This window comes from Ectothiorhodospira sp. BSL-9 (assembly GCF_001632845.1).
Classification (GTDB): Bacteria; Pseudomonadota; Gammaproteobacteria; order Ectothiorhodospirales; family Ectothiorhodospiraceae; genus Ectothiorhodospira.
In genome coordinates, this window is the sequence record NZ_CP011994.1 from 3,185,758 (window position 1) to 3,301,100 (window position 115,343).

At 61.7% G+C, this 115,343-nt stretch carries 86 protein-coding genes, 1 tRNA gene and 3 pseudogenes (2 of these 90 only partly in view); 38 read left to right on the forward strand and 52 right to left on the reverse strand.

Translation table 11 applies throughout. The features are described 5' to 3' along the window. The 4 genes from ECTOBSL9_RS14615 to ECTOBSL9_RS14630 all read left to right on the forward strand — a co-directional run. Positions 1-1,232: the 3' portion of a ribonucleoside triphosphate reductase gene (locus ECTOBSL9_RS14615; protein WP_063465659.1), read on the forward strand. The gene continues 805 nt to the left of window position 1, outside the view; the window shows 1,232 of its 2,037 coding nt (coding positions 806-2,037); its start codon lies off the left edge, out of view; it ends in the stop codon at positions 1,230-1,232. 29 nt (positions 1,233-1,261) lie between these two features. Then, entirely contained in the window at positions 1,262-1,453 is a 192-nt protein-coding gene (gene nrdD / locus ECTOBSL9_RS17705; RefSeq protein WP_063465660.1) for an anaerobic ribonucleoside-triphosphate reductase, read from the forward strand. Further along, positions 1,437-2,033, forward strand: a complete 597-nt coding sequence (locus ECTOBSL9_RS14625; RefSeq protein ID WP_063465661.1) for an anaerobic ribonucleoside-triphosphate reductase activating protein — start codon at positions 1,437-1,439, stop codon at positions 2,031-2,033. The genes nrdD and ECTOBSL9_RS14625 overlap by 17 nt, the downstream gene beginning before the upstream one ends. 96 nt (positions 2,034-2,129) lie before the next feature. Then, entirely contained in the window at positions 2,130-2,861 is a 732-nt protein-coding gene (locus tag ECTOBSL9_RS14630; RefSeq protein WP_240481000.1) for a hypothetical protein, read from the forward strand. On the opposite strand, the gene ECTOBSL9_RS14635 is transcribed toward ECTOBSL9_RS14630, so the two are convergent. From ECTOBSL9_RS14635 to ECTOBSL9_RS14655, 6 genes and pseudogenes are all read right to left on the reverse strand, one after another. After that, positions 2,822-3,490 carry an ATP-binding protein gene (locus tag ECTOBSL9_RS14635; RefSeq protein ID WP_371259026.1) on the reverse strand — a complete coding sequence of 223 codons (669 nt, stop codon included), beginning with the start codon at positions 3,488-3,490 and terminating at the stop codon, positions 2,822-2,824. The two genes, ECTOBSL9_RS14630 and ECTOBSL9_RS14635, sit on opposite strands and share 40 nt — an antisense overlap. 16 nt (positions 3,491-3,506) lie before the next feature. Beyond that, entirely contained in the window at positions 3,507-4,793 is a 1,287-nt protein-coding gene (locus ECTOBSL9_RS14640; protein ID WP_168161576.1) for a PAS domain-containing protein, read from the reverse strand. 1,123 nt (positions 4,794-5,916) lie between these two features. Continuing rightward, positions 5,917-7,863, reverse strand: coding sequence for a PAS domain-containing hybrid sensor histidine kinase/response regulator (locus ECTOBSL9_RS14645; RefSeq protein WP_063465664.1), 1,947 nt, complete (start codon positions 7,861-7,863; stop codon positions 5,917-5,919). 212 nt (positions 7,864-8,075) lie between these two features. Next, on the reverse strand, positions 8,076-8,699 hold the full coding sequence (locus ECTOBSL9_RS14650; RefSeq protein WP_063466237.1) for a recombinase family protein: 624 nt from the start codon (positions 8,697-8,699) through the stop codon (positions 8,076-8,078). A 570-nt stretch (positions 8,700-9,269) separates the two neighbouring features. Beyond that, the gene (locus tag ECTOBSL9_RS17105; protein WP_156500154.1) at positions 9,270-9,905 is read right to left on the reverse strand and encodes an HNH endonuclease; all 636 of its coding nucleotides are present in this window, start codon (positions 9,903-9,905) and stop codon (positions 9,270-9,272) included. Positions 9,906-10,034: 129 nt separating this feature from the next. Beyond that, positions 10,035-13,465, reverse strand: a pseudogene (locus ECTOBSL9_RS14655) (class I SAM-dependent DNA methyltransferase); the annotation flags it as partial. Positions 13,466-13,576: 111 nt separating this feature from the next. Between ECTOBSL9_RS14655 and mobH the strand changes: the two are divergent. Then, positions 13,577-15,430, forward strand: coding sequence for a MobH family relaxase (gene mobH / locus ECTOBSL9_RS14660; protein WP_240481001.1), 1,854 nt, complete (start codon positions 13,577-13,579; stop codon positions 15,428-15,430). 106 nt (positions 15,431-15,536) lie between these two features. After that, a complete protein-coding gene (locus tag ECTOBSL9_RS14665) occupies positions 15,537-16,535 on the forward strand; it encodes a site-specific integrase (RefSeq protein WP_063465665.1) in 999 nt (332 codons plus the stop codon). A gap of 293 nt (positions 16,536-16,828) precedes the next feature. On the opposite strand, the gene ECTOBSL9_RS14670 is transcribed toward ECTOBSL9_RS14665, so the two are convergent. The 5 genes from ECTOBSL9_RS14670 to ECTOBSL9_RS14690 all read right to left on the reverse strand — a co-directional run bounded on the left by ECTOBSL9_RS14670 (position 16,829) and on the right by ECTOBSL9_RS14690 (position 26,232). Next, complete coding sequence (locus ECTOBSL9_RS14670) at positions 16,829-18,172, reverse strand: AarF/ABC1/UbiB kinase family protein (protein ID WP_063465666.1); 1,344 nt, start codon at positions 18,170-18,172, stop codon at positions 16,829-16,831. A 99-nt stretch (positions 18,173-18,271) separates the two neighbouring features. Continuing rightward, positions 18,272-18,934 carry a Crp/Fnr family transcriptional regulator gene (locus tag ECTOBSL9_RS14675; protein WP_063465667.1) on the reverse strand — a complete coding sequence of 221 codons (663 nt, stop codon included), beginning with the start codon at positions 18,932-18,934 and terminating at the stop codon, positions 18,272-18,274. A 31-nt stretch (positions 18,935-18,965) separates the two neighbouring features. Further along, entirely contained in the window at positions 18,966-20,732 is a 1,767-nt protein-coding gene (locus ECTOBSL9_RS14680) for an SLC13 family permease (protein WP_063465668.1), read from the reverse strand. Positions 20,733-20,798: 66 nt separating this feature from the next. After that, positions 20,799-24,107, reverse strand: a complete 3,309-nt coding sequence (locus ECTOBSL9_RS14685; protein WP_063465669.1) for an ATP-binding protein — start codon at positions 24,105-24,107, stop codon at positions 20,799-20,801. A gap of 250 nt (positions 24,108-24,357) precedes the next feature. Beyond that, complete coding sequence (locus ECTOBSL9_RS14690) at positions 24,358-26,232, reverse strand: phosphoenolpyruvate carboxykinase (GTP) (protein WP_063465670.1); 1,875 nt, start codon at positions 26,230-26,232, stop codon at positions 24,358-24,360. Positions 26,233-26,467: 235 nt separating this feature from the next. Here ECTOBSL9_RS14690 and ECTOBSL9_RS14695 point away from each other — a divergent pair, with 235 nt between their 5' ends. Beyond that, a complete protein-coding gene (locus ECTOBSL9_RS14695) occupies positions 26,468-28,156 on the forward strand; it encodes a glutamine--tRNA ligase/YqeY domain fusion protein (protein ID WP_063465671.1) in 1,689 nt (562 codons plus the stop codon). Here ECTOBSL9_RS14695 and ECTOBSL9_RS17355 read toward each other — a convergent pair. From ECTOBSL9_RS17355 to ECTOBSL9_RS14715, 4 genes are all read right to left on the reverse strand, one after another. Further along, positions 28,092-29,729 carry a GAF domain-containing protein gene (locus ECTOBSL9_RS17355; protein ID WP_063465672.1) on the reverse strand — a complete coding sequence of 546 codons (1,638 nt, stop codon included), beginning with the start codon at positions 29,727-29,729 and terminating at the stop codon, positions 28,092-28,094. The genes ECTOBSL9_RS14695 and ECTOBSL9_RS17355 overlap by 65 nt on opposite strands. Positions 29,730-29,744: 15 nt before the next feature. Further along, a complete protein-coding gene (locus tag ECTOBSL9_RS14705) occupies positions 29,745-31,283 on the reverse strand; it encodes a gamma-glutamyltransferase family protein (protein WP_240481002.1) in 1,539 nt (512 codons plus the stop codon). A gap of 25 nt (positions 31,284-31,308) precedes the next feature. After that, positions 31,309-31,659, reverse strand: a complete 351-nt coding sequence (locus ECTOBSL9_RS14710; protein WP_063465674.1) for a TraR/DksA family transcriptional regulator — start codon at positions 31,657-31,659, stop codon at positions 31,309-31,311. A gap of 153 nt (positions 31,660-31,812) precedes the next feature. After that, entirely contained in the window at positions 31,813-32,814 is a 1,002-nt protein-coding gene (locus ECTOBSL9_RS14715) for a cytochrome-c peroxidase (protein ID WP_371259027.1), read from the reverse strand. A gap of 159 nt (positions 32,815-32,973) precedes the next feature. On the opposite strand from ECTOBSL9_RS14715, the gene msrP reads away from it, so the two are divergent. From msrP to ECTOBSL9_RS14730, 3 genes are all read left to right on the forward strand, one after another. Then, positions 32,974-33,921, forward strand: coding sequence for a protein-methionine-sulfoxide reductase catalytic subunit MsrP (gene msrP / locus ECTOBSL9_RS14720; RefSeq protein ID WP_063465676.1), 948 nt, complete (start codon positions 32,974-32,976; stop codon positions 33,919-33,921). After that, entirely contained in the window at positions 33,921-34,544 is a 624-nt protein-coding gene (locus tag ECTOBSL9_RS14725) for a sulfite oxidase heme-binding subunit YedZ (protein ID WP_063465677.1), read from the forward strand. The genes msrP and ECTOBSL9_RS14725 overlap by 1 nt, the downstream gene beginning before the upstream one ends. Positions 34,545-34,995: 451 nt before the next feature. After that, positions 34,996-35,313 carry a hypothetical protein gene (locus tag ECTOBSL9_RS14730; protein WP_063465678.1) on the forward strand — a complete coding sequence of 106 codons (318 nt, stop codon included), beginning with the start codon at positions 34,996-34,998 and terminating at the stop codon, positions 35,311-35,313. On the opposite strand, the gene ECTOBSL9_RS14735 is transcribed toward ECTOBSL9_RS14730, so the two are convergent. The 17 genes from ECTOBSL9_RS14735 to mtnA all read right to left on the reverse strand — a co-directional run bounded on the left by ECTOBSL9_RS14735 (position 35,314) and on the right by mtnA (position 54,676). Then, positions 35,314-37,212, reverse strand: a complete 1,899-nt coding sequence (locus ECTOBSL9_RS14735; RefSeq protein WP_063465679.1) for a hypothetical protein — start codon at positions 37,210-37,212, stop codon at positions 35,314-35,316. Between the two features lie 125 nt (positions 37,213-37,337). Further along, positions 37,338-38,231 carry a UTP--glucose-1-phosphate uridylyltransferase GalU gene (galU, locus tag ECTOBSL9_RS14740; protein ID WP_063465680.1) on the reverse strand — a complete coding sequence of 298 codons (894 nt, stop codon included), beginning with the start codon at positions 38,229-38,231 and terminating at the stop codon, positions 37,338-37,340. A 117-nt stretch (positions 38,232-38,348) separates the two neighbouring features. Further along, positions 38,349-38,636, reverse strand: coding sequence for a helix-hairpin-helix domain-containing protein (locus ECTOBSL9_RS14745; protein ID WP_063465681.1), 288 nt, complete (start codon positions 38,634-38,636; stop codon positions 38,349-38,351). Between the two features lie 100 nt (positions 38,637-38,736). Then, positions 38,737-39,453 (reverse strand): orotidine-5'-phosphate decarboxylase, encoded by a 717-nt coding sequence (gene pyrF, locus ECTOBSL9_RS14750; protein ID WP_063465682.1) that lies wholly within the window; start codon positions 39,451-39,453, stop codon positions 38,737-38,739. Between the two features lie 87 nt (positions 39,454-39,540). Continuing rightward, complete coding sequence (lapB, locus tag ECTOBSL9_RS14755) at positions 39,541-40,749, reverse strand: lipopolysaccharide assembly protein LapB (RefSeq protein ID WP_063465683.1); 1,209 nt, start codon at positions 40,747-40,749, stop codon at positions 39,541-39,543. Positions 40,750-40,755: 6 nt separating this feature from the next. Then, a complete protein-coding gene (locus tag ECTOBSL9_RS14760) occupies positions 40,756-41,028 on the reverse strand; it encodes a lipopolysaccharide assembly LapA domain-containing protein (RefSeq protein ID WP_238625184.1) in 273 nt (90 codons plus the stop codon). 60 nt (positions 41,029-41,088) lie between these two features. After that, positions 41,089-41,415, reverse strand: a complete 327-nt coding sequence (locus ECTOBSL9_RS14765) for an integration host factor subunit beta (protein WP_158407551.1) — start codon at positions 41,413-41,415, stop codon at positions 41,089-41,091. 108 nt (positions 41,416-41,523) lie between these two features. Then, complete coding sequence (gene rpsA / locus ECTOBSL9_RS14770) at positions 41,524-43,206, reverse strand: 30S ribosomal protein S1 (RefSeq protein WP_063465684.1); 1,683 nt, start codon at positions 43,204-43,206, stop codon at positions 41,524-41,526. Between the two features lie 78 nt (positions 43,207-43,284). After that, complete coding sequence (gene cmk / locus ECTOBSL9_RS14775) at positions 43,285-43,977, reverse strand: (d)CMP kinase (protein WP_063465685.1); 693 nt, start codon at positions 43,975-43,977, stop codon at positions 43,285-43,287. Continuing rightward, positions 43,974-45,302 carry a 3-phosphoshikimate 1-carboxyvinyltransferase gene (gene aroA, locus ECTOBSL9_RS14780; RefSeq protein ID WP_063465686.1) on the reverse strand — a complete coding sequence of 443 codons (1,329 nt, stop codon included), beginning with the start codon at positions 45,300-45,302 and terminating at the stop codon, positions 43,974-43,976. The genes cmk and aroA overlap by 4 nt, the downstream gene beginning before the upstream one ends. Before the next feature lie 93 nt (positions 45,303-45,395). Next, entirely contained in the window at positions 45,396-46,253 is an 858-nt protein-coding gene (locus ECTOBSL9_RS14785; RefSeq protein WP_063465687.1) for a prephenate dehydrogenase/arogenate dehydrogenase family protein, read from the reverse strand. After that, a complete protein-coding gene (gene hisC / locus ECTOBSL9_RS14790; RefSeq protein ID WP_063465688.1) occupies positions 46,250-47,371 on the reverse strand; it encodes a histidinol-phosphate transaminase in 1,122 nt (373 codons plus the stop codon). Before hisC ends, ECTOBSL9_RS14785 begins: the two co-directional genes overlap by 4 nt. A gap of 67 nt (positions 47,372-47,438) precedes the next feature. Further along, positions 47,439-48,530: a prephenate dehydratase gene (gene pheA, locus ECTOBSL9_RS14795; RefSeq protein WP_063465689.1), complete on the reverse strand. Its 1,092-nt coding sequence runs from the start codon at positions 48,528-48,530 to the stop codon at positions 47,439-47,441. A gap of 30 nt (positions 48,531-48,560) precedes the next feature. Continuing rightward, on the reverse strand, positions 48,561-49,724 hold the full coding sequence (locus ECTOBSL9_RS14800; protein ID WP_063465690.1) for a phosphoglycerate dehydrogenase: 1,164 nt from the start codon (positions 49,722-49,724) through the stop codon (positions 48,561-48,563). Between the two features lies 1 nt (position 49,725). Beyond that, positions 49,726-50,808, reverse strand: coding sequence for a 3-phosphoserine/phosphohydroxythreonine transaminase (gene serC / locus ECTOBSL9_RS14805; RefSeq protein WP_063465691.1), 1,083 nt, complete (start codon positions 50,806-50,808; stop codon positions 49,726-49,728). Positions 50,809-50,859: 51 nt separating this feature from the next. Continuing rightward, positions 50,860-53,481, reverse strand: coding sequence for a DNA gyrase subunit A (gene gyrA / locus ECTOBSL9_RS14810; protein ID WP_063465692.1), 2,622 nt, complete (start codon positions 53,479-53,481; stop codon positions 50,860-50,862). Between the two features lie 139 nt (positions 53,482-53,620). Continuing rightward, positions 53,621-54,676, reverse strand: coding sequence for an S-methyl-5-thioribose-1-phosphate isomerase (mtnA, locus tag ECTOBSL9_RS14815; protein WP_063465693.1), 1,056 nt, complete (start codon positions 54,674-54,676; stop codon positions 53,621-53,623). Positions 54,677-54,814: 138 nt separating this feature from the next. Here mtnA and ECTOBSL9_RS14820 point away from each other — a divergent pair, with 138 nt between their 5' ends. The 4 genes from ECTOBSL9_RS14820 to ECTOBSL9_RS14835 all read left to right on the forward strand — a co-directional run bounded on the left by ECTOBSL9_RS14820 (position 54,815) and on the right by ECTOBSL9_RS14835 (position 59,108). Further along, positions 54,815-56,134, forward strand: a complete 1,320-nt coding sequence (locus tag ECTOBSL9_RS14820) for a TRZ/ATZ family hydrolase (RefSeq protein WP_063465694.1) — start codon at positions 54,815-54,817, stop codon at positions 56,132-56,134. A 40-nt stretch (positions 56,135-56,174) separates the two neighbouring features. Continuing rightward, on the forward strand, positions 56,175-56,879 hold the full coding sequence (ubiG, locus tag ECTOBSL9_RS14825; protein ID WP_305728305.1) for a bifunctional 2-polyprenyl-6-hydroxyphenol methylase/3-demethylubiquinol 3-O-methyltransferase UbiG: 705 nt from the start codon (positions 56,175-56,177) through the stop codon (positions 56,877-56,879). A 3-nt stretch (positions 56,880-56,882) separates the two neighbouring features. Then, on the forward strand, positions 56,883-57,554 hold the full coding sequence (gene gph, locus ECTOBSL9_RS14830) for a phosphoglycolate phosphatase (RefSeq protein ID WP_063465696.1): 672 nt from the start codon (positions 56,883-56,885) through the stop codon (positions 57,552-57,554). A 63-nt stretch (positions 57,555-57,617) separates the two neighbouring features. After that, on the forward strand, positions 57,618-59,108 hold the full coding sequence (locus tag ECTOBSL9_RS14835) for an alpha/beta hydrolase (RefSeq protein ID WP_063465697.1): 1,491 nt from the start codon (positions 57,618-57,620) through the stop codon (positions 59,106-59,108). 108 nt (positions 59,109-59,216) lie between these two features. Here the strand turns inward: ECTOBSL9_RS14835 and fni are convergent, their stop codons facing one another. The 6 genes from fni to ECTOBSL9_RS14865 all read right to left on the reverse strand — a co-directional run bounded on the left by fni (position 59,217) and on the right by ECTOBSL9_RS14865 (position 65,360). Beyond that, positions 59,217-60,278 (reverse strand): type 2 isopentenyl-diphosphate Delta-isomerase, encoded by a 1,062-nt coding sequence (gene fni, locus ECTOBSL9_RS14840; protein WP_063465698.1) that lies wholly within the window; start codon positions 60,276-60,278, stop codon positions 59,217-59,219. Positions 60,279-60,281: 3 nt separating this feature from the next. Then, the gene (locus ECTOBSL9_RS14845; protein WP_063465699.1) at positions 60,282-60,545 is read right to left on the reverse strand and encodes a hypothetical protein; all 264 of its coding nucleotides are present in this window, start codon (positions 60,543-60,545) and stop codon (positions 60,282-60,284) included. An 18-nt stretch (positions 60,546-60,563) separates the two neighbouring features. Further along, positions 60,564-61,751, reverse strand: a complete 1,188-nt coding sequence (locus ECTOBSL9_RS14850) for a geranylgeranyl diphosphate reductase (protein WP_063465700.1) — start codon at positions 61,749-61,751, stop codon at positions 60,564-60,566. Between the two features lie 304 nt (positions 61,752-62,055). Continuing rightward, a complete protein-coding gene (chlG, locus tag ECTOBSL9_RS14855; protein WP_082829986.1) occupies positions 62,056-62,940 on the reverse strand; it encodes a chlorophyll synthase ChlG in 885 nt (294 codons plus the stop codon). Positions 62,941-63,067: 127 nt separating this feature from the next. Beyond that, complete coding sequence (ppsR, locus tag ECTOBSL9_RS14860; RefSeq protein WP_063466239.1) at positions 63,068-64,492, reverse strand: transcriptional regulator PpsR; 1,425 nt, start codon at positions 64,490-64,492, stop codon at positions 63,068-63,070. A gap of 40 nt (positions 64,493-64,532) precedes the next feature. Continuing rightward, positions 64,533-65,360, reverse strand: coding sequence for a B12-binding domain-containing protein (locus ECTOBSL9_RS14865; protein ID WP_063465702.1), 828 nt, complete (start codon positions 65,358-65,360; stop codon positions 64,533-64,535). Between the two features lie 411 nt (positions 65,361-65,771). On the opposite strand from ECTOBSL9_RS14865, the gene bchF reads away from it, so the two are divergent. The 10 genes and pseudogenes from bchF (at position 65,772) to ECTOBSL9_RS14920 (ending at position 75,588) form a co-directional block, all read left to right on the forward strand. Beyond that, entirely contained in the window at positions 65,772-66,299 is a 528-nt protein-coding gene (gene bchF, locus ECTOBSL9_RS14870; RefSeq protein WP_063465703.1) for a 2-vinyl bacteriochlorophyllide hydratase, read from the forward strand. Next, on the forward strand, positions 66,296-67,588 hold the full coding sequence (locus ECTOBSL9_RS14875; protein ID WP_063465704.1) for a ferredoxin:protochlorophyllide reductase (ATP-dependent) subunit N: 1,293 nt from the start codon (positions 66,296-66,298) through the stop codon (positions 67,586-67,588). Before bchF ends, ECTOBSL9_RS14875 begins: the two co-directional genes overlap by 4 nt. Positions 67,589-67,592: 4 nt before the next feature. Continuing rightward, positions 67,593-69,182: a ferredoxin:protochlorophyllide reductase (ATP-dependent) subunit B gene (bchB, locus tag ECTOBSL9_RS14880; protein ID WP_063465705.1), complete on the forward strand. Its 1,590-nt coding sequence runs from the start codon at positions 67,593-67,595 to the stop codon at positions 69,180-69,182. A gap of 29 nt (positions 69,183-69,211) precedes the next feature. Then, entirely contained in the window at positions 69,212-69,925 is a 714-nt protein-coding gene (gene bchM / locus ECTOBSL9_RS14885) for a magnesium protoporphyrin IX methyltransferase (RefSeq protein ID WP_063465706.1), read from the forward strand. A 367-nt stretch (positions 69,926-70,292) separates the two neighbouring features. Further along, positions 70,293-71,117: a photosynthetic reaction center subunit H gene (gene puhA, locus ECTOBSL9_RS14890; RefSeq protein ID WP_063465707.1), complete on the forward strand. Its 825-nt coding sequence runs from the start codon at positions 70,293-70,295 to the stop codon at positions 71,115-71,117. Next, positions 71,114-71,788, forward strand: a complete 675-nt coding sequence (gene puhB / locus ECTOBSL9_RS14895; RefSeq protein ID WP_063465708.1) for a photosynthetic complex putative assembly protein PuhB — start codon at positions 71,114-71,116, stop codon at positions 71,786-71,788. The genes puhA and puhB overlap by 4 nt, the downstream gene beginning before the upstream one ends. Next, a complete protein-coding gene (gene puhC, locus ECTOBSL9_RS14900) occupies positions 71,788-72,279 on the forward strand; it encodes a photosynthetic complex assembly protein PuhC (protein WP_063465709.1) in 492 nt (163 codons plus the stop codon). Before puhB ends, puhC begins: the two co-directional genes overlap by 1 nt. A gap of 230 nt (positions 72,280-72,509) precedes the next feature. Continuing rightward, positions 72,510-73,381: pseudogene (gene puhE, locus ECTOBSL9_RS16755) on the forward strand (putative photosynthetic complex assembly protein PuhE). A gap of 9 nt (positions 73,382-73,390) precedes the next feature. After that, entirely contained in the window at positions 73,391-73,993 is a 603-nt protein-coding gene (bchJ, locus tag ECTOBSL9_RS14915) for a bacteriochlorophyll 4-vinyl reductase (RefSeq protein ID WP_063465712.1), read from the forward strand. A gap of 29 nt (positions 73,994-74,022) precedes the next feature. Continuing rightward, positions 74,023-75,588 (forward strand): mucoidy inhibitor MuiA family protein, encoded by a 1,566-nt coding sequence (locus ECTOBSL9_RS14920; protein ID WP_063465713.1) that lies wholly within the window; start codon positions 74,023-74,025, stop codon positions 75,586-75,588. A 37-nt stretch (positions 75,589-75,625) separates the two neighbouring features. Here the strand turns inward: ECTOBSL9_RS14920 and malQ are convergent, their stop codons facing one another. Genes malQ through glgC form a run of 3 tightly spaced genes read right to left on the reverse strand, consistent with a single transcriptional unit; the run spans position 75,626 to position 80,171 of the window. After that, positions 75,626-77,119, reverse strand: coding sequence for a 4-alpha-glucanotransferase (gene malQ / locus ECTOBSL9_RS14925; protein ID WP_063465714.1), 1,494 nt, complete (start codon positions 77,117-77,119; stop codon positions 75,626-75,628). 51 nt (positions 77,120-77,170) lie between these two features. Continuing rightward, entirely contained in the window at positions 77,171-78,856 is a 1,686-nt protein-coding gene (locus tag ECTOBSL9_RS14930; protein ID WP_063465715.1) for a glycoside hydrolase family 57 protein, read from the reverse strand. Between the two features lie 49 nt (positions 78,857-78,905). Then, positions 78,906-80,171: a glucose-1-phosphate adenylyltransferase gene (gene glgC / locus ECTOBSL9_RS14935; RefSeq protein WP_063465716.1), complete on the reverse strand. Its 1,266-nt coding sequence runs from the start codon at positions 80,169-80,171 to the stop codon at positions 78,906-78,908. A gap of 192 nt (positions 80,172-80,363) precedes the next feature. Between glgC and glgB the strand changes: the two genes are divergently transcribed. Further along, entirely contained in the window at positions 80,364-82,541 is a 2,178-nt protein-coding gene (gene glgB / locus ECTOBSL9_RS14940; protein WP_063465717.1) for a 1,4-alpha-glucan branching protein GlgB, read from the forward strand. A 50-nt stretch (positions 82,542-82,591) separates the two neighbouring features. Next, positions 82,592-82,667: transfer RNA gene (locus ECTOBSL9_RS14945), tRNA-Ala, on the forward strand. Between the two features lie 262 nt (positions 82,668-82,929). Here ECTOBSL9_RS14945 and ECTOBSL9_RS14950 read toward each other — a convergent pair. The 3 genes from ECTOBSL9_RS14950 to ECTOBSL9_RS14955 form a co-directional block, all read right to left on the reverse strand. Beyond that, positions 82,930-83,196: a transposase gene (locus ECTOBSL9_RS14950; protein WP_082829989.1), complete on the reverse strand. Its 267-nt coding sequence runs from the start codon at positions 83,194-83,196 to the stop codon at positions 82,930-82,932. A gap of 67 nt (positions 83,197-83,263) precedes the next feature. Continuing rightward, positions 83,264-83,416: a hypothetical protein gene (locus ECTOBSL9_RS17110; RefSeq protein ID WP_240481004.1), complete on the reverse strand. Its 153-nt coding sequence runs from the start codon at positions 83,414-83,416 to the stop codon at positions 83,264-83,266. Further along, the gene (locus tag ECTOBSL9_RS14955) at positions 83,413-84,879 is read right to left on the reverse strand and encodes a helix-turn-helix domain-containing protein (RefSeq protein ID WP_063465719.1); all 1,467 of its coding nucleotides are present in this window, start codon (positions 84,877-84,879) and stop codon (positions 83,413-83,415) included. Before ECTOBSL9_RS14955 ends, ECTOBSL9_RS17110 begins: the two co-directional genes overlap by 4 nt. A gap of 312 nt (positions 84,880-85,191) precedes the next feature. Here ECTOBSL9_RS14955 and ECTOBSL9_RS14960 point away from each other — a divergent pair, with 312 nt between their 5' ends. Beyond that, on the forward strand, positions 85,192-86,241 hold the full coding sequence (locus ECTOBSL9_RS14960) for a TraI domain-containing protein (protein ID WP_063465720.1): 1,050 nt from the start codon (positions 85,192-85,194) through the stop codon (positions 86,239-86,241). On the opposite strand, the gene ECTOBSL9_RS14965 is transcribed toward ECTOBSL9_RS14960, so the two are convergent. Next, positions 86,190-88,061: a diguanylate cyclase gene (locus ECTOBSL9_RS14965; RefSeq protein WP_063465721.1), complete on the reverse strand. Its 1,872-nt coding sequence runs from the start codon at positions 88,059-88,061 to the stop codon at positions 86,190-86,192. The genes ECTOBSL9_RS14960 and ECTOBSL9_RS14965 overlap by 52 nt on opposite strands. A 360-nt stretch (positions 88,062-88,421) precedes the next feature. Here ECTOBSL9_RS14965 and ECTOBSL9_RS14970 point away from each other — a divergent pair, with 360 nt between their 5' ends. Further along, entirely contained in the window at positions 88,422-90,548 is a 2,127-nt protein-coding gene (locus tag ECTOBSL9_RS14970) for a diguanylate cyclase (RefSeq protein ID WP_063465722.1), read from the forward strand. Between the two features lie 157 nt (positions 90,549-90,705). Continuing rightward, a pseudogene (locus ECTOBSL9_RS17650) lies at positions 90,706-90,900 on the forward strand (HigA family addiction module antitoxin); the annotation flags it as partial. Positions 90,901-91,093: 193 nt separating this feature from the next. Here ECTOBSL9_RS17650 and ECTOBSL9_RS14985 read toward each other — a convergent pair. From ECTOBSL9_RS14985 to ECTOBSL9_RS15000, 3 genes are all read right to left on the reverse strand, one after another. Then, positions 91,094-92,173, reverse strand: coding sequence for a peroxidase family protein (locus tag ECTOBSL9_RS14985; protein WP_063465725.1), 1,080 nt, complete (start codon positions 92,171-92,173; stop codon positions 91,094-91,096). A gap of 103 nt (positions 92,174-92,276) precedes the next feature. Then, a protein-coding gene (locus ECTOBSL9_RS14990) for an IS3 family transposase (RefSeq protein ID WP_371258969.1) occupies positions 92,277-93,412 on the reverse strand; the annotation gives its coding sequence in 2 pieces (ribosomal slippage) (positions 92,277-93,136 and positions 93,136-93,412; 1,137 coding nt in all). A gap of 31 nt (positions 93,413-93,443) precedes the next feature. After that, entirely contained in the window at positions 93,444-93,761 is a 318-nt protein-coding gene (locus ECTOBSL9_RS15000; protein ID WP_063465726.1) for a hypothetical protein, read from the reverse strand. A 529-nt stretch (positions 93,762-94,290) separates the two neighbouring features. Here ECTOBSL9_RS15000 and ECTOBSL9_RS15005 point away from each other — a divergent pair. From ECTOBSL9_RS15005 to ECTOBSL9_RS15015, 3 genes are all read left to right on the forward strand, one after another. After that, complete coding sequence (locus tag ECTOBSL9_RS15005; RefSeq protein ID WP_063465727.1) at positions 94,291-95,913, forward strand: methyl-accepting chemotaxis protein; 1,623 nt, start codon at positions 94,291-94,293, stop codon at positions 95,911-95,913. A gap of 77 nt (positions 95,914-95,990) precedes the next feature. Further along, positions 95,991-97,145, forward strand: coding sequence for a YihY/virulence factor BrkB family protein (locus tag ECTOBSL9_RS15010; protein WP_240481005.1), 1,155 nt, complete (start codon positions 95,991-95,993; stop codon positions 97,143-97,145). A gap of 194 nt (positions 97,146-97,339) precedes the next feature. Continuing rightward, positions 97,340-97,939, forward strand: a complete 600-nt coding sequence (locus ECTOBSL9_RS15015) for a trimeric intracellular cation channel family protein (RefSeq protein WP_205631980.1) — start codon at positions 97,340-97,342, stop codon at positions 97,937-97,939. Between the two features lie 155 nt (positions 97,940-98,094). On the opposite strand, the gene ECTOBSL9_RS15020 is transcribed toward ECTOBSL9_RS15015, so the two are convergent. Further along, positions 98,095-99,738, reverse strand: a complete 1,644-nt coding sequence (locus ECTOBSL9_RS15020; protein ID WP_063465729.1) for a Na/Pi cotransporter family protein — start codon at positions 99,736-99,738, stop codon at positions 98,095-98,097. 1,094 nt (positions 99,739-100,832) lie between these two features. Here ECTOBSL9_RS15020 and mgtE point away from each other — a divergent pair. From mgtE to ECTOBSL9_RS15055, 6 genes are all read left to right on the forward strand, one after another. Continuing rightward, complete coding sequence (gene mgtE / locus ECTOBSL9_RS15030; protein WP_063465731.1) at positions 100,833-102,218, forward strand: magnesium transporter; 1,386 nt, start codon at positions 100,833-100,835, stop codon at positions 102,216-102,218. Between the two features lie 129 nt (positions 102,219-102,347). Further along, on the forward strand, positions 102,348-102,983 hold the full coding sequence (locus ECTOBSL9_RS15035) for a TorF family putative porin (protein ID WP_371259028.1): 636 nt from the start codon (positions 102,348-102,350) through the stop codon (positions 102,981-102,983). A gap of 80 nt (positions 102,984-103,063) precedes the next feature. Further along, positions 103,064-106,450: an EAL domain-containing protein gene (locus ECTOBSL9_RS15040; protein WP_063465733.1), complete on the forward strand. Its 3,387-nt coding sequence runs from the start codon at positions 103,064-103,066 to the stop codon at positions 106,448-106,450. 395 nt (positions 106,451-106,845) lie between these two features. Next, a complete protein-coding gene (locus ECTOBSL9_RS15045) occupies positions 106,846-108,339 on the forward strand; it encodes a SulP family inorganic anion transporter (protein ID WP_063465734.1) in 1,494 nt (497 codons plus the stop codon). Positions 108,340-108,358: 19 nt separating this feature from the next. Next, positions 108,359-109,210, forward strand: a complete 852-nt coding sequence (locus tag ECTOBSL9_RS15050; RefSeq protein ID WP_063464103.1) for a universal stress protein — start codon at positions 108,359-108,361, stop codon at positions 109,208-109,210. 269 nt (positions 109,211-109,479) lie between these two features. Continuing rightward, the gene (locus ECTOBSL9_RS15055; protein ID WP_240481006.1) at positions 109,480-110,604 is read left to right on the forward strand and encodes a fatty acid desaturase; all 1,125 of its coding nucleotides are present in this window, start codon (positions 109,480-109,482) and stop codon (positions 110,602-110,604) included. Between the two features lie 176 nt (positions 110,605-110,780). Here ECTOBSL9_RS15055 and mog read toward each other — a convergent pair whose 3' ends face one another. The 3 genes from mog to ECTOBSL9_RS15070 all read right to left on the reverse strand — a co-directional run. Next, entirely contained in the window at positions 110,781-111,374 is a 594-nt protein-coding gene (gene mog / locus ECTOBSL9_RS15060) for a molybdopterin adenylyltransferase (protein WP_063466241.1), read from the reverse strand. Between the two features lie 138 nt (positions 111,375-111,512). Next, the gene (locus ECTOBSL9_RS15065) at positions 111,513-113,219 is read right to left on the reverse strand and encodes a PepSY domain-containing protein (RefSeq protein ID WP_063465736.1); all 1,707 of its coding nucleotides are present in this window, start codon (positions 113,217-113,219) and stop codon (positions 111,513-111,515) included. 8 nt (positions 113,220-113,227) lie between these two features. Further along, on the reverse strand, positions 113,228-115,343 hold the 3' portion of the coding sequence (locus ECTOBSL9_RS15070) for a TonB-dependent receptor domain-containing protein (RefSeq protein WP_205631981.1). Its footprint extends 140 nt past the window's final position; the window shows 2,116 of its 2,256 coding nt (coding positions 141-2,256); its start codon lies off the right edge, out of view; its stop codon occupies positions 113,228-113,230.

The window sequence follows — 115,343 nt, forward strand, 5'->3', positions numbered from 1 at the left end:
ACCTCAACGTGCCTTCCCGCTGGGGCTGCCAGACGCCCTTCACCAATCTCACCTTCGACTGGGTCTGCCCGGAAGACCTGCGCGAACAGGTGCCCATCATCGGCGGCCAGGAGCAGCCTTTCTGTTACGGGGATTTGCAGGAAGAGATGGACATGATCAACCAGGCCTACATCGAGGTGATGACAGAAGGAGATGCCCGGGACCGAATCTTCACCTTCCCCATCCCCACCTACAACATCACCCCGGATTTCCCCTGGGAGAGCCCCAATACGGAACGGCTATTCGCCATGACCGCCAAGTATGGCCTGCCCTACTTCCAGAATTTCCTCAATTCGGAGTTGTCTCCAAACATGGTGCGTTCCATGTGCTGCCGGCTGCAACTGGACCTGAGGGAACTGCTCAAACGGGGCAATGGCTTGTTCGGCTCGGCGGAACAGACCGGTTCCCTGGGGGTGGTCACCATCAACTGCGCCCGCCTGGGCTTTACACATCGAGGCGACGAGGTCGGCCTGCTGGCCCGCCTGGATCAGCTACTGGAACTGGCCCGCAATAGCCTGGAGATCAAGCGCAAGGTCATCGCCCGACATATGGAGGACGGCCTGTTTCCCTATACCCGGCGTTATCTGGGCACCCTGCGCAACCATTTCTCCACCATCGGCGTCAACGGCATCAATGAGATGATCCGCAACTTCACTGATGATCTTGAGGACATCACCAGCGAGGAGGGTCACGCCATGGCCCTGCGCCTACTGGATCACGTGCGCCAGCGTATGGTCGAATTTCAGGAAGAAACCGGTCATATGTACAACCTGGAGGCCACACCGGCGGAAGGCACGACCTACCGCTTTGCGCGAGAGGATCGCAAGCGCTATCCAGGCATCCTCCAGGCCGGTAGCCCGGAGGCACCCTACTACACCAACAGCTCTCAACTACCCGTGGGCTTTACCAACGACCCCTTCGAGGCACTCGCCCGCCAGGAAGATCTGCAGACCCGCTACACCGGCGGCACCGTATTGCATTTGTACATGAGCGAACAAATCTCTTCCCACCAGGCCTGCAAACGCCTGGTTCGCCGATCCCTGGAGAATTTCCGCCAACCCTACATCACCATCACCCCGATCTTTTCCATCTGCCCCAAGCACGGCTACATCGCCGGTGAACACGCCTTCTGTCCCAAGTGCGACGCAGAGATCATCGCTCGCAAACAGGCCCAGGCCGCATCGGTGAGCTGACACACACCATACTTCAAGGAGTCCCCACCATGAACAGCAACAACCAAACCCCGGCCGGCATCACCCTGAGCGACGAGGAACGTACCCCATGTGAAATCTGGACCCGGGTGATGGGCTATCACCGCCCTGTGTCCGCTTTCAACAGGGGCAAGCAATCCGAGCACACCGAACGCTGCCAGTTCATGGAACCGAGTCCCGAGGCTCATGCGTCAAACCGCTGAGTCGAACCTGCGTATCGGCGGTCTCACACCTCTGACCACCATCGACTATCCCGGACAGTTGGCTGCTGTGCTCTTCTGCCAGGGTTGTTCCTGGCGCTGCCACTACTGCCACAATGCCCACCTGCAGCCCATGACAAGTGAAAATATCATGCAGTGGGATCAGGTTCGGGCATTTCTGGATCGGCGGCGAGGCCTGCTTGATGCGGTGGTCTTCAGTGGCGGAGAACCCACTTTGCAAGCGGGATTAGCCGACGCCATGGCCCAGGTACGGGCGATGGGATTCAAGGTAGGGCTGCATACGGCCGGAGCCTATCCAAAACGCTTGGGCCGGGTACTGCACGTCACCGATTGGGTGGGCCTGGACATCAAGGGCCTGCCTTCGGACTACCCTCGAATTACCGGCGTACCCGGTTCCGGTGAAGCGGCTTGGGAGAGCCTTGATCGCATCCTGGCTGCCAACGTGGCCCTGGAAGTGCGCACCACCATGGTGCCCGAGTTGGAAGCATCCCTGCCCTCACTGAAGACCCGACTGGAGCGAGTCGGTGTCCGGCACCACCGCCTGCAAACGGTCAGGGCCTGATCGGTGGCAATCCACAGGAGTACGACACCCACTCACTGCGCCGAACCAAGGCCACACTGACCTACTCACGGGTGAGTCGGATGAGCGTCCGTTCCCATGGACGAGCTGGTCAGAGCCGAAAGCCGATTGAACAAAGGCACCCTGGTGATGAACGCCGTTGCACGGCAATTGATCTCCTTCGCAGTGCGTGCGCCATCCGGACATAACACCCAGCCGTGGCAGTTCTCGGTGGAACAGGACACGATCCGGATCTACCCCGACCTGTCCCGACGTCTGCCGGTGGTCGACCCGGACAATCACGCACTGTTCATCAGCCTCGGCTGCGCGCTCGAAAACCTCGTCGTCGCCGCCTCACAACACGGCCTTGCGGCCAGCGTCGACTACTTCCCCTCCGATGAACCACAGGAGTGTCTGCGGGTTCGGCTGTCGGCGGGCGCTGACGCAGGCGAAGATACAGGTGTATTGTTCCGAGCGATTCCCGAACGGCAGTCGAATCGGGGGACCTACGACGGGCGAGCGATCGTTGCTTCCGATCTTGCCCGGATTCTGGCGGCTAGCCGCCGCGATGCCCTGGAAGTACGCGCGTTCAACGTCGGCGATCCGGACGTCGAGCCGATGATCCGCTTCGTCCGGGAGGGCAACATCGCCCAGTTCAACGATCCAGCCTTCATCGCGGAGCTCGTGTCGTGGATACGCTTTTCCCGGGGCGTCGAAGAGGGACGAGCACAGGAACATCACCAGATAGAGCAGCCGGGCCGACATCCATCTCTAGAAGGTAGCCCGCCACTCTACCCCAATGGCTGCCCCCCCTCATCCTGGGCCATGTAAGCATGGACGGCACCCATGACCTCGTCGATATCAAAGGGTATGCCGATGTAACGATCAAAGCCGGCTTCAAGGCCTTTGCAAACATCATTAGCCGAGGCTCGGGCCGTCAAACCCACCACCGGGATATGACGCGTTGCCGCCATGGACTTGAGACGTTCGAGCACCTCGAAGCCATGCATATCGGGGAGCTCGAGGTCGAGAAAGATCAGGCGGGGCTTGTAGGCAGTGGCCAGATCCAGCCCCAAAGACGCCGTCGGCGATCCCATGTAATCCACATCCTTCAAGCGCGACAGCACACGCTGCAACAGCCTGAGATTGGTCATGCTATCGTCAATGTGCAGAACCAGCCCCCGGGCCTTTTCGGCATTGACAGTCACCGATCGCGTCGCATGCATGGAGGACTGAGTGCCATCTGCCAGGGGCATGGTAATGGAAAACCGACTGCCCACCCCCTGGACGCTTTCCACGGATAGGCTACCGCCCATGGCTTCCACCAGCTTCTTGCTGATGACCAGGCCGATACCGGTGCCTTCTACATGCTCCCGCCCCAGTCGCTCAAAGGGCCGAAACACATCGGCTATTCGGTCCTGCGGAATGCCAATCCCCGTATCCTTGACATCAATCCGTATGCTTTCCTGCTCGCCATCACCCTGCCGCCGGACACTGACACTTCACCTCGCCGTTGGGGCGATTGTATTTGATGCCGTTGGACAACAGATTAACCATGACCTGACGCAGCCGGGTGGGATCACAATCCACCGCAACATGATCCTCCAGATCCAACTCCAACCTCACGCGGCGCGCCTCCGCGAGGGCGGTGACCAAGCTGAAAGCTTCCTCCGCAAGGGCCTTGCAGTCTTCGGTCGAGGTGGAAAGCTCTAGGCGCCCCGCTTCCACCTTCGACAGATCCAGGATCTCGTCGATCAGCCCCAGCAGATGCTGGCCTGCCCTCTGGATCTCCTCCAGGTTGGCGGCCTGCTCGGGCGTCAGGTCGGGGTCGTACTGGAGCAGTTGACCAAAACCCAGCACGGCATTGAGCGGCGTGCGCAGCTCATGACTCATTCCGAGCACAAAATCCGACTTGAACTGGTTCGCTCGATCTGCCGCCTTCTTCGACTCAATCAGGGTCTGTTCGATCCGTTTGCGCTCTGAGATGTCCTGCGTCGTGCCGAAAATCTGTACAGGCTCACCATCTTCATCGAAGCGAACCCGGGCCCAGTGGTTCACCCAGATGAATTCACCATCGGATCGGCGGATACGGTATTCAATGGGTTTGATCCCGGGTCGTCTGGTCTGCAAAGCGCTCTCATGATTTGCCTTCACGCGCTCCAGATCATCAGGATGGACACGCCCCCAGTACTCTTCAGCCGTGGGCTTGAAATCAGACGTATCGTGCCCAAGCATCTCGAAGGTGGCGTCGCACCACCACACATCATCGTTTCGCAGGTCCACTTCCCAGTGACCTAGCTGAGCCAATTCGCTGGCTTCCCGCAGCCGTGCGCGACTGAGGGAAAGTTCAGACCCCAGGACCTTGAACTCCGTGATATCAACAACCTGCCCATGCCAGAGCACCGACCCATCGGGTAACGACTCGGGCTGGGCATATTCTTCGACCCAGAGCAAGCCTTGTTCCGGATGGTGGACTCGGTATTGATAGCGGAGGGGGGTTTGGGTGGCGGCGGAATGACCGTAATAGCGTCGTGCTTGGGAAGCATCGTCAGGATGCATCCGGTCCAACACCTTCATCGGATCATCCAGGGCCTGACCAGGGGTGAGCCCGAAGATCGCCTCGATGGCCTGGTTCACATACTCGTACCGACAAATCCCATCCGGGTTCATTCGGTACTGAAAGATCATCGACGGCAGACACGACACGCTGCGTGCTAAAGAGTGCGACTCCTGCATCCCACCTACCCCTTCGGTCATCTGCATGCACGCATGCATGTCTTGCCCGAGCCCATAATGAACCCCGCACGGCATGGATATCATTGCGAAAACACAATAACCACAATTTTTGTTGGGAAATCCTAAAGGAAGCGGAACTGGTGGCTCTGCCCACGAGCCCCGGCCCTTGGTGTAAGACGCATTGAAGCGCCTCATCACCCTTGGTGATGACACCAGTGCGACAGCCAACGCTTCATCAAGGCTGCTCTGCTTCCCAAGACGTAGCCAGCTGAACTGCCTTATCTTGACAAGGATGACGGTTAGCTCGACCACCGACATGATCAGCAGGATGGGCCACCACGGGCCACGCAGATCAACCGCAGACTGCAGACCATGGAGAATCCCGCTGGGTGCTGTATTGTCTGGATTCGTGGGCAGAATCTCACGGAGCCCATATGCGGCCAGAAGAATAAAGAAGGAATGGTAACGCTTTTGCAACTCATTCGCTATAAATAATCAAAGCGGAATCCGATCACCCCACGTCGCAATCAGGCTCACCCTTGCCGGTGAGGGCCGAGCGCAGGAGGCCGGACAAGGCGAGGCGCACATCAGGCGAAACCCCATGATGTACACACGGTGTGCAACCTTCCGGGACGTCCGGAAGCTGGACCAGCCCCTGCTGCGTAGTTCTGGCACCAGGTAGGTCTGCCTGCCATCCTGGCCCCGTTCCTGCACTTCGGCTTGGCCCGCTTTACCTGCAGATGCCACACTCATGCTGTCAAGGTTCGATACGCGTCCCAAGGACTTCCAGGAAGCGGGCCAACCAGGCGGGATGCGCGGGCCAGGCGGGTGCCGTGACCAAGTTGCCGTCCACGTGTGCGTCATCCACCGCGATATCTATATAGTGGCCGCCAGCCTTGGTGACTTCAGGCCCACACCGGGTAAAGAGTACTGAACCAACCCGAGTATTCTGGAGGCGGGTTATCGAGAGATCTGGGCCCTACGCACTCGACTGGAACTGGCGGGGAAAATCCGGGAACTCGCCCTGTTCAACCTGGCAATCGACAGCAAGCTCAGGGGCTGTGACCTGGTCCAGTTGCAGGTGGAAGCGACGTTACCCCGGCCCCACTTCAGTCCCCTGATGGATCCCCCGGCCTCTCCATGGCAGGATCTAGTCCCTCGGCCCATGGGTTGTCACGTCACAAGTGAATTCGCCGATGATCGCCACCACTTCGTCGAAATCGAACGGCATCGTCAGATAGCGATCAAATCCGCACTGGAGCCCTTCGCGCATCTCTTCTGGCGACGCCCGTACCGTCAGGCCCACCACTGGGATCTGACGCGTGGACGGCATGGATCGCAGACGCTTGAGAACCTCCAATCCACTCATGCCCGGCAGGTTGAGATCCAGAAAGATCAGCCGGGGCTTGTAGGCGACCGCAAGGTCGATGCCCAGCGACGGCGTAGGGGCGCCCATGAAGTCCAGTTGCCCCAGCCTCAACACAACACTCTGCAGCAGTTTCAGGTTGGATGGATTGTCGTCGATATGAAGCACCAGTCCCGATGCTTGACTGAGGTCAGACACGGTCTTGTGCTGCCTTTGCTGTGACACCCCTGGCATCCGAGTTACGGGTAACGCGATACGGAAACAAGTGCCCTGTCCTGATGAACTCGCCACCGACAAGGTGCCTCCCATGGCCTCGACCAGTCGTTTGCTGAGCACCAGGCCGATCCCTGTGCCCTGCACGTCTTGCCTGCCCAACCGTTCAAAAGGCCGGAAGAGCCGATCGATCTTGTCCTGGGGAATGCCGAAACCCGTGTCTTCCACATCGATGTGCACCGAGCGGCTTTCGCTATCGTGGGATCGATGGGCCTGGACTCGTACCACCCCATGCGGGCGATTGTATTTCACTCCATTGGATAGGAGGTTGATGATGACCTGGCGCAGACGCGTGGCGTCACAGACCAGGGGAATCCCCGGCTCCACATCCAGTTCCATCCGGATATCCCGCTTCTGCGCCATGAGCGACACCAGGCTGATGCATTCCTCGGCCAGTTCCCGACAGTCAATGGTGGACATGGCCAATTCCACCCGTCCTGCCTCCACCTTGGACAAGTCCAGGATCTCATCGATGAGTATCAGCAGATGGTTGCCCGCCTTGCGAATCTCCTCGACGTTCGACTGCTGCTCAGCGTTGAGGTCCCCATCGTGTTCCAGCAACTGACCAAAACCGATAATGGCGTTGAGGGGGGTCCTCAGCTCGTGACTCATGCCCAGGATGAAATCCGACTTGTGCTGATTGGCCCGATCCGCAGCCGCCTTGGCATCCAGAATCGCCTGTTCCAGTGCCTTGCGTTCCGTGATGTCCTGAATGGCCCCGAAGATCTGCACCGCATGGCCGTATCGGTCGAAACGCAGGCGCGCCTTGCAGTTCACCCAGAGCTCAGATCCATCCGAGCGCAGGATCCGGTGTTCGATGGCCTCGATATCCGCCCGGCCTGCCTGACGTGCCAGATCCTGAGCCGCCCTCACCTTGGCGATATCCTCCGGATGAACGTGCCTCCAGAAATTGTCCAGGCTCGGTGAAAAGTTGGATGGGTCATAGCCGAACAGGTCATAGGTGATATCACACCACCACAACTCACCGGTCGTCAGATCGGCCTCCCAATGCCCCAGACGTGCCAGCCGACCGGCCTCCTGCAGTTTGGCGCGACTGATGGAAAGCTCGGTCTGCATGGTCTTGTGGTCGGTGATGTCGAACACCTGGCCATGCCAGAGTATCTCCCCCGAAGCCAACGCCTCTGGTTTGGCATGCTCTTCCACCCAGAGCAAGCCATGATCTGGATGATGGATTCGGTACTGATGTTGAAAAGGGGTCAGCGTGGTGGCTGAGTGATGTAATCGATGACGGACCAGGTCTCGGTCATCTGCGTGTATCCGAGAAAAAACCGCCTCAACATCTGCCATAGCCTGGTCCGATGACAGGCCAAAGATCTCCTCGATCCCCTCGCTGATATAGCGGAAATGAAAATCGCCATCATTTCCAAGTACGTATTGAAAGATCACCGAAGGTAGGTGGGCTGCGCTATGAGCCAGATGGTGGGCGCCGTCTTTCATGTCTGCTCCCGATCCTAATGACTGGCGGAATCGACCATCTACGAATAAGAACGAGCCGGAACCCAATCACGATCCATTGACGCTGACGCCCAGAACGAGGCACCTCAGCTGTTTTAGTTATCGCCCAAGCACCACGGAGGATAATAGATATACCATGCAAACTGTAGAACCATTTGTCGGCGTCGAAGTGCCGGCCAACACTTCTGTTACACCTACGCGGCTGAACCGCGGGAAAGCAGCTTGAGGCCGTCTGGCCGCAGATCCCCCTTTGGCGACACATGCCGGTAGAGAGTTTGCCGGCTAATCCCAAGTTCTTTGCAGAGATCGCCGACCTTTGTTTCCGGTTGCCCCATGCTGGCCACTGCCAGCCGAAGCTTGGCGGCTGTCATCTTGTATGGGCGCCCCCCCTTTCTGCCGCGTGCTCGTGCCGACACGAGCCCGGCCACCGTTCGCTCAGAAATCAACTCACGCTCAAATTCGGCCAGCGCAGCAAAAATTCCGAACACGAGCTTGCCGGCGGCAGTGGTTGTGTCGACTGCGGCGCCGTGACCGGTCAAGACCCTCAATCCCACGCCACGGGCAGTCAAGTCGTGTACGGTGTTGATCAGATGACGCAAATCACGGCCAAGCCGATCGAGCTTCCACACGATTAGCGTATCCCCTTCGCGAAGTGCCTTCAGGCAACCTGCCAGCCCTGGTCGATCATCACGCCTACCTGAGACCAGATCCTCGTAGAGATGAGCAGGGCTGACTCCCGCGGCGAGGAGTGCATCACGCTGTAAATTGGTGGACTGAGATCCATCCACCTTCGATACCCGCATGTAGCCTATCAGCACCTTTTCACCCGTCACTTATACGTTCGATTATGTGACAGTGTGATCCAGATCACCCCGACCGTCAAAAAGTGTCCCTTAACCTGTCCCGTATTCTATGGCATGCAAAGGGTGCCTACAGGTAGTTATGTGACAACCACTCCGGGAAAAACCCTTCGGAACGCATGGGTACTTGAAGTAGTCTCAAAAACGGTCGTTTTTAAGTCAACCTCACCAAGATTAAGGTGCCCCAAAAGGAACAAAGGAACAAAGGAACAAAAGGCTGGAATGGAAGGGGTCATGAATGGCAAGGGACCTACCCAAAAGGGCTACGCACACATCTAGTGTTTGTGAAAGGGCCTTCAAAGGGAACCTCACTAAACCACCCATCAAACGCCGCCGCCACACCTCAGGGTCTGATTTTCCGGACATACCCAGTCATAAGACGTGTCCGCCAGCCTCCTAAGTCATATCTTCGAGGGGCCTGCTCCAGTGCAGCAAAAAACACTCATGCCGATCTTTATAATCCAACCGGTAAGACCAAAGTGGTACTACAACAACCCAACGCATGGTGCTCCATAATCCCCACTAATGTCAGTCCTTTTTTTGAAGGGGGTGCCTGCATGCAAACTTACTCGCATCACCGCTTTCGATAATATCAAAAACATGCTCTTTAGCAGAACTCTCAGAATTGAAAAGCTTTTTCCCACCCACACTATTGATATAAATTATATACGCACCACTTTTTTGGCGTATTTCGATTTCCAAAAAACGCCCTTGCTGAATTAACATTCCATTTGGAGTACACCTCCATCGCTTAGAATTAATAAAACGCTTTCTCCTACCAAGCATTTTTCTATAATTCGTAGCCACAGAAGTACCAGTCAAATTATCACAACAGTTTGTACCAACAGCCATTGGCTCCCAATTCGGGTGCTGGATATAGAAAATATACCTTAGAGACGTACCACAACATTCACATTCTCCGTATAACCCACCAAGATCGCTTTCATCATATAGCGACCATCCTTCATTGGGTCGAATCTTCCCATGCTCTCTTGCGTGGCATCCTTTACAAAGAGTTTCACACAATCCCGGGGCATAATCCCAGGGTGGCTTACCGGGCTCATAACGTTTATGGTGAACCTGCAATACCACTTCCGGGATGGATCGATTGCATTTCACGCACGCATATCCATCCATCTGAAGAATAGATTCACGAAAATCCACCCATCGCTTATCCCGGTAATTTTGCATCAATATCTCTCCCTAATACCTTTTTATCTTCCCAGATGCATATGCCAGTAATACAAACGAATGAACTACGTTATCTTAACAAAAGACCGCTACAAGGAATCCCTAAACCAACCGCCACACCCCATCCACCTCCTGCGCTTGACCCAGCACTTCCAAAGCTGCCAGTACCTGATTCACCGACTTGCTCGGCTTGCGCTTGAACTGACCAGCCAGGGCCTCGGTGGTCTGCGGCCCCACGGCCAATTGACGACGCACAGCTTGCACTTGGTCGGCCATCCCCTTGGGCCAAGTGGGCTTGCTGGCCGGCTCGGCTGCAGCCCCCTTCTCTAAATCAGGTCGATCCACCAGGATGGCGCTGGTCTGGGCGGCATCCGGCGCTTGGTACTCAGGACGCAGCCAGCGGACATGCCCACGGGCCTCCTCCGCAGCGCGTTCGGCATTGAGTGCCACCAAGCGGGTCAGCAGTTCCTCCTCGGCCTCTGCTTGATCCGCTGGCTTATCTATCAACGGAGCGGTCGCGCCGGGCCTGCCCACCAAAGAATCAGCCAGATCCTCCCAGCCATAAGCCTCAAACACGGCGCGGTCCAGATCATCGTGTATTTCCTGGAGGATAGAGGCCAGGCCCTGCTCGTGTATCTTGCGCTCCTTGGGCGTAAGGGTCGCGCCGGAGCGGATCTGCTCCAGGACGTTGTACATACCGGTCAGGGTCAGGTCCGGATGCTCAGCCTGTTGACGCTTGCGGTGTGCATCCAGACGCTCTGCCAGATCACGAATGCGAGAGATAAGTTCGGGAGTGGCCTCGGGAAATGGGAAGGTCTCAAAGCAGCGTGTTTTGGCATACACCGAATCGTTCCCAACTCCAAGCCAGCTTCCCGCAGACATGGCCCACCGACCATGGATGCGACTCGACAAAACGCCAAGATAAAAAGCATCGGACAATGCGATGTTGATGAGCTTGTTATCCGGCAGGATATCGGCGGCTAGGAACGTGAAAACGCGGTGCTTTGTGGTTTCAACAGTGGCGATGTAGCGGGTAATGCCCCTCAGCATGCTTCGCAAGTCCTCACGTAAACGACGATGCAGCCACCACCTCTCTCTGAGCCTCGGATCGCGATTGTGCTCACGTTCGGGCTTAACCCGCTCCAATATCCACTGATACACACCGGGGTATCGTTCGCGGACTTCGTCGAGGGACCACCCAAACAGGTCGATCACCATAACCCCGCGTGGACTCTGAGTGAGATCCCGACCATTACGATACGCTCGGATGACTTCTGTGATAGGTAAATGGCCACCGCAGCACAATGATTTGGCCTCGTCAGGGGTTACAATAAAGCCGGAGTTTCCCAACTCGAACCCCCTTTGACTCACGATGCCATTGGCGTGCAAAAACACTGCCCCTGCCACATTCGCTCCAATGGTCAGGTCCGCAAATACTCGGCCATCTCTATGGGACAGGCTCACGCTCCGGGCATCTTCATCGGTCTCCTGCTCCTGTGTCACCTGCCGCAATACGCCTGCCCGTTCCCCATATGCACCAACCGTCATAGCGATCCGCACCGCCGCCCCATCGCTGCTGTCCACCCACGGGTGGTCAGGAATGGCAAACAGCAGCGAAAGGGGCTTTTTGGCGTCATTCAGGTGCGGCTCCAAGACACGCCGGTTGAAGGTCTGCCGCAGGCTGTTGGTGGTGATGAAGCCGAACCGCTGGGCCTGCCCCTGGCGCACTTTTCCTGCGGCGATATGCCACCAGTACATGACGAAATCCGCCGAATCCGGCACCCCACCCTTGTAGACGGCCCGCACGGCATCAACATAGCCATCTCCCAAGGCACGGCGCATGGTCGAGGCACCAATGAACGGTGGATTCCCCACGATGTACTCCGCATCCGGCCATTGGGCCTTGCGGGGATTGTGGTAACGGTAGACTTGGGTGCGTCCGGTCTCGTCGGGGATCAATTCCCCGGTGGTGGGGCTCTCCTTGTAGCTGATCCCATCCCAAACGGACACCGGCTGGCCCTGCTCATCCAGGAAGGGTTCCCGACTGTCATAATCTATCAGCGCATCCCGCGCCTCGATGTTCTTGAAGTCGCGCAGGATCGGCTCGGGCAAGGAAAGCCGGCCATGCAACCGGTAGTGCCACTGCAGGTAGCCGATCCACAGAACCATCTCGGCAATGGCTGCGGCCCGGGGGTTCAGCTCCATCCCCAGGAACTGATGTGGATCCACGGTGAAGTCTTCCGTATCAAAAGTCGCCTGGCCGCCGGAGAGATCGCTGATCAGGTTCAACACCTCCCCTTCCAGGCGCTTCATGTGCTCCATGGCCACATAGAGGAAGTTGGCGCTGCCACAGGCGGGGTCCAGCACCCGGGTTTGGCACAAGCGGTAGTGGAACTCCCGCAGTTCCTTGAGCGCCTTGTTCGGCTTGTTCTGCTGCAGCCAGGCTTCTGCCGCCACCTGAACCGTGTTCCACTCCTCTCGCAGCGGCTCAATGATGGTGGGCATCACCAAGCGCTCCACATAGGCCCGGGGCGTGTAGTGAGCACCGAGCTTGTGACGCTCCCGGGGGTCCAAAGCACGTTCCAGAAGGGTGCCGAAGATGGCTGGCTCCACGAACTTCCAGTCGGCTTTGGCTGCCTGGATCAACAGGCCGATCTGCTTGGCGGAGAGCGGGATGGGATTGATGTCCTGGAACAAGCCGCCATTGAACCGCTGCAGCTTGTGCATCAACTGGCCTTCGTAACCCCGGTGTTCATGGTCTCCCAGAGAGAGCGCATGGCATCGGGGAACACCTCGGGGTTCTGCTCCAGACGCTCCAGGAGAGCGGTGAATTTCCCTTTGGGTAGCAGTTCCACGTCCTCGGCGAACATGGTGAACAGGCACCGCTTGAGAAAGTGGGCTACCCGATCCACCTCATACCCCTCCTGCTCCAAGGATTTGGCCAGGATCGCCAGCTGGGCACTGACCTCGCGTGTGACACGGGCAGCGTGCTTGCTGGCATCGAGCTTGTCCGGGCTGATCCATGCCCACTGCAACCGCTTCTGGATCTCTGGATCATTCAGATCCTGGAGCCGGATGCGGTGACTGCTGGGGTCGGGGAACGGGACGTAGGTGCCCCCGGAGCGGGTGAACTCGGAGTACATCTCAATCGAGCGGCCCACATCCACGATGATGATGAAGGGCGGACGCCCCTCATCCTGGGGTAACGAGCGCACGTAGCGGTCGGCCTGGGCATGGGCTGCCAGCATGGCCTTGTCCCACCCGTGGGAGTCCAGGGCCTTTGTCGTGCCTTTGGCCTCCAGGACGAAACAACCGCGTTTGTAGAGGTCTATCCAGCCGAAGCCCTCAGTGCCATCCGGGTTGCAGATCCGAACCCGACGTTCAAACACGTAGGCGTTGTCGGCGGTGTCATCACTGGAGGGGTCGGGCTGAGGGAGGCTGAGCAGCGCGCACAATTCGGTGAGGAACAGCTGGTAGTTGGCCCGTTCGCTCCCCCCGGTGCCGGTCCAGCGGGTGATGAATGCGTCTACCTCGGTCACTGACGATCCTTGTACTTACGTGGATTGTTGGCGGCGAAAACCGATACTCCGTAGATATACCTTAAACGATTCCGGTTATGCGGGCCACGGGGTAGGCTACCCGCTATGCGCGCACTGATGGCTTGGCTTCGGCAACCCATGGCCCACGGGGCAAAGCGGCCCAACACCCCCACCGCTCCTGCCAGTGGGGCCATTCCCATTCAGGACGCGGGCACCCTACTCGCCCCTCCTCATCGGCGGGAAATACTCCACCAGATCGAAGGGCTCACAAGGCTTCCCCCCCGCCACCACGCCGCCTTGGTGCGCGCGGCCATCCAGAATTATGCGGTGTTCGTGCAGCAGCTGCCGGCTTCAGAAGCGCATCACCACGCAAGCCTCGGGGGTATGCTTGAGCACGGACTGGAGGTGCTGTGTCAGGCGCTTTTGATCCGTCGCGGCCGATTACTACCCATTGGCGGCAAACCCGAGCAGATCGCTCAGCAGCAAGATATCTGGACCTATGCAGTGGCTACCGCCGCCCTGCTTCATGATCTGGGTAAGCCGGCCGTGGACCAGAAGGTGACGCTCTACCACAGCAACGGAGAGAGCGCGGGTACCTGGGATCCGTGGGCAGGCCCCATGACCCGCCTGGATGACTGCCACAGTTACACGCTGGATTACCTGCGGGGCCGGCAATACCGCTTCCATGAGCGCGCCGCCCCTTTATTGGTTCATCACATCGTGCCGCCGCGAGGGCTGTCCTGGATCGCATCGGAACGGCAGGTGTTCGCGCAATGGCTGGCCGCCATTGGCGGGAACATGGATGAGGCAGGACCTCTGGGAGAGATCATTCAGGAGGCGGACGGACTGTCCGTCGCCAGAAACCTTGGCGCTGATGCATCTAGCAGGGCTGCCCCATCGCGGGCCAGGTCGCTCTGGGAACGACTGCTGACAGGTTTGCGACACCTGATTCTGGAGGGAGAACTACCGCTGAATCGCAACGGTGCAGCGGGGTGGACCCTCGGGGATGACCTTTGGATGGTGTCCAAACGCACGATTGACGCGCTGCGTGCCCACCTGGTCGCCGAGGGGCATTCAGGGATCCCCTCCTCCAATGATCGGATCTACGACACCCTGCAGGAACATGGCATCTTGACCCCATGCGGGGACCGAGCCATCTGGCGGGCCACAGTATCCGGTGACGGCTGGTCCCACGAACTCACCCTGATTCGACTCCCTATCCACCGCATTTGGCCACAATCGACAGATCGACCTGCGGACTTCGCAGGCCAAGTGAAGCCCACCGAGACACCCACGCCATCAGGGCCAGAAGAAGCATCGTCTGATCCAGAAATCGAGGCGACACCTGGCGTTGTGCCAGAGACAGCCGCCGTTGCCAACGCCCAGGCTGCAAGCGATGAAGAAGATGCGCTACCCCTGCCCGATCTCCCAGTGTCCGAGACCCAACCCACGGATGACACTGGGCACCACGACGTATCCTCCTTGGACAGTCATAGCGCCCAACCGTCCCTCCCGACACATGAAACCACGGATGCGCCAACGCCACCGAACGCCCCCGAAACAACGACCCATTCAGAAATCCACAGCTCGGACGCGGGCCATCGGTTCCTCTCATGGCTTCAGCAACAAGCCAAGCAAAAGCAACTTGCGGTCAATCACCCCACCGCCCGGTTGCACGTGGTGGAAGAAGGCGTATTGCTGATCAGCCCGGCCCTGTTCAAGGACTATGCGAATAGTTATCCCGCCGACGGGGACTGGGGGCATGTGCAGAAGCGTTTCATGAAAATGAAGCTACATCAACGACTTGAAAATGGCACCAACATACATCGGTACGTGGTCAGCGGCGAGCGAAACACATCGCACGTCAAGGGAATTCTGCTCCCTGACCCATCGGTCATCTGGGGCGCAGACCAACAAGTACCGCCTCCGAATCGCCATCTGAAAGCTGCCAATTCGTGAATTGACTCACATATCCTATAATCAATGGCGCCAGGGTCCCTTTAGTCATCGTCCACCTTACCGATATATCTATTCGCGTAAGGTAACGGATACAAGGAGATACCTGATGCACAAACCGATTTTAATCAATATTGGACAAGGACACACAGTCAAGGAGCTCTTGGAGCTACACATTGGCGAAACCCTATTGCGCCCAGACTCCATCAAGTCCTACCGGAGTGCAGCTAATGTATTTATTCAGTACTGCGGGAATGGAGGCGACGATATTTACCTAACTGATATCACGAAGGAATTAACCCTGCAATGGCGCCAGAAGGTACTCGACACTCATGCACCCACGAGTTGGAACTCGTACCGAACCAGAATGTGCTCCCTATTTAATCACGGAGTCGCAGCTGGATGGATCGAGCAAAACCCCTTGAGACACGTCAAGACCACCCGAGTTGGCAGGAGACCAAAACGCACCATTTCTTACGATCAGCGCAAGATTATCGTAGATTTTATTGAGAAAATACCTGACTATCCGAGCCCTGGGCAAACCGGACACATAGCCTTTATGCCTGGTTGGTTTTGGTTAGCGCTCTTCAAAACTCTCTACTTTACAGGTATGAGAAGAAGGCAGCTCGTCAATCTACGTTGGAAAGACATCAACTTCAATACTGGAGTGATGCGGCTTTCATTAGATGGGAGCAAGACAAATCAAGAATGGTCAATTCCGATACTACCAACACTCGATGAACAACTACAAATAGTCTACGGAAAAACCCTGGAAATCACTAACGCTACCGAAGTCGATTTAATGAACCGACAGGTGTTTGCGATCGGCTTATTCAATCCAAAATACCATGCTACCAATTCTCTTGGCGAGATCTATGAAGATCAAATCTCGGGATTCTTCGGCCGCTTATCCAGAAAGCTTGGTTTCAGGATAACTGCCCACGGCATGCGCCATACATTTGCCACCGAACTCATGCGCGCACCCAATCCTGACATCAAGGCCATTCAGGAGCTTTTAGGTCACTCACATATCAGGATGACGCTGCAGTATATGGAGACGAATATGCAACAACTCCGCCGTTCCACAAACTCTCTACCTTCCCTTTAGCCTGACAGGCTTGCCCACAGCGCACTTTTCGGCTGGGGGTAGGTTGCGTAGGGCGCCAATTTGGTGTAGATATGACACAGGCCTCTGTCCGGGGCCTATGGGTTAGCGTTCGGCGCTTATTCTGAAAAAACGGCTGACACTATAAAGGTTAAAGGCTGGGGAGGGGGTACTAGGCCCCTCCCCAAAGACCCGAGAGCTTTCGGGTCTGTCCCTGGCTCGGTTGCATGTCGCCCCCCTGTTTCAGGCAGGCGACTGAGGTTTGCGGTTGAAGTTGAGCACGGAACTCAAGTTCGCTATGGCTTTTCCAGGCCCAGGTAAGGCGACATCATCCTGCCGATATCCACCCGCGCCCGCAGCTTGCGGCACAGCAGGAACATGCCCATGAACTTGCGATGCAGGAACAGGGTGGCCGGTTCGGGCATGTGGCGGAAACGCTCGTCCAGGAACAGGTCCTTGCCCCGGTAATACACCCGCTCGAACAGGTCCGAGGCACCAAAATCATAGGGGCCTTCATGGCGCAGCGGCTCGCCGGAGAGCAGCAGCAGATCCAGCATCTCGTTCACGTCACCGGAATCCGAGTCCTCCTTGAGATACCCCAGTTCGATGCACGCCTGGCGCATGTCCTCCCGATCCTGTGAGTAGGCCGCCTGACCCAGGTGGCGGTAAACCTCTACCCAATGGGGCTGCACCCGATGGGCAGCACCGAAGTCCAGCAGGGACACCCGCCCGGACTCCATGTCGTAGAGATAGTTGCTGAAGTTGGGGTCGGTCTGCACCAGCCCGAAATCGAACAGTTCCCGGAAACCCAGGCGGCTGAGCAGGGTGGCCACCCGATCACGGTCTTCACGGGGATAGTCGCCGGAGATCATCCGGTCCACCGGCTCGCCGGGGGCAAAGTCCATGGCCAGGATATTCTCCGTGGACAGGTCATCATGCAGACGGGGCACGAACAGGTTCGGATCATCCCCCACCATGGCGCCATAGGCCTTCAGGGACTCGGCTTCGGCCTGGTAATCGGTCTCCCGGTGCAGTTGCAGACGGGCCTCTTCGAACAAGGGCCCCAGATCCACGCCGGCGGGCATGATGCGGAACTGGCGGAACAGGAAGGCCAGGTTGTTGATGTCGCTATCGATACTCTCGCGCACGCCGGGAAACTGGATCTTCAGCGCCAGGGTGCGGCCGTCGCGGGTTTGGGCCTTGTGCACCTGACCGATGGAGGCCGCCGCAATGGGGGTGAGATCCATGTGCTTGAACTGCTGCTCCCAGCCCTTGCCGTATTCCCGGTTGAGCACGCCACTGAGCTGCCCCAGGGGCATGGGCTCCGCGCCCTGGCGCAGGGCACCCATGATCTCCGAGGCCTCCTCACTGAGCAGGTCCGTGCCATCCATGGACATGAGCTGCCCCATCTTCATCACCGCCCCCCGCATGCGCGCCAGGCGATCGGTGAAACGCTGCGCATGCTTGCCCGGCAGATTGATGCGTGCCGGGCGACTGCCGTTGCTCTTGCGAGTGAGCTCCGTCAGACCCTTGAAGCCTATCCCGGCCGCAAGCGTGCCGGAGGCCATGCCCAGGTGCCAGAGGCGACCAAAACGGGAACTGGGGACGGGATTGGAACGGCGTTTGCCATGATCGGACATGAAGGATTCAGCCTTGTGGGCGATGCAAGTGTTTATTAGAGACTGCTAATTATGCCGAATGTTCACCTTGACGGCATCCCGACCACCGGTTCATCACGATTACTCCAGCACCCGCCGAAGCCCGGACTCGTCCAGCAGCACCAGGGTTTCCCCCTGCACCTCCAGCAAACCCCGCTCCCGCAGGCGGGCCAGGATGCGGGACAGGGTCTCCGGCTTCATGGACAGCCGCGACGCAATCACCTGCTTGGGGATGGACAGGCGCACCTGTCCGGCCTGGGAGTGGGCCTGGGCCAGCAGGTAGGACACCAGGCGATAGGTGGCGTTGTGCAAGGTGAGTTCGTCGATCTGGCTGAGCAATCCGTGCATGCGGCGGCTCAGGCCACCCAGGAGTTTCAGGGCCAGATCAGGGGATTCCCTCAGAAGCTGCAGGAAGCACTCGGTGTCGAAGATCACCAGATGGGTGTCCGACAGGGCCGAGGCGTTCACGGGATAACGCCGCTCATCCATGAACATCACCGCCTCGGCGAACAACTGCCCGGACTGAATCACCTCCACCACCTTCTCGTCGCCATCCCTTGAGAGCAGGTACAGCTTCATGGCCCCGGTCTTCACCAGGAAAAAGTGCGGTGCCGGATCACCCTGGGAAAACAGCGCCTCCCCGGCCCGGCAGTGGCGTTCCCGCGAGGTGGACCGGATACGCGCCAGCTGATCATTGTTCAGGGGCTCGAAAAGGTGAAGGCGTTGCAGTTCCTGCAAGGTCATGGGGCAATGTGTCCTGTCGGGAGGATCTGGCTCACCAGCTCCAGATGAGTGGCACCAGCAGGATCACCAGGGCGCCGGTGATCACCGTCATGGGGATGCCCGCGCGCAGATAGTCACTGAACCGATAGCCCCCCGGGCCGTAGACCATCAGGTTGGTCTGATAGCCAAACGGCGTGGCAAAACTGGCGGAGGCAGCGAACATGATGGCCACCGCGAAGGGCATCAGGCTCACCCCCAGATCCTGGGCCACAGCCCAGGCAATGGGGAACATGAGCACGGCAGCGGCGTTGTTGGTGATCAGTGCCGTGAAAAGCGCGGTGAGCAGATAGATCAGCAACAGGTTCGCCCAGGGCTGATCACCGGCCAGCCCGGTCACGTTCAAGGCCACGGTCTGGGCCAGGCCGGTATTGTTCATGGCGGCGGCCACGCCAAAGGCTGCGGCGATGGTCAGCAGCACCGACCAGTCCAGACTGCCACGGGCAGTGAACATGCTCACGCAACCACTCAGGATCATCAGCCCCGCCGCCGCCAGGGCCGCCTCCAGCATGCTGAGCACGCCCAGGCTGGCGCTGGCCACCATGGCCACAAGAATCCCCATGGCCACCAGGGCACGATCATGGCGGGGCGTGGCGGAATCCTGCACCTGGGTCATGAGGAAGAAGTCCCGGCGATTGCGGTTCTGGGCCAGGAAGCTCGAACCCGCCTCCACCAGCAGCGTATCCCCCGGGCGCAGCACGATGTCGCCGATCTTGCCCCGCAGTCGCTCACCATTGCGGGCCACGGCGATCACCACCGCGTTGTAGCGGTTGCGGAATCCCCCATCGCGGATGGTCATGCCCACCACCGGGCAGGTATTGGACACCACCACCTCCAGGAGCGCCCGGTCGGAGCGCCGGCCATCCAGCTTGAACACCTGCCCGGTGGCCGGGGTGAGACCACGGATGCGCTGCAGGTCGGCCATGGATTCCACCACGCCCACGAAGATCAGCCGGTCGCCCGAGCGGAGCCTTTCCTGGGGCGACACGGCGGGGATGAGGGTGCCCTGGCGGTCCAGTTCCATGAGATACCCCCCAGGCAGGTGCCGCAGACCGGCCTCCTCGATGCTCCGGCCCACCAGAGGACCATCGTCCTCCACCAGCATCTCCAGAGTGTATTCCCGGGGATCGTCGATGTGGCTCATGGGCGGACGGCGATCGGGGAACAGATACCGCCCGAAGACCAGCATGACCACCAGACCCAGCAAGGCCACGGGCACGCCCACCCAGGCGATATCGAACAGCCCCAGGCCGGTGCCGGTCTGATCGATCAGCAGGCCATTGACCACCAGGTTGGTACTGGTGCCAATCACCGTGATCGTGCCTCCCAGGATGGCGGCAAAGGACAGGGGCATCATCAGGCGCGACACCGGCAGATCCAGCTTGCGGGCCCATTCGTTCACGGCGGGGATGAGCATGCCCACCACGGGGGTGTTGTTCAAAAAGGCGCTCATCACCGCCACCGGCGTGGTCAGTCTTACCTGCGCCCGCCACAGGGAACGCGGCCGCCCGAGCAAGGACTGGACGATCCACTGGATGCCTCCGGTCTCGCGCAGGCCGGCCACCACCACGTAGAGGGCCGCCACGGTGATCACGCCCTCGTTGGAGAAACCGGCAAAGGCCTCCCGTGGGCTGACGATACCTGCCAGCAGCAGGATCACCACAGCGCCCACGAATACCAGATCCGGGGCCGCACGCGTGAAGGTGAGCACGGCCAGCATGCCCAGGATCAGCAAGGCGGTAAACCAGGCCTCAAGGATCATGAATCAGGGATTTCCAGTGGGTCGTCCGGGATGGATAGATTATTCTCAATCTTCTCATGCCTGGCGTTACGTGCCCAGTTCGCGCGTCAGCGCCTCCACCTGAGGCAGTCCATGGCGCACGGCAGGCTCATTCACGGGCATCCCCGCCAGCACGCCCTTGAGGGCGGCGGGGGTGCCTTGGTAGATGCGGTGCAGTTCGGCCATGATGCCGCTCAGCCGGGATTCCGCCTGCCGAAAATCATCCCTACGCACCAGCGTCTCCAGGGCCTCGATCAGCGCCGCTGCCCGTTGGGCGCCAATGGTAGCCAGATGCCCCTTGAGGGTATGCGCGATCCGTGCGGCGGTGTCGCCGTCTTCATCACTCAGGGCCTGGGTCAGTGCGCCCATTTTTCCAGGCAGGTCCGGGAGGATCGTGAGCAGCATCTCGATGAGCAGTTCCTGATCCCCGCCCAGACGCTGCATCACCAGTGCCAGATCCACGCTGGGCACAGTGGACTGGGGGTCGGAGGCCCCTGACCTTGCCAGTGCCCCTGTATTGCAGTGACCCATCACATGGTCAATGGTCCGCCCAAGCTCACCGAGGCTGATGGGCTTGAAGATGTAGTCATCCATCCCCGCGTCCAGGCCCCGCTCCCGATACTCACTGAGCGCGTGTGCGGTCAGTCCGATGATGGGCAACATGCGGTTGCCCTCCCCGGCACCGCCATCGCGGATATGCCGGGTGGCATCAAAGCCGTTCATGCCGGGCATCTCCACATCCATCAGCACCAGGTCAAAACGTTCAAGGCTCAGTTGCTGAAAGGCGGACTCAGCATGGGTCACCGAAACCGTCTCATGTCCCAGACGCTTGAGCAACTGTTCGGCCACCACCACGTTGGCAGGGGTATCCTCCACCAGCAGGATTCGCCAGACACGGGACCTGGCGGCATTCTGGAATGCCGCCAGGTGAGCGCTCTCGGTCATGGGCACTTTCTCGGGATCGCCGAGTTCAAGCACCACGTTGAAACCAAAGGTACTCCCCTGCCCAGGGCAACTGGCCACGTTGATGCACCCACCCATCTTCTCCACCAGTTGGCGGGTGATGGCCAGTCCGAGCCCGGTACCTCCATAGCGTCGTTTTGCCGAACCATCCACCTGAGTGAAGGTGTCGAAGATTTCTGCCTGGCGGTCCTCGGGAATCCCCTCGCCGGTATCCATCACCTCGAAGCCCAGATCCACCTGTGTCCCGCTGGCACCCAGAACCCGGACCGTCACCCGCACACCGCCTTCTGCAGTGAACTTGATGGCATTCCCCACCAGGTTGATGAGTATCTGCCCCAGACGGTGCATGTCCCCGCGCAGATAGCGAGGCACATCGGATGCCATTTCCAGGGCCAGGTCCAGATCCTTGTCCTGGGCAGAAACCGTCAGGGTACCCACCATCTGTTGCAGGGCATGGTGCAGATCGAAATCGGACTCCAGCAACTCCATCCGCCCCGCCTCGATCTTGGACAGATCCAGGATGTCGTTGATCACCGTGAGCAGATGACGGGCCGAGTGCTGAATGATCTGCATGAACTCGCGGGATTGCCCCTGAACGCCTTCCAGCATGACCAGTTCACTGAGGCCCAGGATGGCATTCATGGGCGTGCGGATCTCATGACTCATGCGGGCCAGGAACTCGCTCTTGGCCTGGTTGGCCGCCTCAGCCACCTCGCGAGCCGCAATCAACTGACGTTCAAGGGCACGCAGATCGGTGATGTCCGAGTAATACACCATGCCACCGATGACCTCGCCCTGGTCGTCCAGGATGGGACCATTGAAGATCTGCATGGAACGGCCGCCGAATCGTGCCTCCTCTTCAGGCGTGGAGTAACGCACCATGGGCTGCCGGGTTCGAAAACACTCTTCCAGTGCACACTGCTGGCAAGGCCTGGCCTGCTCCCAGGCCAGTTGATAACAGGGCTGATGCAGCACCTTTTCCAGATCGTCAATGCCGAACACCTCCAGCAGACTCTGGCTGGCACTGACAATCTGGTATTGCCGATCAATGATGACGATGTAGCCCGGGATATTCTCGAAGAAGGCACGCAGCCGGCTGGTGGTCTGATCCAGTTCAGCCGTGCGCTCGGCCACTCGCTGCTCGAGCAGGCGGTTCTGTTCCTGGATCTCCTCAGACTGCTCCTGAACACGCTGGAACTGGTCACGCAACTGCCCCGCCATGGCCTGGAAGGCCCGGTCCAGTTGATTGTATTCCCGAATCGTCGTCCGGCGAGGCTCGCGGTCCCATTGCCCCCTGGCGAGTTCGTCGGCGTCCCGCCCCAGGCGCTGCAGGGGTGCAGCCAGGCGACCGGCCATCAGCACCCCCAGCAAGGCTGCCAGAAGGAGCACGGCAGCAATGATCATCACGGTGACACGGGTCTGATCCTGAATCCCGCCCATGAAATCACGCTCCGGGACCACCACGGCCAGGAGCCAGTCCAAACCCGGGGCCGGAGAGAACGCCCTGATCTGAAGGTATTGTTCTTCTCCCGCCAGGGAGAAGTTCAGGAACTCGTCTTCCAGGATGGCCGCCAATCCACCCGGGCGCTGCTCAAGCAACTGTGCCGCAGCCTCCACGGAGGCCACCCCGGATTCGGCAGCGGATATGGGCAGGAACCGGCCTTCCTCCTCCCGGAAAAAGCCCCCTTCCGGTGCCGTGGAAGCCGCCACCAGATGACCGTCACCCTGAATGACGAATACCTGGGCGTTGGGTGTCAGATCCAGCGATCGCAGAAAATCATGGACCTGAGTGAGGACGTAATCCACGGCGAAAACGCCCAGCAACTGCCCATCGGCATCATAATGGGGCCGGGACGCGGTCAGGGCCAGGTCGTGAAGGACGAAGTGACGATAGATGGGTGTCCAGGTAGGCTGGCCTGCGGCCACGCCAGCCTGGTACCAGGGTCGGGCGCGGGGATCAAAGCCCGGGTAGACCTGCTTCAGTTCCAGGGCATCGCCCAGGTCGTTGGTGGCAAAGTTGTGGGAATCGCCCCCAGTGACTTCTCCCGCACGCACCACCTGCACACCGCCATCGGCCACCCGACGCGCGCCGTAGAACTCACCCTCAGTGGTGCCAAAAAAGGAATAGGCCAGCGATGGCTGACTTTCGATCACCCCATGGAAATAACGCTGCACCGTGGTGGAATCATCCAGATCCAGGATTCCATTGCGTAGTGCACGGGCATTGTTTTCATTCACTTGAGCCGGGATGCTCAGGTAATGGCTGAGTCTATCCTCCACCCGGGTAAGTACATCGGTACGCAATTGCCGGGCAATGTCGTTCACGGCCGCCCGGCCATCCACAATGGCCAACCAGGCCACAAAGCCTGCGGAGATCACGGTGATCAGCACCATGGGGATGCCGATCAGCCAACGCAGGGAAAACGCAGCCCGCCGTCGTAGAGGAGATGTGAATGTCGATGCGAGTGGGGTCTCCCGCGTATGGCCACCCATGAGCATGCTCCCGGAGAAGGGGCAGGATCCCCCTGAAACCGCCCAAGTATAGAGCCGGTGACCGGATGATCAACGCCTCCCATCCGGGAATACTATAGGAGAGTCGAAAAACCGGCCCAACGGATTCTCCGTCGGGCCGGTTGGAATGGCTTCAGTTCTCCCGTTCGGGGGCCAGGTGCCAATGCTCCGGAGAACGCCAAAGCCCCGAAAGCAACAACTCGCGCATGAAGAAGAACTCCTTGGGCAACTTGTCATAGAGCTTGGAAAACAGTTGCTCGTGGCCCATGAGTTCCTCCTTCCAGGCCTCCCGATCCACCTCCATCACGGTATCGAAGTCCTTGTGCGAGAAGTCCAGACCCCGCATGTCCAGGTCCTCATAGTGAGGCATCCAGCCCACCGGGCTCTCCACCGCCGATATCTGGCCGCGTGAGCGCTCGATGATCCACTTGAGCACGCGCATGTTCTCGCCGAAACCGGGCCAGACGAAATTGCCGTATTCATCCTTGCGGAACCAGTTCACACCAAAGATCCTTGGCGGATTGGGGAGATTGCGGCCGAACTGCAACCAGTGGTTGAAGTAATCAGCCATGTGATAGCCGGCAAACGGCAGCATCGCAAAGGGATCGCGCCGCACCTGGCCCACATTGCCAAAGGCAGCCGCCGTCATCTCCGACCCCATGGTGGCGGCCAGGTAGACACCGAAGTTCCAGTTGAAGGACTGATAGACCAACGGGATGGTGGTACTGCGCCGCCCGCCGAAGATGAAGGCGCTGATGGGCACACCCTTGGGGTTCTCCCACTCGGGATCCACACTCGGGCACTGATGGGCAGGCGCGGTGAAGCGCGCATTGGGATGAGCCACAGGCGTGGTGGAAGTCTGCTCATGTACCTGTCCCTTCCAGTTCAGGGTGCCTTCGGGCGGGGTGCCCTCCATGCCTTCCCACCAGACATCACCATCGGGGGTCACGCCCACATTGGTGAAGATGGCGTTTTCCTTCACCGATTCCATGGCATTGGGGTTGGTCTTGTAGTTGGTGCCCGGTGCCACACCGAAATAGCCCGCCTCGGGGTTGATGGCATGGAGCTGGCCGTGCTCGTCCGGCTTGATCCAGGCGATGTCATCACCCACGGTGGTGATCTTCCATCCGCCCAGCTCCTCCGGGGGAATCATCATGGCAAAGTTCGTCTTGCCGCAGGCGCTGGGGAAGGCGGCTGCCAGGTAGGTCTTCTCACCTTCCGGAGACTCCGCGCCCAGGATCAGCATGTGCTCCGCCAGCCAGCCCTCGTCCCGGGCCATGGAAGAGGCAATGCGCAGGGCGAAGCACTTCTTGCCCAGCAGGGCATTGCCGCCATAACCACTGCCGTAGGACATGATGGAACGCTCTTCCGGGAAGTGGACGATGTACTTCACATCCGGATTGCAGGGCCAGGGGGCATCCTTCTGTCCCGGCTCCAATGGTGCGCCCACCGTATGCAGGCATTTCACGAAGTCGCCATCCCCCAGGGTATCAATGACCTTCCTTCCCATGCGGGTCATGATGCGCATGTTCACCACCACGTAGGGGGAGTCGGTCAGTTCCACGCCGATCTGGGAGATGGGTGAGCCGATGGGTCCCATGCTGAAGGGGATCACATACAGGGTGCGCCCGCGCATGCAGCCATCGTACAGACCATTGAGCGTCTGCTTCATGGCGCGGGGCTCTTCCCAGTTGTTGGTAGGGCCCGCATCCTCCTTGCGCAGACTGCAGATGTAGGTGCGATCCTCCACCCGGGCCACGTCGCTGGGGTCGGAGAAGCAGGCGAAGCTGTTGGGCCGCTTTTTCGGGTTCAAGCGAATGAACGTGCCCGCATCCACCAGCTGCTGAGTGAAGAAGTCGTATTCCTCCTGGGAGCCATCACACCAATACACGGCATCGGGCTTGCACAGGGCCACCGTCTCTTCCACCCATTGCAGCAGCGCCTGGTTGGTCACCTGGTCGGAGTAATCGGGCCCTGGGAGGGATTGGGTTCTCGCTTGATCGTTCATGGGACCTCTCGCGTTGGTGAGTGAAAACAGCATACTCAATATTGCAGGGGATTGTCCCCCAGCCGGCAAAATGCGTGCTTGCCCTATGGGACTGCCCCTTCCTGAAGGCGTTCAACCGAGGTATTTTCATCACCTGCCAGTCCATTCAGCGCCCTTCGCGAACGGCCTGCGCTGGCCCCTGGTTGGCCGGACACTTATAATCCGGCCCTGACTTACTCATAACGCATTGGACCCCATGACCACACCCGAACCCCAGGCCCCCAGCCACTTCATTCGCAACCGTATTCGCAAGGAACTGGAGGCTGGGCAATGCCAGCAGGTGATCACCCGTTTCCCGCCCGAGCCCAACGGCTACCTGCACCTGGGCCACGCCAAGTCCATTGCCCTGAACTTCAGCATGGGCGAGGAGTTCGGGGGCTACACCAACCTGCGCTTTGACGACACCAACCCGGCCAAGGAAGAGCAGCGCTATATCGACGCCATCAAGGAAGACGTCCAATGGCTAGGCTACACCTGGAAACACGAGCGCCACGCCTCGGATTACTTTGAGCAACTCTACGAGTGGGCCTTGTACCTGATCGACCATGGGCTGGCCTATGTGGACAGCCAGGACGCCGACACCATCCGCCAGCAACGGGGCACCCTGACCGAACCGGGCACCGAAAGCCCCTTCCGCGACCGCCCCCGGGAGGAGAGCCGGGATCTGTTCGAGCGCATGCGTGCCGGAGAGTTCGAAGACAGCGCTCACGTGCTGCGGGCACGCATCGACATGGCCTCGGGCAACATCAACCTGCGCGATCCGGTGATCTATCGCATCCGCCGGCTCACCCACCCGCGCACAGGGGATCAATGGTGCATCTACCCCAGCTACGACTTCGCCCACGGTCAGAGTGATGCCATCGAGCACATCACCCATTCCCTGTGCACCCTGGAGTTCGAGGATCACCGCCCCCTTTACGACTGGCTGCTGGAGCATCTGCCGGTCCCCTCGCGGCCCGTGCAGATCGAGTTCTCGCGGCTGAACCTGGATTTCACCGTGCTCTCCAAGCGTCGTCTGACCCGGCTGGTGGACGAAGGCCATGTGTATGGCTGGGATGATCCGCGCCTGCCCACCCTGGCCGGCATCCGTCGCCGGGGTTTCACACCCCAGTCCATCCGCCAGTTCTGCCAGGAGATCGGTGTCACCAAGGCCGATTCCATCATTCCGTTTGGTGTACTGGAGAACGCGCTGCGCAACGACCTGAACGAGCGGGCCCCGCGCACCATGGCCGTGCTCAAGCCCCTGAAGCTGGTTCTGACCAACTTCCCCGAGGGTGAGACGGAATGGCTGGAATCCGCCGTGCATCCCCAGAAACCGGAGATGGGCACGCGACAGGTGGCCATGACCCGGGAGATCTACATCGAGGCGGATGATTTCATGGAAGAGGCCCCCAAGAAGTTCTTCCGGCTCAAGCCGGGTGGCGAGGTACGTCTGCGCAATGCGTTCATCATCCGCTGTGACGAGGTGATCAAGAACGAGACTGGCGAGGTGGTGGAGCTACGTTGCAGCCTGGACCCGGAAACCCGTTCCGGTCAGCCCGGGGCGGATCGCAAGGTAAAGGGGACCATCCATTGGGTATCGGCGGAACACTCGGTACCCACCCAGGTGCGCCTGTACGATCGGCTGTTCCAGGTGCCCCATCCGGCGGGCGACAAGGACAAGGATTTTGTCGAACACATCAATCCCGAATCCCTGGTCACCCTGGAACACGCCCGCCTGGAGCCGGCGGCGGCCAAGGCCGGGCCGGGTGAGTGCTTTCAGTTCGAGCGCCTGGGGTATTTTGTGCCAGACCCGGACGGCACGCCGGAGCGGCCGGTGTTCAATCGGGCGGTGACGCTGCGGGATACCTGGGCCAAGCTGGAGAAGCAGATGGGGGCCCGATAAGGGCATCCGCCCGCAAAATACTCACCGCAACCCCTGTCGGCAACGGCGCAGGATACCCAGCGCGGTCGGATGCTCGAGCCCCCGTGTCACGTACCTCAAAGCGGACCCGGAGCCCACGGTCGTCCTCGTCCATGAGGCGTACACGCAGATGAATGCCGCCGTGCTCGGTGAACTTGACCGCGTTTCCCGCCAGGTTGAGCAGGGCCTGGCGCAACCGGGCTGGATCGCCGCGTAGCCATTGGGGCACGGATGCGCAGTCCGTCTCCAGCAGCAAACCCTTGGCACGGACAGACTCGGAAATCACCGATGCCACGTGATCCAGCACGGAAGAGAGGTGGAAGTCCCTGCTCTCAAGGACAAAGCGGCCCGCCTCGATCTTGGAGATATCCAGGATATCGCTGATGATGGACAGCAGGTGCCTGGCGGCGCTGTCCACCTTACGGAGCTTTTCATCCTGCCCGGCGGCCTTCTCGCCGGTGCGCAACAGGTGCACCAGTCCGACGATGGCGTTCAGGGGGGTACGGATCTCATGGGTCATGTTCGCCAGGAAGGCGCTCTTGGCACGACTGGCCTCCTCCGCCCGCTGCCGTGCCTCTTCCAGCTGCGCGGTGCGGGTGCTGACCAGGGTCTCCAGATGGTCACGATGTTGCCGCAATTCAGCCTCGGTGCGACGCCGCTGCACCAGATGCCAGATCTGCTCGGCCATGAGGCGCAGGGTTTCAATGTCCATGGCGGTGTAATCCTGCGGCTTGTTGCCCACGCCAAGGACCATGACCACCCGCCCCTCCTCGATCACGGGCACCGCTGACAGACGCGTAAGGGGGGGATAGGCCTGCGCCTGCGGAAAGCATCGTGCCAGGGCTGACTCATCATTGATGGTCAAAGGTTCGCCATCACCCAGAAGATCACGCCACGCCCACCCCTCATCCAATGGACAAAAGGCCTGAAAGCTGAGGTTGCCGGCCTCGTCCACGTCACGACGACACCAGGCCACCCGCTCGCGCCCGGTCGCGTCATCATCAAGGAACTGGATGAGGCCGATGTGGCTATTGGTCAGGTCCTCGGCAGACTCCAGGCCGTACCGCATCAGGCCCGCCTCTCCCCGGACCTCGGCCTCCCGCGGCATGGCCAGCATGGCTTCGGCACGGCGCGCCTGCAGGCGCAGCATCAGGGCATTTTCATGGCGCTCGGTAATGTCCTCGGAGAGGATCATGATACCTCCCACGCCGCCGTCCGCCCGGTACCAGGGGCGTACCTCCCAGCGCAGCCATTGCACCACGCCGTCGGCGCGTTCGAAACAATCCTCTTCGGAACGCAGCACCTCGCCTGCCAAGCCACGACGATGCACCTCTCGCCACCGCTGACCAATCTCCGGGAAGATGTCGTAATGACATGCGCCTGGCACTTCCCGATCACCCCGACCATACGTCTCCCGCCAGCGTCGGCTGGTGGCCAGGTAGCACATCCGGTCGTCAAACATGGCCAGGGCGGCCGGGGCATGCTCAATGAACTGCCCCAGAAGCTCTTCCCGTTCGCGCAGACGGGCCCCGGGATCTCCAGGCCTCATGGTCATCGCATCGAACTCCAGTTAGAGACAGTTTCGGGGAATGGCCTGGCACACACCGCCGCGCCGGGGATCACCCACTCCGCGAAATTGGCCGTCGCGACGCTCCACGCAGTGGGCCCCGCCAAAGAACAGATTGAGATCCTGCCACACCTGACAGGATCGCCCGGTATCCGCCAGGGCCTGGCAGACCGAGGCGTCCAGTCCGCCCTCCAGATTCAGTAGACCTGCCTCATAATGCACGCGCGGTGCACTCACCGCCGACGCCAGGGGCAGGTCGTGATCGATACAGTGCACCAGCACCTGCAGGATCGCGTTGCGCAAACGGTTGGATCCACCGGACCCCAGGGCCAGGAGGCGGCCATTGCGCCATCGGGCCACGGTAGGGGCCATCATGGAGGTCATGCGACTGTCCGTGGGCCAGGCATGAAACCCCTTTGGATTCAGATCCTGCTCACCGAGCATGTTGTTCATCATCACGCCCGTGTCGGGGACTACCCAGCCGCAGCCCTCTCCATTGGACAGGGTCATGGCCGCGGCATTGCCCGATTCATCCAGTACACTCACATGGGTGGTGCCCCGATGGGCCGGCGGCAAACCAAGGAGCCGGTCGGCGTAAGACCGCAGGGAGGACGGCGCCAGCACGTTTTCGTCCAGAGGCCCTTGGCAATCGTCACGCAGGCGCTCGGTCAGCTCCATCACCTGCACCAACCGATCCACATGAGCACGAGAACCGGGGGGCGCCAGGGCCGGCTCCTGGGCTTCCAGCAGGTGCAGCGCAAAGGCCAGGAGGAGCCCCCCGGAAGACGGAGGCGGATTGATGAGCAGGTGGACGCCCCGGTAGGTCCGGGCGATGGGTTCACGCCATATCGGCCGATAGGCCGCCAGATCATCCCGGTGCAGATGCCCTCCCTGCTCCCGGCTGGCCTCATGGATCTGGCGAGCCACCTCGCCGTGGTAGAAAAGGTCGGGGCCGTCGCGACCCAGGTTCTCCAGCAGGTCGGACAGGGCAGGATTCACGTACCGGTCGCCCGATTGGAGCATGGTGACCCCATCGGAGGTGAACAGGGTCCGAGCGCCGGGGGTGGACTGATAAATGGGCGCGACGATGGAGAAGATATACCCCTGAAGCGGGTTGATCTCCACGCCCTCTCGGGCCAGTTGCACCGCGGGCGCCAGCACCTCCGTCATGGGCAGGAGGCCGTAGCGCCCATGTAGTTCAAACAGGCCAGCCACCAGCCCAGGTGTGGCCATGGACCCAAGGCCGATGTGAAAGTCCTGGGTGGTGGTGCCAAAGTCCGCGGTGATGGGATAAAAATCCAGCTCTTCCACCGCCCGCCGCTGCCGGGGTGTCTGCACGAAACAATCCAGTGCCAGGGGCTTACCCTCGCTGCGCTGCCCCACCAGAAACCCACCGCCGCCCAGGGAGGCCAGGACCGGCTCGGCCACACAGGCTGCGAACACCGCGGCCACGGTGGCGTCAAAGGCATTGCCGCCGGCTTCCAGGATGCTGGCGCCGGCCTCCACCGTGCCGGGGTGACCGGCGGCTACGACGCCGCGCATCAACCGCCCTCCCATCCCAGCCTGATCAACCCTCGGCCTTGGAGGCACACTGAATGCACAGGGTCACGGCCGGATTGGCCTCCAGCCGGCCCCGGGCGATGGGTTCCTCACACGCCACGCAGTCGCCGTAACTGCCTTCGTCCATGCGCCGCAGGGCCGCCCGGATACGTCTCACCTGCTGTTCCGCCCGCGCCTGGGTTGCCTTGGCCATGGCCTGGCCCTGCAGGGCATCCATGCGCGACAGACGCCCGGTGCGGGTCTGGTCCAGCTCCACGGCATCCGTGCCGGAACGTCGGGTATCGGCGTGGCCCTCGAGCTGGGCCAGCTCCTGCTCCAGACGCTGCCTGAGGGCCTGGATCTCATCGTCTGTCAGCATGGATGAATACCTGTCAATTGTGTCTTCCTCACCCCCTTGTCCCCGTCCATTTTCCCCGTGGCGGGGAGACTGGAGCCTGCCGTTTTGCCTGGATCGATCATCGGCCCAAGGATGCAGCGAAACCGGGATGGTATTCCACCGCACCCAAGGGGCTCAAGGCAGAGCCGGGAAGGTCACCTGGGGCATCTCGCCGGTCAGGGCGTGCAGGAAGGTGGTGATGTCGTCCACCGTGTCTTCTTCCAGTTTGCGGCCCAGCATCTGCTCACCCATCAACTGCACTGCATCATTCAGGTTGTCCACGCTGCCATTATTGAAGTAGGGATAGGTCACCGCCACGTTTCTCAGGGTGGGGGTACGGAAGGCAAAACGATCGCTTTCCTCGCCGGTGACCACAAAACGGCCTTCATCGGTGGAACCGGGCAGCTCGAAACGATGGAACCGGCTGTCGGTCATGTTGGGGCCTCGGTGACAGGCAATGCAGCCACTGTTCACAAAGGCCACCATGCCCCGCTTCTGCTGCTCGCTCATGGCCTGATCATCCCCTCTCAGGTAGCGATCAAAGGGTGAGTTGGGGGTATTCAGGGTACGCTGGAAAGTGGCCAGGGCCTTGGCCACGCTGTCGGCCTCAAGAGGCTCATCCTTTTCCGGGAAGGCCTCGGCAAAGCGTTCAACATACTCATCGAACCTGGCCAGCTCTTCGAGGGCGTCATCCAGATCCATCGCCATCTCCACATCCGCCTCGATGGGCCCCAGGGCCTGCCCTTCCAGATCCGGCTCACGCCCGTCCCAGAACTGGGCCTCCAGGAACCCGGAGTTCAGCACTGTGGGGGTGTTGCGCTCACCCACCTGCCCTCCGTGCCCCACGGCCAGGGGGATGCGATCCGCCCAGCCCAGAGCGGGATTGTGGCAGGAGGCGCAGCTGATCACGCCACTGGCAGAGATGCGTGGCTCAAAAAACAGCATCTTGCCCAGCTCGATCTTCTCGGGGGTAAGGGAGTTGTCGGCCGGGATGGGCGGCAACGCCGGCAGTGGTTCAAAATAGTCCCGATAGCTTTCAAAATCCTGTGCAGTGGCAGTCTGCAGGGCGGCAGCCCCCATCAATAACGCCGCCGGTAGAACCCCAGCCATCGTGCGTGCCCATGTTTTCATCATGATCTCCTTTTACTTCACCTGTTGTGCTGTCGACTGAATTAGACTAATTCTAAATTAGTTTTACGACGAACCCCGGGCCTCTTCAACGTATTCCGCCCACTGATGGTCAAAGCCATGAGCCTGATCAACTAACCGCCCACTTCAACGCGAGGGGTGCCATGCATGGCCCGTTACCGCTATCCCGTTCCTCCCAGTCACGAGATCACACCCAGGGAGCTCTACGCCCAACGCAGACGTTTCATGAAACAGGCCGCGGCCATGCTGGGCGCCGCCGCCCTCCCCGGCTTGTTCCCGAGCAGTGCCCTGGCCTGGCGCGACCAGGTGGCCGACGCCGAATCAGGGCGCTTCGGCACTGATGAGGCTCTCACCGATCGCGAGACGGCCATGAGTTACAACAACTTTTTCGAGTTCGGCACGGGCAAGGAAGACCCCAGGAAGCATGCTCAGCAGTTACGCACTGATCCATGGTCGGTGCGCATCGAAGGCGAGGTGGACCGACCCGGCGTCTACACCCTGGAGGACATTCTCAAGCCCCATGATCTGGAGGAGCGCATCTACAGGCTACGCTGCGTGGAGGCCTGGTCCATGGTGATCCCGTGGGTGGGTTTTCCCCTGAGGAATCTGCTGCAGCGTTTTGAACCCACTTCACGCGCCCGATTCGTGGCATTCGAGACCCTGCATGACCCCGAGCAGATGCCGGGCCAGCGTCGGGACATCCTGGACTGGCCCTATCGTGAGGGCCTGCGCCTGGACGAGGCCATGCATCCGCTGACCTTGCTGGCGGTGGGCATGTACGGCGAGGTGCTGCCGAACCAGAACGGGGCGCCGCTGCGCCTGGTGGTGCCCTGGAAATACGGTTTCAAAAGCATCAAATCCATTGTTGCCATCCGTCTGGTAGAGGAACAGCCGGTGGGGTCCTGGGAGGCCAGCCAACCCCGCGAATACGGCTTTTACGCCAACGTGAACCCGAATGTGCGCCACCCGCGCTGGCACCAGGCCACGGAGCGTCGTTTGGGTGAGCGCGGGCGCCGGCGTACGTTGATGTTCAACGGCTACGAGGAACAGGTTGCCGCCCTGTACACCGGCATGGATCTGGAGAAGCATTTCTGATGCAGCCACAGCGCGCGCCCTCGATTCCCTGGCACACCCTGGCGCGACTCGCCGTAATGGCCTGCGCGCTGACGCCGCTGGCCTGGCTGGCCTGGGCCTGGCATGCGGATCATCTGGGGGTGTTCCCGGAGGAGACCCTGCTGCATCACCTGGGTCGCTGGGGGCTCTACTGGCTGCTGGCCACCCTGGCCCTGGGACCCGCGTTTCGCCTGACCGGGTGGGCGGCCTTCATGACCGTGCGCCGGCAGATGGGCCTTTGGGCCTTCACCTACCTGAGCCTGCACCTGCTGGTCTGGCTCGGCCTGGAACAGGCCTGGTTCTGGGACTTCATCGTCGAGGAGATCGCCCGCATGCTGCACCTGCAGGTGGGGCTGATCGGCCTGCTGCTGCTCATCCCGCTGGTGCTCACCTCATTACGCCGCGCCCAGACACTCCTGGGACTGCCACGCTGGCAATGGCTGCATCGCCTGGCCTATCTCTCCGCGGCCTTTGGCATCTTGCATTTTGCCCTGCTGGACCGGGGCGATCGACCCGAGGTTGTGGCCACCGCCGCCGTGCTGGTGGGCCTGATGGGCTTTCGTCTGGGGGATGCGCTGATCACCTGGCTGGGGAAGCGGGCTTAAGCGCGGAGGCATCCTGCGCTTCACATGCGGTGGACTTGAGGTTATCATTTGTGCGCTGCCGCGTGTTTGTGCGCGGGGCATTTGTCTAGCAACAGAGGCGTTTTTCAACGATGGACAGTTGTTGTAGATGCATGCGCGCTGAGGCCCTCGCTGGCCCGCGACTGGCATGCCACGACGTCCGTCAGGGTCGGCCCTCCACGCGGTAACTCCCTACCGCTCCCGGGCTTCCTGATGTGTCGCGGCAGTCGGCGCAGTCAGGGAGCTTGAAATCCCCGCAGGCATTCACCCGCACGTTTGACCTCGATTCAGGTTCGCGTGCAGGAGATCGCGTCTGCTCGTGTTTTCCCTCGACCGTTCTTCGAGGTCCTCTCGTGCATGCCCATACGGCCAAGGCCGTAACGTACCCCATGCATCGTCAACCCGTGCTGCCCATGGCAGCCAGGAGAGGCCCATGAACCGGATCGCCCATAACCTCACCCGTCTTCTCAATCGTGCCCTGCTGTCGGTGGATTTTCCCAACACGCCCGGCACCACCCCTACTGGCCGCCCCGTCAGCCCGAAGGTCGTTTATCGCGCCTGTTGCCACGGTGAATTCGGCTCCGCACGCCTGAACTTCCTGCAACTGGCGGAGAAGTCACAGATCCTTGTGCTACGCAGCCTGGATGACCACACCGCGCGCCGTCTCACCCGGGGCCTGCCGGAGAGCACACTGGCCCGCCTGAATCGGCACATGCCAGCGCAGGCGAAGAGCCGCCAGCCACAGCCCTGATCATGGCAGGATCCGGCGGGCCTGGGCCAGCGCCCGGTACCAATTGCGCCTGGGCGCCGGAACCACCGGGGGACGCTGACTCAGCAGGTTCATGCGGGGCATCTCCTCGGCCTGACTTTGGGAAATCATGCTCAACACCTGCTCTCTGGCCCCGTAGGTCTCCTTGAGAAACTCACACGCATCATCCGTGAGTTGTACCCGGTAGTGCTTCACCAGGACCAAGGCCAGCCGTTCTGCCGGCTGGCTCATGTCCTGCTCCACATCCTGGGCCATCGCCTCACCCAGGGCACGCTTGTCCTGAGCGCTCATCCCCGGCTCCAGCCCCCCCAGGTAACTGGCATTGGTGGCACCCACACCCCGCTGCACTTCCGCCCGTGACAGTTGCACGTGGGGCTCCAGCGCCAGGGCCACTTCCACGGCCAATTGCCGGGCTCCCTCCAGGGTCAGCGCACGACGACGCCCGTCCTGACGGGTGAAAAAGCGCCGGCCACGTTTCTCCAGATGTTCACCATGAAGATAATTGACGATGTGGCTGCAAAAGGCCTCCCGGGCATCCTCATCCAGACTGACCACCTTCTCGACAATCCGCAGGCCCTTGCTGCCTGGCCCGAGACGCAACTGACCGGTCTCTTCGCCAAACTGTGAAACGAACCGCTCCCATTCCTCCGCTGCCTTGAGGAATTCCGCGTGCACGCGACCGATATCCTTGAAGGCCTCATGGGCCATGCGATACAGCCGTACCGCGTTGGCCAGGATGTCGCCCTGGCGGCGAACATCACTCAAGGTGACGCCATTGGGAAGATGATCGGCCCGGCCACTCAGTTCGGAAAGGTCCCTTGTGATGCCATCCAGCGCCTTGAGCACACGCTCCACCAGCACAGGTGTCGACAACCCTTCCGGCACCTCCTCATACGGCAAGGCTTCCACTTCCACCAGCCAGGAGGCCAGCGCGCGGATCCGGTTGCCCCCCGCCGCCTGGGCAATGCGATAGCGGCTGCGCCGTTCCTCCAGTCGGTCCAGTGCCGCAGCCAGACGCCACTTTCCCCGGTAACTGAACAGCAGCAGGGGAATCTCACGACCATTGATCAGCTCGAAAGCCAATACCAGCATGGCCTCCACGTCGGCTGCCGTCATCAACAGGGGATTATCCTGCTCGATGGCGGCCATCACGCGTTCCACAAAAAAATCATCCCTGGGCGTGCCATGCTGCAATTTGGGCGCCCCGCCCATGTAACGCTCGCGCAGGATGGAGGCAGCGATGGGGGCCACCGGTTGAAGCTCCGAAAGGGCCTGGTCAAAACGCTTCCCATGCTCCTGATGCAGGTCACGGATACGACTGTACAGTCCCGCCCGACGAAGATGATCGATATGGGCCAGTGTCTGACCCAACGCCTGATCTCCGATCAGTTCCTCGCAGGCAAAGGCCACCCCATCCGGCGACAGATCCACGCGCTGCAACAACTGGACAGCCGCCTCCCGGCGGCGAACATCCACTTCAAAACCCTCCATGGAGAGATCACGGACAGCCAGGATGAGGTCACCGAGAATATCAATGGTTTCCAGCACATCCGCCCGGGCCTGCTCCTTGGACATGCCGTGGGTGCTGTCGTAAACGATCGTGGCAAGCAGACCGATCAAGCCCGAGAGAATGGTAAAGCTGATGAAATAAGTGAGAAGCTGAGGGGACGGCGGTTGTCCGTAGCCGATGTAGTAGCCGCCGTAGAGGCCCAGGCCGGTCACCGGCCCGGCGGTCCAGACAAGCTTGAGGAGATTACGGGAAACGCGCACGCGCCTGACGGCCCGCGTAACGCGCTCCACCTTTTCATTTTCCGCCCGCCCCAGGGAGACACCGTCCTGCTGTCTCGGCCGGCGGAACCGACTGAACTGGCTCCATTTCACCTCAGGAGGTTCCGCAGAGGCCTGCGGGCGACGCCCTCAGGGAGACAGCACACAGCTTCGCGGGCGTGGACCGCCCGCGCACAACAACACATTGTTGCAGGGGGCACGGTCCTGCCAGAGACGCGTCAGCCCAGGATGCGCTTGCACACGTCGTTTTGTAGATAAGCACGGAAATCATCTGCCAGTTCCGGGTGCTTGAGGGCATATTCCACTGTGGCCTGGAGATAGCCCAGCTTGCTGCCACAGTCGTAACGGGTCCCCTGAAAACGCTGGGCCAGCACGCGCTGCTCACCCAAAAGGTCTGCGATGGCGTCCGTCAACTGGATTTCACCCCCTGCCCCCTTACCTGTGCTTTCAATCAGATCAAAAATCCGTGGCGTGAGGATGTAACGACCCACCACCGCCATATTGGAGGGTGCATCGGCCGGGTCCGGCTTCTCCACGATGGCCTTCACATCCCAGAGGCGATCGGTCACACGCTCCGGGCTGACCACACCATATTTGTGCGTCTCGTCCTTGGGTACATCTTCCACACCCAGGATGCTGCAGCCATATTCCTCATAAACGTCCACCATCTGCTTGAGGGCGGAACCGCCCCCCTCCCCGTCGATGAGGTCGTCTGCCAGGATCACCGCAAAGGGCTCGTCCCCCACCACAGGGCGGGCACAGCCCACGGCATGACCCAGACCCAGGGCCTCGGCCTGACGGATATACACACACGTCACGTTCGGTGGCAGGATGTTGCGGACGATCTCCAGCATCTTCTCCTTGCCGCGCTCCTCCAGCTCCGTTTCCAGTTCATAGGCCTTGTCAAAGTGATCGGGGATGGAGCGCTTGTTACGGCCCGTGACGAACACGAGAACATCGATCCCGGCCGCCACGGCCTCCTCGGCGGCGTACTGGATCAACGGCTTATCCACCACCGGCAACATTTCCTTGGGATTGGCCTTCGTGGCCGGAAGGAAACGCGTTCCCATGCCTGCCACGGGAAAGACGGCCTTGCGAATCTTCTTGTGCATAATGAGTCTTCAGCGTCCAGTTGAGTGGTAGTGGAAGCATGCGCGACCGCCCCACAAAAAGACAAGGGGCAGCGCTGCTGCCCCTTGTCTTCGTCGCCGGGTTTGGGTTACCGGCTTCTATTGGGTGATTGCCACATCCTGATCCAGCGTAATCACGTCCAGATTGATCTCCACAGTCCGGGCACCGATGCCGACGACCTGTGTCAATTCATGGACCGACCGGAACGGCCCATGGGTTTCGCGGTACTCCACGATGGCCTGCGCCTTGGCCGGCCCCACACCCTGCAGGGCCTGCGAGAGGGCCTGGGCGTCCGCGCGGTTGATGTCCACGGGGCCGCTGGCCTGCAAACCGGCCACGGTGAAGGTGCAAAGAAAAAACAGGATCAAAACGGAGAGATGTTTCATGACCAATTGCCTCCTTGGCATATCCATGGTGTGTCGTGAGCCAGTCTGTCCTGCCTTCCTGCGGCTCACGCTCACTATCTTACCCAAGTTTGCCGGTTCTTCAAGTCTCCATGCCCAGCAGCTCCTGATGGATGGCAGCAAGTACTGCAGCCGGATCCTGCGCCCGTGTGATGGGACGGCCAATAACCAGGTGCGTAGCCCCATCACGGATGGCATCTGCAGGCGTGACGATGCGCTTTTGATCCCCCGCCTCGCTACCGCGAGGGCGAATACCCGGGGTCACCTTGAGGAACCCGGTACCCAGTTCCTGTCGCAGACCGGGGGCCTCGCGAGCCGAACACACCACTCCATCCAGGCCGCTCTCCTGGGTTAAACGGGCCAGAAAACGTGCCTGGTCATTCACACCGCGCCCGATGCCACAGGCCTCCAGCTCCGCATCATCCATGGAGGTGAGCACCGTCACCGCGATCAGCAAAGGACGCTTGCCCCCTCCTTCCAGCGCCTCCCGCGCGGCTTCCATCATGCGTCGGCCGCCGCTGGCGTGCACGTTGATCATCCACACCCCCAAGGCTGCGGCCGTGCGGCAGGCGCCTGCCACCGTGTTGGGGATGTCATGGAATTTAAGATCCAGAAAGACCTCAAAGCCCTGTGCCTGCAGGGCTTCGACCAGCGCCGGACCAGCGGCCACGAACAACTCGAAGCCCACCTTGAGACGGCATTGGGCAGGATCCAGGGGCTTCACGAACGACAGTGCCGTATCGGCATCGGGAAAGTCCAGGGCGATGATGATGCGGGGGTCAGGGTTTTGAGTCAGCATGTCGGCAACGGAGGTTCAGGTAAGGGATGAAATGGATAGGGGCGAGGCGAATGCACGGGCGCGCATCGTCCCTGATGGCACTCATGGTCAAGTACCTGCCGGAGGTGTGAGGGAGGTTTCCGGACGGGTCATCTGAGGTCGTTCCAGGGGCCGGATACTGCCCCAGGCATGGCAGCTTGGACAATGCCAGAAATGGTTACGGGACTGAAAGCCGCAACGCACACAGCCAAATTGAGGGCGCTCCCGCAGGAAGGCGTCCAGGGCCCGGGCCACCTTATCCAGCGCATCCACATCGGCGGCCTCGCCGCGGGCAGACATGATGAGCAGGTACTCCTTCACCAGCCGCAAGGGCACCCGATCCCGTCCCATCTCTTCAGTCAACAACTGGTCCAGGGGCTCGCGCTGATCCTTGTCGTGGAGCAGACGTGCCAGAGCCAGGGCCGAACTGACCGAGACGTCATTCTCCCGCACCGATTGCAGGAAACTCTCATAGCCCGCCGTATCGCCCAGCGTCTGGAATGCCTCCCTGGCCTGCTCCAGTACCAGCGTGACGAACCCCGCATCCTGACGCATCACCCGGCTGTAATGCTCGATGGCCAGGTGGGGGTGATCTTCTTCCCGCGCCAGATCACCCATGAGAATGCTGGCCCGGGCGCAATGCTGATCAAAGCTCAGCGCCCTGCGCGCGCACCGCCCTGCTTCCGCGAGATCGCCTCGCGCACGGGCAATCTCGCCCAATTCGCAGTGATAGTGGGCGATGCGACGGTTCTGAGGTTCGCTGGAGAATTCGCAGAGCTGTTCGCTGGCCCAGATGGCCTGGAGCCAGTCCTTTTCCTGCTCGTAGAGGGACCTGAGACGCTGGTAGGCTTCTGCCTGGAGGTAGCCAAGCCCGACCAGCTCCTTGAACAGGTGTTCTGCCTGATCAAGTACGCCAGCCTTCATGTAGTCACGCCCCAGTTCCATCAAGGCGTTGGCCCGCTGGGCCGGCTCGAGCCCGGGGCGTTCCATGAGGTTCTGGTGTATCCGGATAGCCCGGTCCACCTCGCCCCTTCGCCGGAACAGGCTGCCCAGAATCAGGTGAGTCTCCACCGTCTCTGGATCCACCTCCACCATATCGATGAAGACTTCCAGGGCACGATCAGACTGCTCACTGAGCAGGTAATTGAGGCCCTGGATGTACTCGGACGAAAAGGCAGCGCCCCGACCCGGGGCCTTGGACCCCTTTTGGGCACGGCGCGCTGCTAGCCATCCCGAAGCTGCTGCTACGGGGAGCAGCAGCCACAGGAGTTCGAGCATGCAGGCTTACACCTTCCCGCTACTGGGCAACTGGCGCAGTCTGGCGATTTCGTCTTCGGCACGCTTGCAGCGCTTGCGCATCTGCCGTACTTCGCGGCCCCGACTCATCACCATACCGGACGTGGCCAACCCCCCAAGGATGGCCCCCAGCAGCAGACTCACGAATACCACGATGGACAGGGGCACCTGGTAGGTCTCCAGGTACAGGTTGACATCCACGTCCCCCGCGTTGATGACCGTGAAGCTGGCTCCCAGCACAACGGCTACGATAACAAACAAGATAAGTATCAATCGACTCATGGGCTGCATTCCCGATTGTGGACATTGGTTGTTGCCACGTCAGCGGATCGCCACCTTGTCAGGCTTTTCCGGCTCGTTCACCCGCTCCCGCAGTTCCTTGCCAGGCTTGAAATGAGGCACGTACTTCCCGGGAAGAGACACGGTCTCGCCCGTCTTCGGGTTGCGCCCCACCCGCGGCGGGCGGAAGTGTAAGGAAAAACTTCCGAAACCACGGATTTCGATGCGATCCCCAGTCGCCAAGGCCTGGCTCATCTGTTCGAGGATGGTCTTCACAGACAGCTCGACATCTTTGTACGCGAGATGGCTTTGTTTGCGAGCTAGTATATCGATGAGTTCCGATTTCGTCATCGTCCTGCCCTGTTGCACGTTACACCACCATGACAATCCCTGGCTGGTTCGCCGGGTGCCTTCGAGCGCGGAGTCAGCGGCCCGATGGAGCCATCCCTGGCTCCAGCGTGCTTGGTGCCCTCCCGATTATTTCTTGTCCGGATCGTTGCCGGCCAGCTGTTCCTTGAGGATGTCACCCAACGAGGTGGTGGCAACCGAGGAGCTGCTGTAGTCCTGCATCATTTCCTGCTCTTCATCGGTTTCCTTGGCCTTGATGGACAGGCTCACGGTGCGGTTCTTGCGATCCACGCCGACAAACTTGGCATCAATCTGGTCACCCACATTCAACATGGTGCGGGCGTCTTCAACGCGATCCCGGGAAAGTTCGGAAGCACGCAGCACGCCGTCGACACCATCGCCCAGATCAATGATGGCTGCCTTGGCGTCCACTTCCTTGATCACACCCTTGACGATGCTGCCCTTGCTGTGCTCGGCCACGAAGTTGGAGAAGGGATCCTTGTCCAGCTGCTTGAGACCCAGGGAGATGCGCTCGCGCTCGGGATCCACGGACAGGACCACTGCGTCGATCTCTTCGCCCTTGCGGAAGTTGCGCACGGCTTCTTCGCCAGGCATGTTCCAGGACAGATCGGACAGGTGAACCAGACCGTCGATTCCACCGTCCAGGCCCACAAAGATGCCGAAGTCCGTGATGGACTTGATGACACCCGTGACCTTTTCGCCCTTGTTGTGCATGGCGGCGAACTCGTCCCACGGATTGGGCTGGCACTGCTTCATGCCCAGGGAGATGCGGCGACGTTCCTCGTCGATATCGAGGATCATCACTTCCACTTCCTCGCCCACGGTCACGACCTTGGCGGGATTGACGTTCTTGTTGGTCCAGTCCATCTCGGAGACGTGCACCAGGCCCTCGACGCCGTCTTCCACTTCCACGAAGCAGCCGTAGTCGGTGATGTTGGTGATCTTGCCGAACAGGCGGGTGCTGACAGGGTAGCGGCGAGTGATGTTCTCCCACGGATCCTCACCCAGCTGCTTGAGGCCCAGGGACACACGGTTGCGCTCGCGATCAAACTTGAGCACCTTGACGTTGATCTCGTCACCGATGTTGACCACTTCGGAGGGATGCTTGACCCGCTTCCAGGCCATATCGGTGATGTGCAGCAGGCCGTCGATACCACCCAGATCCAGGAACGCACCGTAGTCGGTGAGGTTCTTGACGATACCGGTGAGCATCATGCCTTCCTGCAGGTTCTGCAGCAGGGCCTCGCGCTCGGCACTGTATTCCTTTTCCACCACGGCACGGCGGGACACCACGACGTTGTTGCGGCGACGATCCAGCTTGATGAGCTTGAATTCCAGCTCCTTGCCTTCCAGGTAGGCGGTGTCGCGCACGGGGCGAACATCCACCAGGGAGCCGGGGAGGAATGCGCGGATATCGCCAAGTTCGACAGTGAAGCCGCCCTTGACCTTGCCGCTGATCATGCCGGAGATGGTCTCGTCCTTCTCCATCGCTTCTTCCAGGCGTTCCCAGGCCTTGGCCCGCTTGGCCTTCTCGCGGGACATGCGGGTCTCGCCAAAGCCGTCTTCGGGGGTTTCCAGGGCAACTTCAACTTCGTCACCCACCTGGATTTCGACTTCTCCCTTGTCGTTGTAGAACTGCTCGATCGGAATCACACCTTCGGATTTCAGACCGGCGTTCACCACAACCATGTCGTTGCGGATGTCGATGACGGTGCCGTGAAGGATGGAGCCGGGCCGCATCTGGGTGCTGGCCATGCTCTCCTCGAGCATTTGCGCGAAACTTTCTGTCATGGGTTAGTTGAACCTGCATTGATTAAGGCTTGCAATAAGTCCGTTTGCAAACCGGTTGTTTTTAAAAGAATCCCTGGCTTACCTGCCGGGGACGGTATTTAAGCCGCGCTTGGCCGCCAATGAGAAAATCTCATCGAGCACCGCGTCGATGCTCATGTGGGTGGAGTCCACCTCAACGGCATCCTCCGCCGGTTTGAGCGGGGCCACTGCCCGCTCGGTGTCACGCCGGTCACGTTCGGCAAGCTCGTCTAAAAGGGACTGAAGGTTAGCACTAAGTCCTTGTTCCATCAACTGCTTGTAACGTCTCTGGGCGCGCTCTTCACGACTGGCTGTAAGAAAGACCTTCAACTGTGCGTCGGGGAAGACAACCGTACCCATGTCCCGGCCATCGGCGACCAATCCCGGGGCCACGCGAAAGTCCCGCTGGCGGGCCAGCAGTGCCTCGCGCACCGGCGGCAGGGCCGCCACCTGGGAGGCGGCGTCGCCACAGGCCTCGGTACGCAGTTCCGAGGCCACGCGCTGGCCGTCAAGAAAGATCTGCGGACCCTCTTCACCCCCGGTTTCAAAATGCACATCCAGGTTGCGGGCCAGATCGAACAGGGCATCAGCATCATTCAGGGGCAGTTCGCGGCGCAGTGCAGCCAGGGCCACCAGACGATACAGTGCACCACTATCAAGAAAGCCCCAGCCCAGCCTTTCGGCCACCTGACGACTGATGGTGCCCTTGCCCGAACCGCTTGGCCCGTCCACGGTGATGACAGGCGCATTCATGCCTCACCCTCCTGCTGTTGGATATTGAGCCCCATGCGCCCCGCCAGCTGTACAAAGCCGGGAAAGGACGTGTTCACATTGGCACAGTGGCGTATCCGGATCGGTGCCTGGGCCCGCAGGCCCGCCATGGCAAAGGACATGGCCACCCGGTGGTCGCCGTGACTGTCAACGGTTCCCCCGGTGAATTGCCCGCCTTCGATAACAATCCCATCCGGCGTGGGACGAGCCCGAATACCCAGCGTGGCCAGGCCTTCAGCCATCACCTGGATCCGGTCACTCTCCTTGACCCGCAATTCCTCGGCATCGGTGAGCACGGTCTCGCCCTGGGCACAGGCCGCTGCCACGAACAGCGCCGGGAATTCGTCAATGGCCAGGGGCACCAGCTCAGGGGGGATACGCACACCGTGCAGTGGCGCCGAGCGCACCCGCAGATCCGCCACCGGCTCGCCCCCGACCTCACGAGGATTCTCCACCTGAATATCGGCGCCCATGAGCTTGAGGATGTCGATGATGCCTGTTCGTGTGGGGTTCATGCCCACGTGCTCCAGTCTTAGCTGGCAATCCGGCGCAATGCTCGCCCCCACCAGGAAAAACGCTGCTGAGGAAATATCTGCCGGGACATCAATCACTCCCCCCTGGAGCTGCCCTCCCCCGCGCAGGCACACACACCCATCATGACGCTGCACCCGGTAGCCAAAGCCGGCCAGCATGCGCTCGGTGTGATCGCGGGTCGGGGCCGGTTCAGTCACGCAGGTCTGCCCCTGGGCATACAGCCCTGCCAGCAACAGGCTGGACTTCACCTGGGCGCTGGCGATAGGCATGCGATAGTCGATCCCCTGGAGCAGCGCGCCACCCTCGATGAAAAGAGGGGGCGTGCCATCATCGCTGGTGCGGATGCGTGCGCCCATGCGAGCCAGGGGCTCGGTGACCCGGCGCATGGGACGGCGGGTCAGGGAGGCATCGCCGGTGAGGGTGGAGTCAAAGGCCTGCCCGGAGAGCAGCCCGGCCATCAAACGCATGGAGGTGCCCGAATTACCTACGTCCAGGGGACCCGCAGGCGCCTTGAGGCCATGCAGGCCCACGCCACGCACATGCACCTCCCCCTTTTCGGGGCCATCGATTTCCACCCCCATGGCACGGAAGGCCTTCAGGGTGGCCAGGCAATCCTCGCCTTCGAGGAATCCGGTAATGCGGGTTTCACCCTCGGCCAGGGCACCCAGCATGATGGCCCGATGGGAAATGGACTTGTCCCCGGGCACCCGGCATTGGCCGTGCAGCCGGCCGCCGGGCTCCACCTGCAGTGTCACCTCCTGTGGGTCAGTCATGCATGCTCTCCTCGGCAGCGGCCAACCGGGTCATCTCGGACATATCAGGTAGCCTTCGGTCTTGAAAACGAAAAACGGTGATGGATGCCACCCTCATGGGCAGAAACGGTCACGGGCACCCTTGGCACGCTGGAAGATCTCCAGCAGGGAATCGCCATCGCCCTCTTCGATGGCCCGGGTGATCATGCCCAGATCTTCCTGGTAGCGGCCCATCACCTTCAGGATGGCCTCCCGATTGGCCAGACAGACATCCCGCCACATGACCGGGTCGCTGGATGCAATGCGGGTGAAATCCCGAAAACCGCCCGCGGCGTAACGAAAGATCTCCTCTCGCTCGCCCATGCGCGCCAGGCTGTCCACGAGGCCAAAAGCCAGCAGATGGGGCAGATGGCTGGTGGCGGCCAGGACCTCGTCGTGGTGTTCCACCGACATGGTCTCAACCACCGCACCGGCCTCCTCCCACATGGTCCGCACTCTAGCCAGGGCACCCAGATCAGTGGTTTCCAGGGGCGTGAGGATCACCCGTCGCTCATGGAACAGGGTGGGAAAGGCAGCCGATACGCCGCTCTTCTCGGTGCCAGCGATGGGATGCCCCGGAATGAACCCCAGCGGCATTTCGCCGAATCCCTCGCGCACGGCCTCGACGACGCTGGCCTTGGCACTGCCCACATCGGTGAGGGAGGCATCCGGCTCCAGATGGCCGCGTATGGCCTCGCAAACACCTCGCATGGCACCCAGTGGTACGGCCAGCACCACCATATCCGCACCCTTGACGGCCTCCACCGGGTCCAGGGTGTAGCGGTCGATGACGCCAAGATCCTTTGCCTCGCGCAGATGGCTTTCCGAGCGGGAGCAACCCACCACTTCCTGGCAGGTACCCGCGGCCCGCAGGGCCAGGGACAGTGAGCCGCCGATGAGGCCCACCCCAAAGATGGTCAGACGACGGATCACCGGTTCAGCACCTGGTCCAGGGCGTCGATGAAACGCCGGTTCTCATGGGCACGCCCCACAGTGACGCGCAGATGACGGGGCAAGCCATAGCCGCCCACAGGCCGGACGATCACCCCTTGGTGAAGCAGTGCCTGATAGACCGGCTCGGCCTCGCCACCCACGTCCACGCAGATGAAATTACCCACGGAAGGGATATAACCCAGACCGCGTTCATCGAAGGCCTGACTGAGCTGCTGCAAGCCCTCGCGGTTCACCTGCACCGACTGACGCACATGGGCGTCATCATCAAGGGCCTCCAGGGCCGCCGCCTGAGCTAGGCTATTGGTATTGAAGGGCTGGCGCACACGATTGAGGATATCTGCCACCTGCGGGTGCGAGACGGCATAGCCAATGCGCAGTCCGGCAAGGCCGTGGATCTTGGAGAAGGTCCGGGTCACGATCAGGTTGGGGAATTCGGCCAACCAGCGCGTGGTATCCGGGTAATCCGGTTCCTCCACATACTCGCAATAGGCCTCGTCGACCACCACCAGGGTATCGGCCGGCTGGGCAGCAATGAAATCGTGCAGGCTCTGACCATCCACCCAGGTACCCGTGGGGTTATTGGGATTGGCCACGAAGATCACGCGGGTGGTATCGGTGACCTGATCCGCCATGGCAGCCAGATCATGCCCCCAGGGCATGGCATGGTCTGGCGCATGGGCGGCGGCCACCCGGGCTTCTGCGCCCACGGCCTGTACAGCCAGTGGATAGACGGCAAAGGCGTGGGCGGAAAACACCGCGCTGCGTCCCGGCGCCAGATAGGCGCGGGCGATGAGCTCCAGCACATCATTGGAGCCATTACCCAGGGTGATGCACTCAGCCTCCACACTCAGCTTTTCTGCCAGGCGGTTACGCAGCGCAAAACCGTTACCATCGGGGTACTGCGCCAGCTGATCCAGCAGGCTTCCCAGGGCCTGGATGGCACGGGGGCTGGGGCCGAGGGGGTTCTCATTGGAGGCCAGCTTGATACTCTCGGAGATGCCCAGCTCACGCTCCAGCTCTTCCACCGGCTTGCCGGGTTGATAGGGCATCAGCTTCTGCACCCCGGCGTTGGCCAGGGCCTGGAAATCACAACTCATACTCTCTCCTGATTGTGTCGATGGGCGCCCCGTCCCCTGGGAGCGGTCCGGCCACCGATGGCCAGAACTACAGCACTGCCTTGGGATAAGAGCCAAGCACCTTCACCAACTCCGCCGCCTCCCGCAATTCCTGCAGTGCCCCAGCCACCGGGGGGTCAGCGGCGTGTCCGACGATGTCGATGAAGAAGACATACTCCCAGTTCACACATTGGGACGGGCGGGATTCGATGCGTGTCAGACTGACATCGTGATTGGCAAACGGTGACAAAAGGGCAAACAGGGAGCCCGGACGATTGCGCGCAGACAGCAGCAGCGTGGTCTTGTCATGGCCGGAAGGGCCGCTGGAGCGCGGCCCGATCACCAGAAAACGGGTGGTGTTATCGGGGGAGTCCTCGATATTGGCAGAGAGCACACCCAGGCCGTACAACTCCGCCGCCGCCTCGCTGGCGATGGCCGCAGTGCCCGGTTCGCGCGCGGAGCGGCGCGCGGCCTCGGCGTTACTGCTCACGGCGACCCGCTCCACATGGCTCAGGCGCGCATCCAGCCATTCCCGGCACTGGGCCAGGGACTGCTGATGGGAGTAGACCCGCTCCACCTGAGCCAGATCCCTTTCGGTGGACAGCAGGTGGTGGTGAATGCGCAGCTCCACCTCACCGCAGATACTCAGCGGAGACTGCATGAAGCGATCCAGGGTATGGGTCACCACGCCTTCGGTGGAGTTCTCTATCGGCACCACACCATAGTGGGCGCTGCCGGATTCCACCTCCCGGAACACCTCGTCGATGGCGCTCATGGCCACCGTCTTCACGGAATGACCAAAATGCTTCAGCGCCGCTGCCTGGGTGAAGGTGCCCTCCGGCCCCAGGAAGGCCACCGACAGTTGCTGCTCAAGGGCCAGACAGGCAGACATGATTTCCCTGAACAGCCGCGTCATCTCCTCGCTATCCAGGGGGCCGGGGTTCGACTGGTGGATACGTCGGAGCACCTGGGCCTCGCGCTCCGGCCGATAGAACTCTGCCTGCTCGTCGGCCTCCCGCTTGATGCGGGCGACTTCCTGGGCACAGGCGGCACGATCACTGATCAGCGCCATGATCTGCGCATCCAGCGAATCAATACGCTGACGGATATCAGCGAGCGTTGTCTCGTCCCCGGCACTCATCAATCAATCTGCCCCGCCGTCTCGGCCCCGTTAGAGGACGCGCACACGCAACACGCCATCAATACCCGCGATACCCCGTGCGGCCTCTTCATCAACCTCATCCTCCACATCTATGAGATTGTAGGCAATGCCATTGCGGGATTCATTCACCATGTGCACGATGTTGATATCACTCTGCCCCAGCACATGGGAGATCTGCCCCACCATGTCCGGACGATTGCGGTTCATGACCGCCAGCCGCGCCTTGCCGGCGCGCGGCAGCGTGACCTCGGGCAGGTTCACGGAATTGCGCACGTTGCCGTTCTCAAGATAATCCCGCAACTGCTCTCCCACCATGATGGCGCAGTTCTCCTCTGCCTCGCTGGTGGAGGCACCCAAATGTGGCAGTGCGATGACCCTGTCCTGCCCCTTGAGACCATTGCTGGGAAAATCGCATACATAGGCGTGCAATTGCCCGGAGGCCAGGGCCGCCAGCACTGCCTGCTCGTCAACAATTTCGTCCCGAGCGAAATTCAGTACCACCGAGCCACGCTTCATGTTGTGCAGCCGATCGCTGTTGATCAGGTGACGGGTGTGATCATTGAGGGGTATATGGAAAGTCACCATGTCGCAGCGGTTGAGCAGGTCATCCACGCTCACGGCCTGCTCCACGCCGGCATTGAGCTGCCAGGCCCGGTTCACGGTCATGTGGGGGTCGTAGCCCACCACCCGCATGCCCAGCAGGCGGGCGGCATTGGCCACCTGCACGCCGATGGCACCCAGGCCCACCACACCCAGGGTGCGACTGGGCAGTTCGAAGCCGGCATATTTTTTCTTGCCCGCCTCCACCTGCTTGTGCACGCTGGCATCATCCCCTTCCAGCTGCCGCGCGTAGTCCCAGGCCTGGGGGATATTGCGTGCTGCCAGCAGCATCCCCGCCAGCACCATCTCCTTGACGGCATTGGCATTGGCGCCCGGTGCATTGAACACCGCCACGCCCCGTTCGCTCATGGCATCGATGGGGATGTTGTTCACACCGGCACCGGCGCGGCCCACAGCCTTGAGGCTACCGGGAATATCCATGTCGTGCATGTTGGCTGAGCGCACCATGATGGCATCCGGCTGGGACATCTCCGAGGCCACTTCATAGTGCTCGTGCCCGAACTGGTCCAGGCCCTTGGGGGAAATATTATTGAGCGTGAGAATCTTGTACATGTCAGGCCTTGCGCTGTTCGAAGTCCACCATGAATTCCACCAGTGCATCCACGCCAGCCTCTGGCATGGCGTTGTAGATGCTGGCCCGCATGCCGCCCACGGAGCGGTGACCCTTGAGGGTGGTCAGCCCGGCCTGCTCGGCCTCCTTGAGGAAAAGGCCGTCCAGTTCGGCATCCGCCAGGGTGAAGGGCACGTTCATCAGTGACCGGGCGGACACCTCCACCGGGTTGTGATAGAAGGCGGAGTTATCGATGGCAGTGTAGAGCTTCTCGGCCTTGCGGCGATTGATCTGCTCCATGGCTTCCAGCCCACCCAGTTCCTTGAGCCACTGGAAGACCAGACCGGCCAGATACCAGCCATAGGTGGGGGGGGTGTTGGACATGGAGTCCGCATCTGCCTGGACCTTGTAGTCCAGGATACTGGGCAAGCCGGGCATGGCATCACCGATCAGATCATCCCGCACGATCACCAGGGTGAGACCGGCAGGGCCGATGTTCTTCTGGGCGCCGGCGTAGATCACGCCATATTTGGAGACGTCAATGGGGCGAGAGAGGATGTTCGAGGACATATCCGCCACCAGAGGCACATCCCCGGTCTCGGGCACCCAATGGAACTCCACTCCACCGATGGTCTCGTTGGGGGTGTAGTGCAGGTAGGCGGCATCGCCGTTGCACTGCCAGGAGTCAAAGGCGGGGATGTGCGTGAAGTTGTCCGCCTCGCTGGTGGCGACCACGTTCACGTCTGCATACTTTTTGGCCTCGGAGATGGCCTTCTTGGACCAGGACCCGGTATTCACGTAATCCACCTGCTTCTTGCCGCGCAGCAGGTTCATGGGCACGGCGGCAAACTGACCCGAGGCACCACCCTGAAGGAACAGGACCTTGTAGTTGTCCGGCACCTTGAGCAGATCGCGCAGATCCTGCTCTGCCTGAGCAGCGATGGACACGAAGGCCTTGCCGCGGTGACTCATCTCCATCACCGACATGCCGGTGCCATTCCAGTCGAGCATCTCTGCGCGGGCGCGCTCCAGCACCGGTTCGGGGAGCACGGCAGGGCCGGCGCTGAAGTTATAGACACGTGTCATGTTTCACTCCTGGTTTGGATCACGGACAGATTGATTACGGGGCGAACCGGGTCAGGAGGCGTCTTCCGGCAACGACCCGCCGTCGTCGGCGTCGTCACCGTCTTCGGCGTCATCGCCGTTGCCATCACCGCTCTCGTTATCGTCGCCATTGAGGCCCTCGACCCGCGCCAGTTCCACCAGATTCTCGTCATCAGCAAGGCGTATCAGACGCACGCCCTGGGTGTTGCGTCCCAGCACCGGGATATCCCCGATCGGGGTGCGCACGAGGGTGCCGCCATTGGTGATGAGCATCACCTGATCATCATCTCCCACCAGGGTAGCCCCCACCACCGCACCGTTGCGGCCTCCGGTCTGAATGGCGATCACGCCCTGGCCGCCCCGGCCATGCAGGGGGAATTCATCGGGTGATGTGCGCTTGCCATAGCCGTTCTCGGTGGCGATCAGGATGTTGCCCTGGTCGACGATGATCAAGGAGATCACCTGCTGGTCCGGCCCCAGACGCACGCCACGCACGCCGCTGGCGGTGCGACCCATGGCCCGCACGGTATCTTCGCTGAACCGCACTGCCTTGCCAGCGGAGCTGAGCAGCATCACATCCTGATGCCCATCGGTCACCTTCACGTCCACCAGCCAGTCGTCCTCGCGCAGGCCCACGGCGATGATGCCGTTGGAACGGGGGCGGGAGAAGTCCACCAAGGGGGTCTTCTTGACGATGCCACTGCTGGTGGCCATGAACACATACATGTCCTCCCGGTACTCGCGCACCGGCAGGATGGCATTGATGCGCTCCCCCTCTTCCAGGGGCAGCAGGTTCACCATGGGTCGCCCTCGGGCGGCGCGACTGCCCATGGGCAGTTCATACACCTTGAGCCAGTAGGCCTTGCCGCGACTGGAGAAGCACAGGATGGTGTCGTGGGTGTTGGCCACCACCAGGCGGTCGATGAAGTCCTCGTCACGGAAGGTGGTGGCCGTCTTGCCACGCCCGCCGCGCTTTTGTGCCCGGTAGGCTGTCAGGGGCTGATACTTGGCGTAACCGGCATGGGAGAGGGTGACCACCACATCTTCCTCGGTGATCAGGTCTGCCAGCGTGAGATCCACGTGATTATTGAGGATCTCGGTGCGGCGCGTATCACCGTACTGTTCGCGCATGGCGACCAGTTCCTCGCGGATGACCTCCATCAGGCGTCCGGGGCTGGACAGAATCTCCAGCAACTCCTCGATACGCCCCAGCAGTTCCCGGTATTCATTAACGATCTTATCCTGTTCAAGGCCGGTCAGGCGGTGCAGGCGCAGGTCCAGGATGGCCTGGGCCTGGGCCTCGGAGAGCCGGTAGCCGCCCTCCTGCAGCCCGAAATCGCTGGCCAGATCCTCCGGCCGTGAGGCCCAGGCGCCGGCGCGATCCAGCATGTCCTGCACCACACCGGGGGCCCAGACACGACCCAGCAGCCCTTCCTTGGCCTCCGCCGGGCTGCCCGAGGCCTTGATCAGGGCAATGATCTCGTCGATGTTCGCCAGGGCTACGGCCAGGCCTTCCAGCACATGGGCCCGCTCCCGGGCCTTGCGCAGCTCAAAGATGGTTCGGCGGGTGACCACTTCGCGCCGATGGCGCAAAAAGGCCTCAAGAATCTGCTTGAGATCCAGCAACCGGGGTTGCCCGTCCACCAGAGCCACCATATTGATGCCGAATACATTCTGCATCTGGGTGTGCAGGTAGAGGTTGTTGAGCACCACCTCGGGGACTTCCCCCCGCTTGAGCTCCACCACCATGCGCATGCCGTCCTTGTCGGACTCGTCACGCAGTTCGCTGATTCCCTCCAGTTTCTTGTCCTTGACCAGTTCGGCAATACGCTCCAGAAGGCGCGCCTTGTTCACCTGGTAGGGCAGCTCCGTGACCACAATGCTGTTGCGCCCGGTGGATTCATCCGTCTCCACGTGGGAGCGGGCCCGCACATAGATGCGCCCGCGCCCGGTGCGATAGGCCTCGTGAATGCCCCGGTCGCCATTGATGATGCCGGCGGTGGGGAAGTCCGGCCCCGGGATGTGCTCCATCAGGCCTTCCACGCCCAGGCCCGGGTCGTCGATCAACGCCACGCAGGCATTGACCACTTCGGTCAGGCTGTGGGGAGGAATGTTGGTGGCCATGCCCACGGCAATACCGGCCGACCCGTTGATCAGCAGGTTGGGAAGCTGGGTGGGGAAGACGGAAGGTTCGGACTCGGAACCGTCGTAGTTATCGACGAAGTCCACCGTCTCCTTGTCGATATCCGCCAGCAGTTCATGGGCGATCTTCGCCATGCGCACTTCCGTGTATCGCATGGCTGCCGGGGCATCACCGTCCACCGAGCCGAAGTTGCCCTGTCCGTCCACCAGCATGTAGCGCATGGAGAAGGACTGGGCCATGCGCACGATGGTGTCGTACACGGCGGAATCACCATGGGGATGGTATTTACCGATGACGTCACCCACCACACGGGCGGATTTCTTGTACGGCTTGTTCCAGTCATTGCCCAGCACCCGCATGGCGAAGAGCACCCGGCGGTGCACAGGTTTGAGCCCGTCGCGTACGTCTGGCAGGGCTCGACCGATGATGACGCTCATGGCGTAGTCCAGATAGGACTGACGCATCTCGTCTTCCAGGTTGACCGGCAGGATTTCTTTGGCGAATTCGACCATTCAGTCTCGGGGCGCTGTAGTTGACATGGAAGGACTGAAACAAACGCCGGATGATACCACATCGGCGAAAGGGGCAGCAGTGATGCAGGCCGGGATGACCGGCCCACGGAGGGATGGACCTCGGCCGGGCCGGCCCGGGTCAGTCGGCCTCGAACAGCGCCTTCATCTTCTGCAGGTCGGGATTCTCCACCACGCCCCGCTCCGTGACGATGGCATCAATCAACGCTGCCGGGGTGACATCGAAGGCCGGATTCCAGGCATTCGCCCCAGGGGCCGCCACGCGGCGCCCCGCCAGCTCCAGCACCTCTTCCTGACCGCGCTGCTCGATGGGAATATCCGCCCCGGTGGCCGCCTCCATGTCGATGGTGGTGGTGGGCGCCGCCACCATGAACTTCACTCCATGATGGCGGGCCAGCACCGCAAGGCCATAGGTGCCAATCTTGTTGGCAGCATCACCATTGGCGGCGATGCGATCCGAACCGACGATCACCCACCCCACGCGACCCTCGCGCATCAGACTGGCCGCCGCCCCTTCGCACAAAAGACTCACGGGAATCCCGTCCTGAACCAGTTCCCAGGCAGTCAGGCGCGACCCCTGCAACCAGGGGCGGGTCTCATCGGCATACACATGCTTGACCCGACCCTGAGCGTAGGCGCTGCGAATCACACCCAGGGCCGTGCCATAGCCACCGGTCGCCAGTGACCCGGTATTACAATGGGTGAGCACATCGCGCCCATCCTGCAACAGGGCCGCCCCCAGATCACCCATGTGCCGGTTGCCATCCACATCCTCCTGATGAATGCGCTCGGCCGCCGCCAGCAGGGCGGGCTCCGGGTCCTGATCATCGGGCAGCCCCTCCATCACCTGCCCCATGCGTGCCAGGGCCCAGAACAGATTCACTGCCGTGGGGCGTGAATCGGCCAGGGCCTTGAGATCGGTCGCCATACCGGCGCGCCAGCCACGCTGATCAGCCGCCCAGGCGCGCCGCGCCGCCAGCACCACCGCATAAGCAGCGGCCACACCGATGGCCGGCGCCCCGCGGACCACCATGTCACGGATGGCATCGGCCGCGGCAGTGGCCGTATCCATCTCCAGATAGACGCTCTCATGGGGCAGCAAGCGCTGATCCAGCAGGCTGAGTTGGGTGCCGGTCCACTGGACCGCGCGAATGGAGTCGTGCGTGTGTGTGCTCATGACGTGTCGGGGTTGCCGGTGGGAAGCCCGGTACTTTGCCAGGATATCCCGCCCCGTGCCACAGCCCCCCGCCCAGCCCGCACGTCCCCGCCGGGCTGAATACTTGTCCAACCCACGTGTAATCGTTATCTTGCCCGGATGCAAAGCGTCGACAAGATCATCACCCCCCGCTGGATCGTGCCAGTGGAGCCGGACGAGACGGTGCTGGAAGGTTACAGCCTGGTGGTTCACGAGGGTCGCATCCTGGACCTGTTGCCCACGGCGGAAGCGGAGTCGCGCTATCACGGCGAGACCCATCGTCGCCTGGCGCAGCACGCCCTGATCCCCGGACTGGTGAATGCCCACACCCACTCCCCCATGACCCTGCTGCGCGGACTGGCCGATGATCTGCCGCTGATGGACTGGCTGCAGAACCATATCTGGCCCGCCGAGGGGCGTTTCGTGGGCGAGGACTTTGTCCATGACGGCACCTTGCTGGCGGCAGCGGAGATGCTGCGCGGTGGCACTACCTGTTTCAACGACATGTACTTCTTCCCGGAGACCACCGCCCAGGTCAGCGGCCAGGTGGGCATCCGCGCCGCCATCGGCCTGATCGTCATCGACTTCCCCAGCGCCTGGGCGTCGCAGGCATCCGAGTACATCGATAAAGGGCTGGACATCTTCGACCGCCACAAGGGCGAGAGCCTGCTGTCGTTCTGCTTTGCCCCGCACGCGCCCTACACCGTGGCCGATGAACCCCTCAAACGCCTGGCCACCCTATCGGCAGAACTGGACATTCCCGTGCACATGCACGTGCATGAAACGGCTCATGAACTGGAGGAATCCAAGGCCCGCTTTGGCGTACGCCCCCTGGAACGCCTGGCCCAACTGGGACTGGCCGGCCCCAATCTCATGGCCGTACACATGACTCAACTGGAAAGTGGCGAGATCGCGCACCTGGCTGATACCGGCACCCATGTGGTGCACTGCCCCGAATCCAACCTGAAGCTGGCCTCCGGGTTCTGTCCGGTGCATGCCTTGATGGAAGCGGGGGTGAACGTGGCCCTGGGCACCGACGGCTCAGCCAGCAACAACGACCTGGACATGTTCGGCGAGATGCGCACCGCCGCCCTGCTGGCCAAGGGCGTCAGCGGCAACGCCGCCGCGCTGCCTGCCCATACCGCGCTGCGCATGGCCACCCTCAACGGTGCTCGCGCCCTGGGCCTGGCCGATGAAATCGGCTCCCTCACCCCTGGCAAGAGCGCGGACATGGTTGCCGTCAATCTGGGCGAACTGGAAAGTCAGCCCGTGTATGACCCCGTCTCCCATCTGGTGTATGCCGTGGCTCGTCACCAGGTGAGCGATGCCTGGGTAGCGGGCCGCCCGCTGTTGCGGGATCGCCAGCTCACCACCATTGATGACACTCAGCTGCGCCAACGGATCTCCAGTTGGCAAGCCCGTATTGCAGAGGCCGACTGAGCCACCCACCCGACCCGTGATGACAACCCCCATGTCCGAGATGCATACCAACGTCGACGCCGCCGAAATCGCCAAGTTCGATGAGATGGCCCACCGCTGGTGGGATCCTGAGGGCGAATGCCGCCCCCTGCACGAGATCAACCCGATCAGGCTGGACTACATCGACGAACGCACTGGCGGCCTGCAGGACAAAAAGGTGCTGGACGTGGGCTGCGGCGGCGGCCTGCTGTCGGAGGCCATGGCCCGCCGTGGCGCCCAGGTCACCGGGATCGACATGGGTGAAAACGCCCTGGGCGTGGCGCGCCTGCACCTGCTGGAATCCGGCCTGGAAGTGGACTACCGGCAGAGTTCCGCAGAGGCACTGGCCACGGAGATGCCGGGCCAGTTCGACGTGATCACCTGCATGGAGATGCTGGAACATGTCCCCGATCCGGGCTCGGTGCTCGATGCCTGCGCGCGCCTGCTCAAGCCGGGTGGTCATCTGTGCGTGGCCACCTTGAATCGCACGCCCAAGTCGTTTGCCATGGCCATCCTCGGCGCTGAATACCTGATGCGCATGCTGCCCCCGGGCACCCATGAATATGCCCGATTCATCCGGCCCTCCGAAATGGAAGCCTGGATGCGGCAAGCCGGATTATCCATGCGCAACCTCATGGGCATGCACTACGACCTGATCAATCGCAGCTATCGCCTGGGCCCGGGTGTTGACGTGAACTACCTGGCCCACGCCGTGCGGGAAGCCTGACCCTTGCGCACCATCCTTTTCGATCTGGACGGCACGCTGGCCGACACCGCGCCGGACCTGCATTACGCCCTGCACTGCCTGCAACAGGAACGGGGCCTCACTCCCCTGCCCTTCGAGCAGGTACGGGATCATGTCTCCCATGGCAGTGCGGCCCTGGTGACCCTGGGGTTCCCCGAAGCCGCCGGGGCGGTATTCGATGGCCTGCGTGAACGCTTCCTGGAGATCTACTCGGCCCACCTCCATCGGGAGAGCCGGCTTTTCCCCGGCATGCACGAGGTCCTGGAAGCCATTGAATCGCGAGGCATGAACTGGGGGATAGTCACCAACAAGCCGGCCTTTCTGACCGACCCCCTGCTGCGCTCCATGGGTCTGTATGATCGCGCTGCCACGGTGATCAGTGGCGACACCACAGCCGAACGCAAGCCCCATCCCATGCCCATGCTGCTGGCCTGCGAGCAGTCCGGGAGCACCCCCGAGCAGTGTCTCTATATCGGCGATGCCCACCGGGACATCGAGGCAGGCCGGGCCGCGGGCATGCGCACCCTGGTGGCCCGCTACGGCTATATCGATGCCACTCAGAAGCCGGAGGCCTGGGGCGCTGATGGCTTCATCCAGCACCCCGTTGAGATCATGGACTGGCTGCCGGCACGGGCGGGACTCGGGCAGGTGTCGTGACCACGGATAACGAAATGGGCCTCAGGCCTTAGCCGGCACACACTCACAAGGAACACCCAGCCCATGCACACAAGCCATCCCGCTCTCAGGATCATCACCGCCCTGCTCGCCCTCGCGGTGATCATCACGGCCTGGATCATGGTCATCGACACCGGACAGGGTGTTGAGCAGCGCCAGCTGGAGCGCGATGGGGTGCCAGTCACCCTGCTGCTGCCGGACGATGCCCGCCATGCCCCCGGCGTGGTGGTCGCCCATGGTTTCGCGGGCTCAGCCCAACTCATGCGCACCTGGGGGCTGGCGCTTGCCGATGCGGGCTTCGTGGTGGCCCTGCCCGATCTGAGCGGGCACGGGCGTAATCGAGCACCGCTGGACTGGTGGAACGACCCCGAGCAATTCCAGCGTGACGTGCAGTCGGCCCTGACATTACTGGGCGAACAGCCGGAGGTGGATGCCGAGCGACTGTCCCTCCTGGGTCACTCCCTGGGTGCTGGCGCGGTGATTGACGCCGCCATGGACACCACCCAGCCGATCAAGGCCGTCGTGGCAGTCTCCCCCGGTCAGAGCGAGGTCACCCCGGAGAGCCCACCCAACCTGCTGCTGATGGCCGGGGCCTGGGAAGGACCCTTCCTGGAAGCCGCACAGAACCTGCTGGAAAAAGCGGGCGGCCCCGGGGGTGATCCTACCGCAGGCACTGCCCGGGCCCTTGAAGTGATCCCCGGCGTGGAACATATCGGTGTGCTGTTCAGCCCCCAGGCTCACGCAGCCTCCATACAATGGCTGGCTCAGGTATCGGAGATCTCCCCTCAGCCGGCCAGCAGGATCAGCCCCATGCTCTGGTGGTTGCTGAATCTGGTGGGCACCATCGTCCTCTGGCGCGCCCTGGCACCGCTTTGGGTGGATGGCGATCGACTGCGCCTGGATACGGCTCAGGCACAGGCCCATGGGCGCACCCGACGCCCCCTGGTGCGCGCCGCCATCAGTGGTGCGCTGGCCACCCTCCTGCTCATTGGCATTGGGGAGATCATCTATCTGGATGGAATCGGCGGGATCCTGGTCAGCCCCCAATTTGCCCTGTGGCTGGCCCTGGCGGGGGGCATCTGGCTGGCACTGGGCACTCGACCACCCCGGCCCGAATGGCCTGACCTGGCCTGGGGCCCCATCATGCTCGGTGTGCTGGTGCTGGGCTTTGGCGTGATGGGGGCAGCCCTATGGCTGGCCTGGTGGCCACCGCTGCATCGACTGCCCTATCTACCCATCCTGACCCTGCTGATCCTGCCCTGGGCGGTCGCCTTTGCCACCGCACTGCAGGGACGCACCGGCTGGCGCGGACTGGGTGTCGGTCTCGGAGTGGCCCTGATCACCATGGTCACGGTGGGGGTCGCCGCCGCCATCGTGGATGGCATGATGTTCCTGCTGATCATCCTGCCCCTGCTGCCGGTGATGCTGGCCCTGCCCTTGCTGGTCAGCCGACCGATTCAGCGGCCCTGGGCAGATGGCTTCGCCCTGGCCGCCTTCCTGGGGTGGACATTGACGGTGATGTTCCCGCTGATCTAACCGTGGGAGCGGCCCTGGCCGCGAAGGGACCTGCCGGCGGGCATGCCCTGTCGCCGGCAAGGCCGGTTCCCAGCATCAGAATTCACACAAAGGAGGACAGGGCTTGATTCAGCGGTGGCGGTGGGTCAGGGTACCGCGCAGGGCTGATACTTCCCCGGCGCCGCTGGCAAACATGGCTACCCGCAGCTCCCTGAGCACCTGGGAAATGAAGCCATCCAGTGCCTCGGGACCCTGAGCGGCCTTGATCAGAAACGGTCTCGCCATGGCGGCCACATTCGCCCCCAGGGCCAGGGCCTTGGCTACGTCCAGCCCCGTACGAAGACCACCGCAGGCGATCAGAGGGAGATCGGGCACCACCCGCCGGACATTGACGATACTCTCGGCGGTGGGAATCCCCCATTCACCGAAGACCTGGCCCAGGTGTCTCTCCCCCTCGCCATCGGTACACAGGGCCTCCACCCGCGCCCACGAGGTGCCGCCGGCACCCGCGCAATCCAGACCGGCCACGCCACAGGCCAGCAGCTCCCGGGTGGCGCCCTCGCTCAGCCCGAAACAGACCTCACGGGCAAACACCGGGATGCCATCAGCGGCCATATCCTCACAGAGCCGGGCCAGCCGGTCCCCCAGACCGCGAAAATCCAGATCGCCCCCCTGCACCGCCTCCTGCATGGGATTGAGATGCACGAACAGGGCATCGGCCCCGATCATCTCCACAGCCCGTCGGGCCTCGGCGGTCCCCCAGCCCTTGACCAGTTGCGCCCCGCCAATATTGGCGAAGAGCACCGCGTCCGGGGCTTCCTCCCGCAGCTGGAAATAGCGGGCACGGGACGGATCCTCGATGGCCACCCGCTGACTGCCCACACCCATGGGCAGCCCCCAACGCTGAGCAGCTGCAGCCAGGGTACGATTGAGTTCATGGGTACGCGCATCGCCGCCCGTCATGGGGGCAATCATCAAGGGGGCCCGCAGGATGCGACCGGCCAGCGAGACGGACAGGTCAATGTCGTCCAGGCACAACTCGGGCAAGGCCTGGTTGAGCAGGTCATAGCACTCAAGCCCCGTGGACTTGCGATAACCCACCGGCCCCGAGAGGCACACGTCCAGATGGCGCCCCTTGGATTCAGGATCCCGGCAATCGTCGCCAGCGGGTTCGCGCGCTTCAAACCCCATGCATCACCGTAGCCTGCGCCAGAGGTCTGCCAGATGGGCCACCAGCCCGGCGGACAACCACAAGGATATCCAGGGCCAGTCGGCCCCGGTCAAGGCCGCCCGCAATGCCAGCAACAGGAAGCCCCCGGCCAGCAGCGTGGTCACAATCACATCCGCGGGAAGCCCGCGCCCCGTGCGACGATGCCACCAGAGGAGCAAGGCCCCCTCCAGCAGCATCACCAGCAGGATGACATCAACAATGCGACCGGTGGCGAAGAGTTCCGACATGCGTGCCTGAAGGCCGGATTATACCCGGGACAACCCGAGCAGATGCCCCATGTCCTTGAAGAAGATGCGGATGTGGGCAAGAGGCCTGGCCTTGACCAGCTTCTTGTACATATAGGCCTGCCAGGTGAGTTCCTGTACATCCTTGTCCTGACAGATGGCCACAAACCGTTCGCGGCGCTTGTCACTGCTGTACCAGAAGCGCTGCATGATCCCCAGGATCCAGAACACCTGCCCGTGGGCCTTCATGAAGCGCTTGCGTGCCTGCTTGAGCATGGCCGGGTTGCCGGAATCCAGGAAGGCCGCCACCGCCTCGCCAGCCAGGCGCCCGCCGAGCATGGCATAGTAGATGCCCTCGCCGGAGGCGGGTGCCACCACACCGGCGGCATCACCCGCCAGTAGCACGTCCTTGCCATTGTCCCAGCATTTCATGGGGTACAAGGGAATCGGCGCGCCCTCACGACGCAGGGTCTCGCAATCCTCCATGCCTGAAGCCTTGCGCAGATCCGCCACAGCACCCTTGAGGGAAAAGCCCTTGTGGGCCGAGCCGACGCCCACGCTCACCGTATCGCCATGGGGGAACACCCAGGCATAGAAATCCGGTGACAGCTTGCCCTGGTAGTACACATCACAACGCTCGGGATCAAACTCCGCATCGTTGGCAGTGGGACGGCTGATGATCTCGTGATAAGCGGCCACATGGGGGATCTTGTCGGCACCGGGAACCTCCTGGCGGGCCACGTTGGAGCGGGCGCCATCGGCGCCGATCACTGCCCGGGCGCGCACACCCACCTCTTCGCCCGACTCATCCTTATAACGGACGATGGCCGTGCCATCGGTGTCACGATCAATCCGCTCATAGGTTCCGGTGCGTCGTTCGGCGCCACCCTCGACGGCCCGCTTGCGCAGCCACTCGTCGAAAGTCTTGCGGTCCACCATGCCCACGTAACCGCCCTGGATGGGCATATCCACCTTGCGGTCCTTGGGCGAGAACATGCGGGCACAGCGAATCTTGGCCACCAGCACCGACTCGGGGAGATCGAACTCGGTCATGGTCACCGGTGGGATGGCCCCACCGCAGGGCTTGATACGCCCACCACGATCCAGCAGCAATACCTTGCGACCCGCACGGGCCTGATCGTTGGCCGCGGTCGCCCCCGCAGGGCCACCGCCCACGACAACAATATCAAAGGTCTGTGTTTCAGCCATTACATTCACCTGTTCCGGTTGCCGCGACGCCCAGGGTCACCCAGGGTCGCCGCAGGGAAGAGCGCGCCCCGGGGAGCGCCACGATTTATACCCGCGCGAAAGGGTATCAGGGACGGGATCAAGGAAAGATGATCAAGGACATGTGGCCCATGCGCCAGGCCAGGTTGCCGGGCCCTAATGGACGAACGGTCGTCCGGGAAGACGGGCATGGCCCTTGAGAAACTGGGGCGCGTGACCTGGGAATACGGGGCAAGGACCGGGAACGGCGCCTGGATCAAGCTCCGTTCGCCTGCCCCATGGGTGCTCACGACGCCATCAGGTCCATGCTGCCCAGGGCGAATGCGGTCACCATCATGCCACTGACGTAGAGCGTGATCCCCGTGGCGTTATACCACGGCGCCAGTTCCTTGGGCCGCTTGAGCAGACGCACCATCAGGGCGATCTGGACCACCAGCAACACCGTCACGGCGGCGGCGTAGATGGGAGCCCCCCAGAACAGCAGCAAGGCAACCACGAACAACTGAGGGATGGCCATCACCCAGCAGGCCAGCTTGGCGGCGCGATCCACCCCCAGCTTGACCGGCAACGAACCCAGGCCCATCTGCCGATCGCCTTCCACTGATTTGAAGTCGTTAAGGGTCATGATGCCGTGGGCGCCGATGCTGTAAAGGAGGGCCACGGCAATGATGCGCCAGTCGGGGAAGACGCCTGCCATGACCACGACACCCGTGAACCAGGGCACGCCTTCGTAGCAGATGGCCACGGCGGAATTACCCCACCAGCCATTACGCTTGAGGCGGGTCGGCGGGGCGCTGTAGGCCCAGGCCAGGATCAGACCAAAGACGGCCGCGAGGAAGCCCCAGACACCCAGCACGGTAGCCAGAGCCAGCGAGGCCAGCGTCCAGATGATGGCGAGCCAAAGCCCCCATTGACCCGGGATACGCCCGGAGGGGATCGGTCGGTGGGGCTCGTTGATGGCATCCACGTGCCGATCAAACCAGTCATTCACCACCTGACTGGTACCGCAGATCAGCGGGCCAGCCAGCATGACACCGACAATGATCAGGACCCATCGTTCTCCCAGCGCCACACCGGCGGAGACCACGCCGCAGGCGTAGGCCCACATGGGCGGAAACCAGGTGACCGGGTGAGTGACTTCGAGAATGGCACGGGGCTGAGGGAGCGACATGGCGGCTAAATTATACGCGCCCCCCCCTTTCGTCAAGCACCATTTACACCCCGAGGAGGCACTATAAGTAATGTCAGATAGACGCCACGGGAAAGGCGTTGCAAGGCATCTTGACGGAGGTCAAGTTTCAGAGCTTTTCTTCGTTCTCGTGCGCCAGATGACCCAACCCATACCGGCGCAATTTCACGTAGAAACTCTGCCGGCTCAGTCCCAGCATTTCCGCCGCCGAGGCCCGGTTGTCGTTGGTCAGTTCCAGGGCCGCCTCAATGCACAGGCGCTCGATCATGTCGGTGCTCTCGCGCACCAGGTCCTTGAGGGGCACCCGGCCCACCAGCTCGGTGAGTTGTTCCACTGAGCGCGGACCATCCCGATTCACCATGGTCTCGCGAGCCAGGCGCGCGCCCACGTTGCGAATGGTAAAGCCCAGACAGGGCTCTTCCAGGCCGAGTACCGCCACTGCAGAGATCTCCACCTCGGAGGCAGACCCGTATTCACCGCGCAGGGCGGTGGCAAACAACCTCACTGCGCCGTGCTCACGCAGGTTGCCGATGAGCACCCCCAGGTCCACGCCCGGCCTCCCGAGCCAGCGGCCCAGGGACTCCCCACGGGCCTGCTCCTCGGTGGGCAGTTGCGCCATTTCGAGGAAGGCCGGGTTGGCACTGAGAATGCGACCGCTCATGTCGGTGACAACGAAGCCATCCGGGGCCCGCTCCACCATCTGGAGCACACGGGACGCGCTCTGCGGCCCCACGGAGGCCAAGGCCTCGGAACGAGGACAGCGTAGGCGTACAAGGAAATGCGAGGCGTTATCCTGGCGGAACAAGGAGGAGGAGATGATGAATTCCTGCTCGCCACCCAACGAGTGGACCAGGACATCCTCGGCCCTACCGGTGGCACGCACGGTTGCCAGCATATCCTGAACCACCTGCGTATTTTCCAGGTCGAAGCCCTCCGGGAAGACCCGGCCGACCAGTTTATGGGGCGCATCCCCCAGGAGCTCTCCCGCCGCAGGATTGGCTTCCACCACCTTGTGGGTGGCCGCATCCATGATCAGCACTGCCTCGGAAGACACCTGAAACAGCAGGCGATAGCGGGTTTCGGCGTGACGCAGGCGCGCATACTCCCGCTCCATGGACTGCTGCGCCTCCACGAGGCGGCGCTGCAGCGCCGCCACGCCTCGCAGATCCCGCCCCATGGCCACCACGCGCCCGCCCTCCCCCACCTGAATGGCAGAGTACATGACCGGTACGTCATGACCACGACTGGAGGGATGATTGACCTGGCGCCAGCGCACATTGGCCGGCGAGGAGGCATCGCGAAGCAGGGCCTCGATCTTGCCCCGACTCTCCACAGTGACCGTATCCACCCACGGCTTGCCCACCCACTGCCCGTACCCCTCCATGGTGAGGTCGTCACTTCCCAGGGCCAAATCCCGGATGACCCCCGTCTCGTCGAGCACCAGGGACACATCGGCCGCCGTAGCCACCAGGGAGGCGACTTCGTCGGGCTCCAGATCCCCGAGCACCTGCTTTGGGGCTTTGAACGGCTTCACGAGCTCCACGCTTATCGGTTTCAAATCCTGGTTGAAAACATCACATCGGGCCGAGGCCTTGCGGGAAGCAACCCGCGCGTCGCGCGAGCATCGCCTCTGCCCGCCGCACTGCGGAGGCACCATCGGGGGCCGTTTCATCTGCACCGACCACTGAAACCAGTTGAGGGTTCTCGGTAAACACACGCCCCCCAACGATGATCCCTACGGAGGCATTGCGGGAAACGCGCCGCACCCCGCGTATGGTGGAGGTGACCTTATCGAGCAAGGTCTGACAGCTGACCGAAAGAGCCACCACGTCAAACCATTCCTGGCGCACCAGATGGTTCAGATCCCGCGTGGACAGGGATGGGTCACACGTCACATCCCAGCCCTCCCGACGGAAGAATTCGGAAATCATCATCAACCCGAAGGTGTGCTGCTCTCCGGGGATGGGAGACATGAGAATGCGCTTGCCACCCGATTGTTGCAGGGCCAGTTCCCCTTCAAAGGCACCCCCCAACTCCCGGAGGACATGCTGCAGGCGGCATAGCCCCACCGTCACTTCGGTGAAATCGGCCTGATCCTCTTCCCACAACTCGCCCAGCCGCTTGGCGGTAGGGGCCAGCAGGTGAACGAACACACTTTCAAGTGCTGTCCCCTGCGCCCTCAGGGTTTCCACATAAGCAAGCGCCGCGGCAGCATCATGCTCGATCACCATCCGCGAAAACTCTTCCACCACCGGCGCGCCAATGGGCACCGCCTCGGTATGCGCGCCCCCCGAGGGAGCGCCCTGGGTCGTGGTGCCCTGGGTCCGCCCTTCCGAGCGATGCGCCATCATCAGGCGTGGAATGATCTCGCCCTCGATCACATGGGACAGTTCCTTGCGCATGGACTCGGGGCACATTCGGTGGGTGCCGGGCACCGGCGACCGAGAGGCCCCATCCGCTCCTGCGTCACGCCGAGTCGTAGCGTTTCGGTCGGCCTCCCGTCCCGGGTTCGGCGTGGACTCCCCACCCTCGCGACCAAGCTGACGTCTCGCAGTGACCATACATCTCCCCCAAAGGCTGAAAGCGGACCGCCTGAAACGACGCGGTCCTCCCACCTACCCGGAAAACCCAACCGCTAGTCCGGACATCATCAACGGAGGCAGTTTAGCAGGCCTGCGGACGTTTTCACCTACGAAAATCATGGTTAGGACATTCGGGATTGTCAACCAATCCTTACGTCCAGCTTGATTGACAAAGCCGGGGGGCTTGTACAAACTCAGCGCACCACGTTGAGTTGACTGGAGAAATACCCGATGCAGCACGCCGGAGCCGGGGATCGCAAGACCCGCCCCCTGTACACCCCCGAGGAGCGTCGGCGGCGGGATGAAACCCCGTGGACCCTCGTGCAAGGCATACTGGCACCGTTGCAGTTCCTGGTCTTCATCGTCAGTACCTGGCTGGTATTGCGCTACCTGATGACCGGGGAAGGGCTGTGGCTGGCACACGCCTCCATCGTCATCAAAACCCTCATCCTTTACACCATCATGGTGACCGGTGCGATCTGGGAGAAGGTGGTATTCGGTCATTACCTTTTTGCCAAGGCCTTCTTCTGGGAAGACATGGTCAGCATGATGGTGATTGCCCTGCACACAATTTACATGGCATCCCTGTTCTGGACCTTCCTGACCGTGGAGCAGCAGATGTATCTGGCGCTTGTGGCCTATGCCGTGTATGTGGTCAATGCAGCCCAGTTTCTGATCAAGCTGCGCGCTGCCCGCCTGGGCGAGGCTGAGGCGAAACGGGCACAAGCCGCGACCTCCGGTGGGGAATCTTCCAAATGACCGTTCCAGTGCAATCTTCCAGCAGCGGCGGCCCGGAGCAGACCGTGGACTTCAACATCATCCGCGAGCGTGGCCCGCATGCGGTTTTCTGCGGCCTGACCAGCATCATCTGGCTGCATCGCAAGATTCAGGATGCCTTCTTCCTTGTGGTGGGTTCACGTACCTGCGCCCACCTGATGCAATCGGCGGCAGGCGTCATGATCTTCGCCGAACCCCGTTTCGGCACGGCTCTGATCGAAGAGCGCGACCTGGCCGGCCTGGCAGATGCCAACGAGGAACTGGACCGCGTTGTGGCGCGGCTGCTGGAGCGCCGCCCGGATATCCGCATGCTGTTCCTGGTGGGTTCCTGCCCCTCCGAAGTCATCAAGCTGGATCTTGAAAGGGCCGCCTCCCGCCTGTCCCAGCAGCACATGCCCCAGGTACGGGTGCTCAACTACACCGGCAGCGGCATCGAGACCACCTTCACTCAGGGCGAGGACACCTGCCTCGCCGCCCTGGTGCCGGAGCTCCCCCGGGAGACCGACGCCGATCCCGCCTCGCTGCTGGTGGTGGGTTCCCTGGCGGATATCGTCGAGGATCAGTTCACCCGCTTGTTCGCCGAGATGGGCATCAATGATGTGCGCTACCTCCCGGCCCGGCGTTCCGATCAATTGCCGGCGGTGGGTCCGAACACACGTTATATACTGGCCCAGCCCTTCCTCAATGAGGCCGCGCGCGCCCTGGAGGGCCTGGGTGCCACTCGCCTGCCAGCCCCGTTCCCGCTCGGGGTGGAAGGCACGACCGGGTGGTTGCGGGCCGCAGCCGATGCCTTCGGTGTGGATCCGGCGCTCTTCGATAAGGTGACCGCGCCGGGTATTGAGCGGGCACGACGCGGTCTGTCTCATATCGCCGAGGAACTCAAGGGCAAGCGCATCTTCCTGTTCCCGGACTCCCAACTGGAAATCCCCCTGGCTCGTTTCCTGCACCGTGAAGCGGGCATGGAACTGGTGGAGGTGGGTACGCCCTACCTGCATCGCCAGCACCTGGCCGAGGAGTTGGCCATGCTGCCAAAGGACACCTGCCTGAGCGAAGGACAGCACCTGGACAAGCAGCTGGACCGCTGCCGCGAGGCACACCCGGACGTCGTGGTCTGCGGCCTGGGCCTGGCCAATCCGCTGGAGGCGGAAGGCATGACAACCAAATGGTCGATCGAACTGGTCTTCACCCCGATTCAGGGCTACGATCAGGCGGCCGATCTTGCTGAACTGTTTGCCCGGCCGCTGATGCGCCGAGCCAAATTGAGGGTCTGATTTCGTGCAACTGACGGTATGGACCTATGAAGGGCCACCCCACGTGGGCGCCATGCGCGTGGCCACCGGCATGGAACGTCTGCACTATGTCCTGCATGCCCCCCAGGGGGACACCTATGCGGACCTGCTGTTCACCATGATCGAGCGGCGCAATCAGCGCCCCCCGGTGACCTACACCACATTCCAGGCCCGTGATCTGGGTCAGGATACGGCGGAGTTGTTCCGCAACACCGCCATCGAGGCCTACGAGCGCTTCAAGCCTCAGGCCTTGCTGGTGGGGTCGTCCTGCACCGCCGAACTGATCCAGGACGACCCGGGCGGCCTGTCGCAGACTCTCGGCCTGCCGGTACCCGCCATCCCCCTGGAACTGCCCTCCTATTCGCGCAAGGAAAACTGGGGCGCCTCTGAAACCTTTTATCAATTGGTGCGCTCACTGGCTGGCAATGCGGACACCCGCCCCGCGGATGATGCCGGTTCCCGTCGACCCCGGTGCAACCTGCTCGGCCCCACGGCCCTGGGTTTTCGCCATCGGGACGACATCCAGGAAATCACCCAGCTACTGGACAGCCTGGGCATTGACGTTCACGTGACCGCTCCCATGGGTTCCACCCCGGCCGATATCGCCCGCCTGGGCGAGGCCGACTTCAACGTGGTGCTGTATCCGGAAATCGCCCAGACCACCGCCAAATGGCTTGAGCGGACCTTCAAGCAGCCCTACACGCGCGTGATCCCCATCGGCGTGGGCGCCACCCGGGAGTTCATTCAGGAGGTCGCCGGGATCGCCCAGGTGGATCCTGGTCCGGCCCTGGAGAACGCCCAGTCGCGCCTGCCCTGGTACTCTCGCTCGGTGGACTCCAACTACCTGACCGGAAAACGCGTCTTCATTTTCGGCGACGCCACCCACGCCGTAGCCGCCGCCCGTGTGGCCACTGAAGAGTTCGGCTTCAAGGTGGTAGGCCTTGGCACCTACAGCCGCGAGTTCGCCCGCGAGGTACGCGAGGCCGCCAAGCTCTACGATGTGACGCCGCTCATTACTGACGACTATCTCGAAGTGGAAGCCCAGGTGGCAGAGTTGCAACCCGAACTCGTGCTCGGCACCCAGATGGAGCGACACATCTCCAAACGTCTGGGCGTGGGCTGCGCCGTGATCTCCGCCCCGGTACACGTGCAGGATTTCCCGGCCCGCTACGCCCCGCAGATGGGATTTGGTGGCGCCAACGTCCTGTTCGACACCTGGGTCCACCCGCTGATGATGGGCCTGGAGGAGCACCTGCTGGGCATGTTCCGGGAAGACTTTGAATTCCATGCCGAGGCGGCCCCCTCACACCTGGGCGGCACCGGAACAACCGAGCGTCGCGTGGCGGCTGCTCCGGCGGAAGCACAACCAGAAGCCATGGCGACCGACGCTGCCCCCGAGCCCGTCCAGGACGGTGAGCCCGTGTGGTCGGCCGATGCCGAGAAGGAGCTTCGCAAGATCCCCTTCTTCGTGCGCGGCAAGGCCCGTCGCAACACCGAACGCTTTGCCAAGGAAAAGGGTCTCCACGAGATCTCCATCGACACGCTGTATGACGCCAAGGCCCACTTCGGGCGCTGATGCGTTAGCCAAGCCAACGGATTCCACTGATGCCAACGCCCTCTTATCAAAAACGCCGGGGTCAGCTCGAGACCTACTTCGACCGCACCGCGGTGGATGCCTGGAAAAAGCTGACCTCCGACACCCCCGTCGGTCGCGTGCGTGCCACCGTGCGCGCCGGGCGCGAAGAGATGCGCCAAAACCTGCTGGACTGGCTGCCCGACGACCTCAGCGGCAAGTGGCTGCTCGATGCCGGTTGCGGTACCGGCATGCTCTCCGTGGCCGCCGCCCAGCGCGGCGCCCAGGTTGTGGCCATTGACCTGGCCGGCAACCTGGTGGACATGGCCCGTGAGCGGGCCGAGGCAGAGGACCTGGGCGAAGGACGAATCGACTTCCGCGTAGGTGATTTCCTCAATCCTGAACTGGGTGAATTCGACTATGTGGTGGCCATGGATTCCTTCATCCATTACAAGGCCCATGACATTGTGGGCGTGCTGGCCGGTCTTACCAGCCGCACCCATGCCGCCATCCTGTTCACCTTCGCCCCTCGCACCCCGGCCCTGTCGGTCATGCACGCCGTGGGCAAGCTGTTCCCCAAGAGCGACCGTTCCCCGGCCATCGAGCCGGTGGCCGAGAAAAAGTTGCTGCGCCTGATTGGGGAAGAACCCTCCCTGGACGAGTGGCGTGCGGAGCGTACCCGACGAATCTCACGGGGCTTTTATACCTCACAGGCCCTCGAGCTCAAGCGAGGATCTTCGGCCTGATCCGTCCTGTTTCCGGCCTTTGACCGACGAAGCTGATCCAGATCATGCTCAAGTCAGCTCACACCAACACCCCGACGGTTTGTCTGGCATTATCTCAAAGTAGCGCTCCAAAGCTGACGTGCGCCCGCATGGGGCACCCAATGCCTGGGGCGCTTGGGAAAGCAAGGTTTTTCGGGTCGAGGGGGCCTCAAGACCCGGAAATTGGCGATGTTGTGGTCTAAAATCTAGTGAATTTGATGTTGTTTGTATCACCCAACGCCTTCGGGCCGCCCATGCATGGCGGGGGCGTCACCCGAAAGCAATCTTGATCGAGGTTCGGTCCAGCCATTTCACGCGGCTAACCCACCCGAAACTTGGAGGAAAAGCAATGCCAACCGGTGCCATTACTGAATATATGGACGTCGCACAGGTCACCCTGTACGTCTTCTGGCTGTTCTTCGCAGGTCTAGTCTGGTATCTACATCGGGAGAACAAGCGGGAAGGTTACCCGCTGGAGTCTGACCGCTCCCCCCACATTACCGTACAAGGCTACCCGGCCGCCCCGGGTCCCAAGGAATACCCCACCATGGACGGCGGTTCCTTCATCATTGCCAACGGCAATCCTGATACCCGTGAGATCCACGCCAAGCCGGCCTGGCCCTTCCCCGGTGCCCCCCTGGATCCCACTGGCAACCCCATGATCGATGGCGTCGGTCCCTCCTCCTGGGCCAACCGTGCCGATGAGCCCGACGTCACCATGAACGGCGAGCCCCGCATCGTGCCCATGCGGATCACCAAGCATGGCTTCGGGATCTCCAAGAAGGATCCTGATCCCCGCGGCATGACCGTGTTCGCCGCTGACGACAAGCCCGCCGGTACCGTTCGCGACGTGTGGGTCGACCGCTCCGAGGCCATGCCCCGCTACCTGGAGGTGGAAGTCAAGGGTAGTTCCCGCCGCATCCTGGTGCCCATGTTCCTCTCCAAGGTGACCCGTGCCAAGTATGCCGATCCCAAGCTGCCCATGGATCAGCGCCTGAAGGACGGCCGCCCCTATGAGGTTCGTGTGGTTTCCGTGATGGCCAAACACTTCGCCGATGCTCCTTCTACCAAGAGCATGGAGAGCGTGACGCGTCTGGAAGAAGACCGCATCATGGCCTACTTCGGTGGTGGTCACTTCTATGCATCCCCGGAGCGTAGGGAAGCCCTGCTGTGAGTCACGACGACCACGCCGCTGAACCGATACGTGGTCTGCCTGAGCTCCCCCCTTCGGGGGAGCGCATTTTGTGGCAAGGTGCTCCCCATTGGAGCACCTTCGCCATTCGGGCATTTCACGTCAGAAAGGTCATTCTCTATCTGGCCATACTGATCGGCCTGCGCGCCATCTTCACCTATGGCGAAACGCAGTCCCTCGTGGCGGCCCTCGCTTCCACCAGCTTCCTGCTCACCCTGTCAGTGACTGCCGTCGGCCTGTTGTTGCTGTTGGCCTGGCTCACGGCGAGGGCCTCGGTCTACACCATCACCAATCAGCGCATCGTCATACGTTTTGGCGTGGCACTGCAGATGAGTGTGAACCTGCCCTATTCCGTGATTGAGTCCGCCTCGGCCAAGCTCTACAAGGACGGCACGGGTGATATTCCGCTGGTACTCATTCCGCCGGAGCGTGTCTCGTACATCATTCTCTGGCCGCACGTGAAACCCTGGCGCTGGATGGTGCCGCAGCCCATGCTACGCGGTGTACCCAATGCCCGGCGCGTGGCGGATATCCTGGCCAAGGCCATGGCCGAAGATCAGAAGCGCCGTGCCGAAAACCCGGACCAGGCTGAATCAGCCGAATCAGGGCCTGCACCTCAGACCCACCGACAAACAGCCGGTGAAACCGCCTGATGACTGACTCCAACGGTTCCTCCCGTTCTCAGCGCCGATTTCTGTTTCCAGGAATCGGCGTTATTCTCCTGGCCATCGCCTTCGGCGTGTACTACCTGGCCAGCAGCGCCGTCTCCCCTCCAGCCTCGACAGAACCCGCCGCAACAGCGGAACCGGTCGAGCAGGATCTGGAGGTCGTGCAATCCGTACGCTTGCACCCCCGTGAGAAGCCCGGCGGCTACATGGAGATTGTCGACGCCGACACCGACCAGGTGCTCAAGCTCATCGAACCCAGTGGCGGTGGCTTCATGCGCACTGTCTTGCGCATCATTGCCCTGGACCGTCGGCATGTGGATGACCATGAAGATCTACCCTTCCTGCTGACTCGTTGGTCGGACGGTGGTCTGAGCCTTGAAGATCCCGTGACCGGCAACCGCTACAAGCTCAACGCGTTTGGCTCCACCAACGCCGCCGCTTTTGCAGAGCTACTTGATTCGGCTCAAGATTCCTGAGCCTTCTCCTTAGCGGCGCCCCGCGGGACTCGCCACCGATAGCCAAAAGACGGTAAAGTTTTGCCCATCGACTCAGGCCGCAGTCGAACCCAGTTCCCCGGGATCCCATGCGTGCCGGGAAAATGAGGAGAACCCAGCGATGAACGGCACCGTGGCAACCGCTTTGCCCGACCCACTATCCACGACAACGCCCGCCCGGGTGTCCATGACCTGTGCACGGTGAGGGGCCGGTGATTCAATACGGTCTGCCTATCCTCTATGTCGTATTCCTCTGGTGGTTCAGCACCGGAGCCATCATCTATCTGGACGGTCTGCCACAACGGACCTACCGCTGGAGCATGCTGGGTGCCTCGGTGCTCGCGGGCATCGCGCTATACGCCCTGGCTCTGACCGCTCAACAGGAAACACTCTTTGGGGCCTATGTGGCCTTCACAGGTGCCATCATCCTCTGGGGTTGGGTGGAAATGAGCTTCCTCATGGGTATGATCACCGGCTCCCGGCGCAGTCGTTGCCCTGAAGGCGCCCAGGGCTGGCGACGATTCATCTATGCCGTTCAGGCCATCCTTTACCATGAGTTCGCCCTCATCATCGCAGCCCTGGCCATTGTGCTGGTCACCTGGGGGGAGCCAACATGGTGGGGCTATACACCTTCCTCATACTTTGGGTGATGCGAACAAGCACCAAGCTCAATGTATTCCTGGGTGTTCGCAACCTCAATGAAGAGTGGTTACCCGATCATCTGCGCTATCTGGAAAGCTATTTCCGCAAGAAGCCCATGAACCTGCTCTTCCCGATCTCGGTCACCGCCTCCACCATCGTCGCGGTATTGATCGTGCAGACGGCCATGGACCCAGCTGCCACCACCCACCAGGTGGCGGGCGCGACCTTCCTGGCGATACTCCTGGTCCTCGCGATCCTGGAACACTGGTTCCTGGTGTTGCCCCTGCCCTCCCAGGCCCTCTGGAACTGGGCGCTGCGCTCGCGCCAACCCGATGAAGCCCATTTCAGGCCCATCTACCCAACCATCAAGGCGGCTAACGACCCGGACAAGAATTCCCCCTCGCCGGGCCTGACTGTCAGTCCCAGTCGCCTCCGTTACTGACTGCACACCATGACCGAACAGAATCCAGCCGTGGCCCGGATCGGGCCAAACTCCATCACTCGCATGGCCCAGGCCCTGCGCCACCAGCATGATGAGCAGGTGACGGAACGCCTATTCGAGGCCGCAGGGCTCACCGATCATCTGACGCACCCGCCCACCACCATGGTGGACGAGCGCGACGTGACGGCACTGCATGGGGCGCTGCGAGAAGCGCTCTCCCCGGAGCAGGCTGCCGCCGTGTCCTTGGAGGCAGGTCACCTCACCGGCGATTACCTGCTGGCCAACCGCATTCCCAAACCGGTGCAGTCCATCCTGAAACTCCTCCCCGCGGGCCCGTCCAGCCGCATCCTGCTCAAAGCCATCGAGCGCAATGCCTGGACCTTTGCTGGCAGTGGCCAGTTCCAGGTCCACCATCGACCCAACCTGACGCTGACCATCACCAACAGCCCCCTGTGCCGGGGTGCGCAGTCTGCGCACCCGGTCTGCGATTACTATGCGGGCACCTTCCAGCGGCTGTTCCAGGTGCTGGTACACCCCGAAACCCGGGTCACGGAAACACAATGCGCCGCCGCAGGTGCCGCCCACTGCGTGTTCGAGGTGCGTTGGCAATGAAATTGGCCGCGGCCTGACAGGAATCCATCATGCATCGCGCTCTCCAGCCTGTTGTTTGCACCGCCTTGATGACCCTGGCCATTGCCCTCCCCACCCAGGCCGGGCAGATCACCCAGGTGACCGTCTACCCGGACCGGGCCGGAATCACCATGGAAAAGGAACTGACCCTGGAGGCGGGAGAAGGTATCCTCAGCATTGATGGGTTGCCCACCCGGCTGGATGTAAACACCGTGAGCGTGCGGGCCAGCGGGCCACAGGGGATGCGGCTGGGGGCCTTGGAGACCCGAACCATCCCGGGACGGGATCTCGCCCACCCACGTGAACAGGCGCTGACAGAGCAACTCCAGGAGCTGGAGGATGAAAAGCGCCACATCGACGATCGGATTCGTGCCCACCAGGTGCAGATGCGCCTGATTGAGCAACTGGGCACGCACCCGGAGGCCCTGCCAGACAGCGCCGAATGGCCACAGGCCTGGGAGCGGGTGGGCGAAGGGGCCCTGGGCGTTCTCGACGCGATCCACCAACAGGAACGGGCCCGCCGCACCCTGGAAGCCGATATCGAGCGCGTGCGCCGCGAGCTTGAGCAACTCCAGAGTGGCCGACGCGACAGCCTACAGGCACGCATTCACTATCACAGCCCTGAAGCGGCCAGTGCCACCGTCACCCTGGAATACACCGTACCCGACGCCCGCTGGACTCCGCTTTACGAGGCCCGCCTGGACACCGATACCCAGGAACTGCGCTTGATCCAGCGTGCCGAGGTGCGTCAGAACACCGGTCAGGACTGGTCGGATATCCCCTTGTACCTGTCCACGGCCCAGCCTCGACTGGGAGGGTATCTGCCGGTACCACCGCCCTGGTATCTGGACGTCCCCAGGCCCGCGCCCACCACGACACGACTCTCAAGGTCGTTGCCGGAGGCGGCCATGGCGGCCGAAGCCGACACGGCACAACTGGAGGGCACCACCTTCACGGCCCGTTACCGGGTGCCCGGTCGCGTGAACATCGCCTCGGATAACCAGCCTCATCGCCACAACCTGGGTGAAGAGGTCATGGAAGCCCGGCTTTCCGTGCGCGCCGCGCCCCGGATGGCGCCACGTGCCTACCTGTTTGCCGAAAGCGTTTTCGAGGGTGAGACGCCGCTGTTGCCGGGTCCGCTGACGCTGTTTCAGGATGGCGCACTGGTAGGGCAGCACCGACTCGCTGGGCTGCGCCCGAACAGTGAGTTGGACATGGCCTTCGGTGTGGACGAGCGTGTCGGCATTGATTACCAGCTGGAGCGTGACGACAAGGGTCAGGAAGGCCGCCTTCGGCGTCAGAACAGGCTGCAACGCAGTCACCTGATGACCATTCACAACAGCCATGGCCGCGATGTGGAGGTGACCCTTCTTGACCGCCTGCCAGTCTCCCGCGACGAGCGCATCACGGTCACCCTGGCCGATGACGCCAGTGAGCCCTCGGAACGGGATATGAATGACGACCGTGGCCTACTGGCCTGGCACCGCACCGTCGAAGCGGGCGAGGAACTCACCCTGCGCTTCTCGTACACGGTGACCTGGCCCGACGACATGGACACACCCTCAGGACTGCGTTAACCGTTGATCGGCGCCATCAAGGCAGGCTGCAACCCCGCTAATCCCGCCCGTATAACTCCACCAGGCGGCGCAGGTCGGAGGCGAGTTCCTGCGGGACATCCTCCCACTGAAAACGCCACGCCCAATTGTCCGACGTGGTGCCGGGAACATTCATGCGATGTGATCCGTCCAGCGCCAGGGCGTCCTGCATGGGCACAACCGCCAGGCGGGCCACGGAGGCCAGAGCGCTACGGATCAGCGGCCAGGGCATGGGCTCTGATGGGTGCCCCAGATAGTCCAGCACATGATGTTGCAGGCGCTCGTCACAGGACTCGAACCACCCCAGGGTGGTGTCATTGTCATGGGTGCCCGTATAGACCACCGAATTCGCCACATGCTGATGGGGCAGATAGGGATTGGTCGCCCCGCCCTCGAAGGCAAAATGCAGGATCTTCATCCCCGGCAGACCGTTATCGTCCCGCAGGGCTTCCACCTGGTCGGTGATCACCCCCAGATCCTCTGCCACCAGAGGCAAGGTGCCAAAGTGCTCCCGCAGGCGCTCGAACAGGGCCTTGCCCGGCGCCACGGTCCAATGCCCGTTCATGGCAGTATCGTCCTCGATGGGGATGGACCAGTAGGCCTCGAACCCACGGAAATGGTCGATCCGGATCAGATCCACCATTTCCAGGGCAGCACCGATGCGCTCTATCCACCAGGCAAAACCCTGCTCCTGCATGTGTGCCCAGTCGTAGTGAGGGTTGCCCCAGCGCTGGCCCGTGGCAGAGAAATAATCCGGCGGCACACCGGCTACATGCACCGGTCGCCCTTGATCATCCAGATCAAAGAGCCCGCGATGAGCCCAGACATCCGCGCTGTCATGGGCCACAAAGATGGGCATATCACCGAACAGCAGGATCCCCCGATGGTTGGCGTGCTGCTTGACCGCCGCCCATTGCAGATAGAACAGAAACTGCTCGAAACGATACTGCGCCAGGGTCTCGGCCAGCCGCTCCCGCGCCGCCGCCATGGCGCCGGGCTCCCGATCGCGCAGCGCCGGAGCCCACTCCCACCAGGGGGCACGGTCATGCTCACACTTGAGGGCCAGATACAGGACATAGTCCTCCAGCCAGAAGGCATGTTGCGTTTTGAAATCCTCGAAGGCCTGACGATCATCACCATTCGCACCGGCCATGAAACCCTCATGGGCCTGGCGCAGTGCCAGGGAGTCGAAGGGATCCAATGCCCCTTGCCCATCCAGCAGGGCATCATCCAACAGCCAGCCACGGGCCTGTAGATCAGCCAGGCAGATCAACTGGGTGCTGCCGGCATGCACCGACATGCACTGGTAGGGCGAACCGCCCCCGTGGGGCTGATTCAGGGGCAGCACCTGCCAGACCGTGACCCCGGCAGATGCCAGGAAGTCGACGAAACGGTGGGCCTGCTTCCCCAGCGCGCCCTGTCGACCGGATCCGGGCAGGGAGGTGGGGTGAAGCAGGATGCCGGCGCGACGCCGATCCAGCGTGGATGATGCTTGGGCGCTGTGTTCTGCCACAGTTCCTCCGTCCTGTGCGTGGGATTCCGGGTCTTCGGCGGACTGACGGGCTTACCCGTCAGGTTTTTGTCCCTGCCGCATCACGCCACCGGCGGCGGGTTCGCCGCTGCCCCGGCTGAGCACATGCGACAGCTCCTCTGGCGGGGCCTCTCCCAGCAGACGGTAGAGGTGCACCAGGTGTTGGCGATACAAGCGTTCAAACAGGCTGACAGTACCCGCCGGGTTGTAGTCGCCAAACCACCAGCACCAGTCCGACCCCTCACATACCGCCAGTTGCCGGGTGGCCGCCTCCACTTGCGCCGCCGTCAGCCGATCCTGGGCCATCACCCGGTCAAAACACTGTTTGGCCTGGATCAGCATTTCCCAGCCTCGATTCTTGTCCCGGGAACCCACCCAGGTATCGAAGTTGCCATATACCCAGCTCCCTGCCACCACATGCCCCAACGACTCCCGCGGACTCACGTTGAGACAATCGGCAAACGTGGCAAGTTCGATGTCGGGATGTTCCGCAAGCCGACGGTAAAGAGCCGAGAGGAAATAGTAGCCGTTGGCCGGGTAATACTCCCAGGCATTCTCACCATCCAGAATCACCGTGACCAGGGCGCCGCGCCCCTGGCTGCCATGAACACGGTTCCAGCGTTGTCCGATCCCCTCCAGGTGGTGCACGAAATCCCCCACGGCGTCATCACCATGCCAGTCGGTATACCGAAACCCAATGGAGTCCGACAGGCCATCATCGCGGAAGAACAAAGACAGTTCGCGATCCTGAAAACGATAGGGCTGGTAAAGCCAGTCACGGTCCTCGGGCAACTCCTCATCCCGACCCTGCATGAGGGAATGGGTGAGCACCCCCTCCCCCGACGCGGACCAGCGGATACCCGCCTCGTCCAGTAGAGCCAGCGTCGCATCGCTGACGCTGCCCTCGGACGGCCAGCAGCCGGCCGGCCGCAGTCCAAAGTGCCGCTCGAAGCTCTCCAACCCCCGTTGCAGATGCCACTGCACCCGCGCCCGGCCATCAGGATACTGACCGCTTAGGGGTAATTCCGCCGATGGCGCCGCCTCGTGGGCTGATGCCATATCCAGCATCAGCGGCATGATGGGATGGGCATAGGGGCTGAAGGACAGTTCCACCCGACCCGATTCCGCCAGGCGGCGGTAACGATCCAGGAGGCCACCCAGCAGTTCATCGATCACCTCCAGGAGCAACCGACGTTGCGACGGCGTGAAGTCCCGGCCCTGCTCCATCAGTGGCTTGATGCGCGGATCAGTGCGGCGCACCGTCTCGCCTAGCCAGACCAGGTGATACCAGGTGACCAGATCAAAGAAGAAGTGATCCCCCTGGTAGGACACGTAGTCGGGGTGTTGCTTGAGCCAGGACACCATGTCCGCCAGCAGGCGGTAGGGGCCGAACGGCTCGATCAGACGCTGACGATTGGCACGTATACAGGCCTCCGCCAGGTTGAGTCGTCGAGAGGGTTCATCGGGTGGCCGATCGGCCACCAGCATGGCCAGCACCGGGTCACGAATCTGGCCCTCACCCTTGAGAAAGGCGCTTACCTGGCTGGCGTAGTCTTCGATCTGATCCAGCAGGATCGGGGCAAAGTTCACTACCGCCCGGGCACCCGGCTCTGCCTCCAGGTGCGCCGCCATATCCACGTAATCCTTGATGGCGTGCAGATACGTCCAGGGCAGTGCGTATTCACCGGTGTGGGCATCCAGGTACTGGGGCTGATGCATGTGCCAGCACAGTACGACCCGCAACGGCGGGTGGGCCGCATTCGGGTGATCAGACGCCATGATGAGGCATATTGCCGAGCATATCCGGTGTCACCACCGTCACACCGCCATCGGATACATAGAAGCGTTTGGCATCCTGCTCACGATCCCGTCCGATGACCATCCCCTCGGGAATCCGGCATCCCTTGTCGATCACGGCCTTGTGAACCACACAGTTACGACCGATATCCACATCCGGCAGGATGACCGAATCGGTCACCTGGGCATGGGAGTTCACGGTGACATTGGAGAACAGCAGGGAGTGACGCACCAGCGATCCGGAAATGATGCAGCCGCCGGACACCATGGAGTCCACGGCCATGCCACGGCGGTCTTCGTCATCAAACACGAACTTGGCCGGGGGCAGCTGCTCCTGGTAGGTCCAGATGGGCCAGTCCATATCGTAGAGGTTGAGTTCCGGAGTCACCCCGATCAGTTCCAGATTGGCCTTCCAGTAGGAATCGATGGTACCCACATCCCGCCAGTAGGCCTGTGTGCCCGTCTGCACGTCGCGGAACGGATAGGCCATCACCCGGCTGGACTTGAGCACCTTGGGGATGATGTCCTTGCCAAAGTCGTGACTGGAACCGGGCGTGTCGGAATCTGCCACCAGTTGCTGGAAGAGAAAGTCCTTGTTGAACACGTAGATGCCCATGGAGGCCAACGCCTTGTCCGTCTTGCCGGGGACGGGCTTTGGGTGCTCGGGCTTCTCGTCGAAGCGCTCCACCCGGCCATCGGCATCCACGGCCATGACGCCAAACCCCCGGGCCATCTCCAGGTCCACTTCCAGACAACCCACCGTCATGTCGGCGCCGGACTCCACGTGGTAGGCGATCATGTCGCCATAGTCCATCTTGTAGATGTGGTCGCCGGCCAGGATGAGCACATAGCTGGGATCGTGGTCACGGATGATGTCCAGATTCTGGAACACCGCATCAGCCGTCCCCTTGTACCAGGAGGTCTCGATGCGCTGCTGGGCCGGCCACAACTCGATGAACTCACCAAACTCGCCGCGCAGGAAGCTCCAGCCCCGCTGCACGTGCTGGATCAGGGAGTGGGCCTTGTACTGGGTGATCACCCCCACCTGGCGAATGCCGGAGTTGATGCAATTGGAGAGCGGAAAATCGATGATCCGGAACTTGCCCCCAAAGGGCACCGCTGGCTTGGCCCGCCACATGGTCAACTGCTTGAGGCGGGAGCCACGCCCCCCAGCCAGTATGAGTGCCAGGGTGTCTCGGGTGATGCGGCTGACGAAGCGTTGGGATTGTGGTTTCATACCTGCCTTCTGTGACCCGGGTGTGTGGAGGACGTGGCCCCTGGGGCATGTTAAGGTTTTTTCCGCCGGGCTGCATCCAACCGGTGCATTGCGTCCCCATGCCATCATGGTACGCGATCATTTCGATTCTATTACATTTTCCGGCCGCCACATCAAGGCAGGCCCAACCGCCGAACCAGGACGGGAACCCACATGCGTGCAACCAACCGTGAAGACCTTCAACGCATCCTGGACGCCAGACATCATGATCCGTTCAGTCTGCTGGGTAGTCACGTGGAACAGGAACAGAGGGTCGTGCGTGCCTACCTGCCCCACGCCACCCAGGCCCGCCTTGACGACCTGGACGAGCCCATGGAGAAGGTCCACGACCGGGGAATATTCGAATGGCGTGGCCCCCTGGATGCCCTGCCAGACCATTATCGCATCCGCTGGAACGACGGTCATGGCCATGAACACGTTGGCTACGACCCCTATAGCTTCGGGCCCGTTGTGTCGGATTTCGACATCCACCTGTTCAACGAAGGCCGGCATTGGCATGCCTATCGCTTCCTGGGGGCCCATGCCCACGAGGTGGACGGCATCCAGGGGGTACGCTTTGCCGTATGGGCCCCCTCCGCCGAACGGGTTTCCGTGGTGGGCGACTTCAACCGCTGGGATGGCCGCTGCCACACCATGCGGGTGCGCGGAGGCAGTGGCGTGTGGGAGTTCTTCATCCCCGGCCTGAAACCCGGAGCCCTGTACAAGTACGAGATCCGCAACCGGGACACCGGCGCCACCCTGGTAAAGACCGATCCCTATGGACAGCGTTTCGAGTTGCGACCCCAGACCGCCGCCGTGGTCCATGACCCCGAACCGTTCTCCTGGTCCGACGAGGCATGGCTGAAAGAGCGCGCCGGTGATGCCTGGCTGCACCGTCCCATGTCCATCTACGAGGTACACCTGGGCTCCTGGCGTCTTGGTGAGGATGGCCAGTTCCTCAACTATCGGGAACTGGCCCGCGCACTGGTGCCCTATGTGAAGGAAATGGGTTTCACCCACATCGAACTGCTGCCGGTAACCGAACACCCCTTCGACGGCTCCTGGGGCTACCAGACCACCGGCTACTACGCCCCCACCAGCCGTTTTGGCAGCCCCGATGACTTTCGGGACTTCGTCAACCACTGTCACGAAAACGGTGTTGGCGTGCTATTGGACTGGGCACCGGGACATTTCCCCAGGGATGCCCACGCCCTGGCCCGGTTCGATGGTAGCGCCCTGTACGAGCATGAAGACCCGCGCATGGGCGAGCACCGTGATTGGGGCACGCTGATCTTCAACTACGGGCGTAACGAGGTACGCAACTTCCTCGTCTCCAGCGCCATGTACTGGGTGGAAGAGTTCCACATCGATGGCCTGCGGGTGGACGCAGTGGCCTCCATGCTCTACCTGAACTACTCCCGGGAAGAAGGCGAATGGATTCCCAACAAGTTTGGAGGCCAGGAAAACCTGGACGCCATCGAATTCCTGCGGGATCTCAACAGCAGCGTGCAGGGCAACCATCCGGGCGCCCTGATCATGGCCGAGGAGTCCACCTCCTGGCCCCAGGTGACGCGCCCCACCTGGCTCGGAGGGCTGGGCTTCTCACTCAAGTGGAACATGGGATGGATGAACGACACCCTGGAATACTTCAAGAAGGACCCCATCCACCGCCACTACCATCACGACCAACTCACCTTTGGCCTGCTGTACGCCTTTACCGAAAACTTCGTTCTGCCCTTCTCCCATGACGAGGTGGTGCACGGCAAGCGCTCCCTGCTCTACCGCATGCCGGGAGATGAATGGCAGCGCTTCGCCAACCTGCGCCTGCTGTACACCCTCATGTGGTCCTACCCGGGCAAGAAACTGCTGTTCATGGGCTGCGAATACGGCCAGGGCAATGAGTGGGACGATGCCAAGGAACTGGAATGGTATCTGCTGCAGTTCCCCTTCCACTCCGGCGTGAAGCAATTGGTGGCCGATCTCAACGCCCTCTACGCCCGTGAGAAGGCCCTGCATCACTTCGATTTCGAATGGCAGGGCTTTGAATGGATCGACTGTCACGATGCCGCCCAGTCGGTGCTCAGTTTCATCCGCAAGGGGGAAGAGAAGGACGATTTCATCCTCGCGGCCCTTAACTTCACCCCCGCCCCCCGCGAGGGCTACCGTATCGGCGTACCAGCCCCGGGGCGATATCGGGAGATCTTCAACTCCGACTCGCACTTCTACTGCGGCAGCAACCTGGGCAACCTGGAGGTAGAGGCCGAAGACCTGCCCTGGATGGGCCGTCCCTACTCCGTGGTGCTCACCCTGCCGCCGCTGGCAGGCATCCTGCTGAAACCCGTTGCCCCCTGAGCATCACCCCTGGCGAACAGGCCTCGCGCTGACTTATACTCAGCGCGAACGGGGCGGTAGCTCAGTTGGGAGAGCGCAGCAATCGCACTGCTGAGGTCGTGGGTTCGACTCCCATCCGCTCCACCACCACACTTCCAGAAAAGTCCCAAGAAGTTCCTAAGCCCGCGTCAACGCGGGCTTTTTTATTTTTTCGGCTTCCAGTAAGGGACGGGGGGTTCCTTTGACAGCCGGGGGCAACTGGGGGCAACTGGGGGCAACTGGGGGCAACATTGGGGGCAACTGTGGTGCTGCCACGGAGAGTTGCCCCCATGCCCCTCACCGACACTGTCATCCGTAACGCCAAGCCCGGCGAAAAAATCCGCAAACTGTCCGACAGTGCGGGAATTTATCATGTATCGATGACCCACTGGCGGAGGACATCACGCGCCGCATCCGCATCCCAGCGGGCACGATCCAACAGATACTGCACCCCATCTGGGGATTTATCTCCGAGCCATTCGGCGAGGTGCCAGCCATTTTTTCGTTCGCAATGACTGAGCAAGCCCTGAACATAAAATAGTGCACGATCGCGCGTTTCCGAGCGGGGAAAGAGCGGACCTAAACGTTCCGCCAGGCCATTGAACAATGCTGAGACAGAAAGATCCTGTGGTTGCATTCTTCACCTTGTGATCGCTGAAAAATCAATCACATACAGTATAGCTCACTCAGTTACGGCTGTAGTACTAGGCTTCCTCATCCGCTGCCGAGGCCCATTCGCTGAGGGTACCTTCCACGGCCCTGAGATATTCGAGATCAAGCGGCTGCACCCGACGCACGGTGGCGCTGCCGTCTTCCCGCAGTTCACAGGCCAGCAGGTCACCCCGATCGCGGTTCATTTGAGATCCTTGAGGTATTGCTGGCCCTTTGCGGTCATACGGTACTGCTGAAGGCGACTGTTAGGTGTCTCAGGCAGCGTCATCTCGATCAGATCTTGTTGCCGCAAGCGGCGAATCTGTTTATTGAGTTCACCGGACACTCCCTTATGGCCCAGCCGCTCGGCGATGGTGGCCTTGCCCAGTGGCGCCTCTTGAAGAGTCAGCATCACTCTGGCCGCCAACCCCGACTCTAGCCGCGACTCTAGCCGCGACTCTAGCCGTACTGGCATCGACTGAGTCTCTGTCGAGGGCACGTCTGCACCGTCTTGTATGGCAAATGGTGCCGCCAGCCAGACACTCAACCGTATGCGGTTAGCGATCTCCTCGATGCCAGGCTCACGCAGCCCCTGGGCCGCCGCCTCGGCAAAGATACGCTTGACCCCGCTCCCCCACTGTTCAATCAGCCCGAGTTCGCGGAACACGCGGGCGATCACGGGATTGCGAATCATGGAAACGCCCCGCTTCATCTCGTCGATGGTCATGCCGGGCATCAGCAGGCCGGGACTTTCGATCTCGATACGATCATCGAAAAACGCGATCCGAATCGGGCTGCCCTGCTGCGAGTAGTCGCAATGCACCAGGGCATTGATGACTGCCTCGCGCAGCATGGTCAGCGGGATGCTCCACACGTCGCGGCGGCGCATGGCCCCGAACTCCGCGCTCTTGAAGGCATGCTTCTTGAGAAACAGCTCGATGCTGTGGACGGCTTGCGGCAGGGGTTCATGGATCTCCGTCTGGTCGAAGATCTCGATCTTGTCCGTGCCACGAAATCGACCGCACTGCACCCAGGCATCTGAAAAATGCCACTGACGCTCACGACCAAACAGCAGGATGCCGCCCACACTGGGCACCAGGCGCCCTTGATACGGCATCAACAGCCGCAGGGTGCGCAACTTGGCTTCGCCCAGGGGCGCATCACTGCCGAAGGCCTGCTGGATGGCCGCCTGGTCCAGATCCTCGATCGACAGTTCCGTCATGGGTTGCGCGTCGAAGCTGGTTCCGCGCACCTGGCGTTGCATTTCTTCAATCAGGCGCGCATCGGCCTGGCGATTACTCGACCCGAGTCGGACCAGCACGCCATGATCCGGCCCGAGGGCCTTGAGAAAGTGGGGTCGCGAACTGCTCAGGAACACCTCGATGCGCAGCAGGGTGTGTTCCCCTACCGTGAACAGCTCGATGTTTGGCAGCAGGCGGGGGAAGATGCTGTCGGCGATCAGGCTGGTCAGACGCTCTTCCGCGTCCAGCGGATCCGCTACTCCCACGATTTCGCCATCATCCGCCACACCGACGATGAGTTGGCCGCCCGCTGTGTTGGAGAAGGCCACCAGGGTTTTCAGCAAAGGCTTGGGAGATGAGAGATCGCGCTTGAACTCCAGCTGTTTGCCTTCCGGCTGGGCAAGCAGATCCTCGATTGGGTGCATCATCACGCGATTTCCTACCGCATACGAACCAGCTTATTGGCCAGCATTGCCCCGTGCAGGTCTAGCACTTGGTGGGCAATCTCGCTGGACGAGGTGGAGTGGTCAAACGCCTGGGGTGAGCAGACCCCCGTGGACCCCGAACTGCGGCCCATCCGGGAGGACACGAGGGTCGCAGGCCATCAGGAACTTGAGGATTCTCCCTCAACACACCAGGCGCCTCAACTTCCCATGCGCGCACGAGCACCCGAAAAACCCCACTCTCCCAATAGACCATAAACGCTTGGGGACGCCCCGCGCCCGCCCTACCATGCCCTCATGAACGCCCTGACCTCCTGGATCACACGCTCCCTGGGCCATCAGCCGGGCAGAAGCCTTCACGGCACGGACGCGGTAGGATCGCCATCGCTCCTGATACCGATCCAGGACGCGCAGACCCTCTTCACACCCACACACCGCCAGGCCGTGCTGGCCCAGATTGCCAGGTTGACCGGCCTGCCCGGCCCACATCATCAGGCCCTGGTCTTGTGGCCTATCCGGCAATACGCCAGCTTCGTGCAGCAATTGCCCGCCTCCCAGGCCCACCATCATGCGAGCCTGGGAGGGCTGCTTGATCATACCCTCGAGGTGATCCATCAGGCCCTGCTGATCCGCCGTGGGCGATTGCTGCCGATCGGCGGCGAGCCTGAGCGCATTGCCAGGCAGCATGATCTGTGGACCTATGCGGTGGCCATGGCCGCCCTGCTCCATGACCTGGGTAAAACGGCGGTGGATCAGTGGGTCACCCTATATGGGGCCGATGGCCAATCCATCGGCACCTGGGATCCCCTGGCCGGCCCCATGACAGGCGTGCCGCGCTGCCATGCTTACACGGTGACCTACAGACCACGGCGGCGTCATGGCTTTCATGAGCGGGTCACGCCCCTGCTGGTCCATCACATCATGCCGACCCGCGGATTGGCTTGGCTGGCCTCGGAACAGGCGCTCTTCGCCCAAGCCTATCCGAAGTTCTTTGATGATGACGATCGGGAGAGAGGGATGTCCGAACGCTCAGATACTATTCATGCGATACCGGGGCAACTCTGGGGGCAACAAAATTTAGAAAATTTATTTTTGACTTATTCATCAGATACTTATAGAGCGCTTTCGGTAGCCATCCGCCCACCAGAAAAAACCAAAAATCAAGCACTTGCGGGACGTTTTCCGGGCTATCACACCAAACGGCCAACCACCCCTCAAGTGCTTGATTTTTTTGCCCACCCCGGCGGGATCTCATGGTGCGGTGGTGTGCAGCCTCCCTGCTCCAGGCGCGCGCCTCAATACTCCCCACCCGGGGGCCACATTTCCGGCATGAAGCGTACCACCTGATTGCGGCCGTTATCCTTGGCGGCATATAGGGCCACGTCGGCATATTTGAGCACCTGCCAGAAGGCCTGGGCATCGTCCGGGTAGGCTGCCAGACCGATGGAGAGAGTCTTGTAAAGGTCACCACCTGCCACCTTGAAGGGGTGTGCCTCCACCGCCTCGCGGATCTTGTTGGCCACTTCCACGGCCGCTTCGGCGCCGGTATCCAGCAGGATGACCATGAACTCCTCACCACCGTAGCGAATGACCAGGTCGGATTCGCGCAGGTGAGCCGGGAAGATACCGGCCAACTCCCGCAGGATCTGGTCGCCCACATCGTGCCCGTGGGTGTCGTTCACCGTCTTGAAATAGTCCAGGTCCAGCATCATCAGCGTCATGGACATCTTGCGACGCTTGCATTGGGCCACCAGGCTGTCGGAATACTCCTCCAGGAAACGGCGGTTGCGCAGGCCGGTCATGGCGTCCTTGAGACTGGATTCGCGCAGGCTGGCCATCAAACCCTTGGCCTGAAGCACCGGTGCCGCTTCGCGCAAATAGGCGCTGATCAGGGGGCGCGCACGGGTGAGCGCCGGGATGTTCTGAGGTGGCACCACCAGTTGCACCACGCTGCCCACGCCGCCGGACTGGATGACGGGCAGGCAGAGATAGCTGCGCCCATCGGCCAGGGCGTCCTGGCTGAACGCACGGCATAGATTGGGATTTTCAAGGCCGTCGATGGCATGACCGGTGCGCACGGCCCGGCAGGTGGTGCATTGCTCCAGAATGTCAGGATGGCACCAACGTATCTCGTCATGCGGCACCCCATCCACGATCACCGTCTCCATCAGGCGCTTTTCCCGGTCCACTTGGTAGATGGAGAAATGCTCCATGCCAAACTCGGTGCGCAGGACCTCGCTCAAGCGGAAGAATACCTCCTCGGTGGTCTGATCCTCCTCGATGGCCTGTTTGAACTGAGCCACTTTGACCAGCCCGGAGACGGTGGAGGAGGTCTCCTGCAGCAGGTTGGCTTTGGGGTCTGGCACGGTATTCACCAACTGGGCCACGTGATCCCGAATTTCGGTGAGTTTGTGGGTGATGGCATCGGCCATCTGATTGAAATGGATAGCGATCTGCCCGATCTCATCATGACTGCGACTGCGTACCCGCTGGCTGAAATCCCCGCTGCTGGCCAGGCTGGCAGCCTGACGGATCTCCTGGGTGGTTTCTACCAGGGGGCGGAGCATGCGTTTCAGAAAGGCGATGGACAGGATGGCAAACAGCCCCATGATGGCCACCAGAAACAGGGCCGTGGCCATGCCGGCGGTCTTCATGTGATCTACGGATGCGGTGAGGGTCACGGCACCCAGGGCCGCCCCCTCGGGCGCCTGATGACAGGCCATGCAGTTGATGTCGCCGTTGGAGGAGGCAATGTAGGGAATGGTGGCGCGAAACTCCTCGCCGAACAGCCCCCCGATCAACCCGAAATACGGCTGCCCACTCTCCAGTACCTGGCGGTCGATGTCATCGGCCCCGGTCTCCATCGCCAGCCCCTCGCCATACTGCTCGATCACCTGTTCGCCGCGGATGACCCGCACCTCATTGAGGCTGTTCACTTCCGCCAGCCGCCGGAGCATGGAGGCCCGGCGGTCAATGGTGTCATTGATCATGGCTTCGGTGAGGGAGACACGGATCATCTCTGCTGCCGTGCGGGTGTGCTCGGTGGCAGAGCGCACAGAAAAATCCCGGATCAGCACCATGCTGGACAGCCCAATGACCAGCATCATGATGAGCATGACCAAAAGCAGGGCGCCCATGGTCTTGGTCTGCAGGCGACTGATGGTCACAGGAAACCTCGCGACTGTTTGAGTGACGTATCTCTACAAGGATACGCCCTCAACCCCGGGTAAGTGACATGAAATGGCCAAATCGCCCAACGAAACGATCACCGCGAAAGCAGGCCCTGACTTCCCAGGCCCCATCACACCCTGGGCTGTTCCTGGCCAACTGCCGTGTTCATGGGGAGTGGCATGACGTCCTCCCCTGAGATTGAGTGCGCTCAAGGTTCTAGAACAGGGTGTGGGATACACTGCTTAGACCGTTTCCATGCTTGAATCCGATGTTACAGCGGACAGTGAGTGGGCATGGATTGATATTTCGCATATTAGGGCCATCCCAGGATGCCGAAAAAGCCGCAAAAAACCGTCATGGAAGTCCAGGAGGGCGACACGATCAGCGGCAGTGATGGGCCTGGCGCTGAACCATCGGACGGTCCCAGATCTTCCCCCTGCATCTCCCTTGAGAACGAACTACTGGAGGCACAGCGCATTGCCCAGGTGGGCAGTTGGCTGTCGGATTTCCAGGAGGACGTGATTCGTTGGTCTCCGGAGGTTTACCGGATTTTTGGGCTTTCTCCCGATGCCTGGCATGCCACCCACGAGGCCTTCATGTCACTGGTGCACCCCGAGGATCAAGACAGGGTGCAGGCGGCCGTTGATGCCGCGCTCGCGGGGGATGCCTACGATATCGAGCACCGCATTCTGCGCCCCGACGGGACCATACGCATCGTCCGTGAACGCGGCAAAGTGGAGTTTGATGATGCCGGCCGACCGCTACGAATGATCGGCACCGTGCACGATATTACCGATCGCAAATGGCAGGAGGAGGAACTGCGCCGCAGAGAGATGCGGTTTCGCCTCGTTCAACAGGCGGCGCGATTCGGTATCTGGGAATGGGATTTGGCCGAAGACCGGATCCACTGGGACGCCAACTGCTGGAACATGCTCGGCTATGCGTCCGATACCCCCGGCGCGTTGAGTTACGCCCAGTGGCGGGCCATGGTGCATCCCGATGACCTGAAGGACGTGGACGAACAGTGGCGTCGTCAGCTGATGGTAAATGATCGTTTCACCATCGAGTTTCGCTACGAGCGTGCCCATGGCGGCTGGGCATGGGTGCAGGGCCGCGGTCAGGTTATCGAATATGATGATGAAGGCCAGCCCCGGCGATTGATGGGCACCCACGTGGAGATCAGCCAGATCAAGCGTGCTGAACAACAAGCCCATCAGGCCCAGCAACGCGCCCAGGCGTATCTGAACACTGCCGGGGTGATCATGCTGACCCTCGGGAGGAATGGCATCATCGAAATGGCCAATCAGCGCGCCTGCAGCACCCTGAAATGCGATGCGCGGTCCATTATCGGCCTGGACTGGTTTGAGCAGTTTGTGCCCGAGCGTTATCGCCATGACATGCGGGCACGATTCAACGCCATGATGACGAATCATATCCTGCGGCTTCATGAGTCCAGGATGGATTCCCCCATCCTGACGCGCACCGGAGAAAAACGCTGGATTCGTTGGACGGCTGTGACCCTGAGGGATGAACGCGGACTCCCCGAGGCGGTCCTCTGCTCGGGAGAGGACATCACGGAACAGCGTCAGGCCTGGCAGGAGAAGGAGAAGATCGTACAGATCCTGGAAGCGGCGCCGGATATCGTATGCTCCTGTGATGAACAAGGCCGTATTCATTACATGAATCGAGCCGGCCTGGCGTTCTGGGATTTGCCGGAGGGTCTCCCGCAGCCTGGTGGGCCAGCGCCCGTTTCCCTGCAGGATTTGCAGCCGGACCGGGCGATTCAGCGGGTGCTGAAGGAGGGTTTTCCGGCAGCCTTGCAGTCCGGGCATTGGTGCGGCGAGTCGGTCATCATCGATGCCCAGGGAGAAGAAACACCCGTTCACCAGACGGTGGTGGCGCATCCGCCGGAAAACGGCGATGCCTTGCGCTTTTCAACCCTGATACGGGACATCAGCCTGCAAAAGCGCTACGAGAGGGAACTGCATCGGCAAGCCTTCGAGGATACCCTGACAGCCATCCCCAATCGGCGCCATTTCGAAAGCGTGCTGGAAAGGGAACTGCAGCGGGCAGAACGCTATGGTCACCCGTTCTCCGTCATGCTCCTGGATGTGGATCATTTCAAATCACTCAATGATCGCTTTGGCCACGAAGTGGGCGACGAAGTCTTGTACGCGCTGGCGCAATGCCTCGACCGATGCCGACGGGCTGCAGATGTGCTCGCCCGCTGGGGTGGAGAGGAGTTCATCGCCCTGTTGCCCGAGACATCGCAGGAACAGGCTGCTCAGGCGGCAGAGGGCATGCGACGTCGCATTGAGGAAAAGGCCTTCAAGACGGTTGGGCGCGTGACGATCAGTCTCGGTGTTGCCCAATTCTGTCCTGGCGAGACGATGCGCGATCTCATCAGACGCACCGATCAGGCGCTTTACCAAGCCAAGAGCCAGGGACGAAACCAGGTGGTGAGTTTCACACCGCAGATGTGACCATCGGATGCCGGTATTGAAGGGAATTTATAGCTGCCTGCCCTTGAATGCCTGTCCAGTCATCCGGGGTCGGAGCATGAAGGTCTCGCGCCCATCGCCACCAAAGTACCGACCTTCCGCCCCTGACCTACGTACTGGATTACGAGGACCATCACTGATGGCTATGCACAATCCTCCCCATCCCGGTGAATTCATCCGCGAGGTCTATCTTGAGCCATTCGGCCTGAGCGCACGACACCTCGCCTCCAAGCTTCAGGTTTCCCCATCTACCGTAGCCCGAGTGCTTCAGGGGCGCAGCTCTGTCAGCCCCGAGATGGCTGACCTCGCGAATCAGTCGGTTGGCCCCGTTCCAATCGCGTTCCATGGAACGACCCTCCTGGGCGGTGACCGGGCTCGGGGGATTGACACAGCGCCCGGCTGCAAAGCGCCAGCGCACGGTGTTCCTGCAACACACCCTGAATTGGCAAACCACCAAGGCCAGCATAAGTTCGGGCTTCCATGCCCATGGTGTCTTGCAGATCGACTACAAGGTCGTCACATGCTGATCAGGCGGCGGCCTGGGATTGGTGACTGCGCTGGGCAATGTTGACCAGATCTTCCAGTGTGAAGTGCCCTTCTTCCTTGGAGGGCAAGGTGGGTCTCCAATGGGGGGCGTGATTAACGAAGCTCGCCCGATCTCCTTCCAGAAGACCAATCAGCACCTCGGCCACGATCTGGCCACCCACCTCGCCCAAGTGCTGGCCGGACTCGCGCATTTCGGCTTCGCGCAGGATGTAGTACCACAACGGTGCGGGTACTGGCAGGGGTGTTGGCAGTCCGGACACATGGCCCCAGAGTTCCTCCTGGCTGAGCACATCGGCCCCCATGCAGGCTGCCACCGATTGCCCCGACGGCAAGGAAAAGGCAGCACCCCGTTTGAGATTGCGGGCGGCGAGTGAGCGTGCCTCATCCGGTATGCCCGGTGGCACCACCGAATCCGGCAGAAATAGCAACGACTCATTGAGCCGGGAGTTGATCAGGCGACTGGGCTGAACACCCTGGCCATCTCCCAGAAAACTCGACCAGTCCACCGTGTGTTCCCTGGCAACAGGCACTCCGCCACGAAGATCGCTGAGTCCCTCGTCTCGCGGCGCATCTGCCTCGGCCGGGAACAGTCGTGCCCCACCTGCGGTAGCGTTGATGCGGTAGCCGGCCCGTACCTGACTGTGTCCGAAGCGGAAGGCGGCGACGCTAAATTCCACCGGCATGTATGGCTCTTCGGCAAACCAGTAGTAGCGGCGCCCGTGATCCAAGATGTCGTCCACCCGCGCCTGACCACAGATACGTGGCAAATAGTCGTGCAGGACAATCCACTGATAATGCCACCGTACGAGTCTCTGGGCCTCCTCGAAATCCCGGCCTGCCTCCTCGTCAAATACCTGATTGTGGAATTTGGCAAAGGCCAGGTGCAGTTGGGAGACAATGAGATTCTCATCGTTTCGGGGATCGCCAATGATGGCGGTGCCACGATGGTTCCTGAGGACATCATGATCGCCCTCGGCCGATGTGAGGAACCGGCCCTCACCATCATAAAGGTAGGGCTGGGCCGCCGGACCTGCCCCGTAAAGGGAATCCAGTTCCATCATGGGGGTGCGGAAGTTACGCAACGCCTGAGGATGAAGTGGACCCCATCCACTGGACCACCTGACAGGGGGGTTAAGCTCTAACCGGGGTTGTAGCTCTCAGGCGTCAGGCCGCCCGAGTCAGAGGTTGGTTGAAGTAAACCTCATCCGGTGTTGCGTCGTCCAGCCCCTGATGGGGCCGCTCGGCGTTGTACCAGGTGAAGTACTGCTTCAGATCCTGGCGTAAGTGGACGCCATTATCAAAGGCCTTCAGGTAGACGCACTCGTACTTCACGCTGCGCCAGAGCCGCTCCACAAAGATGTTGTCCTGGTAACAGCCCTTACCGTCCATGCTGATCTGGATTTTGTGGTCTTTCAGCACCTGGGTGAACGCCTTGCTGGTGAACTGGCAGCCTTGGTCCGTGTTGAATATCTCGGGTCGCCCATGGCGTGCCAGAGCCTCCTCAAGGGCATCAATGCAGAAGTCGGTGTCCAGGGTGTTCGACACACGCCAGGAGAGCACACGACGACTGTGCCAGTCCATGATGGCCACCAGGTACATGAACCCCCGGGCCATCGGGATGAACGTCACATCGGTCGCCCAGACCTGGTTGGGACGATCGATCACCAGATCCCGCAGCAGGTAGGGATAGATCTGGTGGCCCTCGCCCGGTCGACTGGTGCGCGGCCTCGGATACACGGCGTGCAGGCCCATCTGGCGCATCAGCCGCTGGACTCGCTTGCGGTTTACCGGGTGGCTCAAGCGGTTGAGGTAGGCCCTCATCCGCCGCGAACCATAGAACGGCCTTCGCAGGTATTCCTCGTCAATCAGGCGCATCAGCTCCAGGTCGCTATCCTGGGTCGGCTTGGGCCGGTAGTACACCGAAGAACGGCTGATGTCGAGCAACTGACACTGTCGCCGGACGCTGACATCAACCGCCTGCGGCTCCACCAGGGCCTGTCGCTGGGCCCGGCTCAACGACCGAGCCTGCGTGATAAAAAATCGCGTTCCACCGTCAGCTTGCCGATCTCACGGTACAGGGTGTCGATCTCCTCCTGAGTCTTCTGGGCCGCCTTGCCCCCACCCTTGCCCTCGAAGATCCCCGTCGCCTTGTCCAGCAACTCACGCCGCCACTGACTCACCATGGTCGGATGGATCTCGAAGCGGGCTGCCAGCTCCGAGGTGGTCTGTTCCCCTTTGAGGGCTTCAAGGGCCACCTTGGCCTTGAAGTCGGCGCTGTATTGCTTGCGTTTCCTGCTCATGATCAGATTCTCCTGTCGGAATGATCAGAGCTTAACCCCTGGTCCGAATCTTGGGGTCCACCTCAGGATCGTTCTGGGATTCCAGGCTGGAGGTGGGGTCGAAGGTAATGTCGTGATCGACAAACTGACCGAAGAAGGTGAAGCCGGCGGGGATGCCGGGATTGTCGCCCTCGTCCCCAAGTTCGTCCTTCATGGGGCCATCGGCGGCCCCCAGGGCATGAGGTTGTGCAGGTTGAGGGAGATGCGACTCCTTGAGGGAGCGCAGGTGCGGAAACATCCGGCCAAAACGACCGGGCCGGCCAAACACGCCCTTTTGAGGACAATGGCCCCGAAGATATTCACCATGCATGGGTATACTCCTCATGAAACTGCAACGTCATCTCGATAGGACTGTAGTGACCTCCTCTGTGTGTGACTCAAGGGTAATCCCTACTCTCTTGCTTGGCTTATAGCCCTTGTGTACAGAATGTCCAGTCCGATCCAATCTGGCGATCGACAGCAAACTCAGGGGCTGTTACCTGGTCCAGTTGCGAGTACCTCTTTCCAAGCCGGCGACAGGACTCGCCCCATCTCTCTACACGACAGTGCGCGCGGATCGTCTAGGCCGGTGGCGCCAACGGCATGGCAGGTCATCAGCGCACCCAACTGGATTGGTCGCGGGGAAGCCGCCTGTCCGGGTCGGTCACCATGACCGAATTCCCATCCTTGAGACGGGCTGAGTACACGATTTCTCGCCTTTTCTCGGGAGAATAGCCGCACCGGATGCGTAGCCGTGAGCCGGGGCGTATCCGGGGCGCAATCAAGAACCGCCTGACAATGCCGATAACCCCGAACACGCACAAGGTGCGCCTGACGCGCTCAGTACGGATACCTGAACCATGCTGTCTTCCCTGACCATCGGCCGCAAGCTGGCGGCCTCCTTCACGATCGTTCTTTTGATCCTGCTGATGATCGCGCTGGTGGGATGGAATGGCCTGAATCGCATGGGCGACGCCCAGGCGCGTGTGGCGGACACTTACGAGCAGGCCATCTTCCAGGTGGAAAAGGAGGTGGATCACCTGGTCTGGGTCAACGATCTGGCCAATGTCTTTGTATTGGGTACCGAATTTCAGGGGCAGCTGGACTATACCCAATGCGACTTCGGGCAGTGGTACTACAGTTTTCGGGACAGCGACGCCTTTGATCAGGCCCCCAGCGATTTCCGGCGTACCTTCAACGCCATCGAGCAACCCCACCGCGAACTCCACCAGACGGCCATCCGCATCCTGCGAGCCGTGGAAAACGGTGATCGTCAACAGGGACTGGACATCTACCAGGGGCAGACCCTGGGCCATCTGGAGACACTCCGGGGTTTGCTGGACGACCTGGGTGACGGGCTTACGCGTCAGCGAGGGGTCGTGAATGCTCAGGCGGAGCGTACCGCCGTGGCATCCACCACCACCATGAGTGTCGCTGCCCTGGCAGCGTTGGCCCTGGCTGTGCTGTTGGGCTGGCTGTTGACCCGGGCCATCGTTACGCCCCTGAAGAATACAACGGCTCATCTGCAGTCCATCGCCGAGGGCGATGGGGATCTGACTCAGCGCCTGCCGGTGCAGGGGCGCGACGAGGTGGCCGACCTGTCCCGAGCCTTCAACGGGTTCGCCGATCGCGTGCATGGCCTGGTGAAGCAGGTGGTAGGGGCCTCCGCGCAGTTGGCGGCGGCGGCCGAGGAACTGTCTGCCACCAGTGGCGAGACGCGTCAGCAGGTGCGTAACCAGCAGTCAGAGGTGGAACAGGTGGCCACCGCCATGAACGAGATGGCAACCACGGTCCAGGAAGTGGCCCGCAATGCCTCGGAGGCGGCCAGCACCACGCGAAGCACCGATGAGCAGTCCAGGGAAGGCACTCAGGAAGTGGAGCGCACCATCGAAACCATCCAGGCACTGGCCCGGCAGGTGGAAGAGTCCGCCGAGGTCATCGGTACCGTGTCGGCCGACAGCGACGAGATCGGCAAGGTGCTGGATGTGATCCGTGGAATCGCCGAGCAGACCAACCTGCTCGCCCTGAACGCCGCCATCGAGGCCGCGCGGGCCGGTGAGCAGGGGCGGGGCTTTGCGGTGGTGGCCGACGAGGTTCGGACCCTGGCCTCCCGCACTCAGTCCTCCACCAACGAGGTTCAGGAAATGATCGAACGCCTGCAGTCCGGTGCCGCCCGGGCGGTCAAGTCCATGGGCGAAGGGCGCAGCAAGGCGCGGGCAGGCGTTGAGCAGGCGGCCCGGGCAGGCGAATACCTGCAGGTGATCAGTCGTTCCATTGGGACCATCAACGACATGAACGCCCAGATCGCCAGTGCCGCCGAGGAACAATCGGCAGTGGCCGAGGAGGTCAACCGTAACGTGGTCAATATCAGCGATGGGGTCGAGCACACTGCCTCGGGCGCCGAACAGATCTCTGCCGCCAGTGAGGAGTTGGCACGCCTCGCCGCGGATCTGCAAAACCGCGTGGGAAGCTTCAAGGTCTGATCACGCCTCCCCGATTCAGATTCGTGGCTTGGGCGTTTCGGTGGAAAGCCGTTCGACCCTGGAGGCAATGCGAATGAATGGCTGGTCGTCGTCGTGAAAATCCAGATCACGAAGTACTGGAAACGCGTTCGCTCCAGTTTCTGGTTCGTGCCGGCGGCCATGGCCGCAACGGCAGTGGGCCCGGCCGTCGTCGGTTTCAACGTGGACGGACCGGGGAAATGTTCAACACGACACACTTCAACCTGGATAGTAACAAATCGACATTGACTCCAAAGATAAGTTACTTTCGATCCATGCCTTACGGTATCTACGAAAAACTCCCCGCTCCGGTGAGGTACTGGCTCAGCATTCTGGCTGCTGCGAACCGGCATTGGCTGGCAAGCCAGGCCTTCATATATGGCGCAGCGCTGGCATTCTTCACCGTTTTCTCCATCGCACCCATCCTGGTAGTGATTATCACTCTGGTCGGGCTGGTGGTTGGCGAGAGTGCTGTCCGGGGTGAACTCTTCGAGCAGCTCGAGGGGACTCTCGGTCCGGAGGCTGCAGGCGTGGTGCAGACAGCAGTGATCAATTCGCAGGTCGATCAGAGTGGCATCTGGCCGGCGTTGATTGGGATCGTCGCCACCATCGTCGGTGCCACCACGGTTTTCGCCCAACTGCAGTTGTCCCTGAATCAGATCTGGGACGTCGCGCCCCGACCTTCCAGGAGCGGCGTCTGGATCTTCGTCAAGAGCCGGGTGCTGTCGCTGACCATCATTCTGGTCATTGGATTCATCCTGTTGGTCTCGCTCATATTATCAGTGGCTTTGCGTGGCGTCATGGGATTCGCGGAGGAATGGCTACCCGTTCCTGGTTGGGCGATGGTGGGCATGGAGATATCCCTGTCGTTACTCGTGATCACGTTCCTGTTCGCGGCAATCTTCAGGATCCTGCCAGACGTGCTGCTGTCCTGGCGAGACGTCCTGCTCGGTGCTTTAATCACTGCAGTGCTGTTCACTGTGGGTCGCTCCCTGATCTCCATCTACCTGGCCTACACTGCAACTGCATCAACCTATGGCGCTGCCGGCTCTCTGGCGCTGCTCCTGCTCTGGGTGAACTATTCCTCCATAATCCTCCTGTTCGGGGCTGCATTTACGCGCGCACACCTTGAAGGCAGAGGCATGCCCATCGTACCCAAGAGCACGGCGATTTGTGTGCGCCGGGAATTGGTCGAAGAAGTGCAAAAAAGCTGAGTCCATGATCACCAACGGGCGATCCGGGACTATCTGGGTGACCATACCCCAAGGAGAGAATGCTCAGGTCCTGCTGTTTGGTCTGCCTTGATGGCCTCTTCTGGAGCGCTCCCTGTGCAGGGACTATACTGGCGCCCTCGCATGCCCCCACGGTAGCGGCCACCTTCGTTCCCGCCTTTCCATCGAGTCTTTTGATGCTCTACTACTTCGACCTGATAGGTGTGGCTGTGTTTGCGGCCAGCGGTGTACTCGCCGCGCGTGACCGGAACCTGGACATCTTCGGGTTAATCATGGTCGCCACCCTGACAGCCATCGGAGGCGGCACCATCCGCGACCTGCTCCTGGACCGACATCCGATCTTCTGGGTGGTGGATCCGTGGTATCTGGTGGTCATCATCGCTTCAGCCGTCACCACCATCTTGTACCTGAAATGGCGCCCTCCTCCCGGGACACTTTTCCTCGTGGCCGACACCCTGGGGCTGGCGTTGTTCGCCATATCCGGCGCCACGCTAGCCCTGGCCGCCGGGCATTCACCGCTCATCGTCATCATTATGGGGGTGATGACGGGCACCATGGGTGGCATGTTGCGGGACGTCATCACCGCTCGCGTCCCCCTGATCCTGCAAAAGGAGATCTACGCCACCGCCGCCTTGTGCGGTGTGGTGGTTTACCTGCTGGCGATGGCCGCTGGCGTCAACGACCTCGTGGCCTTCGGTGCAGGTTTTTCCACCGTTGTGGCACTGCGCCTCATCGCGATCCGTTGGGGCATCAACCTGCCGGTAATTCGTGTTTAAAGCATATCCGCACCGAGAATGCCCCTGCCTGGATGACATCATGGCGGGGCGACGCCCGGCAGGGAATTGTCAGGGGCCGAACAATCCTGACACCTGCACCTGAGTCGGGAATGCTTTCGATCTGGCACTCATGGGCGGTGCCAATCCGACACGGGTTATCGGGGTGGCCCGGCTGTGTCCAGCGCCGGCAGGCCATCGCCATTATCATTCTGCAAGGCCTCAGCCCCCGGTTCGTCGTGGCAGTACACATACACCACCCCACTGAGACGCCGGTTGAGTTGCTGGAAGCCGTCCAGCACCTCCCATGCGGGATAGGGCAGCCCGGGTTGATTGCGCTTGGCCTGGATCAGCCAGCGGCTGGTCTCCTGCTTGCGATCCAGGATCTTGCGGCCCAGCTCCGGACGCTCACGCATGAGCATGCGGGCCACGGTGTTCATCTGCTGGGTGAAGCGGGAGGCAGCCTCCAGCAGCAGCGGACGGGCGGCTTCCACGGATGCGTGGTCGTGACTTAGCAGGCGGCGCACCTCGTCGTGCATGTCGTGACCCAGGGTGCGCACGATCAGCGGCAGTTCGCGCATGAAATCATCCAGGGTATCCTTCAGGGCCTGGTCTTCAGGGCTCAGGGAGTCGTCCGGGATGGCATCCAGGAACTCGGTGAGTTCCTGGCATACCCGCTGGATCTCGCGGGTACGGGTATCGATATCCGTGATGGCGCCGGGGTGCAGTTCGCCCTGGCGTAACCCCTGCATCACCGCCCCCCCCATCAGGTGCAGCGCGTCAAACACACGCAGGGTCTCACGCATGGCGGCGTTGATGGCCAGCGTGGGATTTTGCAGCAGCAGCGGGTCGAGACGGATGACGGCCGGCTTTTCCGGACGCTCCGGCTCGGGCGTGAGGGTGTTCACCCAGCGCTCCAGGGTGGGAGCAGCCAGGATGGCCAGGCAGGCCAGCAAGTTGAACAGTGTATGCACCCAGGCGGCTTGCTGCGGCAATCCCACCAACCAGCCTTCCGGCGGCAGCGCGGGCAGGGAGAGCACGATGGCCGCCAGCGCCATCGCCAGGGGCAGCTTGACCATCAGCACTGCCAGGCCCAGGCGTCGGCCCTGCACATCGCCCCAACCGGCCATCAACACCGTAAAGCACAGACCGATGTTGGCTCCCAGCACCCAGAGCAGCAGCATCTCCAGACTGATCTGCCCGCCCGCCACCAGGGCCAGGGCCACAGCGATGGACGCCGTGGCACTCTGCACCACCAGGGTGAGCAGCACGGCACCCAGCATGAACAGCAACGGCAATTGGGCCAGGGCTTCAAACAGTGCTTCCACCGCCGGGTCCGACCCCATGGCAACGGCCGATTCACTCAAAAGCCCCATGCCCATGAGCATGAAGCCGAAGGCCAGCAGCGACTGCCCCACCCCCCGTGGGCGACTGGACTCCACGAACAGGAACAGGAACGCCCCCAGGGCCAGGAACAGCCCGTTGTAGTCCTGCAGATCGAACGAGACCAGTTGCACGAGCACCGTGGTGCCCAGCTGGGCACCGAGCAAGACCGCCAGCACGTTGCGCCAGGACACGCGCCCGCGGCGCGTCATCTGCACAGACAGCATGGCCGTGGCGGTGGACGAGGGCATCACCGCCCCGCCAGCCACACCACCGACAAACGCTCGGGCCCGGGTGCGAGTGAATCCCTGCAACCAGTCCAGCAGATCACCCCCCATGATCCGCGCAAATCCCTTACGCAGAAAGCGCAGCCCGAAAAGTACCAGCAGGATGCCGGCCACCAGATTGATCAATTCCATCACATCACCTTTTCCTGAATCCGTACAGCCACTGCATATTATTGGAGATGATGCATGACATTATGATGCGTTCCAGCCCCCGAACCCAAGAGTCTTTTTATTAATTCACAGGGGTATGTTTCTGCACATTGATCCCGGGTGCCGATATCAGGGTTTATTTTCCGGACAAGGCCGTTTAAACTTCGCGGCATGTCGCTTATGTCAGCGGCGCTAACGTCAGACGAGGCTGAATCTCATCGATGGACAGCGACTGTTGTAGAAACAGGCACACTCAGGGCCCCAGCGGCCTATTGACGGCATGTGCCCCACGCCATCGGAGTTCCTCCCTGCGGCATTCCCTCGCCGCCTGACGTCCGGAACCCCGCTGGCGCGGCCTCTCATGCCGTTCCACGGGGAATACCGGCGACCCGCCTTACCCCCAACCGCCCCCCTGAATCGGCCCCGGCACCCCGGGATGCCGACCGTGTCTGGCGCCTGCGCATGCCCTGTCTCCTCGATCAGCCCAGACTTGAGGAGAAAACCCCTTTGCCCGAAGACCCTGGACCCGCTGAACCTCCGTCGTCTTGTCGATACGTGACAAGCAAGACACGGCTCGTTTTATCCATTTTAACGAGCCCTGATGCCTTCCATTTGATATGACATGGATGGCCCGGATCCCTGTGCCTGGAATAAAATTGAACGTACGTTCAAGTGGGAAAATAAAAACGCAATCCAGGCGGATAATGATAAAAAAGGGGTTCTCATGAAGGACTGGAAACGCTACGATCCAGGCACATCAAATATCGCAATACGTCACAAGATGACGACAACCATCACATCCGATCATCCCCGCCACATTCGATGATCTCGATGTCCCGTAAAAACCAGGACTCACCCCAGGAGGTGATCAAGTTGCCCGACGAACCTGAACCCGGACCTTTGGAACCCCCCTCGGCCCGCCCGCGCGCTGGGTCGATCACATTTCCAACCCGCCCGCCGGTTTCCGGACAGGGGTGCCCGCCTCCCAGGTAGACACGTGATTCCCGGGAGGTACGGCCTCCCATTGCCCGGATCCAGCGGTCGCTCTCAACATACAGACCGCAAGGGATCACATTATGGATCACGCCATCGACAACCACCTGCGTCAGGGCCGCATCGACGAAGCCAAGACGCTCCTGATCAACGCCGAACCGGAGGAAAACGCCCGTCGCCTGGGTGAGATCGATCCGGACGACCGCCTGGCCATCTTCCAGCGCATGGAAACCCGCCAGGCCGTAGCCACCTTCCTGCACATGGATGACGAGGAACAGGCCAGCCTGTTGGAGAGCATGGGGCGCGAGAGTGCCGCCCGCTTTGCCGCGCACCTGCCCAGTTACACCATTGCCCGCTCTGTGTCGCTGCTGCCACGCCGCTACGGTGACAGCCTGATGGCCCTGCTGCCCGCCAAGAAGCGGGAGGCGGTGCAGACCGTCCTGCAGCATGATGTGGACAGCGTCGCCCGGGTGATGCGCTCGGACTTTGTCGCCGTCAACCGTGAGACTTCCGTATTCGAGGCCATGGAGCGCCTGCGCACCCTGGAAGCCTCGTCAGATGAGGTGAGTTCCGTGGTCTTTGTCACCAATGCTGACAATGAGTACCAGGGCCATGTCACCCTGGCCACCCTGCTACGCGCCAAACCCGACAGCACCGTGGGCAGCCTGCTCAATTCCCGCGGCCTCACGGCCTCCATCCATCAGGACAAGGCCGATGCGGCCCGTTTGCTACAGCGTACCGACCTGCCCATTCTGCCGGTACTGGACGAAAGCCGTCGCCTGACCGGCGTGCTGTGCTTCGGCGATGCCATGGACGTGATTGAAGAGGACACCTCCGAGGATGTCTACAAAAAGGCGGGGATCGGCAATCTGGTGCACAACAAGGACGTGGTGCGCTCGGAAAAGCTCACCTCCGGCGGCATCGGCTATCCGGTGAAGGTGCGTCTGGCGTTTCTCATGGTGACCCTGGCCGGTGGCCTGATGGTGGGCGGTGTGATCGACTTCTTTGAGGACACCCTGGCCGCCGTGGTCGCCCTGGCCATCTTCATCCCGCTGGTGATGGACATGGGCGGCAACGTGGGCACCCAGTCCACCACCATCTTTGCCCGCGGACTGGCCCTGGGCCACATCAACCTGGATCGCTTCTTCCGCACGCACCTGGTACGCGAGGCCCTGGTGGGACTGGCCATGGGGGTGTTCATCGCGGTACTCGCAGGCCTGATCGCCTATTTCTGGCAAGGGGCCCCCAACGATATCCCGCAACTGGGCGTCGTGGTGGGTGTGGCCCTGTTTGTTTCCGTATTCACCGCATCCATCCTGGGCTTCCTGCTGCCCTGGCTGCTGGTGAAGATCGGCGTGGACCACGCCCCGGGTGCTGACCCGTTCATCACCACCATCAAGGACTTCACCGGCCTGGCGGTGTATTTCGGCATGGCCGCCTGGCTGCTGGCGGCGCACATGCCCGTTTGAACCCAAACCCTGCCCGGTGCACCCGCGCCTGCTGGCGATGGATGCACCGGCCCATAAGACGCGATAAATATTAAAGAGACGACGAGCATGATTTACATCAAGAAGAATACCCGCCTCCTGGGCCTGTCCATGACTGCCCTGACCCTGGGTCTGACCACCCCCCTCACCGCCCAGGCGGAGCTGGAATTCAACATCGGCGTGTTCACCGACTACATCGATCACGGGGAGAGCAAGTCAAACAACAATGCCGTGGTGCAGGGAGGGATGGAGTACACCCTGGACACCGGCCTGTTCCTGGGGGTGCAGATGTCCACCCTGGGCGAAGATGACGACGGCGAAGGTCAGGGTCAGGAAGTGGCTCCCTTCATCGGTTACGGCTTCGAGGTCGGTGAAACGGCCTTCGAATTCGGCTATGAGTACTTCTACTACTCCGAAATCCCGGGCGAGAAGTACGAGGGGGAGATCTTTGTGGCCGCCGAGCACGGGCCGCTTTATGGGGAAGTCACCTATGTGACCCATGCCCATGACCGGGACGCAGAAGGAGACACCGTCTACCTCATCGGCGCCAGCCATGAGTTCCTTCCCAAGACCGCCCTGTTCGCAGAGATCGGCTACGACAAGCCCAAGGAAGACGACAACGCCACCTTCTGGGCCCTGGGTGTGACCCGCTCCACCCAGATGGGGGATATCTCCCTCACCTATGCCTCGCGCAATGAAAGCGATGCCCAGGACCTGTTCGTCGCCGGGTACTCCCTGAGCTTCTAAGGCGCGGGGCTGGGCGGTGTTAATCCCTTCTTCACCACGAAATGGTACTCTGGGACCCGACTTTCAATCGAGGCTCCTGTATGGACAGGAAGCGCTTACGTGAGCGGGCTCAGGCCATTCTGCGCGACAACGCGTGGAAGGATATCGACCTGGATATCCAGCGGGGTGAAGTCGACCTGGAGCATCTGCTGGAAGATTTGCATATCTACCACGCGGAACTCGTGCTGCAGAACGAGTCGCTGGAGGAAGGGGAAAAAGTCACCCAGCGGGCCCTGACTCGGTTCAATCGGCTTTATCAGGGCCTCCCCCACCCGACCTTTGTCATCAACCAGGATGGCTACGTGCGCGATGCCAATGGTGCGACGCACGCGTTGCTGGCCATGGATCAGCAACTCTTCCGGCATCTGGCGATGCCCGGCCATCACAACGCACTGGAAGAGGCCCTGGACGAGGCCGCCCGCGAAGGGTCAGCTGAACGCCGTGAGATCCCACTGCGCGGTGCCGGCGGGCGGCGGCTGATCGCCGACCTCAAGCTCATCCGCATCCCCGGTACCTACGATGAAGACACAGAGTTCGTCTGCAGTGTGGTGGACCAGACCGCCGCCGTGGAGCAGCGGCAGGCCCTGGAGGACCTGAACCAGCGGTTGCGTGAAGAGCAGGAGCGCTATCGGATCCTGGCGCAGTTCTCACCCGACTGGGATTACTGGCTGGGTGAGGACAACCGTTACCGCTATGTGTCACCCGCCTGCGAACAGATCACCGGTTACCCCGCGCAGGCCTTTCTGGACGATCCGGACCTCATGTTGCGCATCATCCATCCGGATGATCGGGCGGTGTATGAAGGACATCTGCACGCGGGCAGTGAAGACAGCCACGCGCTACTGCATTTTCGCATCATCACGCCGTCCGACCATGTCCGCTGGATCGAGCACGACTGTCGCGCCGTATGGGATGAGTCGGGCCGCTACCGGGGGCACCGCGGCACCAATCGGGACATCACCGCGCGCCACGAGGCGGAGGAGGCGCTGCAGCGCAATGAAGCGGCCCTGACTCAGCTACTGGATAACGTGCCCGAGATTGCCATCAAGGGGTACCGGCCAGATGGGACGGTAACCTACTGGAATCCCGCCAGTGAGCACCTCTATGGCTATTCCATCGATGAGGCGCTGGGCGCCAGCCTGCCCGATCTCATCATTGCCCCGGAGGATCACGAGGCCTTTTTCCAGCGCATGCAGGACGTGCGCGAGGGGGAGCACCTACCCACCTCGGAGATGCTGATCCTGCGGCATCGAGAAGGGCACACCCTCAAGGTACTCACCTGCCATGTGGTCGTGCAGCATGCTGAGGACAATCTGAGTCTGTACGCCATGGATGTGGATCTCACGACCCGACTCAGGGACCAGGAATGGCTATGGGAGGCGGTTCAGGGCGGCAACGTGGGCTTGTTCGAGTGGCGGCCAGATGGGGATGTTTTTCTCTCGCCCGAACTCAAGGCGCAACTGGGCTACCAGGATCATGAACTGGAGGATGACCTGGAAGTTTGGCGATCCTTGATCCACCCGCACGAGCGCGATGAGGGTATTCGCCGGTTCGAGCAGTACACGCGTCAACCCCAAGGGCGATTTCGCTTTGAAGTACGCATGCACCATCGGACGGGCCAGTGGCGGTGGATCCTGCATCAGGCCTCCCCCGTCCATGGCCCGGAGGGACATCTGCGCAAGATCCTGGGTTCCACCCTGGACGTCACGGAGCGCAAGCTGGCCGAGGAACAAAGCGAGCGACTGGCCTACGCGGTGGAGCAAAGTCCGGGAGTTGTGGTGCTCACCGACACTGACGGCGTGGTCGAGTACGTGAACCAGCGTTTCTGTGACATCACCGGGTTCTCCCGCGAGGAGGTGCTCGGACAGCGACCCGGCATGCTGCGTTACGGCGAAAAGAACGTCGAGCAGTACGAAGCACTCTGGGCAACGATCCGCAGCGGCAAAACCTGGGAAGGCGAGTTCAACAATCGCACCCGCGCGGGAGAGCCCTATTGGGAGCACGCAAGGATCTCACCGATCCGCAATGCCCGTGGGGAGGTGACGCATTACATCAAGCTGGCGGAGGACATCTCGGACAAGCGCGCCCTGAACGAGCGTCTGGAGTATCTGGCCTTCCATGACCCGCTCACCGGCTTGCCCAATCGCAGCGTCATGCTGGACAGGATCGGCCAGGCCATTGCCCAGGCCCGACGGGATCAGCATACCGTGGCCGTGGTGTTCATCGACCTGGATGACTTCAAGGTGGTCAACGACTCGCTGGGGCATGCCCAGGGCGATCAACTGCTGATCCACATTGCACAACGCCTGCGTGCCCTGCTGCGCGAGGAAGACACCGTGGCCCGCTTCGTCGGCGATGAGTTCATCCTGCTGTTGTCCCATCTCGCGCATGTGGAGAACGTGATCCCCGTGATCGAAAAGCTCCAGGCGGATCTGAACCAGCCCGTGTCGCTGCACGCCCAGCAGGTGTCTGTGAGCGTGAGTATCGGCATTGCCGTTTACCCTGGCGATACTGGTTGTGCTGAAGAACTGGTGCGTCATGCCGACGCCGCCATGTATCGCGCCAAGGCCGAGGGGCGACGCTGCTACCACTTTTACACCCCGGAAATGGACGCGGCACTGCAGGAACGCATGGAACTGGACCAGGCCATGCGCCAGGCGCTGGAGCGAGACGAATTCCATCTGGTGTATCAACCCCGGGTGGAACTGGTCACCGGGCGCACCCTCAGCCTGGAAGCCCTGGTGCGCTGGCATCACCCCGAATGGGGCATGATCTCACCGGGTCGCTTCATTCCCCTGGCGGAGGAGACCGGCTTCATCCTCTCGCTGGGGCCTGCAATCCTGCGACAGGTGTGCGAGCAGATTCGCGACTGGAAGGCCCGGGGTGTCCCGACGGTGCCCGTGGCGGTCAACCTGTCGGCGCGTGAGTTCCGGGAGCCCGGCGTTGTCGAACGCATCCTCACCGTGTTGGCCGAAACCGGCCTGGACGCCAACGATCTTGAAATCGAGATCACCGAAAGCGCGGCCATGAGTTCCATTGAGCAAACCATACACACGCTCACCGAACTCAATGCTCGTGGGGTGCGCATCTCCATTGACGACTTTGGCACCGCCTACTCTTCCCTGAACTACCTCAAGCGCCTGCCCGTGTACGCCATCAAGATCGATCGATCCTTCGTCTCCGACATGGAGGAAGACCCCGCCAATCATCCCGAGGATGCCGCCATCATCCGCGCCATTATCGGACTGGGCGAGACCCTGGGCATGAAGGTCATCGCCGAGGGCATCGAGAACACCGTGCAGCGGGACTTCCTGCTGGATCATGGCTGCGTGCAGGGGCAAGGCTACCTGTTCAGCCGACCGGTGCCCGCCGAGGAGGCAGAGCAATTGCTCTTGCAGTCGAAAAGCCTGCCCCCCGGTGCACAGTGAATGGGCTTCCAGCCTTGCTCGGCAACGCCCTGGAGGCCTGGCTCAAGGAGCAGGCCACTATTTGGACCATGACAGTGGCCAGGACCCACATCAGGCCGCATTTGGCCGAGCGCAAGGCTTGACAGGCTGGCCAAAACCCTGTTCGCAGTGTATCATCCTCGCCCTTTCCGCATTGGCCTCCCCACGGCGCCCTCAGAGGACTGCCGTTGGATCACTGGATTCCGGCCACACTCGGGTATCGCTTGGGGCCACCGCCCCCGCGCAGTAACGCCCTTACACGACCGCTTCAACCGCATGCTTCGCGGCTCCGATCATCGCAGACGGGGGCGCGTGACCTCATTTGGCAATGATCCGGGCCCAGCCGGCAACGCATTCGCACTCATAGGACATCATCCATGAACCTCACCCGCATCAAGAAGGAATGGTTTTCCAACATACGCGGGGACATGCTCGCTGGCCTGGTGGTTGCCCTGGCCTTGATCCCGGAAGCCATTGCCTTTTCCATCATCGCGGGGGTGGACCCCAAGGTGGGGCTGTATGCCTCGTTCTGCATCGCGGTAGTCATCGCCTTTACCGGCGGCCGGCCCGGCATGATCTCGGCGGCCACGGCAGCCATGGCCCTGCTCATGATCACGCTCGTCAAGGAACACGGGCTGGAATACCTGCTGGCGGCCACCATTCTGACCGGCGTGCTGCAGATCATCGCAGGCTATCTGCAGGTGGGGCGCTACATGCGCTTCATTTCCAACTCGGTCATGACCGGGTTCGTGAATGCCCTGGCCATATTGATCTTCCTGGCACAGCTGCCGGAGCTCACCGGCGTCACCTGGCATGTATACGCCATGACCGCCCTGGGCCTGGCCATCATCTATCTCTTCCCCTACCTGACCCGCTCCATCCCCTCGCCCCTGGTGACCATTGTTGTGCTCACCCTCTTGGCATGGCTGCTGAACCTGGACATCCGCACGGTCAGCGACATGGGCGAACTGCCCGACACCCTGCCCGTCTTCCTGTGGCCGGACATCCCGCTGAACCTGGAAACCCTGTGGATCATCCTGCCCTATGCCCTGGCATTGACCGTGGTGGGCCTGCTCGAGTCCATGATGACCCAGAACATCGTCGATGACCTCACCGACACCCGCACCGACAAGAACCGTGAGTGCAAGGGCCAGGGCATCTCCAATATCGTCGCCGGCAGCTTTGGTGGCATGGCAGGCTGCGCCATGATCGGGCAGTCGGTGATCAACATCAAATCCGGTGGCCGCGGGCGGTTGTCCTCCTTCATGGCTGGTGTCTACCTGCTGGTCATGGTGGTATTCCTGACCCCGCTCCTGGGGGCCATCCCCATGGCGGCCCTGGTGGCGGTGATGATCATGGTGGCCATCGGTACCTTCAGCTGGAATTCCATCAAGAACATGAAGGACCACCCGCTGAGCACCAATATCGTCATGATCACCACCGTAGCGGTGACCGTGTTCACCCATAACCTGGCCCTCGGCGTGCTTTCGGGCGTGTTGCTGGCGGCCCTGTTCTTCGCCAACAAGGTCAGCCAGTTCATGTTCGTGGGTGCCGACACCGACACCCGTCCGGATGAACACACCCTGCACCGCACCTATCGCGTGTATGGGCAGGTCTTCTTCGCCTCCACGGAGAAGTTCATGCAAGCCTTTAATTTCCGGGAGGATCTGGATAAGGTGACGATCGATCTGTCCCGTGCACACTTTTGGGACATCAGTTCCGTCGCCGCGCTCGACCGCGTGGTCGTCAACTTCCGACGTGAAGGTGCCGAGGTGGAAATCATCGGCATGAACGAGGCCACCGCCACCATCGTCGACCGTCACGCCGTACACGACAAGCCCGATGCCGCTGACCGGCTCATGGGCCACTAACCTGCTGGAGGATGCCCCTATGAACAAGGTCATTGCCTGTATTGATGGCTCGCGCTCGTCGTTATCCGTGTGTGATTACGCCGCCTGGGCCAGCCGGCGCATGGACTCGCCACTCACCCTGCTGCATGTGATCCATAATCCCCATGCCGAATCCCAGCGGGATCTGAGCGGCAACCTCAGCCTGGGGGGCCGCGAAGCCCTGCTGGAGCAGATGGTGGAAGCCGAGGAGCAGCGCGGCAAACTGTTGCGGGAACAGGGGCGCGCCATCCTGGCCGATGCCCTGGATCGGGTGCGGGCCAACGGCGTCGCCGAGCCCGGCAGCCTGCTGCGCAATGATGGCGTCACCGCGGCCCTGGACGATATCCAGGAGGAGGCCCGTCTGGTGGTGGTGGGCAAGCAGGGCAAGGATGGCGACATGCTCAAGCAGCATGTGGGGAGCCACCTGGAGAGCATCATCCGCACCCTGAAGCGCGGCGTGCTGGTAGCCCCCCTGGAATACCGGGAGCCGGAGCGTTTCCTGATCGCCTACGATGGCAGCGCCACGGCGCATACCGTGGTGGAAAAGGTCTCGGAGAGCCCACTGCTCAAGGGGCTGGAGGCTCATGTTCTGATGGTGGGCGAGGACAATCAGGAAAACCGCTCACGCCTGGACAATGCCCGCGGCACGCTGGCCCAGAAAGGCTTCGATGTGCGCTCGGAGATCCGCAGCGGCGAGGTGGCGGAAGCCGTCTGCGCATACCGCCAGGAACACGACATCCACCTGCTGGCCATGGGGGCCTACGGCCACTCCCGGCTGCGGCGCTGGTTTGTGGGCAGCACCACCACCAACATGATCATGCGGTCGCCGATTCCGCTGATCATCCTGCGATGAAGAACGCCTCCTCCACGTGCAGACACGCCTCTAACTGTCATGCCGCCGGGCGCGCAGCACCCCCGATGATGAAAGATAATGGGGTGCTGTCGCCTTGGGCAGAGGGCCCTCCTACTGGGAGAAGGAGGCAGGCATCGCTGGCGACATGGCAGGCGAAAAAAACACGGCTGAAAGGGGCATTTTGCTGGAGTTTGGGTGTCTCAACAAACAGGGGACAGGCGAATTTAACCTGATGCCCCGCTCTCTTCCCGCCCATGCAGGTATTTCCCGTGCCCAGAATCGATCCCCCCGTGGCCTGGCCCACTTCGCTGTTTTTTGCATTCACCAATCTGCTGGCGCTAACCGTGGTGCCCTGGTGGGGATTCACCCAGGGGTACAGCAGTTGGGCATGGCTGGCCTTCGGGGTGCTGCTGGCCCTTGGCGGCATGAGTATCACCGTGGGTTATCATCGTCTCTGGGCCCATCGTACCTTCAAGGCCCGCTGGCCCCTGAGACTGTTGCTGGCTGTGTTCGGTGCCATGGCATTGCAGAACAGCATCTACAATTGGGCGGCCCGGCATCGCAATCATCACCGGTACGTGGACGATGTGGATCGCGACCCCCACTCCATTCGGTCTGGATTCTGGCACGCACATATAGGGTGGATGTTGCGGGAGTGGCCCGCGAGCCAGCCCGATTTCAGCACCGTGAAGGACCTGACCCGGGACCCCATTGTGCGCTTTCAGCACCGGTACTACTGGCTGCTGGCCTGGTCCACCAATCTGCTGTTTCCCCTGACCCTGGGCTTGATGCTGGGGGATGTGGTGGGCATGCTGCTGCTGGCGGGGGTTTTGCGGCTGGTGGTCAGCCACCATTTCACCTTTTTCATCAACTCTCTGGCCCATACCTGGGGCAAACGCCCCTACAGCGATGACAACACGGCCGTGGACAATGCCCTGGTGGCGCTGGTGACCTGGGGTGAGGGCTACCACAACTATCACCACGCCTTCCAGTCGGACTACCGTAATGGAATCCACTGGTGGCAGTACGATCCCTCCAAGTGGTTCATCAACCTGTGTGCCTGGGTGGGGTTGGCACACGACCGTCGGCGCATACCCCGCTTCAGGATCCAGCGGGCCCGGGTTTCCACCCAGTTTGTCAGGCTTCGGGCGCGGCTTGAGGCCACGGGCGTGGCCCCTACCTGGAGTGAGGCCCTGGACAGGGAATATCAGCAGTTCAAGGAGACCGTAACCCAGTGGCAGCAGTGGCAGGCACGCCGGGTAAAGGTCGGGCGGGAGGCGCTGCGCGACCGCTGGACACGCATCGAACTGCGAACAGCCTACAAGGAACTGGAGTATCGCCTGCGGATGCAGCGCCGGCGTCTGCGGGTACTGCATGCAGCGCTCTCCCAGTGAACAGGGTCATTGCCCCCCGACCGCCCTGCCCAGCCTGCCGCCAAAGCTTCCCGCCTCTGCCTTAACGTGAAAGAACCAGGTCAGCTACAGCCACTCCCTTCTCCCCCGAGGGGGGAGAAGGGCTTGTAACGTATCTTTCATCATCTGGGGTGACTCACCACCGTGATGCATGAGCGTTAGGCTCCACGGTCAGGAGGGCGGCGACCTGCTGGCCGGAATGCCTTGCACACCTTGGGGTCGGCTTCCAGATAGGGGCCCCCGATCAGGTCGATGCAGTAGGGCACGGCAGCAAAAATGCCATGCACGGGCGGTGAGGCATCGGGAAGACCTGCCAGGGTTTCGGCAATGGCCTTAGGCTGACCCGGAAGATTGATGATCAAGGCGCTGCCCCTGACGACCCCCACCTGGCGCGAGAGAATGGCGGTGGGAACGAAGGTCAGACTGATCTGGCGCATCTGCTCGCCAAAACCCGGCATGACCCGGTCGGCCACCGCCAGAGTCGCCTCCGGCGTGACATCACGCGGCGCCGGTCCGGTGCCCCCGGTGGTCAGCACCAGATGGCATTCGGCCTCATCCACCAGTTCGATCAGCGTTTCGCTGATGATCTTCTCATCGTCGGGAATCAGGCGCGTCTCCCAGTTCAGGGGATTGTGCAGTGCACGTCCCAGCCAGTCTTGCAGGGCGGGAATCCCCTGATCTTCGTATACACCGCTGGAGGCCCGGTCGCTGACGGAAACAACGCCGATTCTTACCGCTTCGCAGGTTGAGATGGTCACTGGCTGCTATCTCTCGAATTAAGGAAAGTGGTTGCCGATGACAGGCAAGCCCGAGCATTGTACGGCAACAGGCAGAGGCCCAGTATCCAGGGCCTACCCCAGTGCGGAAGGCGCCATACCTATGGAAGATCCTCAACCTGTGGGAGCGGCCCCCAGGGAACGCAACAGGGTCTGCCATTGAGCCAGGGCGGCCTCGGGACTGCTGCCGTCCATTTCAATGCGGGGTGCGAGAGCTTTTGCACCACAGAATTTCAGCCAGGCATCCAGGTCCCGGCCAAAGGCGCAGAAATGGGGATAGCCGCGATCACCCAGTGCCAGCAGCGCATACTCCAGCGTGCTTTGATCCGGGCAGGGTTGTTTCATCAGGCTGACAAAGGGGCGGGCCGACGCAGGCGCCTCCCCCTCACCGAAGGTGGAGGCGATGAACAACACGCGCCCCATGTCCTTGAGGTCATTCGGGGTCAGGGTGCCCAGTGGGTGGACTGTCACGGCAAGGCCGGCGGCCTGGAACGCCCCGGCTGTCTTCCAGGCCTGGGTCTCGGCGTTGCCGGTCTGGCTGGCGAAGACCACATGGATGCGCTCGCCCTCCCCGGTCCCACTGTCGCCCGAGGGATTGAGCCCGGCCTGAAGCAGGGCCGACCGGGCCACCTGGGCCTTGCGGCGGCGATCGATATACAGCACCAGCCCCGTGATGGCGAACAGGGGCATGATCAAACTGGCCACCATCATGGCGATGCGGCCGGGCATGCCGAAGAACGAGCCGCTGTGCAGCGGCAGCATGCTGGACATGAGCTTTTCATTCAGGGGACGGTCCGCATAGCGGACATGGTTTTGCACGTCGCCGGTGCCGGCCGCCAGGGTCAGGCGGTTCCAGGCCCGCTCATGGGCCGGCCGGGGGTCGAAATACATGAACTGATAGTCGCTCCCCGGCTGGGGCAGACGCAGGGTGGCAGTGGAATACCCCAGCGGCGCCGCCTGCTCGAAGGCCTGCCAGAGGGTGTTCACCTGTGCAAAACGGTCAGCCACCGGCTCCCGGGGCGAGGACGCCTCACGGCCCATGGGGCTGCGGGGAGCCTCTTCGCCACTTCGGGCATGATCGGGCCGCGCGGCGGCTTCACCTTCCTGAGTGCGCTGCGGGGGCGCCTGACGCACCGGCATGGGAACGCCGCTGAGTTCATGCAGACCCGCCCGGTACCAGTCATAGGACCAGTACAGTCCCGTCAGGGCCGCCAGCAGGTACAGAGGCAGCACCCAGGTACCCACCACCCCGTGCATGCTGGAGACGAACCCGCGCCCCGAGCGGCGAAAACTGAAGGTGAACCAGCCGGCCAGGGCCTTCCAGGACCGGGGCCAGCGCAGGTAGATGCCCGACAGCACCAGGATGATCAGCATGAGGGTGGCCGCCCCGGTGATCTGCTTGCCCACGTCCCCCATCAGCAGCCAGCGATGCAGGCGCTGCAGGGTGCGGAAGAAGGCCTGTCCCTTGAGTTCGGCGCCGATCAATTCCCCTGTGTAGGGATTGAAATAATGATTGACCCCGCGGCGGGCCTGCGGCCCGTCACCGGCCACGTTCACGGTGGCCGCATCCCAGGGATCGGAGGACAGGCGCAGGGCATTGATCTGCCGTTCCGGCAGGGCCTGCTGGGCCTGTCGCAGCAAGGCCTCCGGCGACAGGCGTTGTGTTTCCAGGGGCTCCACCCGCAGCACGTCGCTGTTGATGGCGCGGATGATCTCCCGCTCGAAGGTCAGCATTCCCCCGGTCACGCCCAGGATGATCAGCACGACACCGACCGTGATGCCCATGAACCAGTGAAGCTGGAACCAGAGTTTGCGTAGCATGGGGCGTCTCAGAAGTCGTAGGTGGCGGACAGCCACAGACTCCGCCGGTCCAGATACACCCCGCTGGTGGCGGCGGCGGTCTGGGTGTACCGATAGGCGTGGTAGGTCTGAGCGTCGTGGACATAGCTGTCCGATTTGCCGAAATCCTTGTCCAGCAGGTTGTAGACGGTGCCAGTCAGACGTACCCGATCGGACATGCGATAGGTGGCGCCCAGGTTGAACACGGCGTAGCTGTCCAGCTTGTTACCCAGTTGCTGATACAGGGAAAGGTTCTGACCGGAAGTGGGCAGCCCGCCGCTAAACCGCTCCCGGGAGGAATAGAACTCCCCGTCCAGGCGGGCCGACAGCCGGTTGCTGACATCCCACAGCAGTCGGGTGGTCAGGGCGTGCTCCGGCGTGTTGGTCAGCAGCAGGCCCTTCTGGTCACCGGAGCGGATCTCGGTGTCCGTATAGGTATAGCCGCCACTGATCTCCCAGGCCGGGGCAAAGCGATAACGGGCGCTCAGTTCCACGCCCTGGGAAATGGCGCGGTCGATGTTCACCGACTGGGCGAAGTCTTCCTGCTCGGTGAAGTTGCCGATGCTCAGGCAGCCCGGCGTCCCGGCATGCGGCTGGCCGTCGTTCTCATCCATATACTGGCAATTGAGGATCCCCTCACCGCTGGCAATCCGATCGGTGAAGCGGGTATGGAAGAGCGTGACATCCGCCGACAGGCCGGCCCGGTTGTCAAAGCTCGCGCCCAGCTCATAGTTGGTGGTCTTTTCCGGCTTGAGATGGGGAGAACCGATGGTGATCGTGCGCCCCTGATTGGTGAAACCAGTAATGCCGTCATGGAGCTGGTTCAGGGTCGGGGTCTTGTACCCCCTGCCGACGCCGCCCTTCAGGGTCCACTGATCATCGGTCTTCCAGACCAGGTAGGCGCGGGGACTGAAGTGTCCGTCGAAGGCGTCATGATTTTCATAGCGGGCCCCCAGGGTGAGGGCCAGATCATGTCTGAGCCACCATTCGTCCTCGACGAAGACCGACCAGTTACTCTGCTCGAAGGCCTGATTACCCGCCGCACCATCTTCCAGTCTTGAATCCACATACTGTCCACCCAGGGTCAGCATGTGATCGCCAGCGGGCATGATCCACTTGCCATCCACCACCAGGTCACGGTTCTCCAGCAGCCTGGGCTCGCCACCCTGGGCCTCATAACCATAATCCGGCGCACTGCCCGCAGGCAGGGTGCGTCCCAGGGTCTCCGTGGTGATGCGGGTCACACTGCCTTCCAGGGTGCCGGCCTCGAAATGACCGCGATAACCCAGCACGGCCTGGTCCCGATTGAAGCGCAGCTCATCTTCATAGCCCCAGACCGTACCGGGTTGTGGAGCGCAGGTATTACGGTTGGTCCCATCCAGGGTGCCCAGACGACAGTTTTCGTTGGAATAGGTCTGCCGGGCACGTTCCAGATCCAGCCAGACCTGCTGATCGTCCACGGGCGTCAGGGTCAGACGACCGCCCAGGGAGTGGATCCGGGCCTCCGGCGGGCGGGGATCGCGCCCGGCGCTGTTTTCGATCAACCGATCCGAGGCATCCCGGTCGAACAGGCGACCACGCACCTGCAGGCCCAACCGGTCCTCCACCAGCGGTCCGGTGGTGAAGATGCTGATGCTGGAGCTGTTGCCGGCACTGCGGTCTTCCTGGAAGGTGTTTTCCACCGTGACGCTGCCCCCCCACTGCCGACTGACCGGGCGGGTGATGATGTTGATCACCCCGCCCATGGCGTCCGATCCATACAGGGTGGACATGGGGCCTCGGATGACCTCGATGCGCTCAATGGCCGACAGCGGCGGCAGGAAGCTGGTGGAGGTCTCGCCGAAGCCATTGGGGGTGACATTGCCGGAGCTGTTCTGGCGGCGGCCATCGATCAGGATCAGGGTGTATTCACTGGGCAGGCCGCGGATACCGATGTTCAGCCCACCGGTCTTGCCGGTGCCCGCCCGTACATCCACCCCCGGCACATCCGCCAGGGCCTCGGCCAGATTGGAAAAACGGTGCTGTTCCAGATCCTCGCGGGTCACCACCGAGATGCTGGCGGGGGCATCCCGCAGCGCCTGCTCAAAGCCCGCGGCACTGATGACG

Excerpts from the sequence above, each read along its gene's own strand:
- nrdD (WP_063465660.1), top strand. The coding sequence starts at position 1,262 with ATGAACAGCAACAACCAAACCCCGGCCGGCATCACCCTGAGCGACGAG.
- ECTOBSL9_RS14625 (WP_063465661.1), top strand. The coding sequence starts at position 1,437 with ATGCGTCAAACCGCTGAGTCGAACCTGCGTATCGGCGGTCTCACACCT.
- ECTOBSL9_RS14630 (WP_240481000.1), top strand. The coding sequence starts at position 2,130 with ATGGACGAGCTGGTCAGAGCCGAAAGCCGATTGAACAAAGGCACCCTG.
- ECTOBSL9_RS14640 (WP_168161576.1), bottom strand. The coding sequence starts at position 4,793 with ATGCAGATGACCGAAGGGGTAGGTGGGATGCAGGAGTCGCACTCTTTA.
- ECTOBSL9_RS14645 (WP_063465664.1), bottom strand. The coding sequence starts at position 7,863 with ATGAAAGACGGCGCCCACCATCTGGCTCATAGCGCAGCCCACCTACCT.
- mobH (WP_240481001.1), top strand. The coding sequence starts at position 13,577 with ATGCGCGCACTGATGGCTTGGCTTCGGCAACCCATGGCCCACGGGGCA.
- ECTOBSL9_RS14665 (WP_063465665.1), top strand. The coding sequence starts at position 15,537 with ATGCACAAACCGATTTTAATCAATATTGGACAAGGACACACAGTCAAG.
- ECTOBSL9_RS14670 (WP_063465666.1), bottom strand. The coding sequence starts at position 18,172 with ATGTCCGATCATGGCAAACGCCGTTCCAATCCCGTCCCCAGTTCCCGT.
- ECTOBSL9_RS14675 (WP_063465667.1), bottom strand. The coding sequence starts at position 18,934 with ATGACCTTGCAGGAACTGCAACGCCTTCACCTTTTCGAGCCCCTGAAC.
- ECTOBSL9_RS14680 (WP_063465668.1), bottom strand. The coding sequence starts at position 20,732 with ATGATCCTTGAGGCCTGGTTTACCGCCTTGCTGATCCTGGGCATGCTG.
- ECTOBSL9_RS14685 (WP_063465669.1), bottom strand. The coding sequence starts at position 24,107 with ATGGTGCTGATCACCGTGATCTCCGCAGGCTTTGTGGCCTGGTTGGCC.
- ECTOBSL9_RS14690 (WP_063465670.1), bottom strand. The coding sequence starts at position 26,232 with ATGAACGATCAAGCGAGAACCCAATCCCTCCCAGGGCCCGATTACTCC.
- ECTOBSL9_RS14695 (WP_063465671.1), top strand. The coding sequence starts at position 26,468 with ATGACCACACCCGAACCCCAGGCCCCCAGCCACTTCATTCGCAACCGT.
- ECTOBSL9_RS17355 (WP_063465672.1), bottom strand. The coding sequence starts at position 29,729 with ATGACCATGAGGCCTGGAGATCCCGGGGCCCGTCTGCGCGAACGGGAA.
- ECTOBSL9_RS14705 (WP_240481002.1), bottom strand. The coding sequence starts at position 31,283 with ATGCGCGGCGTCGTAGCCGCCGGTCACCCCGGCACGGTGGAGGCCGGC.
- ECTOBSL9_RS14710 (WP_063465674.1), bottom strand. The coding sequence starts at position 31,659 with ATGCTGACAGACGATGAGATCCAGGCCCTCAGGCAGCGTCTGGAGCAG.
- msrP (WP_063465676.1), top strand. The coding sequence starts at position 32,974 with ATGGCCCGTTACCGCTATCCCGTTCCTCCCAGTCACGAGATCACACCC.
- ECTOBSL9_RS14725 (WP_063465677.1), top strand. The coding sequence starts at position 33,921 with ATGCAGCCACAGCGCGCGCCCTCGATTCCCTGGCACACCCTGGCGCGA.
- ECTOBSL9_RS14730 (WP_063465678.1), top strand. The coding sequence starts at position 34,996 with ATGAACCGGATCGCCCATAACCTCACCCGTCTTCTCAATCGTGCCCTG.
- galU (WP_063465680.1), bottom strand. The coding sequence starts at position 38,231 with ATGCACAAGAAGATTCGCAAGGCCGTCTTTCCCGTGGCAGGCATGGGA.
- ECTOBSL9_RS14745 (WP_063465681.1), bottom strand. The coding sequence starts at position 38,636 with ATGAAACATCTCTCCGTTTTGATCCTGTTTTTTCTTTGCACCTTCACC.
- pyrF (WP_063465682.1), bottom strand. The coding sequence starts at position 39,453 with ATGCTGACTCAAAACCCTGACCCCCGCATCATCATCGCCCTGGACTTT.
- lapB (WP_063465683.1), bottom strand. The coding sequence starts at position 40,749 with ATGCTCGAACTCCTGTGGCTGCTGCTCCCCGTAGCAGCAGCTTCGGGA.
- rpsA (WP_063465684.1), bottom strand. The coding sequence starts at position 43,206 with ATGACAGAAAGTTTCGCGCAAATGCTCGAGGAGAGCATGGCCAGCACC.
- cmk (WP_063465685.1), bottom strand. The coding sequence starts at position 43,977 with ATGAATGCGCCTGTCATCACCGTGGACGGGCCAAGCGGTTCGGGCAAG.
- aroA (WP_063465686.1), bottom strand. The coding sequence starts at position 45,302 with ATGACTGACCCACAGGAGGTGACACTGCAGGTGGAGCCCGGCGGCCGG.
- hisC (WP_063465688.1), bottom strand. The coding sequence starts at position 47,371 with ATGAGTTGTGATTTCCAGGCCCTGGCCAACGCCGGGGTGCAGAAGCTG.
- pheA (WP_063465689.1), bottom strand. The coding sequence starts at position 48,530 with ATGAGTGCCGGGGACGAGACAACGCTCGCTGATATCCGTCAGCGTATT.
- ECTOBSL9_RS14800 (WP_063465690.1), bottom strand. The coding sequence starts at position 49,724 with ATGTACAAGATTCTCACGCTCAATAATATTTCCCCCAAGGGCCTGGAC.
- serC (WP_063465691.1), bottom strand. The coding sequence starts at position 50,808 with ATGACACGTGTCTATAACTTCAGCGCCGGCCCTGCCGTGCTCCCCGAA.
- gyrA (WP_063465692.1), bottom strand. The coding sequence starts at position 53,481 with ATGGTCGAATTCGCCAAAGAAATCCTGCCGGTCAACCTGGAAGACGAG.
- mtnA (WP_063465693.1), bottom strand. The coding sequence starts at position 54,676 with ATGAGCACACACACGCACGACTCCATTCGCGCGGTCCAGTGGACCGGC.
- ECTOBSL9_RS14820 (WP_063465694.1), top strand. The coding sequence starts at position 54,815 with ATGCAAAGCGTCGACAAGATCATCACCCCCCGCTGGATCGTGCCAGTG.
- ubiG (WP_305728305.1), top strand. The coding sequence starts at position 56,175 with ATGCATACCAACGTCGACGCCGCCGAAATCGCCAAGTTCGATGAGATG.
- ECTOBSL9_RS14835 (WP_063465697.1), top strand. The coding sequence starts at position 57,618 with ATGCACACAAGCCATCCCGCTCTCAGGATCATCACCGCCCTGCTCGCC.
- fni (WP_063465698.1), bottom strand. The coding sequence starts at position 60,278 with ATGGGGTTTGAAGCGCGCGAACCCGCTGGCGACGATTGCCGGGATCCT.
- ECTOBSL9_RS14845 (WP_063465699.1), bottom strand. The coding sequence starts at position 60,545 with ATGTCGGAACTCTTCGCCACCGGTCGCATTGTTGATGTCATCCTGCTG.
- ECTOBSL9_RS14850 (WP_063465700.1), bottom strand. The coding sequence starts at position 61,751 with ATGGCTGAAACACAGACCTTTGATATTGTTGTCGTGGGCGGTGGCCCT.
- chlG (WP_082829986.1), bottom strand. The coding sequence starts at position 62,940 with ATGTCGCTCCCTCAGCCCCGTGCCATTCTCGAAGTCACTCACCCGGTC.
- ECTOBSL9_RS14865 (WP_063465702.1), bottom strand. The coding sequence starts at position 65,360 with ATGCGCAAGGAACTGTCCCATGTGATCGAGGGCGAGATCATTCCACGC.
- bchF (WP_063465703.1), top strand. The coding sequence starts at position 65,772 with ATGCAGCACGCCGGAGCCGGGGATCGCAAGACCCGCCCCCTGTACACC.
- ECTOBSL9_RS14875 (WP_063465704.1), top strand. The coding sequence starts at position 66,296 with ATGACCGTTCCAGTGCAATCTTCCAGCAGCGGCGGCCCGGAGCAGACC.
- bchM (WP_063465706.1), top strand. The coding sequence starts at position 69,212 with ATGCCAACGCCCTCTTATCAAAAACGCCGGGGTCAGCTCGAGACCTAC.
- puhA (WP_063465707.1), top strand. The coding sequence starts at position 70,293 with ATGCCAACCGGTGCCATTACTGAATATATGGACGTCGCACAGGTCACC.
- puhC (WP_063465709.1), top strand. The coding sequence starts at position 71,788 with ATGACTGACTCCAACGGTTCCTCCCGTTCTCAGCGCCGATTTCTGTTT.
- bchJ (WP_063465712.1), top strand. The coding sequence starts at position 73,391 with ATGACCGAACAGAATCCAGCCGTGGCCCGGATCGGGCCAAACTCCATC.
- ECTOBSL9_RS14920 (WP_063465713.1), top strand. The coding sequence starts at position 74,023 with ATGCATCGCGCTCTCCAGCCTGTTGTTTGCACCGCCTTGATGACCCTG.
- ECTOBSL9_RS14930 (WP_063465715.1), bottom strand. The coding sequence starts at position 78,856 with ATGCATCAGCCCCAGTACCTGGATGCCCACACCGGTGAATACGCACTG.
- glgC (WP_063465716.1), bottom strand. The coding sequence starts at position 80,171 with ATGAAACCACAATCCCAACGCTTCGTCAGCCGCATCACCCGAGACACC.
- glgB (WP_063465717.1), top strand. The coding sequence starts at position 80,364 with ATGCGTGCAACCAACCGTGAAGACCTTCAACGCATCCTGGACGCCAGA.
- ECTOBSL9_RS14950 (WP_082829989.1), bottom strand. The coding sequence starts at position 83,196 with ATGCAACCACAGGATCTTTCTGTCTCAGCATTGTTCAATGGCCTGGCG.
- ECTOBSL9_RS17110 (WP_240481004.1), bottom strand. The coding sequence starts at position 83,416 with ATGAACCGCGATCGGGGTGACCTGCTGGCCTGTGAACTGCGGGAAGAC.
- ECTOBSL9_RS14955 (WP_063465719.1), bottom strand. The coding sequence starts at position 84,879 with ATGATGCACCCAATCGAGGATCTGCTTGCCCAGCCGGAAGGCAAACAG.
- ECTOBSL9_RS14960 (WP_063465720.1), top strand. The coding sequence starts at position 85,192 with ATGAACGCCCTGACCTCCTGGATCACACGCTCCCTGGGCCATCAGCCG.
- ECTOBSL9_RS14970 (WP_063465722.1), top strand. The coding sequence starts at position 88,422 with ATGGAAGTCCAGGAGGGCGACACGATCAGCGGCAGTGATGGGCCTGGC.
- ECTOBSL9_RS14985 (WP_063465725.1), bottom strand. The coding sequence starts at position 92,173 with ATGATGGAACTGGATTCCCTTTACGGGGCAGGTCCGGCGGCCCAGCCC.
- ECTOBSL9_RS15000 (WP_063465726.1), bottom strand. The coding sequence starts at position 93,761 with ATGCATGGTGAATATCTTCGGGGCCATTGTCCTCAAAAGGGCGTGTTT.
- ECTOBSL9_RS15005 (WP_063465727.1), top strand. The coding sequence starts at position 94,291 with ATGCTGTCTTCCCTGACCATCGGCCGCAAGCTGGCGGCCTCCTTCACG.
- ECTOBSL9_RS15010 (WP_240481005.1), top strand. The coding sequence starts at position 95,991 with ATGGCTGGTCGTCGTCGTGAAAATCCAGATCACGAAGTACTGGAAACG.
- ECTOBSL9_RS15015 (WP_205631980.1), top strand. The coding sequence starts at position 97,340 with ATGCTCTACTACTTCGACCTGATAGGTGTGGCTGTGTTTGCGGCCAGC.
- ECTOBSL9_RS15020 (WP_063465729.1), bottom strand. The coding sequence starts at position 99,738 with ATGGAATTGATCAATCTGGTGGCCGGCATCCTGCTGGTACTTTTCGGG.
- mgtE (WP_063465731.1), top strand. The coding sequence starts at position 100,833 with ATGGATCACGCCATCGACAACCACCTGCGTCAGGGCCGCATCGACGAA.
- ECTOBSL9_RS15035 (WP_371259028.1), top strand. The coding sequence starts at position 102,348 with ATGACTGCCCTGACCCTGGGTCTGACCACCCCCCTCACCGCCCAGGCG.
- ECTOBSL9_RS15040 (WP_063465733.1), top strand. The coding sequence starts at position 103,064 with ATGGACAGGAAGCGCTTACGTGAGCGGGCTCAGGCCATTCTGCGCGAC.
- ECTOBSL9_RS15045 (WP_063465734.1), top strand. The coding sequence starts at position 106,846 with ATGAACCTCACCCGCATCAAGAAGGAATGGTTTTCCAACATACGCGGG.
- ECTOBSL9_RS15050 (WP_063464103.1), top strand. The coding sequence starts at position 108,359 with ATGAACAAGGTCATTGCCTGTATTGATGGCTCGCGCTCGTCGTTATCC.
- ECTOBSL9_RS15065 (WP_063465736.1), bottom strand. The coding sequence starts at position 113,219 with ATGCTACGCAAACTCTGGTTCCAGCTTCACTGGTTCATGGGCATCACG.